Consider the following 114,855-nt stretch of genomic DNA (forward strand, 5'->3'; position numbering starts at 1 on the left):
CTGGTCGTCAACGGCGACCAACGCGTCAGGCGTTTGGTGCAGGTCAAAGGGACCCAGGACGGGGTGTCAGTCGTCTCCGGTGTGACAGTGGGCGAGACCGTGCAGGTGTTCGCAGGGGCGCAGCCCGCAACGCCGGGGCAGCCTGCCGCCTCAGGGCAGTCCCAGCCCACCACCAAGGAGAGGTGAGATGACCCTGGCCGTGGACAGCCTGCGTTTCCGCTACGGCAAGGGTGAGGAACTCTTCGATGGGCTCACGCACGCCTTCACACCGGGCGCGGTCACCGCGCTCACCGGTCCCTCAGGGCGGGGGAAATCAACGCTGCTGTACGTGCTGGGCCTGCTGCTCACACCCAGCTCGGGCAGCGTCCTCATCGATGGACGCGAGGCATCACGACTGCGCGACGGGGCGCGCTCAGGCCTGCGTGCGTCAACGATCGGCTTCGTCTTCCAGGACTCAGAACTCGACCCGCACCGTACCGTCATCGACTCCGTGCTGGAACCGGCCCTCTATGCCGGGCACCGCAAACGAGCCATGGTGGGGCGGGCTCGTGAACTGCTCACCGAGTTCGGCCTGGAACACCGCGCCGACCACCGGCCCGGCCAGGTGTCGGGCGGGCAGGCGCAGCGGCTTGCCATCTGCCGTGCGCTGCTCAACGACCCGCCGATCGTGTTGGCCGATGAGCCCACCGGAAACCTCGACCGCGGCAACGCCGAGCTGGTGCTCGATGCCCTCTGCGGGGCGGCGCGCGCCCGTGACCACACTGTGGTGATCGCCACCCACGACCCGTATGTGCTCACCCGCGTGGACGAGGTGGTGGAACTGTGAGGCTGTCAGAGCTGGTGCGCGAATCATGGGCAATGACGTGGTTCTCGCGTATTCCCTCCGCGCTGATCATGGTCGTCGTAGCGGCGATGTGCGTGACCACACTCGTGACTGTGGGATCATCGGCGGGCGCGGTGGCGTCGGTGACCCAGCGATTGGAGGAGGCGGGGGCACGTCGTCTTGTGGTCGGGGACGGTGGGCGGCAGGGTTTCATCAACGGACGCACTCTCGGCGAGGTTCGCGCCGTGTCAGGAGTTCAGTCTGCGCACGCTCTGGGCCTGCCGTTCGACGCAGTCAATGGTGTGTTCGGGGCGGGCGGACCCTCGGTGCCGGTGTGGCCGGTGCTGGGCGAGACTTCCGGAATGGCGCGCCTGGTGCGAGGGCGTGCACCTCTGCCCGGGGAAGCAATTGTCTCGATCACGCGGCTCAACGCCCTGCGCCTGCAGGAACCTGCTGGTTACCTGGTGAACCCCGATACCCAGCAGCAGTACGCAATCGTGGGTGCCTTTGTTCCCGAGCCGGGCTTTGAGGACACCTCAGCCGGCGCCCTGGCTGTCGCCCCGCCGGACGCCATCGCCCAGGAACTGCGTATCATTGTCGACGACATCACGCGGGCACCCGTGACAGTGAAAGCTGTGATGGGCATTCTGTCACCGGCCGACCCCTCGACGGTGCGGGTGGAGTCACCCACAGCCCTGGCCCAGACGGCCCGGGACCTGCACGCCCAACTTGTCCGTCAGGGGAGGTCCCTGCTGTTCATGATTCTGGGAGCCGGCGGCTTCTTCGTCGCTGCCGTCGTCCTGGCTGACGTGCTGGTACGACGTCGGGACCTTGGACGCAGACGCACGCTGGGCATCAGCAGGCTCGACCTCATCGCGCTCGTCGTACTGCGCGCGCTGTGGACAGCTGCCCTCGGAGCGGCGCTGGGTGTGGCCCTCGGCTGGTGGCTCACCTCTCGGCAGGGGGTGAGCGTCCCAGCCGACTTCACTGTGGCAGCGGCGGTACTCGGGACGCTGATAGCAGCCATGGCGAGCATGCCACCCGCCGTCTTCGCAGCCACGCGCGACCCGGTGGCCGTCATGCGGACCCCGTAGTCGATCCTCGTCGGCGGCACAGGAGGGTTCAGACGGTCCTGATCATGATGAGGCTCTCCAACCCCGCGAAATCATCGGGATTGCGCGTGACCAGGGTCAGGTCATTGGCGAGCGCTGTCGCGGCAATGAGCAGGTCAGCAAACCGGTGTCGGGGCTTGCGTCCTTGAGCCACGACCGCTGCCACCAAGTGTCCGCAGGCGCGTGCCTCGGACACGCCGAAGGGGAGCGGGTCGAAGGCCGCTTCGGCCATCTGCAGTTGCACCTGGCGTCGACTCAACTCCAGGGCGTCCCTCGCCTGAGTGGGTGCAGCGGACAACTCGGCCAGGGTGATCGCCGTGATGGCGAGTTCATCGGGCAGGAGCGAGGGGGTCCAGTAGTTCCAGGTCAACCAGGGCGGACGTGTCGAGCAGTCCACGAGTGCGTTCAGACACGATCAGGAGCGTCCGGGTCGATGAGGGCGTCCGCCTGGTTGATGGTCACGGACCGAGTGAGCACCCCGTGCTACAAGATGGACCAGATAGGCTGGGCAGGTGCTCCCGAACACCTCCCGCCCCGGTGACGGTCGACTGACCCACGAGCTCGACCCCCAGGACCAGGGGCCGCAGGATGCCTGCGGTGTCTTCGGCGTCTTCGCCCCGGGCGAGGACGTGTCCAAGCTGACCTTCTTCGGCATGTACGCCCTGCAGCACCGCGGGCAGGAGTCGGCCGGTGTGGCCGTCAGCAATGGCGAGCGCATCATGGTCTTCAAGGACATGGGTCTGGTCAGCCAGGTCTTCGACGAGGGAACCCTCAACTCGCTCAAGGGCCATCTGGCCATCGGGCACACCCGTTACTCGACCACCGGCGCCTCCACCTGGGAGAACGCCCAGCCGACCTTCCGTTCCGGCCCTCGCGGCGGGCTCGCACTGGCACACAACGGCAACCTGACCAACACCGACGAGCTCGAGGCCTGGCTGGCCCGGCGTCCCGGCAGCACGGAGGTGCCCCACAAGAAGTCGATGGACTCCACCAATGACACCTCCCTGGTCACCGCGATGCTCGCGACCGTCGACGCCCCGCTGGAGGAGGCCGCCCGCGAGGTGATGCCCCTGCTCAAGGGCGCTTTCTGCCTGGTGATGATGAACGAGCAGACGCTGGTGGCCGCTCGGGACCCGCAGGGCATCCGCCCGCTGGTGCTGGGACGCCTGGAGCAGGGCTGGGTGGTGGCGTCCGAGACGGCCGCCCTGGACATCGTGGGTGCCACCCTGGTGCGTGAGGTGGAGCCCGGGGAGATGGTGACCATCGACGCCGCCGGCCTGCGCGCCGAACGCTTCGCCGAGGCCAGGCCCAAGGGCTGCATCTTCGAGTACGTCTACCTGGCCCGTCCCGACACCGTCATCGCCGGACGCCGCATCCACAACGTCCGGGTCAAGGTCGGCAAGATCCTCGCCGACGAGTGCCCTGCCGAGGCCGACCTGGTCATCCCGGTCCCTGAATCGGGGACGCCTGCCGCGATCGGCTATGCCGCCCAGTCCGGCATCCCCTTCGGCATGGGCCTGGTCAAGAACTCCTATGTCGGGCGCACCTTCATCCAGCCGTCGGACACCATGCGCAAGATGGGCATCCGGCTCAAGCTGAACCCGCTGCGCGACGTGATCAAGGGCAAGCGGCTGGTCGTGGTCGATGACTCCATCGTCCGCGGCAACACCCAGCGCCAGCTGGTCAAGATGCTGCGCGAGGCCGGGGCTGCCGAGGTGCACGTGCGCATTTCCTCCCCGCCGGTGGAGTGGCCCTGCTTCTACGGCATCGACTTCGCCACCCGAGCCGAGCTGGTCGCTCCCGGGTTGAGCACCGAGGAGATCTGCCGGGCCATCGGCGCCGACAGCCTGGGCTACATCAGCCTCGACGGGCTGGTCCGCGCCACCCACGTCCCCAAGGACGACCTGTGCCGCGCTTGCTTCGACGGCGTTTACCCGGTGCAGGTGCCCACCGCCCAGGCCCGCGAACTCGGGCTCAGCGAGAACCAGGAGAAGTCATGACCGACGACCCGACCACCCAGGGAACCAGCGCCGGGAACACCTCCGCCTACGCACGCGCCGGGGTCGACATCGAGGCTGGCGATCGTGCCGTGGAGTTGATGAAGGCACACGTCCGCCGCACCCAACGCCCCGAGGTGCTGGGCGGTCTGGGTGGGTTCGCCGGGTTCTTCGACGCGTCGGCGTTCAAGAATTACCGCCACCCGGTGCTGGCGACCTCCACCGACGGGGTCGGAACGAAGGTCGCCATCGCCCAGGCCATGGACCGCCACGACACCATCGGCTTCGACCTCATCGGCATGCTCGTGGACGACCTGGTGGTCTCGGGCGCCGAGCCCCTGTTCGTCACCGACTACATCGCCTGCGGCAAGGTCGTGCCCGAGCGCATCGCCGACATCGTCAAGGGCATCGCGGCCGGCTGTGAGGCCGCCGGTGCTGCCCTGCTGGGTGGCGAGACCGCCGAGCACCCCGGCCTGCTGGAGGCCGATGAGTACGACATCGCCGGCGCCACCACCGGCGTCGTGGAGCGCGACGAGATCCTCGGAGCCCAGCTGGTCCAGTCCGGCGACGTGGTGCTGGCCGTCGAGAGTTCGGGCCTGCACTCCAATGGCTATTCCCTGGTCCGCCACGTCCTGCTGCAGCAGGCCGGCTGGGCCCTGGACCGCGACGTCCCCGAACTCGGCCGCACCCTGGGCGAGGAACTGCTCGAACCCACCCGCGTCTACGCCAAGGACATCCTGGCCATGATCCGCGCCACCCGCGAAGTGGCTGCTGGTCAGGCCGGCAAAGGGACGCACGCGATCAGCCACATCACCGGCGGCGGTTTCGCGAACAACCTGGCCCGCGTCATCCCCGCAGACCTCGGCGTCACCATCGAGCGCTCCAGCTGGGCCCCACCGGCGATCTTTCAGCTCGTCCAGCAGGTTGGCCAGCTCAGCCAGGCCGACATCGAGGCCACCCTCAACCAGGGCGTCGGGATGGCTGTGGTCCTGCCGGAGTCCGCAGTGGACGCCGCCCAGCGCTCGCTGGAGGCGTCCGGGCTGGAAAGCTGGGTGTGTGGACGAGTGCACGAACGCACCGGAGCAGCCGTGGACATGATCGGGGAACACGCCCACTGAGGCCAGGAACTGGATACCCGGCGGGGGTTCAGCGACCGCACAGGACAGCACACGGACGCGGTCGCTCGTCCCCCGTCCCAGATTGGTGTGCTGCCTTTGTCCAACCCGGCTCCGACCTAGTACCCTTGCTCTCACGACGTGACCAATTAATTCCGCGGATTCCGCGATGACTGAGCGAGGGGGTCGACCCATATGGGGCGCGGCCGGCAGAAGGCGAAGCAGACCAAGGTGGCACGCGATCTGAAGTATCGCACCATCGACACCGATTTTGCTTCCCTGGAGCGTGAGCTCCAGAGTCAATCAGCAAGCAGCCCGTCAAGGTTTGACGAGCCCGACTACGACGCTCTCGCAGAGCAGTACGGGGCCATCGACGATGACGATGACCTTGGCTATGAGGATGAGCGCCGCTCGTCCTGATGTCAGAGACTGATAGCCCGCTCGATCCGGTCCCTCCTGCGGACCCGCCTGCCGTTGACGTTCCCACCACCGGCGCGTGGTCCGCGGATCCGGTGCTGGACGGGTACGAATTGCTGTGCATCGACCTCCCCGACGCCGAACGTGCCGACGGGGAGCCCGAGGACGTCCCCATCACCGCCTCGCTGGTACGACGCAACGCCTCCCGGCACCGACGGGCGGTGATCTACGTGCATGGCTGGAGCGACTACTTTTTCCAGACCTGGATGGCGGACTTCTTCGACGCGCAGGGTTTTGACTTCTACGCCCTCGAACTGCGCCGCTACGGCCGCGGTCTTCGAAAGGGCTTGCTGGGTGGCTACATCACCGACCTCAGCGAGTACTTCGACGAGCTCGACCGGGCGCTGCAGCTGGTGTCCGAAGGCCATGATGCGGTGACGCTGATGGCCCATTCCACCGGCGGGCTGGTGGCGTCCCTGTGGGCGAATGAGCGACCCGGCGCGATCGACGGGCTCATCCTCAACTCCCCGTGGCTGGACTTCTCCGGCTCACCGGTGATGCGGGTGGCTACCGAGGCGCTGACCGTGCCGATGGCCACTCGCGCCGCCACGAGGACGCTGCCACTGCCCGAATCGGGGCACTACCTGCGCTCGATCCACTCCAGCCTCGACGGTGAGTGGGACTTCAACCTGGACCTGAAGCGCAACCCCAGCTTCACCATCAGGCCGGGTTGGATGGCGGCGATCCTGGCCGGACACAAGAAGGTGCGCCAGGGCTTGTCGATCGAGGCGCCGGTGCTGTCGATGATGAGCGCGAAGAGCTTTTTCGGACGCACGTGGGGCCCGGAGCACCAGATCTCCGACACGGTGCTGGATGTCGAGGTGCTGTCGAAGCGCTCGGTGATGCTGGGGCCCAATGTGACCGTGCTGCGGTTCACCGATGGACTGCACGACCTGATGCTGAGCAGCGAACCCGTGCGGCAGAAGGTGTTCGCATCCATCGAACGCTGGCTGTCCGCATGGACCGGGCAAGATGCCCCCAGCGATCTCGCCACGCAGCATGACGACGACACCCGAAAGGTTTGAGCCTTCGGCGTAACGTCTGACCACCGGTGGCGGTGAGTGGAAGACTGGAGACATGGCTGATTCCCAGAAGGGCGCTCCCCAGCGCGTCGTTGTTGTCGGTGGAGGCTTCGCAGGCCTGCACGCCACCATGGACCTCACCAAGGCCGGCTTCCAGGTCACCCTGGTCGACCGCCACCCCTACACGACCTTCCAGCCGCTGCTCTACCAAGTGGCCACCGGCGGCCTGAACCCCGGCGACATCACGTATGCGCTGCGCCGCTTCGCCGCTGCCCGCAAAAACCATCTGGGGACCTTCCGCCGCGCCAGCGTCACCGGGATCGACCGGGAGAACAAGCTGGTCCACACTGACCAGGGGGAGCCGATCCCCTACGACTACCTGGTGCTGTCGCTGGGCGTGGGCGCCAACTTCTTCGGCATCGAGGGCGCCGATCAGTACGCCCGCACCATCTACACCCGCGCCGCCGCGCTGGAGGTGCGCGACATCATCTTCTCCGGTCTGGAGCAACTCTCGTCCGACCGCGACCCCGACCGCCGGTTCACCGTTGCCGTCGTGGGTGGAGGAGCCACCGGCGTGGAGATGGCCGGCACCCTGGCCGAACTGAAGTCCGAAGCCCTGCCGGTGCTCTACCCGGAGCTGCGGACCGACAACTTCCGCGTCGTGCTGGTCGAGATGGCCGAGGCGCTGCTGATGCCCTTCGACCCGACCCTGCGTCACTACGCCCTCGATGAACTGCGCAAGCGCGGGGTGGACGTCCGGCTCGGGACGACCATCAAGAAGGTCGAGGCGGACCGCGTCGAGTTCGCCAACGGCAACAGTCTGGACGTCGACGTGGTCGTCTGGGCCGCTGGCGTTGGCGCCCATGCGGTCGTCAAGGACTGGGGGCTCCCGCAGGGTCGCGGCGGACGGATCCTGGTGGACCCGGACCTTCGCGTCCAGGGTACCGAGGACATCTTCGCCTGCGGTGACTGCGCCCTGATTGAGGAGAACGCCCTGCCGCAGTTGGCCCAGCCCGCCATTCAGCAGGGCGGACATGCCGCCAAGAACATCGTGCGGCTGTCCGAGGGAGAGCAGACCGAGCCCTTCCACTACCTCGACAAGGGCACCATGGCCACGATCGGCCGGAATGCCGCTGTCATGCAGCTCTCCTCGAAGGGGAGGATCCCTGAGCTCAAGGTGAAGGGCTACCCGGCCTGGCTGGCCTGGGTGGTCGTCCACCTGCGCTCGCTGCTGGGGGGACGCAACCAGGTGCAGGCCATGATCAACATGGGCTTCCGCTACCTGACCTGGCCGCGCTCGGCCACCGGCATCCTCGGCGACATCACCGAGTCACCCGCTCGGAAGGCGCTGCGCGAGAAGGCCTCGGAGCCGGCCGAACAGGGCTGAGACCGGCGTCGTCCTCGTCCGGGGCGCCGTCACCCCGTCCGCCTGCGGGGGGCGCCGCAGTAGGAGCGGCAGGGTGGGGTCACAGCACCTTGCGGAGCACCACGAACTCCAGGTCATCCCGCAGGGGCCTGCCGAAGCGTTCGTCGCCGTAGGGGAATGCCTCGCGCTCGCCGGTGGGGGAGTAGCCCCGCCGCGCGTACCAGGCGATCAGCTCCTCGCGCACCGAGATGACAGTCATGATCGTCGCCGCCTTCCCCATCCGGGACGCCCGGAGCTCGGACTCGGCGAGAATCTCGCGCCCGAGCCCGCTTCCCTGACGAGTGGGTGAGACCGTCACCATGCCGATGTAGAGGGCGTCCGGATGGCCGTGGGTGGCTCCGTCATCCAGCCGGACGCAGCCCACAAGCTCGCCCTCGTCTTCGACCAGTACCAGCGTTCCGGTCCTCAACTCCTCGGTCAGGGTGGCGGGGTCCGTGCGCTGGCCACCCAGCAGGTCCGCCTCGGTCGTCCACCCCGCCCGACTGGGGTCTCCGCGGTAGGCGGAGTTGACCAGGGAGCTCACGGCGTCCATGTCGGTCGGCCTGACTTCGCGGAAGGTGATCACCGCGCCATCGTAGGGCGTTGCATCTCGCGCGGAACCATTCGGGGCTCTTCGGACCTCCGGTGGGGATCACGTCTTGAGCCCGCCGGCGACGAGCAGCATGCGCAGTCGGTAGTTGTCGCGGTTGCGGTATCCGCGAGCGAGGCGGCGGTGGAGCTCGATGATGCCGTTGATGGCCTCGGTACCGCCGTTGTTGGACCGCTCGGTGGTGAAGTAGGCCAAGAACGCGTCTTTCCAGCGCCGTAGGGTCCGTCCGAGGCGGGCGATCTCGGGGACGGGGCAGGTGTGGAAGATGCTGAGGATGCGTTCGGCCATCGCGCGGCCGGCTGTGAGGTCGGCGCAGCGGTAGGCAGCGCGTAGGTCTTGGGCGCAGCGCCAGGCGAGGTAGACGGCCTGATGGGCTTCGTCGGCCTCGATCGCTGCCGCGAGGCGGGCGAGTTGGCGGTCGGTGAGGTTCTCCGCGCCGGCGCGCAGGATCTTCTGGATGCCATAGAGCGGGTCGCCCTTGCGGCCCCGGTGGCCCAGTGTCTCTTGCTGGACTCGGCGCCGGACCTCATCGACGGCCTGGGTGCCGAGCTTGACGACGTGGAAGGCGTCGAGCACCGCGGTGGCGTCGGCGAGCTCGTCGGCGATCGCGGTCTTGTAGCCGGCGAAGGGGTCCAGCGCCGCGACCTGCACCCCGGCGCGGAACGCCTCGCTGCGGTCACCGAGCCAGTCCGCGTAGGCCTTCTTCGACCGCCCAGGCACCAGATCCAGCAGCCGGGCACGGACCTTGCCCTGGTCGTCGCGGGTCAGGTCGACCATTCCGGTGAACTCCTTGGCGCCGCGCCGCCTGGGGTCGACGTGGTGCCAGATGTGCTCATCGACCCCGAGGCTGACCACCCCGTCGAAGCGGGATTCATCGGCGGCCAGCTCCACCAGACGAGGCTTGATCGCGCGCCACAGCGTCTTCCAGTCCACCCCCAGCTGCCGGGCCAGTCCCTGCACGGTGGCGTGCTCGCGACGCAGCTGAACGATCGCCCACCCCACTGCCCGACTCGTCAACGAGGCGCGGGGCGCGACGAGCGCGGGGACCTGCTCGACGAACGTGCCCCTCGAGCAGTCCGGGTCAGGGCAGCGCCACACACGTTGACGCCACAGGACCCGCACCGGCACGAGGCCCGGCACGTCGTGCAGCTCGCGCCGCCGGCGTCCGCGGCTGGGCGCCACCACCCCGCAGCCCGGGCACCCCATCAACTGCCACGGCGTGGAGACGGTGATGGTCAACAGGGCGGCGGTGCGCTCGACGGCCTCCACATGGAGCTCGGGGATGCCCAGGAGTGTGTCGCAGCGCGCGCAAGGATCAGTGGTGGGCGCATCGCTGCACCCCGTAGCGTTGGTCAACGTCGAGGTCCTCGGAACGAACGGTTGCTTGGTCGCTACCGATCATCGGGGACCTCGACCCCTACCCGGCCTCAGCTACAGCCGCGAGTCCCGCTCCCCACCACATGTCCGAAGAGCCCCATTCGGGGCGCGCAGAACTCCCCGCCAGACCGGCTCCGGGCGTCCCGGACAAAGAAAAAGCCCGCTCGCGGGGAGCGGGTGGTGGTGGCCAGGGCCGGGTTCGAACCGGCGACCTTTCACTTTTCAGGCGAACGCTGCTACCAACTGAGCTACCTGGCCATCTTCTGCAGTTGTAACACAAAAGCGGTGATGAGGACATCACCGCTTCCGCGACCCCGACGGGACTCGAACCCGCGACCTCCGCCGTGACAGGGCGGCGCGCTAACCGACTGCGCTACGGGGCCTTGTTGGGCCCTCAGGCTGTGTGCTGCTTCAGTGAGGCAGCTCGTAGAACTCTACTGGAAACTCTGCCACTTGTGAAATCGGCTACGAGCTGCCCCACCGATGGGGTTCTGGCTAGGTGGATCAGACCCCGGGCCCCCACTCCCCGCTGGCGGACCGGAACCCCAGCGGCGTCCACCCTGTGCTGCTCGTCGGGCTCGGTATGGGAATGCCCGCCGCAGCCATTGCCAGCACTGCTGGACTCCCGCCCGTGCTCCATGGACGGCATCGTGCCTGATGCCGTCGCCGATCGCTCTGACGCTCGACGCTGACCCGTGCTGTTGTTATCGTCTTGCCCACGAGGGGCTTGCCCACGAGCGGCTTGCCCAAAGAAGACAGGAGCCCTCATGTCAAAGAAGATGGTTGGAGCCCTTGTTCTTGGGCTGACCGTGTCGCGGCCGGGATGTTGAGTGGTGCAGGAAGCGCCGAGGCGGCCGGGTGTGATCTCGTCGCAAAGGTGCCCACCAGGGCGAGCGCGACGGTGGCCCATTCGGTGGGCGGGCGGGGTGGGTGTTCCAACTCTGTCTCGTCTGTGGCAGTCGCGATGTACCACAAGACGTGGCGGTGGGACGATCGGTTGGCCTCAGCAAGCCGGGCCAATGTGACGAATGTCACCCTGACGGTTGTTGGCAATCCCAAGGCGGGTTGGGACATCTACACGCGTACCGATTCCTCGACGGGTGCGGTCAAGATGTCGTCCAACCTGCGATGGACGTGAGTGACGGTATCCAGGCGCGGGCGGTCTCGTTTCGATACCGGGGCCGCCCCGCCCTCTCCGATGTCTCCTTCGACGTCGAGCCCGGGGTGACGGGTCTGCTGGGACCGAATGGGGCAGGCAAGTCCACCCTGATGAATCTGGTGGCCACCCTCCGGCGTCCAGCCACGGGCAAGTTGACGGTGGATGGCCTGGATGTGATGACAGACACAACCAAGATCCGGTCCCGCGTCGGCTGGCTGCCACAACGTTTCGACGTCCTTGGCTTCGCGACCGTGGAGCGCAATGTGGCCTATGCCGCCTGGGCCAAGGGGATCGACGGGGCAGCCCGCGACGATGCCGTCGAGAAGGCGCTGCGGGCTGTCGACCTGTGGGAGCGTCGAACCCATCGGGCACGCACCCTGTCTGGGGGAATGAGGCAGCGACTCGGCATCGCCTGCGCCGTCGTCCATGATCCGGCCGTCGTCGTCCTGGATGAGCCCACCGTGGGTCTCGACCCGGTTCAGCGGGTGGGCATACGGAGGCTGATTCAGGACCTCGGGCATCGAGCAACGGTGCTCGTCTCCACGCACATGCTCGAAGATCTGGCAGCCCTGACCTCGAAGGTGATCGTGTTGAACGAGGGACGTCTGGTGTATTCGGGCGGAATTGCCGATCTCGCTGATCGGGGGGTGCACAGACAGGACGGGTCCATCTCAGCCGTGGAAGCAGGATACGCGGCGCTGCTGTGCTCCGACCAGGATCTGGGTGACGAATGAGACGCATCATGGAACCGATGGGATCCCGGTTGTGGTGGTCCCTCGTGGTTGCGACGGCGGTGATCTCCGTGGCGGCCACCCGCGAACTGTGGGACTGGCGCCCGGTGGACCTGCGCAGAGTGGTGGTCACCCTGCGTGAGGGCGTGGGGCTGTGGGCGGCGGTCGCCGTTGTCGCAGGAGTCATCAACAGTTTCCCTCACAGAACCAACCACGTTGTGGTGGGGCGAATCCCTCCCCGTGGACAGTGGCACGTGGTGGTGCACCAGGTGGGGGCCAGCTTGTGGGCGATGGCCGCAGGATCGGCCCTGCCCCTATCGGCCGTGATGGTCCGCGCTGCGCGTCAGGACGTATCGCTTGCCCAGGCGGTGGCAGTCGTGGCCTGGATGAGCAGCGTGGTGATGATCACGGCGGTCGCTCATGCTGTCGCCATCCTTGTGGCTCCCCCGGGCAATCTGCTGGTGACGCCGGTTGTGGTGCTCATCCTCATCACTGGTCTGGTGACTCTCAATGAAACGGCGCTCGCGAACACGGGCCACTCAAGCCTCTTGGCTTCCCCGACCTGGGGGCTCCTCGCTCCGGTGGGCTACTGGGACTTCAACACCAGAACCGAAGCCTTGCGGATCGTGCTGTTCATGCTCACGGCCCTTGCGGTGAGCGCAGCTGTCGTGGAAATGAGGAGTGATGATCCGCCGCTCAAGCGAGCGGGCTGGACAGCCGGATATCTGATGGCGCCGACGGCGCTGGTGGTGACGGCAACACTGATGACACCTGTGCTGGTGGTGCCCAGGCCCGGTCCAGGGGCATGCCAGTCCAAGGCGGGCGTGATGGTTTGCGTGCACCCCTCGCAAGTGGCCGCCACAGAGACCATCCGACAGGGCGCCGCCAGAATCGTTGCGCAACTCCCTGCCCGGAACACCCCGATCATCGTGACCCAGACCCATGCTCACCCAACCGGCATCGACATCGGCTCCACTCTGCTGCTCGGTCGCGATGCTGAGCGAGACAGGATCAGTCTTGAGGTTGCGCAGGCGATGGCGGGATTGCGTTCCTGCCCCGTGATCGGGAGTGAGGAGGATGCGGACCATGTCGAGGCTGCGGACATGCTGTCCGCTGTCCTGCTTGCGCGAGCCGGAATGGAGCCCGGACGCCCCATCGAGGGAACGAATCTCGCGACCGTTGGTGACGCAGCCTTCCAGCGCTGGTGGACGCAGCACGAACGTCCCATCGAGGAGTGCTCGTTGGCCACTGCTGCGTTGCAGGAGTGAGGCGTGGAGGTGATCTGGGGCGGCTGGACGCGGTCATGGCTCCTGCTGAACACCGCGCTGATGCTGCTGCTGTGGGGATGCTGGTCGTTGAGCATTGACACCCATCTGGCGGCTCAGGAGTACCCGCGCACCATTCTCGCCTTCGAGGTGGTTCCGGTGCTGGCTCTCGGGGGCAGCATCATGGCGATGTCCCAACGCATGCCCTGGATTCTGCGAGGAGCTTCGCGTCCGCATGCGGTTGCACTGCTGATGCTCGGCACGATCCAGATTATCCCGGCCCTGTGCATGCCGGTGGTGGTGGTCGCCCTGCTCCGAGCGGGTCTGGGCGACCTTGGTGATCGGGAGGTGACCGCGTCGGTGGTCGAACTCTTCCCCTGGAGCTTCCCACTGTCACTGATTCCGACGCTGCTGCTGTGCGCCGCAGCGGGTCTGCTGGTCGAAGGAATCATGGGGCGGGGTGCTGGCGGTCTCGCTCCTGTGCTGGTGGAGGTGGGCATCATCGTGTGGCAGTCCCACGGTGGCGCCACGTGGTTGGCCGGCGCACCGGGAGGCGACGATCACCTTCCCTGGTGGAGCCCGCTGGTGGTATCGGCAATCTTGGCCCTGGCATTGGCGGTCTGGCTCCGGCAACGAGCGGGCGCGCGAGGACTGCTGGCCAGTCAATGACCGGCGGCGGCCGGGATCAGACCCCGGCCCCCACTCCCCGCTGGCGGATCGGCACCCCAGCGGCGTCCACTCTGTGCTGCTCGTCGGGCTCGGCATGGGAATGCCCGCCGCAGCCACTGCCGGCCGAGGAGCAGCCCCCGCAGCCCGAGGATGAGGAGCCACAGGCCTTCACGGTGACCGAGGGCGTCCCGTGGTGGCCCTCGACCTGGGTGGCGGTGACCTTGCCCTTGATCTGGAAACCCGAGTCGGTGATCATCTGCAGGTCCTGGGAGGCGATCTGGCCCTCGGAGGTGAGGTAGTCACCTAGGAAGATCGAATTGCAGACCTCGAGCACCATCGGCTGCAGGGAACGCAGGTGGTACTCACGGCCAGCCGCCGAACGGACCTCCTTGTTGGGGTGCACCAGACGCACCATCGACAGGATCCGCAGGCACTTCATCGGGGTGAGCTGCTTGTAGGACTCCAGCGGGGTCCCTTCGAAGGGGAGCAGGAAGTTGACCGGCACCGAGTCGACATCCAGCTCGCGCAGCGCGAAGACGACGTCGACCAGCTGCTCATCAGTCTCACCCATGCCGGCGATCAGGCCTGAGCACGGTGAGAGCCCCGCGTCCGAGGCGTGCTGCACGGTGTTCTGGCGGTCGGCAAAGGTATGCGTGGAGCAGATGTCCTCGTAGCGCTCCTCGGCGGTGTTGAGATTGTGGTTGTAGCGGTCGGAACCGGCCTCCTTGAGGCGGGCGGCCTTCTCGTCATCCAGGAAGCCCAGGCAGGTGCAGACGGTGACCTCCGGGTGGTCCTTCTTGATCTCCTCCACGATGCCGGCGACGTGCTCGACCTCACGGCGCGAGGGGCTGCGTCCGGAAGCCACCAGGCAGATGGTGGAGGCGCCCTGGGAGACGCCGGCCTTCACGGCGGCGGTGATTTCGTCCTTGGGAGCCCACGAATACTTCATGATCTCGGCGGAGGAGTCGATCGACTGCGAGCAGTAGTTGCAGTCCTCGGGGCACATGCCCGATTTGATGTTGACCAGGTGGTTCACCAGCACCTCGGTGCCGAAGTGGTGGCGGCGCACCTGCCCAGCAGCCGCGACGATCGCCAGGGTCATGGCATCGGGGGCCTGGAGGATCGCCAGGGCCTGCTCCCGGGTGATCGGCTGGCTGTCGAGGCCGGCCTGGGTCATGGCGGCCAGCTCCATCGGGCCGAGCTGCTGGGCGCCGCTGGGAGCGGCGGCCTGGGTGGAAGAGGGCGTGGTGGTCGTCATCAGATATCAGTCCTTGGTGTTGGTGGGTGAGACGGGCGACAGTGCGGAGGTCTGCGACCTGCGGGACGACATGAGAGCGTGGACGACCATGCCGAAGGCCAGCCATCCCAGCCCCAGCCAGCGGGTCATCGTGTCGGTGCGGGACAGGATGGCCAGCAGGCAGGCGGCGCCCAGGATGGGGCTGACCAGGTGGACCAGCCAGTTGCCGGTCCGTTCCCGCAGGAAACAGCTGTGGATGACCGCGACGTGCAGGATCACGTAGGAGGTCAGGGCGCCGAAGGTGACCAGGGAGGTCATCATCTCGGCGTGGCTGGCGAAACCAACGGCGACCGCCAGCGTGAGCAGGGCCACCGCGACGGTGGCGAAGTGAGGGACGCCGCGCCGCGTCGTCCGGGCCAGGAAACCTGGGAGCGCATGGTCGCGGGCCATCGCGAACACCAGTCGTGAACTGGACGCATGGGAGACGACCAGACAGGCGAAGATCGCCACCAGAGCGTTGGTCAGCGTGAACACCGGACGGAACCAGGCCGGGGCCACGAGGTCGACGGCGTCGTAGAAGGCGCGGGTGGTGCCGGTGCCCTGGGGGAAGCTGGTGGCGTGGGTGACGGTGGCCGCCAGCCAGCTCTGCACCGCGAACAGCACGGTGGCGGTCAGCAACAGGACGCCGGTGGCCCAGGCGACGGACTTGCCGCCGCCCCTGGCCTCCTCGTTCAGAGTCGACACCGCGTCGAAGCCGATGTAGCTGAAGCAGGCGATCGAGGCCGCCGAGAGCACCATCGGCCAGGACAGGTCGGCCCGCCACAGGGCGTCCATGGTCAGGTGAAGGTCGCCGGCGGCGACCGCGCGCAGGACGAACCAGGCGAACAGGCTGATCACGGCGAGTTGGACCAGCAGCAGCACCAGCCCGACGCGGGTGGTGATGGAGATGCCCATCAGGTTGAGCAGCATGGACGCGCCGATGAACAGGGCCGCCAGCACCACTACTGGCACTGCGGTGAACAGGTGACCCAGGCTGATCGCGGCGAGGATCGTCAGCAGCGAGGGCAGCAGGGTGTAGTCCAGCAGCATCAGCCAGCCGGCGGCCGCGCCCAGATGACGGTTGGTGGACAGTCGCACATAGCCGTAGACCGATCCGGCCACCGGGTAGCGCAGGGCCATCTCACGGTAGCTGAGCGCCGACAGGCCCATGACGAAGGCCGCGACGAGGTAGGCCAGCACGGGGAGGCCACCGGAGCGGTTGACGACGATGCCGAAGACGGCGACCGGTGCCATGGGGACGAAGAACAGCAGCCCGTAGACGAGCAGGGCACCGAAGTTCAGCTGGCGCTTCAGGGTCGGTTCATAGCCCAGGTTGAGGAGTTCCTGGTCGACGGCGGAGGCAGCGATCGGTGGTGGGGCGACAGGTCCTGGGGTGGGGGCGGCAGTGGTCATCGGTGACCACTGTCCAGCGGGTAGGAATCGGGGAAACGACGAGCGATGGCGCCGGCGGCCGCCGCCCGATTCTCACCGATTCCGGCGGGCAGGGCGGCCAGGACGGGGGCGATCAGGGCAAGGTCGACGGCATTGCAGCGCTCGGCCAGGCTGGGGGAGTCGGGCCAGGCGCCGATGACCAGCCCGGTGACCGTCTGGTCGTGGGCGCGGAGGGCATCGACGGTGAGCCGGGTGTGGTTGAGGGTTCCGAGTCCGGAGCGGGTCACCACCACGAACCGGGGCTGGTGGCCACGGTGTGCTAGGGCGCTGGCGAGTTCGAGCAGCCCGTGGCCGTGCTCGTCCAGCCCGACCATGAGCCCGCCCGCACCTTCGACGAGGACGCACGGATGCTGGGCGGTGAGCTCGACCAGTCGCCCGGCCACGGCGTCCATGGTGGGCAGGGGAAGACCCGCGCGGCGGGCGGCCGTGGTGGGGGCCAGCGGCTCGGGCAGGCGTGCCCATTCGACGAGCCGCTCCTGTGGGATGCCAGCGAGTTCGCCGACGACGGCCAGGTCGCCGGGTTCGTCGGGGCGCATGCCGGTCTGGGCGGGCTTGACCACGCAGGGCGAGTGGCCCTCGGCCTCGAGCCAGGCGGCGAGGGCTGCGGTGGTGATGGTCTTGCCGACGTCGGTGTCGGTGCCGGTGATGATCGTGATGCCCTGGCGCAGTTCGTCGAGGCTCATGCTGCCGCCCCCGTGCCGTTGGAGGCGTTGGTGAGGGCGTCGACGACGGCGGTCATCCCGGTGGCGATGGTCTGCAGTTCCTCGGTGGTGCAGATGTAGGGGTGCCTCGCGTAGACGAGGTTGCGGAAGGGCCGCAGCCACACCCCGTGGGCAATGGCGGTGTCGGTGGCCAGGGCCATGTCGAGCGGCACGGTGAGTTCGATGGCGGCGGTTCCACCCAGGACGCGCACGTCGGCCACGCCACTGTGCTGCCGTAGCGGCAGCAGACTGGCTGAGAGCACCGACTCCAGACGCGCGACGTTGTCAGCCCAGGTCGGCAGCAGCAGCTCGAGGCTGGCCGCTGAGATCGCGCAGGCCAGTGGGTTGGCCATGAAGGTCGGCCCATGCATGAGTGCGCCGCCGGGACCACGGCTGATCATGGCCGCGATGTCTTCGCTGGTGATGACCGCCGCCTGGGTGAGGTAACCGCCGGTGAGCGCCTTGCCAAGCACCAGTACGTCCGGAACGATGCCGGCGCGCTCGCAGGCGAACAGGGTGCCGGTGCGGCCCAGGCCAGTGGCGATCTCATCAGCGATGAGAAGCAGTGCGTACTCATCGGCCAGTTCGCGCAGGGTGCGCAGGCATTCGGGCGACCAGGGCCACATACCCCCCGCCCCCTGCAGGATCGGCTCGACCACGATGGCGACGAGCTCGTCACGGTGCTCATGAATCGCCGCTCGGGCAGCGGTGGACCACTCCTCACTGGCCCTCGCGTCGGCGTCCAGGTGGGGTGGGCGGGGTAGGAAGAGGTGCTCCTCAAGGGCGCCGGCGTACATCGAGTGCATGCCGCCTTCGGGGTCGCAGAGCCCCATCACGCCCCAGGTGTCGCCGTGATAGCTGCCACGCAGGGCCGCGAATCTGGTGCGACGACTTCCGCGAGAACCGGATGCGGCCGCGCGCGCAATCTGCCACTGGCGCGCGAGCTTGGTCGCCACCTCCATCGCCACGGAGCCGGAGTCGGCCAGGAAGACCCGGCTGAGTGGTTCTGGGGTGATCTCGACGAGCTTCTCGACCAGCGTGATCGCCGGGTCGTGGGTGAGCCCGCCGAACATGACGTGGCTGAAGCGGTCGACCTGGGCGTGGGCGGCGGCGTCCAGGTCGGGGTGGCGGTAGCCGTGCACCTGGCACCACCAGGACGCCATCGCGTCGACCACTTCAGTGGGCCCGGTGCCGCCGTCGAGCACGAGCCGGGTGCCGCGGGCGTCCAGGACGCGACGCAGGGGACCGGGGTGCGTGGTGCTGGCGTAGGGGTGCCAGACATGGCGCCGGTCAAGGCCCAGAACGTCGGTGGTCGTCCTCACACGGTGAGAGTATCAGGGGATTTGAACGGTGTTCAATCAGGGGTGAACGGTGGACTCGTCTCGCCGCCTCTGCTCCCTGTCCGCGCAGGGACTGCACGCCCGCGGAGGTCAGAGGCAGCTGTTCCGTGCGCGAGTAGTGGGCGGGAGGGGGCTGGCGAGCGGGGGCGATAGGTTTGACGCCATGGCACTGACGCGCGCCGAGGTGGTGGACGCCGCCCTGGGGATCCTGGATGAGTATGGGCTCGCCGACCTCAGCATGCGCCGGGTCGCGGCCAGGCTGGAGGTTCAGCCGGGGGCCCTGTACCACCACGTGGAGAACAAGCAGACCCTGCTGGCCGGGGTCGCCGACGAGATCCTCGGTCAGGTGAGCTGCCCCGCAGGGCCGTGGCGCGAAGCCATCCTCGGCTGGGCCCTCAACCTGCGCGCAGCACTGATGGCCCACCGCGACTCCGCTGAGTTGGTCGCCTCCTCACGCGCCTTCGGCCTGGTCACCGTGGACGTGCTGGAGCGCCCGATCCTCATGCTCGCCGCGGCAGGCATTCCGGAACCGACGGCGCGTCAGGCGGCGTCCACCCTGTGGCATTTCGTGCTCGGCCACGTCGCTGAGGAGCAGGCTCGCCGCTACCTGGTGCAGATGAACCTCGCCCTGTCCGGATCCTCGTCCGAGGACAGCGATGTCGAGCAACTGCGTGGGGGAGTGGGGCTGATCCTCTCCGGCGCGAGCGCCGCCCTGGCCTGACTGTCCAGAGGACAAGCAGCAGGCCCCGGTCGTGGTCGACCTGGGCCTGCGCTGATGGCATCCCCTACGGGATTCGAACCCGCGCTGCCGCCTTGAAAGGGCGGTGTCCTGGGCCGCTAGACGAAGGGGACCAGACTGCAGAAGCATAGTGGAGCGCGAGCGACCCGCCCAAACCGGCTGGACCGCTCGCGCCGCCTCGATGCTTCAGGAACAGGACCCGGACCGCGTCCTGGACAGGATCACAGGCCCACCGTGGTGACGTGCACGTGATCCTTGTGGTTGGCGGTGTCACCGCCGCGGTCGGCCATGGAGCGCCAGCCCTCCTTGTCTCGGGCGATGTTCCAGATCTTCTGGTCCCAGATCACGTATTGCACGCCCAGCGCGCGAGCATTGGCGCGCAGGTAGCTGGCGATCTCCCAGCCCAGTGCGTTCTGCGATGCAGAGCGGTAATTGGGGATCATGGCGTCCACTGCGTGGCCGCTGGGGTGGTCGGGCAGCGGGTCGGCGCGCACGCCGTAGAAGGTGGTCAGGCCCCACTTGGACGCGATCACGTTGACGATGTTGCGGGCGTTCGGCTCCAGCCCGGCCAGGCCGCTGGATCCTCGCAGGTTGAGCCCGTCCCCGCCGACGGGAGGGCTGGGGTTCAGCGGGGCCGGCTTGGTGCTGGACAGGTACTGGGCCGAGACCCAGCGGGTGGCGCCGTCCACCACGACCGCGGCGAAGCCATTGGTGACGGTGCCGGTGACCTGGGTCTCCCCGCCCTGGGGAAGGGAGCCGACGATGCTGTAACTGGTGCCCGGGCCCGAACGGACGTTGACGTCGGTGGTGGCGTAACGGGTGCCGATGGTGCTGGGGACCGTCGGGACACTCGGGGAAGAGTTGCTCAGGGCCTCCACCCAGTAGGAGGTGACCCAGACGCGGGCGTTCTGCCAGACGACCTCGGTGAGGCTGGTGGACTTGCGCCCGGTGGTGGGCAGCACGGTGCCGCCGGGGATGTCAGCCGCACCGGTGTCGTCGCCGGCCGCAGTGCGGACGGCCAGTGCGGTCTTGGCGCGGACCGAACCGACGATGAGGGTGGTGTTGCCCTCGGAGTCGGGCTTCGCGCTGGACAGGTAGGAGGTGGCGACCCAGGCGAGACCGTCGCCGTAGGTGATCTGGCTGAACTGTCCTGACACCAGGCCGGTGAGGGTCACGGGGGCGCCCTTCTGCAGCAGCCCGATGGGGGTGTTGTTGATGCTGGCGAAGGGGCGCACGTTGAGCACGGCCGTGGTCCAGGCCTGTCCGGTGGTGCCCTTGTCGTTGGTGGCGGGGGAGACGGCGGTCAGCTTGGCGCCCAGCAGGTAGGCGGACGCGATGTAGCGGGTCTGCCCGCCATAGGACACCGGCACCCAGCCATTGGTGATGGGAGCGACCTGGGTCAGCTTCTGGCCGGTGTAGAGGACACCCACGACATTGCCCCGCAATGAGGGTGAGGTGCGGATGTTGACTGCTGTGGTGGCGGTCACAGCACCGAAGTCAGCGATCGCCATCGGGCTGAGGGCGATGCCTGCGATGGCGACCGAGCCGGTCACGACCATCGTCGCTCCGCCCGTCGTCAGGAAACGCTTGCTGATGTTCACGTGGGCCCCCAAATCCAGCGCACTTCCCTGCGCCGACGACTGTGTTCTGCCATGCACTTTCTGCCATGGACGCCGACAGTCCCGACCCCGATGTCTTCCCCGGGGCGAACCCCACATCGATTCGGGTCGGGCCTGAGCGGTCACGTGGAATCTAAGTCGCGCGACCGGGGGGCCTCAAGCAGGAACCTCCGACAATTCCTGAGGCATTGCTGACACATTCTTGGAATGACATTCCTGTGATTCCATTGATGTAAGTTTCGGCCGGAGCGGGGTTTGGCTAGGGGTGATGTCCTTTGCCCGGGGGAGCGGGTTCAGTGAAACCGGTCCAATGATGGACTCTAAGCAAAATCACCGAAGAATCTTGGACAAGCCTGAACCCTTGAGTGAGGGTTCACCCTTTCACGGCCCCGATTCAGCTGACCAGGGTCGCTGAACGAGAGTCAGCCTGCACGAGAATGGCGCGTCCGAGGATGTGAGAGGGTGCCAGACCTGCTTGCAGGTCGCCGCGAGTGACCATCGTCGCGCCCGTGATCTCGGCCAGGCGCTCGAGGGTCGACCCGTCGGCCAGCAGGGGGACGCTGCGCAGGACGCTGCGCCGGGAGTTGATGGCGAGCGTGTCGAGGAGCTGCGCATCGAAGAGCGGTGTGCAGATCACCAGCGGCGCCATCTGCGACAACGCCTCCTCCAGCACGGGAAGCAATTCGGCGACCGTGGCTCCCGGATCACTGCAGACCAGTACCAGGGGACGGCGAAGCAGGGCGATCTCGGGATTGGAATGGGTGGCCAGGCGTCGGTCGGCCAGACGGGCCAGCAGGTCGTGGCGAGGCCCCCGGGTGATGTCCCCCTCCCGCTCGGCCCGCTCGCTCTGGCTCAGCGGGGAGAGCTCGACGGCCTCGTGGGCGTCCACGATGAGAACGGGCGGCTCATCGTCGGGGTGCATGGCGGACTGCTGGTGAACTGCCGGGGTGCCTGGCGGCGAACCCGGGAGTTCGCTGCCGACGCGGCGGGCGCTACGCCCGTCGAGCAGGGTCGCGACGGCCAGCAACACCAGACCGACCCCGAGGATGATGGCGACGCCGAGGACGGTGGAGTTCACTCGTCCGCCCCTCAGGCCAGGCGGGTGACAGCGTTCATGCCCTCACGGAGTCGCATCGCAGGGGCCCATCGGCCGGCCGAGAGGTTGGCATAGACCCACAGGCTGCCATCCGAGCGCACCGCAAGCAGATCCCGACGGCCATCGCGGGTGATGTCTCCCGGTGAGGTGGCAAGTCGCATGCCCAGCCAGCCGTGGCCGACCTTCGCAGTCGAGTTCACCTGCCCGTTGGTCGCGAAGGTGTAGCGGCGCAGCTCGCCGGTGGTGGTGATGGCCAGCAGGTCAGGTTTGCCGTCGCCGGAGAAGTCACCCACCGTGGTGGTCTGCAGGATCGAGTTCCAGCCGTGGCCGATACGCGTCTTGCCACCCAGGGTCCCGGAGCGGGAGAAGGAATACCGGTACAGCAGCCCGTCGCTGCTTCGCGCGAGGAGTTCAGGGAGCCGGTCGCCGGTGATGTCCTCCATGACAGTCAGCAGGGACAGCCCATTCCACCCCGAGCTGACTCGGACACCGGAGGAGAACGTGCCGGCTCCCTTGCCCCAGTAGAGGTTCATGGTGCCGTCGGTGCGGCGTCCGATGAGTTCGCTGATCCGGTCGCCGTTCAGGTCGGGCACCACCGAGATCCAGCTGAAGCCGTTCCAGCCGCTGCCGATCACATAGGGGGAGGATGCGCGGGAACCCCGCACCGAGTACTGCAGCAGGCGTCCTGAGCTGTCGGAGGCGAGGAGGTCGGCCTGGCCATTGCCATCCTGGTCCCCCAGGGTGGTGGGTGCCGGAGTGTTGGCGGGCAGCGCGAGCTTTGGGCGTCCGGCATCGGGCTGGACAGAGATGTCCAGGTACTTCCAGTGCTCGACCGACCCGGGCTCGGGGCGGGAGCTGGCGGCCCCGAGCTGGCTGTAGGAGTAGCCGGTGAAGTCGCCGCCCACGTTCGGGGTGGCAGTCCAGTAGGACCAGTAGCCCCTGAACCGGTTCGGGGTGGCCGGGTAGCCCTTGATCTGCTCGAGGAATCCGTCGTCGACCGTGGTGGCGAATCCGGCGCTGGCGAGGGCATCGAAGCCCGTGCGGAAACTGGTGGCGCAGGCCTGCTCGGTGCGGGTGCTGGTGAACTCGGCCACCACCCAGACATTGCCGCCGCGCAGGCAGGACTCGCGCGTGGTGGACGCCTGGGCCGGCGCGCTACCGAGCAGGCCCCCGGAGGCGGCCGTGGCGAAGGCCAACAGACCGACGCGCAGGGCCCGGCCGAGGCGGCGCACAGTGTGGACACGAGTGGGACGGGCACTGCTCACGGTGGCTCCTGAAAGGGTGGTGTCCGGACGTACCCCCAGCGGGGCTCGAACCCGCGACCCAAGGATTAAAAGTCCCTTGCTCTACCACTGAGCTATGGGGGCGGATAGATTCTAGCGGTAGCCGTCGGGGTCGTGGGGCCGCGGTCTAGGCTGGGGCCGTGCGTACACCACGGGACATTGAATGCTGGCTGACCGACATGGACGGTGTGCTCGTCCACGAGAGCACCGCCCTGCCGGGGGCGACCGACCTGCTGAACCGGTGGGTGGATACCTCACGGCGCTTCCTGGTGCTGACCAACAACTCGATCTTTACCCCGCGTGACCTCGCGGCGCGACTGGACGCCTCCGGTCTGATCGTGCCGGAGGAGAACCTGTGGACCTCGGCGCTGGCGACCGCCGACTTCCTGTCCAACCAGCACCCCGGTGCCCGGCTGTACGTGATCGGCGAGGCCGGGCTGACCACCGCGCTGCACTCGGCGGGCTTCATCATGACCGATCGCGACCCCGACTATGTGGTGTTGGGTGAGACGCGTACCTACTCCTTCGAGGCGATCACCGCAGCCATCCGGCACATCGATCGGGGCGCGAAGTTCATCGCCACCAACCCGGACGCCACCGGCCCGAGCGCCGAGGGCCTCCTGCCTGCCACTGGTGCGGTTGCTGCCCTGATCACCGCCGCCACCAAGCGCCAGCCCTATGTGGTGGGAAAGCCGAACCCGATGATGTTCCGCTCCGCGCTGAACAAGATCGAGGCCCACTCGGAGACGACCGCCATGATCGGCGACCGGATGAACACCGACATCATCGCGGGCATGGAGGCAGGACTGTTCACAATCCTGGTGCTGACCGGCATCACCAGCCGCGAGGACCTGGACCGTTACCCCTACCGGCCCTCGCTCGTGCTGGACTCGGTCGCCGACCTGGTGGACATGATCTGACGCCGACGTGCGTCCGGCTCTGCCGGCGCCCTCAGGCCTGCGTCAACCAGGGGGCCGGCACGGTGACCGGTGGGTCGTGCTTCTCCCAGCTGCGCCACCAGTCCTGCGCGCCCTCGGGCAACTGCTTGGGGTCGAGCCAGGAGATGTCCTCGCGGATCTGCAACTTCACCCTCGCCAGCTCGCGCAGCAGCGGCTCGGGGGGATCGCCGAGCAGGACCTTGTCCTCCAGGTCCAGGGCGCGCAGCCGGTTGCCGATGATCCGTCGGTGGAGCGCGACGGTGGACTCGTGCAGGTTCAGATGCTGCTCGGCCGCCCGCAGCCAGCCGTAGTCACGGTTGATGTGCATCAGCCCTATCACCACGGTGGTGGCGTCGTGGACGAACAGCTCCGGCTCGATCACGGTGGCCCCAGCCACCTGGGCGTAGGCGATCTCGTCGCGCTCGGTCTCCTCGCTCAGGATCTGGGTGCTGCGCAGCATCACGTTGAGCATCGACTTGGACTCGAAGGAGTCCGCCGGGGGTGCCTCGGTGGCCGAGGAGGCCACCACCCAGCAGCGGTCGACGCCGAGGTGGCCGATCGCCATCTCGGCCGGGGTCGCCTCGCGCACCCCGCCGTCGACGTACCACTCCTCACCGATCTTGACCGGGGGGAAGACCGCCGGGATCGAGCAGCTGGCCAACAACCCCAGGGAAAGATCCTGGCGGGGGATGTGGGGAAGGGGCCTGTTCTCCCGGTCCACCATCTCGCCGGTCTCGGTCATGAAGCGCAGCTCACCCGATTCCAGCGCCACCATCGCCACCCGCACCGTGACCCCGGACTCCGCGACAGCTTCGGAGCGGAAGAACTCCTCGTCGAGCAGTGTGGTCAGCACCGGGCCGGGGTGGTACATCGACCGGGACGCGTCGGCGCCGCGTAGGATCATCGACACGTCATCGCCGGTGGCACGCAACCGCGGCAACATGTTCATCAGGCCGAGCGCCAGCGTGGGGCTGAAACTGCGGGCCGGGGCGACCGGGTTGGACAGGGCGATCGCGAGCGTGCGCGCCTGCCCGGACAGTTCCTCTGGTTCGACCGCGCGGGCGTCCTCATCGGTCGCGATCTCGTCGGCTGCCTCCGTCGGGGAGCGGAACAGGCTGATGCGGGGCAGCGAGCGCTTCGGCTCGGGACGCTCGGACTCGGTCTGCAACAGCTCCAACCACTTGCTGCTGCGTTCCTGCAGGCGGAGGAACCAGGGCCTTGGCATGAACATCTGGTCAGAATTCGTCAGCGACATCCACACGTTCTCCAGCGCCCTCAGCGCCCCGGACTGCTCCTCGGGGTCGGAGAACTGTGCCAGGAAGGCGGTCAGGATGCTGCCTGCGGACGTGCCGACGAGGGTGGTTGGCGCGATACCGGCGTGGTCGTAGAGGTAGCGCAGCGCCCCGATCTGGAAGGAGGCGCGGGCCCCGCCGCCGGAGAGCACCAGGCCCTGGGTGGGTTTGCGGGAGTTCTCGAACCACGACCGGTTCCGCGGCGAGCGTGGTGCGATTCCTGACCAGGGGAGGCGTGCCATTCCCCCAGACTATGCTGCCGCAGCGGTCATGGGGCGGTGCGCGAAAGCTGCAGCCCATGGTGACGGCTGGCACACTTGAGACACGTGACGATTTCCCCTCCCAGCACCCGGATGCCTGTGATTGAGACGCCGCCAGCCCAGCCCGCGCCGCAGCGCGTGGACCTGCGCAAGTACGCCTGGCTGTCGATCGTGGCGGCACTGCTGACCATTGCCCTGAAGGTCGGAGCGTGGTGGATCACCGGATCCGTGGGCCTGCTTTCCGATGCGGCCGAGTCGATCGTCAACCTGGTCGCCGCGATCGTGGCGCTGGTCGCGCTCACCGTCGCGGCGCGGCCACCCGACAAGAACCACCACTTCGGCCACTCGAAGGCGGAGTACTTCTCGGCGGCGACCGAGGGCCTGATGATCTTCCTGGCGGCCTCAGTGATCCTGGTCACCGCGACGCTTCGCTTCCTGAACCCGCAGCCGCTGGAGGAGCTGGGCATCGGCTTGCTGATCTCAGTGGCCGCGTCGGTGCTGAACGGCGTGGTGGGTGTGGCACTGCTCCGAGCCGGTCGCCAGCACCGTTCGCTGACCCTTACCGCCGATGGCAGGCATCTGCTGACCGATGTCTGGACCAGCGTGGGCGTCATCGTCGGCGTGGGGCTGGTGTGGCTGACCTCGTGGGATCGGTTGGACTCCCTGGTGGCCTTCGCCGTGGGCCTGAACATCCTGTTCACCGGCTGGAAGTTGATCACCGAGTCAACCGCCGGCCTGATGGACGTCTCGCTGCCCAAGGCCGACAACGACCTGCTGCGTGCCCGGTTGGGTGAGCTGAGCTCCGACGACGTCATCTTCCACGCCTTCCGCACCCGGGAGTCGGGCTCGCGCCAGTTCATGGAGGTGCACATGCTGGTGCCCGGTGACTGGTCGGTGAAGAAGGGCCATGACCTCAGTGAGGACGTTGCCGACGCCATGCGCGAGATCATCCCCGAGCTGCGGGTGCTGGTCCACCTCGAGCCCATCGAGGACCCGCGCAGCTATGAGGACATGGACCTCTGATGCGAGGTCGATGACAACAGCACGGGACGCCCCGATGTGGGCGTCCCGTGCTGTTGTGGTCTGTTCGACCGGTGTGGTGGGCTACTCGACCGGGCGCAACGGGCCGCCGGGGCGGGTGATCAGCGTGGTCGCCAGGGCAGCCTCGGTCGGGTACTGGACGCGGTAGCGCTCGAGCCAGTCGGTGCTGAACTCGTCGGCGTCCGAGGCGGGCACCAGCGCCCAGACGCTGCCTCCGAAGCCGGCCCCGAACGAGCAGGACGCGAACGCACCGGCGCGGCGGGCCTGGTCTGCGAGGTAGTCGGTCTGCGGCACCTGATTGCCCAGGGTGGCGGACGCCTGGGTCTGGGACTCATCGACGACTCGTCCGAAGGTCGCCAGGTCTCCGGCCAGGAGGGCGTCCCCGGCCTGGGGGATCAGGCGCTCGGACTCGACCAGGAAATGGGCCAGGCGCCTCTGAAGGTAGTCCTCGCCCTGGACCAGCTGGGCAGCACGCTCGGGGGCGTCCTCGCTGGAACGCAGCGCTGCCGCGAGGGAGATCGCCTGCTCGACGCTGGGCTGGGCGTTCCAACGGGCCAGGATCTCCCGGACGCCAAGGGAGGCGCGGTTGTAGAGCTCCCGGGCCCGACCGGTCTTCTCGGCGGCGACCCCGCTGACCGCGACCACGAGGGAGAGGTCGTCGGGGAAGGGGATCGTTCGCTCGTGGACGATCGGGGTGAAACCGTACTGGACCAGCGCGTTGGGGTGGCCGCAGAGCATCGCGGTGTGGTCCTCCGAACCACCGAAGGTACCCACCCCCCTCTCTCCCGCGAGTCTCCCGAAGCTCATTCCGTTCTCGAAGCAGGCCAGATACCCGGCCAGGTCCTCGGGGCAGTGGATGTGCTCCTTCCACAGGGGGTGGTCGACAAAGCCGTTGTACTCGGCCAGCGCGACACCGACGGAGACGATCAGGGCCGAGGAACTGCTCATCCCGCTGGCCAGCGGCAGGTCGGAATCGATGACGACCTCGGCGGGTTCGAGCGGGCCGAAGTTGCTGGTGAGTCGGTCGGCGACGGCCTGAAGGTAGTTGCCCCAGTGGCCCGCCGCCAGCCCGTTGGACTTCCCCGGGATGATGGTCAGGTCCCCGGGCAGGGCGGAGGTGCGTGCCACCAGGCGAGGGCCGGTGCTGCGGGCGGCATCCCCGGGGAGGGGACGTACATGCGCCGTGACGCCCCGGTCGACGGCGGCCAGGAGGGAGCGCCCGCCTGCATAGTCGGTGTGCTTGCCGAGGACCTCGATGCGTCCGGGCGAGAACCACGCGTTCGGGGTGTGCGCGTCGGAGGGAGGGGGAGCGGAGCCGCTCACAGGACCACGTCCTTGCCCTGCAGGCGCTCGGCAACCCCGGAGATGTCGTTGCGGTTGGACAGGTCGAGGACGGGGGCCTTCACCGGCACCACCGTCACCGGCTCGCCGGCCGCGACGGCATCGCGCACGGCGTCCACCAGCTCGTACTCGCCACGGGCCGACAGGCCGACGGTGCCACATGCCTCGACGATCGCGGGGGTGAGGAGCCAGCAGTTCATCGACAGCAGGGCGTCCTCGCCGAGGAAGGCCGCCATCTCGGGGCTGGGCTTCTCGATGATCTCGCGCAGGTTGCCCTCGGGATCGGACTGCAGCAGGGCGAAAGCAGCGATGCGATCCGCGGCTATGTTGGACCCCTCCACCATGGCGTAGCGATCGAAACCGAGGGTGGCGGCTCCGGGCGCCTGGGCGAGTTGGGCCACGGCCTCGGCGGGGTAGTGGTTGTCGGAGTTGATCACCAGCACCCGGTCCTCGCCGGCGAACTCGTGCGCCGCGTATACGGCGTTGGCGGTGCCGAGGGGCTCGTCCTGGATGGCGTAGCTGATGGTGACGCGGGTGGTGTCGAGGCCGTCGTAGTAGTCCCGAATGATCTGGTGCTCAGGACCGATCACCAGGCAAACCTCGTCGTAGCCGGCGTCGGCGAGCTCTCCGAGGACATGGTCGAGGAAGGGACGACCGACCGAGATCATCGCCTTCACACCGGCCTCTGCGGCAGCCTGCTGGTCGGCGTCGAGGTGGAGGCCCTCAGCCTCCTTCCGCATCCGGGTTCCGAGGCCGCGGGCCATGATCACCGCGCGATGGGGGGCCGAATAGGTCATGGTGGTGATCCTAGGGCTGGCGATGGGCGTGGACACGGCGGGGACCCGGGCAAGCCTGCATCGGGCGGGGAGGGGGCGGGTCAGCGCTCGAACTGGGGGTCGTCCAGCTCTACGCGGCGCTCGGCGTCCAGAAGGCCCTCATCCCCCTCCTCGTGGAGCTTTTCGGCCTCCTCGATCAGTTCCTCGTCTGCCTCGTCGGCGAAGTCGGTCTGGTGGGGGTAGACGTGCTTCTCGGGTTCGATCCAGTCCTTGTGCTCCCCCGGCGCTATCCACTCGCGTTTCTCGCCATCATCCTCGGGGGAGTTCTGACGGATCTGATCGGTGTCGGCGGCTGGGTTCTGGGCGTCGGGATTCTGGGGGAACTCGCTATTCGGGTGGTCCTCGAAGCTACGGTCGCGGGCCCCGGTGTCGCCGTGCGGGGTGTCGGCGTGCGGGGTGTCGGCGTGCGGGGTGTCGGCGTGCGGGGTGTCGGGGACGTTGGTGGTGTCCTCCTCATTGCCGCCGGCGACGTGAGCGTCGACCTGCTGCTCCGGATCGGCGGCGGCCGCCGTGGCGCCAGAGCGCGGGGCGTCCTGCTCGGGGTCGATGCCCGCGACGTGGTCGTCCACGGTCTCGGCGGGCTCCTGGGTGGCGTCTTCTGCTCCGGGCTCGTTCAACTCGGCCTCCTGTGGATGCTGGGTGGTCGACATCTTCTCTGGTTCGTCCTCCGTGCCGTAGTAGGCCTGGAGGTTGTCCTCCTCGGCGACGGTCATCGGCGCCTCCGGGTCGAGCTTGGGCGCATCCTTGATGACCGCGGCGGGGAAGGCCACGTGCAGCTTCTCCTCCTCCAGGCGGGCATCGACGAGGGGCACGAAGCTCTCCTTCAGGCCGAACAGCCCTGTCCGCACGGTCACCCAACTCGGCTCGCCAGTCTCCTCGTCCAGGAACACCTGGCCGACCCCACCAACCTTCTCGCCCTCGCTGTCGAAGACGGTGGCGTCGTAGTAGTCGTCAAGGCTGTTCTCGCTCATGGAAGAGACGGTACAGCTGCCCTGCACGCGTTTGCTCGACTTGTAGGCATCTGCCGTCGACATATCGGGAGCGAGGGCATGTCGGGCGGGCAAACGTGGGGTGGGCAGGGTCACTGCGGCGAGCAAACGCGAGAAGAAGGGGAGCCCTCAGGACTGGCGGACCGCCTGCTTGACCAGTCCCACCAGCGGGGGACGCACGCTCAGTTCCGTCACACCCATCTCCACCAGGGTGGCGGTCATGTCCGTGCGGCTGGCGAGGTCACCACACACCGCCACGGGGACGCCCGGGAGCTGCTCGCAGGTCATCCGCATCAGCGCCAGCACAGCCTCCGAATCCGACCTGGCGAGGTGTGAGACGGCACCATTGGTCCGGTCAGAGGCAGTCGTGTACTGGGTGAGGTCGTTGGTGCCGATGCTGACGAAGTCGGTCAGACCCTCGAAGTCCCCGGCCCTCAGGGCAGCGGCCGGAACCTCGACCATCATCCCGATCGGGAACGGCTCGCAACCGACCTCGTCGATGATCTCCAGGGCCACTGACCGTGCCCACCCCATCTCCTCGGGCTCGGTCACCATGGGAAACATCACGCGGACGGGATACTGCCTGGCCACCATCGCAATGCCGCGCAGCTGTTCGCGGAAGAACTCGGGCACGCGGCGCATCGTCCGCAGGCCGCGCTCGCCCAGGAAGGGGTTCAGCTCCTGTTCCTGGGGGAGGTAGGGCAGCGGCTTGTCCCCACCCACATCCCAGGTTCGGATCGTGATCGGCCCGCCGCCAAAGGCGGCAGCGACCCGGCCCAGCACCTCAGCCTGCTCCGCCGCCGACGGCGCGTGGCTCCAGTCCCCGAAGAGCAGCTCGGTGCGCACCAGCCCTGACCCGTCGGCGCCACCCGCCGCGCCGCGCTCCGCGTCCTCCAGCGAACCGACATTCGCCTCGACCATGATCAACTGTCCATTGGCCGTGTGCACACGCTCGTGGGCGCGCTCGGCCGCCTCACGATCAGCGGTCGCCCGCTCCCGGGCCCGCTCGGTGATCATGGTCAACGTCTGCTCATCGGGGGACGCCCAGAGTTCGCCGCTCACCGGGTCCAGTGCGACGGTCTCACCCTCGCTCCACTCGGCAGCCTCCTCACGTCCCGTGAGCACCGGAATGCCACGGCCGGTGGCGATGATCACGCCATGTCCGGTGGAGCCGCCCGTCGTCGTGACCACAGCCACACAAGTCGCCGGATCCAGTGCGGCAGCCGTCACCGCGTCGAGCTCGGGCGCCACCAGGATGTGTTCTGACTCGGGCGCACGCGCCTCAGGTTGGCCCACCAAACCGGCCAACAGCTGCCGGCGCAGGCTGCGGAGGTCCTGGGCGCGTTCGGCCTGGTAGGAGTCGGGCAGGGCTGCGAGCTCGTCGGCAACCCGTGTGAAGACGGTGTCCACGGCCTCGACAGCGCTCGCGCCCCCGTCGAGGGCAGCGTTCAGCTGTCCGCCCAGCTCAGGATCACTCAGCATCGTCGCCTGCATCCGCACGACGTCGTCCGTCGACATGAAGAGCTGCATCATCACCGCGTTGGTCACGTCGTCCAGGCGGGCAGCCTCGTCATCCGCGGGAACGTATCCCGACACGTCGACATCCAGACCGGTGATGTGGACTGTGCCCACCACGACCTGCGTGCCGGTTCTGGGCAGGGGACTCATCAGCCCCGGGCCGCCGGTGGCATCCGCCACGACCGGGGCTGGGCCGGTTACGGCAGTCTCGACCTCCCCGAAGTTCTCGTCAGCCAGCCTCTGCAGTGCCTGGCGGGCCATCTCGGCGTCCGAGCCGGAGATCAGCGCCCGCAGTACCTGCCCCCGCCGCAACCCGAGGGTGGCCAGCTTCGACAGGCTGCTCCCGTTGACCGGCCCCGCGCCGGTGGACTGGTTGCTGACCTGTACCTCCGCGTCCAGCCCCCGCAGCGCACTGACGAAGGCCGCAGCGGGGCGCGCGTGGAGTCCGTGGGCACCGGTGAGGGTGGTTTCCCACACCAACGCTCCATCTCGGGGGATCCCTCCAGGGGGCGCCCCATCTGGAGCGCCATCGCCCGTGACCATCTCGTCGCGGGACTCGTGATCTGCTGCCGGAGCGGCAGCAGAGGGGGAGGGAGCCAACTGGGCCTGCTTGGCCTCGGCACCTGCCGCTGCCTCGCGCGCCACCGCGGCCAGGGGAGCGCCAGAGGCCGCCGTCACGACTGCCGCCACCACGCCCTCGACCAGCGGTGCCGGGCTCAGCAGCACACGCTCGGCGACCTCGGGGTCCAGGAACTCCAACGCCATCTCCGCACTCAAGATCGCGCTGCCCAGGTCCAACAGCACCAGCACCCCCTCGGCCGAATCGACCTCGGTGATCGCCTCGGAGATCGCCATGGCATCGGTGCCGAAGGCGGTGCCGTCCTCGACCCCGGCCGCCACCGCGATGGGCGGCGACTCCGGGGTCATCTCACGGGCGAGCGCGACGGCCGCCTCCGCGAGCGGACGGCTGTGGGAGACGACGACGATGCCGATCACGGTGGCATCCGACTCAGGAGAGCGTGCGCGCCGCGCTCTGCAGCAGCAGCGTGACGCTGGTGGCACCGGGGTCGGCGACACCACGTGAACGCTCCCCGAGGTAGGAGGCGCGTCCCTTGGTTGCCAGCATGTCGACAGTCCCATCGCGACCCTGCTCGGCAGCAGAGACAGCGGACGCCAGCGCGTCGGCGACCGAGGCGTCCTGTGCCGCAGCTTCGCGAAGCGCCGCCACGGCAGGCGCGAGGGCGTCGATCATGGTCTTCTCGCCATCGGCGGCCTTGCCGCGGGCGCGAACGCCCTCCAGCCCGGCCGCGAAGGCGCTACCCAGCGCCTTCGCGGTGAGCTCACCGTCCTCACCGATGGACCCTGCGAACCGCAGGAAGAAGGTGCCATAGAGCGGTCCGGAGGCGCCGCCGACAGTGCTGACCAGGGTCATCCCGGCCTTCTTCAGCAGTGCAGCGGCATCAGGGAACTCGGCCGGGTCGAGGGCTGCGACGGCAGCCATCCCGCGATCCATGTTCGAACCGTGGTCGGAGTCACCGATCTGACGATCAAGGTCGGTGAGCACCTCCCGGTTCTCGTGGATGGTCTCGGCGTAGTCCTTCAACCAGGCGGCAGCCGTGCTGGTGTCGAGCATTCCTCAGGCCCCCCAGCGCAGTCCGGCGGTGACGACGGGCGCATCCCACAGGCGCAGGATCTCCTCATCGGCCTTGAGGACGGTCAGCGAGCAGCCGGCCATCTCCAGCGAGGTGATGTAGTCGCCGACCAGCGAGCGGGCGACCTCGACCCCGGCATCGGTGAGCAACCGCTCCACCTCGCCGTACACGAGGTAGAGCTCGAGCAGCGGGGTGCCGCCCATGCCGTTGAGCATGACGATGGCGGGGGAATCGGTGAAGTCGAGGTCGGAGAGCACGGCCTCCACCAGCTGGGCGGCCACCTCGCGGGCCGATCCCATCGGGACGCGGGCGCGCCCGGGCTCGCCGTGGATGCCGATGCCCATTTCCATCTCGTCCTCGCCCAGCTCGAAGCTCGGCTTGCCGGCAGCCGGAACGGTGCAGGGTGTGAGTGCCATGCCCATCGAGCGACCCTGGCCGTTGACCTTCTTCGCCAGCGCCAGACAGGCGTCGAGGTCCTGGCCCTCCTCGGCGGCGGCGCCGACGATCTTCTCCAGCAGCACAGTGGTTCCCACTCCGCGGCGGCCGGCGGTGTAGAGGGAGTCCTTCACCGCGACGTCGTCGTCGACCACGATGGATTCCACGCGGATGCCGTCAGCCATCTCCGCGGCCATGTCGAAGTTCATGACGTCGCCGGTGTAGTTCTTCACGATGTGCAGTACCCCGGCGCCACCATCGACCGCCTGGGTCGCGGCCAACATCTGGTCGGGAACGGGGGAGGTGAAGACCTCTCCGGCGCAAGCAGCGTCCAGCATGCCCAGGCCGACGTAACCTCCGTGCATCGGCTCGTGTCCGGAACCTCCGCCGGAGATGAGGCCGACCTTGCCCTTGCGAGGGGCATCCTTGCGCAGGATCACGCGGTTCTCGTGGTCAACGCGAACCACGTCACCGTGGGCGGCCGCCATGCCCACGAGGGCCTCGGCCACGACATCGCCAGCATCATTGATGAGCTTCTTCATGCCCACCAAGATAGACCCGGGCGGCGACAAAAGCGTCCTTCCCGGCGACCGAAGTCAGAACGCTCAGTACTGCTGCATCTCCGGCTTCCAGATGCGCCACAGCTTTTCCGCGACCCCCGGTGCGCAGACCATCATTCCGCCCCCGCTGGGGAACAGGTTGTCGTCACCGTCCTCGTTGAGGACACGTGCTCCGGCCTCGTGGGCAATCAGGACGCCGGCAAGGTGGTCGATGGGGTGGAAGTGGTGCACGAGGCCGCCGGCTGCGTCCCCGGAGGCCACCCGAGCCATCGTCAGCGTCCCCGAACCCATCACCCGGCTCGTACAGAACGACTCGCCCAGGCGTTCCATGAACTCGACCTGGCCATCCCAGAACTCATGTGCAGCCAGCTCGGTGAGAAAGACCTTGCCTTCCAGCGACGTCACGCCTCCCAGCTCCAGGGGGCGCCCATTGAGGGTGGCGCCCAGACCGCGTGCGGCCAGGTAGACCTCCTCGGTCCATGGCTGCGCGACGACGGCCACGACCGGCTGGCCGTCAATGGCCAGGGCCAGACTCATCGAGGTCCAGGGCAGGGTGTTGGCCAGGTTCGTGGTGCCATCCACTGGGTCCAGGTACCAGGTCGGACGTCCCTCGACGGCCTCGCCGCCGAACTCCTCACCGACGACGACGTGGTCGGGGAACTCGGCCGCGATCACGGCGCGGACATGCTCCTCGACGGCCTTGTCCACCGCAGTGACCACGTCGGCGCCGTGGGCCTTGCTCTCGATGTCCCCCAGTCGCGCGGTGCGGGTGTAGTGGATGGCCCAGTCGGCCAGGTCCCGAGCCACCCACAGCCAGCGGCCCAGGTCCTCTCCCAGCCCGAGCCTCGCCGCCAGCTGCGCGGGGTCGGCCCAGGCCATCGCCAGGGGGGAGTAGCCCTTGGTGGCCAGGGCGTGCAGGAGCCGGGGACGGTCGGTGGTGATGGCGTCCACCCCGGCGTCGATCGCCCAGCTCATCTCCTCGGCGGAGTTGACCGTCCAGGTCCCGACCTCGAAACCGGCTGCATGGACCTGCTCGATGAGGGAGGGGGTGAGCTGGCAGAACTCGATGTTGATTAGTCGGGCTCCCAGCTGGTGCCAGAGCGCGGCGTCGAACTCCCCGCCCTCGTGGCCACCCTGGATGATGGCCCGGTCGTCCAGCTCGCGGATGGCGCGGACGGCCTCGGTGGTCCCAGACCACTCGACCTGCAGGCGGGCATCCTTGACGGCGGGGTGGCGCCGGGCCTCCGTCCAGCCCGTAATGGCGTCCTGTTCGGTCACGGAGTCGATGACCAGCCGCGGGGGCGTCTCCTGCTCGGCGAGCAGGTCCAGCACCTGGGTGAGGGTGGGGATACGGGTACCCCGCCCGCCAGCGGTCCCCAGTCCCTGCAGGGACGCAGCAGTCTGGGCAGCCACCGGTTCTGCCCGGCCCCACAGCCGCAGGGTGGTCGGGTCGTGGATGACCATGCCCACGCCATCGGCGCTGGTCCGCACGTCGATCTCGATGCCGGTGGCCTGGGCCTCGACGGCGGCGGCGACGGCCGCGAGGGTGTTCTCGCGGGCAGCTTCGGAGTCGCCACGGTGGGCGATCACACGGACGGCGGTGGTGGGCTCGGGGACCCCGGCGTTGGCAGACACGGCCTCACCCTACCGGCGCAGGGCTACTTGACCAGTTGCGGCATGTCCTCGGTGACCCGACCACGCACCAGACGCAGCCAGGGGGCTCGCTTGTGGGGGTCGAAGCGCACGCTCAGTTGATCGTGGCGCATCACCCAACCGGTCACCAGGAAGAAGGTGATCGCGACAGGGATCGAGGGCGCCAGCACCGTCCACCGCGGTCCGGCGACGTCACCCAGCCACCCCACGATCGGCGAGACGATGGGCGTCCCACCGAGAAGGACCGCACCCCAGACGCTCATCACGCGTCCTCGCATCTCGGGGCTCACCGAGGTCTGGACCAGGGCGTTCGCCGTGATCAGGGTGGTGACGGCGAAGTACCCGATCGGGACCAGCATGACCGCAAACAGCCAGTAGCTGGGGCTCGCGGCGGACAGGATCATCAGCACACTGAAGCCCAGCATGGCGCCCAGCACGTAGCGGATCCGGGGCGTCCGGCGGGCGGTTCTGAGGGCTGCGGTGAGCGCACCGATGCCCATCCAGGAACCAAGCATCCCGTACTCACCGGCTCCCTTGCCGAAGGCCTCGGTCGCCATCACCGCATTGGAGATGGCGAAGTTGAAGCCGAAGGAGCCCATGATCAACGCGATGACCAGCAGGACCACCAGGTCCGAGCGGCGACGGATGTAGCGGATCCCCTGCACCACGCCTCCCTGGCCACGCTTGGCGCGGGCCACGTTCATCTGCTTCGTGTCCAGCGACAACAGGCAGACGATGAGGGCGATGAAAGTGACCACATTGACCGCCAGTACCGGACCGGTGTCGATCGCGGCGATGAGGAATCCGGCGACTCCGGGGCCCACCAGCCTGGCCATGTTGAACGAGGCCGAGTTCAGGCTGATGGCATTCGACAGCAACTCAGGGGGAACGAGTTCGGCGACCATCGACTGGCGGGCTGGGCCGTCGAAGGCGCTGGCGATGCCATCGAGCAACGCGAGGGCATAGACCTGCCACAGCTGCACATGCCCGGTCAGCACCAGCGTCGCCAGGGTCAGCGCCGAGGTCGCCAGCACGATTTGGGACCAGTTCATGATCGCCCGCTTGCTGAAGCGGTCGGCCACCGCACCGGCGGCAGGGGCGAGCAGCAGCGCGGGCAGGAAGTTGAGGCTGGTCACCCAGCCCAGCGCCCGGGCATTGCCATGGGTCAGGTCCACCAGCACCAGCCAGCTGGCGGCGGTGCGGGCCATCCACTGGCCGATGTTGGAGGCGGTGACGCCGATGAAGTAGGTGCGGTAGTTGGGGACGGAGAGACTGGCGAAGGTGGAGCTCATTCGTGGACCAGACGGTTCATCAGGACGGTCGCCTCGACCAGGAGGGCGCGTTCCTCATCACTGAATTCGCGAAGCCGTTCAGTCATCCAGTTGTCACGAGTGGTGCGGATCTCCTCCAGCACGTCGAATCCCTTGTCGGTGAGAGTCAGGATCTGTTTGCGGCGATCGGTCGTCGAGATCTCGCGGGTCAGCATCCCGGCTTCCTCGAGCTCCCCGATCGTGCGCGACATGCTGGGCGCGCTGACCAGTTCGGCCTGGGCGAGTTCGGACGCGGTGCGCGGCTGCGCGGCGAGCTTGGCCATCACGGTCACGAAGTGCGGGGGAACTTCGGAGGCCTCGTGGCGCACCTTGCGGGAGATGCGCATGCAGGCGGCACGCAGGTCGTGGCCGAGGTTCTCGATCGAGGGCGGCTGGTCGGGGACGTCACGGATGATGATGGCGCGGCGGGTCACGAGACTCCTGGATCGAGGCAGGGTGAGAGGTTAACGCGGCTAAGCATATCGGCTCAGCCCACGGCGTTGACCGCTTGCCCCACCAGCAGGCCCAGGCCCATCACCAACTCGGCCCTGCCAGTGGACGCCAGGGCCGCGATCAGGTCGCGTCCCCTCGCCCCCGAGGTCACCACGCGCACCGCGGCGACCACCATCGGCACCATGGCCAGCCCGGACAACAGCCACCAGCTGGTGAGCCCGGCCACCAGTGGCACCGAGACCAGGGCGATGACCATGAGCAGCACGAACCAGGTCCGCGTCCCTCGATCACCCAGACGGGTGGCCAGGGTGTGTTTTCCCGACTCGCGGTCGGAGGGGATGTCGCGCAGGTTGTTGACCACCAGCAGGGCGCTGGCGACGGCCCCAATGCCCACGGCCGCAACCCCGGCAGCCCCGCTGGGTGCACCGGACAGGATGAAGTGGGTGCCCAGCACCGCCACCAGGCCGAAGAAGACGAAGACGAACAGCTCCCCCAGGCCGGCGTAGCCATAGGGTCGGGAACCGCCGGTGTAGTACCAGCCGGCCAGGATGCAGGCCACACCGACCGCGATCATCCACCAGTGCCCGGTCATCACCACGATGACCAGACCGGCCAGCGCGGCAAGACCGAAGCAGGCGAAGGCTGCGAGCTTCACGCTTCGGGGATCGGCCGCCTTCGACCCGACCAGTCGCATCGGCCCGACGCGATCGTCGTCGGTGCCGCGGATCCCGTCGGAATAGTCATTGGCGTAGTTCACGCCCACCTGGAGTGCGAGCGCGACGATCGCGGCGAGCAGGGCAAGGACGATGTGCCGAACTGACAGGCTGCCCACGGCGTGCCAGGCGGTGGCGGTACCCGCCATCACGGGGGCGGCAGCGGCCGGCAATGTGCGCGGGCGCGCCCCTTCGATCCACTCCGACAGCGTGGCCACGATCCTCCTCGGGGCTCAGTCCTGCGCCAGCTGCGCGATGGCCCGCCGATCGATCTTGCCAGACTCGGTTCGGGGCAGGCGAACCATGCCGATCACCTGCCGGGGCAAGGCCGGACGCCCCAAGCCAGCAGCGGCGAGGGTTTCGCGCCAGGGCAGCGGGTCGAGTGCCTCGTCGCGGCCGGTCTCGAGGGCCAGTACGACGCGGGTGCCCCATTCCTCATCCGGGACGCCCACGACGGCGGCTGGGTGGTCGAGTTCTTCGCTGGTGACCCGCTGGACCTCGGCCAGGTCCACGTTCACCCCGCCGCTGATGACCACGTCGTCGACCCGCCCCAGGATGTGCAGCCTGCCCTCATGCCACTGGCCACGATCCCGGGTGAGGAGGTGGCCCTGCTGCAGGGACTCGGCGGTCTGCTCCGGGTCCAGCCGGTAGCCGCTGAACAGGGTGGGGCCCCCGATCCGCACCCGACCGGTGATGGGCTCGAGGTCAACGTCGACCCCGTCCAGAGGAATGCCGTCATAGACGCATCCCCCGCAGGTCTCGCTCATGCCATAGGTGGTGACGACGGTGAGACCCCTCTCACGGGCGCGTTCGAGCAGGTGGCGGCCAGCCGGCGCCCCACCCAGCAGCACGGCGTCGAAGCCGGCCAGGCGCTCAGTCAGGTCCGGGTCCTCCAGCACCCGGTGGAGCTGGGTCGGCACCAGCGAGACAGCCCGGGGTTCCACCAGCCCCGCCGGGGGCAGGTCATGCAGGTCGGAGGAGACCGACACCGGCTCGGTACCGGCCTCGAAGGCCCGCGCCAGCGTCATCAACCCCGCCACATAGTGCAGCGGCAGGGGCGAATACCAGCGCATCGGCGCCCCCAGACGCTCCCGGGTGGCGCGGGCGGAGGCCAGCAGCGAACTCGCCGGCAACATCACGCCCTTGGGCGTCCCGGTGGAGCCGGAGGTGAGCACCACGATCGCGGCGTCGGCCTCGAGCGCGACCCCGGGGCGCATGGCGTTGGCGTCCTCGATCCGCTGCACCGGCATGAGTGCGTATTCCCCGGCCAGGGCGCCGGGAAGCAGCGTCCAGAGCTCATCGGGGCGACAGGGACGAAGCAGCACCCGTCCACCGTACTGCGGCCAACCGCGACCTGATGCTGGCGCGGGCGGGCAAGTACGCTGGGAGCATGGTGAGTCGACAGACGAGGTGGGCGGTGGGGGCTGCCGTCGTGGCTGGGGGAGCCGCGGTGCTGGCCAGTGGCGTGGACCAGGGGTCGATGCTGCGCACGTTGGTGCCGCTACGACGCCCGCGTCGAGGGCTCGAGGGGTACGAGGGTGACCTCGAGTTCCTGCGCCAAGCCGTGCGGCGGCATGAGTTCGGCATCACACCCGACCAGCTGGAGGGCTTCAACTCCGTGCTGGAGACCCGCCGTGCCAACAGCCTCGATGAGCTGGTGCTCACCTCGATGGCCGCGCTGGCGGTCTTCGACAATGCCGCGACCACCGTGCTCGTCACTCAGGCCCACCGCCTGCCGGTCCGGTTCGGGTGGATGAGGGACTCCCTGGTGGTCGTCAAGGCTGCCCCGGAGTACGCCGAACTGGCCGGCCAGCGGGTCACGCTCGTCGGCGGCGCCGAACCCTCGGTGACCTGGCCGCTGTTCGCGCCCTTCGTCGGCGGCGGCACCCCGGCCTGGTTGCGCAACCGGTCGGCCTGGTTCTTCTCCGTGCCCGAGGCACTCAGGCAGGTGGGTGTGGGCGTCCACGAGGGTGTGGTGCGTCTTGACCTGGAAGCGGAGGACGGCACCGAATCGGTGGTGTCCCTGCGCGCCGAGGACCAGCCGATGCCCGGCGGCCCGATGGCCGATTTCCGTGATCGTTTCCCCGGCGACGAGGGTCTGGGCACCCGGGGCTGGGTGACCGCACTGCGTGACCCGGGTGAGTCGGCTGACTCACCGGACCGCGAGGGGCCCCTGTACCTGCAGCACTGGGACCGGCTCCTGTTCACCCGCGATGTGGACCTGCCCACGGGCGGGCAGGCGTTGTACGTGCGAATCCTGGGGACCCCTGATGGTGCCGACCCCAGCAGTGAGGACATCGACGACACGATCGCCCGCGTGGAGACCGGTGATCATGGTCGGTTCATCGTCGACATGCGTTACGCCTGTGGCGGGGACTACCGCGTCACCCTCCCGCTGGTGAAGACGATTGCCCGCCAGGCCCGCGAGCGCCACCTGCCGATCCGGCTCCTGGTCGGCCCCAACCTGCTGGGTGGCGGCCTGATCAGCGCCTCGCAGTTCCTGGCCCACGCCCCGGAACGCACCATCGTGATCGGCAACGACCTGGGTGACCGGTTGCGCAATCGCTCCCAGGGACGCACTGTGACCCTGCCCCATAGCGGCATGCTCGTGCAGCTCTGCCACGACTGGCACGACGTCTCCACCGACGCGATGCCCTGGAGTGATGTCTGGGCACCGGACAAGTTCCTGTTGATGGGGGTTGGCGACTTCCGTCCCGACAAGGACGTCCAGAACGGCTGGCGGGACTACCTGCACGGCGTCGACCGGTTGCTCGAGGCGGCTCTGGCGTGAGGCCGGGCCCCCTGCGCGAACGCGGCGTGGAGTGGGTGGAGGACTGGCGGGTCTTCGACCTGCCGATGCGCACCCGCTTCCGGGGCATCACCCGTCGTCGCGGCATGCTCCTGCGCGGACCTGCGGGCTGGGCGGAGTGGAGCCCCTTCGAGGAGTACGACCCTGCGGAGGCGGCGCAGTGGTGGAGGGCCTGTGTCGAGACGGCGACTCTTGGGCACCCCGTCAGTGTGCGGGGCGAGGTGCCGGTGAACGTCACCATCCCCGCCGAGGACCCCGGAAGCGCCCATGCCCGCGTCCTGGCTTCGGAGTGCCGGACCGCCAAGGTCAAGGTGGCCGAGAAGGGTCAGGCAGCGGGGGAGGACGTGGCGCGCGTGGAGGCGGTGCGCGATGCCCTCGGAGGCAATGGCAAGCTGCGGGTGGATGCGAACGGCGGTTGGTCGGTCGGCCAGGCATTGGCCATGATCAAGGACCTGCGGGCGTTCGACCTGGAGTACGTGGAGCAGCCCTGCGCCACCGTCGAGGAATTGGCGGCACTGCGACGGGAGCTGGCGCGCCGTGGTTGGGATGTGCCCCTTGCGGCGGATGAGTCGATTCGTCGCTCTGGTGACCCGGAGCGGGTGGTGGCGATGGGGGCGGCGGATGTGGCGGTGATCAAGCTGCAGCCCCTGGGCGGCGCAAGAGCCTGTCTGGAGCTTGTCGAGCGGCTGGGGCTGCCGGTGGTGATCTCGTCCGCGCTGGAGAGTTCAGTGGGGCTGGATGCTGGAGTGCGCCTTGCGGCGGCACTTCCTGAGCTGGACCAGGCGTGCGGGCTCAACACGGCAGCACTGCTGACCCGTGATGTGGTCGAGAAGCCCCTGGTGGCCGAGGGCGGCGTGATCACGGTGCGGGAGGTCACCCCCGACCTGGACCTGCTGGATCCCGTGGCCGCGGAGGTGGAGCAGTGGTGGCTGGATCGCCTGGAACAGGTCCTGGCGGTGACCCGATGAGCGTCCTGTCGGTGGGTGCTCCCGGCTCCGGCTCGGTGGGGCTCGCCCGCACCATCGTGGCGACCATGATCAGCCAGGGCATCGAGTGGGTCGTGCTGGCCCCCGGCTCTCGCAATGCCCCCCTGGCCCTGGCGTTGGCCGCTGCTGAGGGACAGGGCCTGCTGACGATCCACGTCCGGGTGGATGAGCGCAGTGCCGGGTTCGTCGCGCTCGGCCTGGCGCGGGCGTCCGAGAAGCCGGTGGCGGTGGTGACCACCTCGGGGACGGCGGTGGGTAACCTGCTGCCGGCCGTGATGGAGGCTCGCCACGCCGGGGTGCCGCTGCTGGTGCTGAGCGCGGACCGACCAGCATCCATGATCAACTCTGGCGCCTCGCAGACCACGAACCAGCTCGGCACCCTGGCCGGGCATGTGCTCGACGTGGCGCGGGTGAGTTCCGAGTCGGGAGGGCACGCCGACTGGCGCCACCAGGTGCGTCGCTCGTTGGCGCTGGCTGCCGGCGTCCGGACGAGGCAGCCCGGACCCGTGCAGCTCAATGTGGAACTCGCCATGCCGCTGGTCGGCTCGGAACTGAACGAGCCGCTGGAGCTGGAGGAGGGGCAGCAGCTGGTCGCCCCCGCCGACCGCTGGGGCGCGCATGCGATCAGCCCCGGCCCGCGGACCGTGGTGCTCGCCGGGGACTGTCCCCCCGGGGTGGGCGCCCGAGCGGTGGCCTTCGCCGAGGCGAACAACCTGCCCCTGCTGGCTGAGCCCTCGAGCAATGCCCGACAGGGGGCCACTGCGATCGCCACCTATCGGCTGCTGCTCGCGGACCTGGGGTCCCAGGTGGAGCGGGTGGTGGTTTTCGGTCATCCCACGCTGTCTCGCCCCGTGACCCAACTGCTGGCCCGCGAGGACATCGAATTGATCATGGTCGCCGAGGATGCCGAATGGATCGACCCCGGGCATCGGGCGGCGGTGGTCTGCGATGACATCGAGATGGACGCTCCGGCGTCCGAGGAGTGGCTGGGGCGCTGGCTGGAGGCTGATGCCCAGCGTCTCGCCCAGCTCGACACGGCGTCGAGCTCCGTAGCTGCCTCACCGGATGTCGGCGAAGGACTCGACCCGCGCGCGGTGCACCACGTGCTCTGGTCTGCCCTGGACGCCGAGGACGTCGTGATGCTCGGGTCCTCCAACCCAGTCCGTGACGCCGACCTCCTCCCAGTCCACGACCATCCGCCGGTCGTGTTCGCCAATCGCGGGTTGGCTGGCATCGATGGCACGATCAGCTCGGCCATCGGCCTCGCCCTCAGCCTGGCGCGACCTGTCACCACGATCGTGGGGGACCTCACCTTCATCCACGACCTGTCAGCGCTGGTCTTCGGAGAGCTCGAGAGGGTACCCGACCTGCGCGTGGTGGTGCTGGATGATCGGGGCGGCTCCATCTTCCAGGGACTCGAGCAGGGTGCCGAGACCTATGCCGAACACTTCGAACGGGTCTTCGGGACGCCCCAACGGGTTCATCTGGCGGCGGCGGCCCGCGGGATCGGCGTCGAGACCTCCGAGTGCGTCAGCCTGGACGACCTCGCCAGGGCGCTGGCCCGTCCGATCAGTGGACTGGAGGTCATCGTCGTGGGCGTCGATCGGTCTCGGCGCCCCCGGCCCGACGCTTCTCCCCGGCCTGACGCTTCTCTCCGGCCTGACGCTTCTCTCCGGCCCGAGGCTTCTCCCCGGCCTGGTACTCAGCCCTGAGCCAGCGCCGCAGTTGGTGGGTGGCCACCACATCGTCCTCGTTGTAGGCCAGCACCCGCTCCCGTGCGGCCCCGCGCAGGTCCTCCTCGAGTTCGGGGTCGGCGGCGTCCCGGAACCACGTCTGCGAGTTGAGACCGCCCGGCTCGTCGTCGCGCCAGTGGAAGCCGGCGCCGTGGCTCGCGACGACCTTCAGGCCCAGGCCGTGTACCCCGAAGAAGTGGTCCTTGACGGTGGAGTAGAGGTCCACCCAGCTCTCGCCCACCAGGCGCTGCTCGCGGTGCAGGGCCGTGGTGATGCCCTCGGGTTGCTGGGCGGCGATCTTGTTGAGGTGCACGATCTCGTAGTCGGAATAGTGGTAGACCCGCACCGACTTGCCGGTGGCGCGCAGGGACTCGATGAACTGCATCGCCTCGCGGGCCAGGTCGACCTGCTCACGAGTGCCGAGCTCGTGCCAGCGCACGAAGGCGCGGTAGGTGGGGGGCTCGTCCGTGGTGGTGTCGTCGACCAGCAGGCCCCACAGGTAGACCGAGCCGTCACCGGAGGTCTCGATGTCGAGGTCCACCTCGATGTCGGCGCCGGGCAGCTCGATCGGGTCATCGGAGTACTTGCTCAGCACGACCCCGTCACGGATGAGGCGGGAGCGCCTCGCGGCCGTCCGCAGCCTCGACTCAGCATTGGGGCGGTGGGCGGCCTCGGGCAGGTAGGCCGGCAGCAGCGCGTCCAGGTCTGCGTCCGCCAGATCAGCCAGCGTGGAGACGCCGAGTTTGCGCAGTACCGAGATCTCGCGGACGTCCAGCGGGGACTTGCTGATCCGAAGGCTGAGGTCGTCATCATCCAGGGCCGGCTCGCAGTGCTGCCACCAGGGGCAGCTCTCGCATTCGCGGACCACGATGGGGGAGACGCGCGGTGCCCAGGGCTCCCCGGCGACATGCGTGGTCGCGGTCTGGGCCACCTTCACCCGGAATCCGAACTCGTGGTCGTAGCGTTCCAGCGCCGAGCGCATCTTCCAGTGGGTCTCTGCGGTGCGGGAGAAGGTGCGGATGAAGCGATGGCGGAGGTCGACGAAAACCAGCCCGATGTCGCCGTCGAGGGCGTCCAGGGCATCACTGGGGATGACCCCGGCGACTTCGCGGTCTGCGGCCCAGCCCAGGCCCTGCAGGGTGCGCAGGTAGTGGGCCAGTTGCATCAGCTCGGCGTCCCGGTTCATGCGGACGCTGTGGCCTTCGAGGGCCTGCAGTTCCGAACGGAAGGGGCGTTCCAGTGGGGTCACCCAGCAGAAGGTCTCCTTGGGGTGACGGGGCTCCATCATCCGCTTCTTCTTGACCTGCACCGCGTGGTAGCCCGGGCGCCCGTCGAACTGGTCCTGCCCGCGAACCAGCGCGTCCGGGTTGCCGCGGCGGTGGCCGGCCACGTCGTAGGGCAGGGAGGGGCCGACGATGACGGGGATTCCCTGGCTGATGGCCTCGATGGTGGCCTCGCGCCGATCCTCACGTCCGCGCAGGTCAAGGGCGCCCTCGGCGGAGGCGAGGCGGTTGAGCACCTCGTCCTTGAAGGGTTGGACGCCGGCGAAGATCTCCTGCAGGTTCGAGGTGGCGTCCACCGGGTAGGCGGGAATCGTCGGGTCGAAGGCGTTCTGGGTCTTCACCGGGCAGCTGCGCGCCGCGTAGGCGTCGAGCAGGATGCGGGGCGAGGAGTCAGGATCGCTCACTGGCTGGGGGGTCACAGCTTCTGGGTCACAGGGTCGGAGCAGGCTTCCAGGCGCGGTGGAGCGCCACGATGCCTCCGGTGAGGTTCTGCCAGCCGACCGCGGTCCAGCCGGCGGTGCTGATCAGGTCCGCGAGGGGACGCTGCGCAGGCCACGCCTTGATCGACTCCGCCAGGTAGGAGTAGGCCGGGCTGTTGGAGCTGAATCCCTTGCTGAGCAGCGGGATGACACCCTTGAGGACGCCGTCGTAGGCCGTGCGGAAGACCGGGTTGGTGGGGGTGGAGAACTCACACACCAGTAGCTGGCCACCCGGGCGGGTGACGCGCAGCAGCTCGCGTAGGGCGTCCTCGGTCTGCTCGACATTGCGCAGGCCGTAGCTGATGGTGACGGTGTCGAAGGAGTTGTCGGCATACGGCAGGTGCAGGGCGTCACCGGCGGTGAAATGCATCTCGGGGTGCTTCTTCTTGCCCACGCCCAGCATGCCCAGGCTCATGTCGGTGGGGAAGACCTGCGCCCCCGCCTCCGCGAGAGGGAGGGAGCTGGAGCCGGTTCCGGCGGCCAGGTCGAGGATGCGCTGGCCCGGCTGGGGGTCGATCGCCTCGACCACGTCACGACGCCACTTGTCGACCAGACCCGCCGTCATCAGCGAGTTCATCAGGTCGTAGCGCTGGGCGACTCCGTCGAACATGGCCGCCACATCAGCGCGGCGTTTGTCGAGGGTCGCCCGGGTGGGAGAGGTCGAATCTGGCATGGATCCAGCATCCCACACGAGTCCGACAGGACCCGTGCCGGCGAGGTGGGGGCCGGGGGTTGTCCACAGCCTGTCTGGAGCTGCTGGATCCATGGTGGAGAATGGAGCCCATGGCCAAGCGAAGCACCGTTCTCAAGGTCGACAAGCTCTCCAAGAGCTATGGCGACCGCCCGATCATCTCCAACTTCAGTCTCGAGGTTGCCGAGGGCGAGGCGGTGGCGTTGACCGGACGCAACGGAGCGGGCAAGTCGACCCTTCTTCGCTGCATCATCGGTGCCGATCGACCCACCGAGGGAACCGTGGAGGTGCTCGGCACCAAGGTGAACGAGTCCAACCCCGAGATCCGGCGCAATGTGGCCACCGTCATCGACGACCTCGACTTCTTCCCCGACCTGTCGGTCGTGGAACACCTGGACCTGCTCGCTCGCGCCCACGGCCTCGACGACCCCGACGAACTGGTCGATGAGGTGCTGGAGGAGGTGCAGCTGGTGCCCCAGTCCGGCCAGTTCCCCGGAACCCTGTCCTCGGGCCAGCGGCGTCGTCTGGCCCTGGCCACCGCGCTGGTGCGTCCCCGCAAGCTGCTGGTCCTCGACGAGCCCGAGCAGCGGCTCGACGTCGAGGGCGTGGCCTGGCTCGGAAAGCGCCTGGCCGTGGAGAAGCAGGCGGGCCTGGCGATCCTGATGGCGTCCCATGAGCCGACCCTGGTCGAGGCGCTCGGCGCCCGGATCGTGCGGGTGGGCGAATGAGCAAGGCCCGACGCAAGGGGCGGCTCGGGGCCACGGCCGCTGCCCACAATGCCAAGATCCAGAGCGAGCAGGCCGCCCAAGCCGCAGCCGCCGAACAGGAGCGCATGGAGGCGGCCCGCAGGGCTGAACCCCCACCTGAGGTGCATCTGGCGATCACCACCAATGTCAATGACCTGCCCCAGCACGAGGTCGACGAACGGGCGCTGCTCGGCCTGATGGAGGACTGGCGCAATGGTCGCGCCGACCGCAACATCTGGCAGGCCCTGGGCGATGCCTACGTCGCCGTCCTCGCCACCCTGATGATCGGCGCCATGCTGGTCAGCAGCGTCATCCGCGCCCAGAGCGTTGCGGCAGACTGCACCACCGCCGAATGCACCACTGGACGCGGGCTGCTGCCCTGGGCGGCCACCTTCGGCGTCCTGTCGTTCACCCTGGCGGCAGCCAAGATGTTCGGCCCCGTGCTGGCCTCGGCCGCGGAGGGCTTCTGGCTGATGGAAGCGCCCGTCTCGCGCAGGCGACTGCTGACCAGGCGCCTGGTCAATGCCCTGATGATCGCCGTCGTGCTCGGCGCTGCGGTGGGGGCGCTGGTGGCTGCCCTGACGGGCTCGCCGGGCATTGCGGTGCTGATGTGGGCCGCTGCCGGCGGTCTGGGCTCTGCAGGGCTGGTCGCCTTCGCCGCCGCCGAACAGGGAGCTGAACGCACGTGGTTGATCTCGGTGCTGCAGACGATCCTGGCGCTGGCTGCCTTTGCCGCGCTGATGTTGGTGGTCGGCACTGCTGCGGGCTGGATCAGCCCGATCCTCAACCGCACCGCGACCGAACAGCTCACCGTCATCGTCGCTGGCCTCGGGCTCCTGGGGGTTGTTGCCGGAGGGCTCATCGCCCACCAGCGGATGGAACGGATGCGTCGTGCCCGCCTGGTCTCGGGTGGAAGCCTGGTCAGCTCCATGCAGGGTGCCGCCTTCGCGCTGGACTTCGGCCTGATGCGCGACATCCTGGTCACCCGCCAGGCCAACGAGCGCGGTCATGTCCGCCCCACCCGTGGGACCACCAAGGGCCTGAGGGCCCTGGTCATGCGTGATGTGCAGAGGCTGTGGCGCTTTCCGCGGCCACTGTTCCCGCTTGTCGCCAGCATCGTGGTGCCCTATGCGGTGCAAGCCCTGGGCCTGGGACGCCTGACCGTCCCGATCTCGGCCATCGTCCTGCTGGTCGTGCTGGTGCCCTTCTTCCAGACCTTGCGTGTGCTCAGCCGCAGCAAGGGACTCGCCCGGACGCTGCCCTTCACCACGGGACAGATTCGGTCCGCTGCCTGCGTTGTGCCCGGCGTGCTGACGGTGCTGTGGGCGATCCTGGCCACCCCTGCCTTCTTGGGTATCGGCGGTGCTCCCATGCTCGGCAAGAACCCGACCATGGCGGCCATGACCACGATGGTGACTGCAGCGGCGGGATTCATCGCGGCCATCCGGTGGGTCAGCGCACGTCCGGCGAACTACCAGGCGCCGATGATGGCCACCGAGATGGGCGCAATGCCCCCCGGTCTGATGTTCAACCTGATCCGCGGCTTCGACATGATCGCGATCATCAGCCTGCCGGTGCTGTTGGGCGGTTCGCCCTGGATCAGTCTGGCCCTCGCCTTCGTCTGCTTCACGATTCTCCGCACGGGCGGCATCGACGCCGAGGAGCTGGCCGCCATGCAGGAGGAGAACAAGCGCCTGATGGAGGAGGCAAGGGCCAACGCCAAGGGCGGGAAGCCCGGTGCCGGGAAGCCTGCGGCGTCCGGGGGCGCCACCAAGGCCCCGCCGGAGAAGATCAAGGTCACGCGTACCAGGCGCTGAGCGCCGGACCGGCGGCGTCAGGTGATCAGTCGCCGACGGCCTGGCGCATGGGCATGAACTTGGCCACGGTCTCGGCCAATTCGGCGTCCGGGTCGGAGTCGGCCACGATGCCGCACCCGGCGAATATCTTGATCTTGCGTGGGTCCACCTGGCTCAGATGTCCTCCGCGCAGGGCCAGCGCCCATTCCCCGTTGCCCTCGGCATCCATCCACCCGACCGGGCCGGCATAGCGCCCGCGGTCCATTCCCTCGATCTCGGCGATCAGGTCACGGGCGACGTGGGTCGGGGTCCCGCAGACGGCGGCAGAGGGGTGCAGGGCCCCGGCCAGGGCCAATGAGGTCGCTCCCGGGATCGCCACCCCGGTGATGTCGGTGGCCAGGTGCAGAACGTTCGGCAACTCGAGGACGTAGGGCGCGTCGGGTACGTTCATGCCCGAGCAATACGGTTCCATCGCCTCGGCGACCGAGGTGACGGCGAACTCGTGCTCGCGCAGGTCCTTGGACGAGGAGCTCAGCGCCTCCGCCAGCCGAGCGGCAGCTTCCGGTTCGGCTCCCTCGCGACGGATCGTGCCCGCCAGCACGCGGGAGGTGACCAGCCCGCCCTCGCGCCGCACCAGCATTTCGGGTGTCGCGCCGACGAGCCCGTCGACCAGATAGGTCCAGCAGCTGGGGTAGGCCGCCTGCAATTCGTCAACGAGGGTCCGGGGGTCGATCGGGGCCGAGGCTTCGGCGATCACGTCGCGGGCCAGAACCACCTTGTCGACCTCATGGGCCCTGATGAAGGCGACGGCCGAGGCGACAAGCTCTCGCCAGGCCTCCGGCGACATGGCGCCGTCGTGCCATTCGACCGGTCCATGGGGGAGTGGGGCCGGCTGTGGGCGGGGGACCTCCTCCGACACCCTGTCCCAGCCGATGCGAGTGCACCAGGAGACCCCCTTGCGACGGCCGATGACCACCTCAGGGACGACCAGCACCGAGGGCTCGCCGGTGTGGTCGGGATCGAAGCTGAACGAGCCGAAGGCGATCGGACCCACCCCGTAGAGACCCGGGAGCTCGGTGTCGTGCTCGACGTCGCTGATGAACTCGTTCCACAGGACGTCGGCGGCATCGGGGGTGTCGACCAGGAAGCGCTCCACCATGCCGAGGCCGATCACGCCGTCCCCGCGACGAAGGAAGGCCATGGACTGCTCGGGGGTGAGGTAGGTCTCCAGCGGCCCCGGGTCCGGGAGCGAGACCGTGCGCGCGCACAGCCGCCTGCGTCCTGAGGGGTGGAGGTGGGTCGACGTCAAACTCACCCCGGCAGCCTAACCCACCCGGCATCTCGTGCGCGTTCTCGCAAGCCCGCGCCAATGCCGATGCGGCTAGGCATTTAACAATGCACACGTGACCTAATTGTCGGCGAGACCGGGCGGTGGCCCCCGGTTAGCCGCACGGGCGAAAAGTGCCTAGACTCAGGCGAGGACCAGTCATTTCGTGAGAGAGCAGGGCAGATGAGCGACGTCGGTGCCACCCCGGCGCAGGCAGACGTCATCGTTGTCGGCGCGGGCCCTGCGGGCTCCGCGACCGCTGCGCACCTGGCTCGCTGCGGACTGGACGTCCTGCTGCTGGAGAAGGCCACCTTCCCGCGCGACAAGATCTGCGGTGACGGGCTCACGCCGCGCGCGGTCAAGCAGCTCATCAGCCTTGGCATCGACGTCAATGGCGAGGACTGGCATCGCAACAAGGGCCTGCGCGTCTACGGCGGACGGGTTGAACCCTTCGACATGCCCTGGCCCGAACTGGCCGACTTCCCCAACTTCGGCCTGGTCCGGCGCCGCCAGGACTTCGACGAGTTGCTTGCCCGTCACGCCGTCTCGCTGGGCGCGGAGCTGGTCGAGGGCTGCACGGTGCGCGAGCCCATCATCGACGACCGCACGCATCGCATCGTCGGTGTGCGCTCCAAGGACGGCCGCGAGTTCCGCGCCCCGATCGTCGTTGCCGCAGACGGCGTCTCCAGCCGCCTCTCGGTCGCCATGGGCATCACCAAGCGCGAGGACCGACCGATGGGCGTGGCCGCCCGTGCCTACTTCGAATGCGACCGGGGCAATGGCGACTGGATGGAGTCCTGGCTGGAGCTCTGGGACGGTGAACCCCAGAAGTCGGACCTGCTGCCCGGCTACGGCTGGGCCTTCCCGGCCGGCCAGGGCATCAGCAATGTCGGACTCGGCATGCTGAGCACCTCGCCCGCCTTCGCGCGCACTGACTACAAAGAGCTGATGACACGCTGGCTGGCCGCCACGCCGCCAGAGTGGGGCTTCACCGAGGAGAACCGCCGGGGCGAGATCCGCAGCGCCGCCCTCCCGATGGCTTTCAACCGCCAGCCCGCCTACCAGCGAGGCCTGCTCCTGGTCGGGGATGCGGGCGGCATGGTCAATCCCTTCAACGGTGAGGGCATCGACTATGCCCTCGAGGCAGCTGCCATGGCCGCCGAGGCGATCAGTGAGGCGCGCGCCCGCGGTTTCGGGACGCCCAACGCGGAGCTGGCGCTGCACGGCTATGTCTCCAACCTCAAGGCGAGCATGGGGGGTTACTTCCGGCTCGGCACCATCTTCGCGGCACTCATCGGACGCCCCGAGATCATGAAGATCTGCGTCCACTACGGCCTGCCACGCCGGGGTCTGATGAAGATCGTGCACAAACTGTTGGCGAATCTGACCGACAAGAAGGACGGCGACGCCGTCGACCACCTGTTGAACACCCTGACCCGGATTGCGCCCTCGGCATGAGCGACGCAACCCACGCACCATCCACGACCAACCTTTCACTTCGGGGAGGAATCGCGTGAACGCCTACATTCCGATTCTCGGGATTCTCGCGCTGGCGGCGGCCTTCATCGTCGTCTCGATCAACCTGTCGGGCAACGTCGGCCCACAGCGCTGGAACCGCGCGAAGTACGACAGCTATGAATGCGGCATCCAGCCCACCCCCCAGCCGGTCGGTGGTGGCAAGTTCCCGGTCAAGTACTACATCACCGCGATGATGTTCATCATCTTCGACATCGAGATCGTCTTCTTGTACCCGTGGGCGGTGGCCTTCAACAAGCTTCCGCTGTTCGGGATCCTGGCGATGATCCTGTTCATCGTCACCGTGTTCATCCCCTACTTCTACGTCCTGCGCCGCGGCGGCCTGGACTGGGACTGACGGACGAACTGAGGAAGGAACCACACAATGGGTATTGAGGAACAGCTCCCCAGCGGCGTCATACTGACCAGCCTGGAGGCCATCGCCGGGTGGATGCGGCAGGCCTCCTTCTGGCCCGCCACGATGGGCCTGGCCTGCTGCGCCATCGAGATGATGTCCTTCGGCGCCCCGCGCTTCGACGCCGGGCGCTGGGGCCAGGAAGTCTTCCGCGCCTCCCCGCGCCAGGCCGACCTGCTGATCGTCTCCGGACGGGTCAGCCAGAAGATGGCCCCGGTGGTCCGCCAGGTCTACGACCAGATGCCCAACCCCAAGTGGGTCATCTCCATGGGCGCCTGCGCCAGCTCCGGCGGCATGTTCAACAACTACGCCATCGTCCAGGGCTGCGACCACTTCCTTCCGGTCGACATCTACATCCCCGGTTGCCCCCCGCGCCCCGACATGCTGATCGATGCCGTCTTCAAGCTCAAGCAGCAGCGGGTCGCCAAGCTGCCGATCGGGCCTGACATGACCGCCAAGATCGAGCAGGACGAAGCCGACGCGCTGGTCGCCCCCTCGACCCTGGAGATGAAGGGACTCATGCGATGAGCAGCGCTCCCCAGGACCCGGCTCGCCCCAGCGACAACGTCTCGCCGACGACCCCCGCCCCCGACGCCCCCGCCACGGAGAAGGTGACCTCCCCCGAAGCTGCCCCCAAGGAGGGCGTGGAGCGCGGTGATGCCCGGGCGTCCGACACCACCCACACCGACAACCTGCCCCAGAGGGGCCTGCCGACCGAGACCGTCGACTCGCCGATGGTGGCCGACACCCAGGCCCTGCGCACTCGCCAGGGCATGTGGGGCACCGGTTCGGGCGACACCTCGGGCTACGGCGGCATGGTGCGCCACGTCGAGATGCCCACCAACTCCGAGCGTCCCTATGGTGGCTGGTTCGACGCCGTCGCCGACCGCATGGAGGCGCTTGTCCCCGGCTTCTCGGCGGGCCGCACCATCGTGGATCGCGACGAGATCACCTTCTTCGTGCGTCCGGAGAAGATCATCGAGCTGGCGCGTGCCCTGCGTGACGATGCCGAGCTGCGTTTCGAGATGTGCCCCTCGGTCTCCGGCGTCCACTACCCCTTCTCGGAGGGTGAGGAACTGCACGTCGTCTACCACCTGCTGTCGGTGACCCACAACCGTCGCATCCGTGTGGAACTGGCCCTGCCCGAGGGTGCCGACGGTCACCCACACTGCCCCTCGCTGGTGAGCGTCTACCCGCACGTCGACTGGCACGAGCGCGAGACCTGGGACATGTTCGGCGTCATCTTCGACGGCCACCCCGCCCTCACCCGCATCCTGATGCCGGATGACTGGGAGGGACACCCCCAGCGCAAGGACTACCCCCTGGGCGGCGTGGACGTGGAATACAAGGGCGCCGTCGTGCCGCCCCCCAGCGAGCGACGGAGCTACTCCTGATGAGCTCCCACGACATGAACCACGAAACTGTCCAGAACGGGGAGGACCAGCACATGGATTCCACCGGTGCCACCGCCGTTGATGCGGTGAATGCGGGCATGAGCGCCCCCAGCGATGGCGAGGTCGACCGCGTCTACCTGGCGCAGGGTGGCGACTGGGACGAGATCGTCGCCGCCCAGGGTGAGCGTGGCGACGAGACCATCGTCGTCAACATGGGTCCGCAGCACCCCTCGACCCACGGTGTGCTCCGCCTGATCCTCGAGATGGACGGTGAGACCGTCACCAGCCTCCGCCCCGGCATCGGCTTCCTGCACACCGGCATCGAGAAGAACATGGAGTTCCGCACCTGGACCCAGGGCGTGACCTTCCTGACCCGCGCGGACTACGTGGCCCCGATCTTCAACGAGGTCGCCTACTGCCTGGCCGTGGAGAAGCTGCTCGGCGTCACCGAGGACATCCCCGAGCGCGCCAACATCCTGCGCGTGCTCATGATGGAGCTCAACCGCATCTCCTCCCACCTGGTCGCCATCGGCACCGGCGGCATGGAGATCGGCGCCCTCACCGTCATGACCATCGGCTTCCGCGAGCGCGAGATGATCCTCGACTTCTTCGAGGCGGTCACCGGTCTTCGCATGAACCACGCCTACATCCGCCCCGGCGGTGTCGCGAACGACCTGCCGGAGGGCGGTCTGGACCACCTGCGTCGCGTGATCAGCTGGCTGGAGAAGCACCTGCCCGAGTACGGGATCTTCTGCAACGAGAACCCGATCTTCAAGGGCCGCATGCACGTGGCCCATCTGGACCTCACCCAGTGCTTCGCCCTCGGCGTCACCGGCCCGGTGCTGCGTGCGACGGGCTTCCCGCACGACCTGCGCAAGTCCCAGCCCTACTGTGGTTACGAGACCTACGACTTCGAGGTCAAGACCTGGGACACCAGCGACGCCTACGGTCGCTTCCGCGTCCGTGAGGCCGAGATGTGGGAATCGCTCAAGATCGTCAAGCAGTGCGCCGAGCGACTGGAGAAGACCACCGGGCAGCCGGTCATGGTCGAGGACCCGAAGATCAAGTGGCCTGCCCAGCTGACTGTCGGCCCCGACGGCCAGGGCAACTCCCATGAGCACATCAAGCACATCATGGGCGAGTCCATGGAGGCCCTGATCCACCACTTCAAGATCGTCACCGAGGGCTTCCGGGTCCCGGCCGGTCAGGTCTACCAGGCCATCGAGTCGCCCAAGGGAGAGCTGGCCTGCCATCTGGTCTCCGACGGTGGCACCCGGCCCTACCGTGCTCACCTGCGCGACCCAGGATTCCACCACCTGCAGGCTGCCCCGATGATGTGCGAGGGCAGCATGATGTCCGATGTCGTCGTGGCCGTGGCCTCCCTCGACCCCGTTCTTGGAGGTGTTGACCGATGAGCGGTCACGAATTCCAGTCCCACTTCGACGACCCCGCTGCACCGGGCGCGGGGGACATCGACCATTCGGACATGTCGACCAACATCGACGAGACCACCATCGCCGAGATGCGTCAGATCGCAGCGCGTTACCCGCAGAAGCGTTCCGCGCTGCTGCCGATGCTGCACCTGGTCCAGAGCGTCGATGGACGCATCAGCCCCCGCGGTATCGAGGCCTGCGCCCAGGTGCTCGACATCACCACCGCCCAGGTCTCGGGCGTGGCGACCTTCTACACCATGTACAAGCGGCGTCCTGCTGGAAAGCACCACGTCGGTGTCTGCACCACCGCCCTGTGCGCGGTGATGGGTGGCGACATCCTGCTCGACCGCATGGAGAAGAAGCTCGGTATCGGTGAGAACCAGACCACTCCCGATGGCCAGATCAGCCTCGAGCGCCTCGAGTGCAATGCGGCCTGCGACTTCGCCCCGGTGATGATGGTCAACTGGGAGTTCATGGACAACATGACCCCGGAGAAGGCCGACGAGCTGATCGACAAACTGCGGAATGACGAGGAGGTCCACTCCACCCGTGGGGCGCAAATCACCTCCTGGCGCGAGGCTGAGCGTGTCCTCGCCGGGTTCCCTGACGGTCTCGCCGATGAGGGCCCGACCGCCGGACCCGCCTCACTGGTCGGGCTGGAGATCGCCCACAACGAGGGCTGGACCGCTCCGGACCCGAACAACCTGCCCGTCAACCCCGCCCCCGAGGAAGGGAAGCAGCAGTGAACGGCATCGACACCCTGACTCCGGTCCTCACGGCGAACTGGGGCGAGGACCACGCCTGGAAGCTCGAGAACTACGAGCGTCGCGGCGGCTACCAGGCCCTGCGCAAGGCCGTCGGCATGGCGCCGGACGACATCGTCGCCGAGGTCAAGGCGTCCAACCTTCGCGGGCGCGGTGGCGCCGGCTTCCCCACCGGCATGAAGTGGAGCTTCCTGCCCAAGGACAACCCCAACCCGACCTACCTGGTCGTGAATGCGGATGAGTCCGAGCCGGGCACCTGCAAGGACATGCCGCTGATGATGGCCTCGCCCCACACCCTGGTGGAGGGCGTCATCATCTCGGCGATGGCCACCAGGGCGGTCTACGCGTTCATCTACGTACGCGGCGAGGTGCTTCACGTGATCCGTCGCCTGCAGCAGGCCGTCCGCGAGGCCTACGCCGCCGGCTACATCGGCAAGGACATCCTGGGTTCGGGTCGCGACCTGGAGGTCGTGGTCCACCCCGGGGCCGGTGCCTACATCTGCGGGGAGGAGACCGCGCTCCTCGACTCCCTCGAGGGCCGCCGCGGCCAGCCGCGCCTGCGCCCACCCTTCCCAGCCGTCGCCGGTCTGTACGCCAGCCCGACGGTCATCAACAACGTCGAGTCGATCGCGTCGGTCCCCGGCATCATCGGCAACGGCCAGGCCTGGTTCAACGCGATGGGCACGGAGAAGTCCAAGGGCCACGGCATCTTCAGCCTCTCCGGCCATGTGAAGACCCCCGGCCAGTTCGAGGCCCCGCTGGGCATCACCCTGCGCCAGCTCATTGATCTGGGCGGTGGCATGCGCGAGGGCCACGAGCTGAAGTTCTTCACCCCCGGCGGCTCCTCGACCCCGATCCTCACTGCCGAACACCTGGACCTTCCCCTCGACTTCGAGGGTATGGCCGGTGTCGGCTCGATGCTGGGCACCCGCGCCCTCCAGGTCTTCGACGACACCACCTCGGTGGTCCGCACCACCCTGCGCTGGGTCGAGTTCTACAAGCACGAGTCCTGCGGCAAGTGCACCCCCTGCCGTGAGGGTTCCTGGTGGCTGGTGCAGCTGCTGCGCAAGTTCGAGGCCGGGACCGCGTCCGAGGGCGATGTCGACAAGATGCTCGACCTCTGCGACAACATCGGCGGCAAGTCCTTCTGCGCGCTGGCCGATGGTGCGGTCGCCTGCGTCACCTCGGCCGTCAAGCACTTCCGCGAGGAATTCGAGGCCGGCTACAAGACCCCGGCCTGGGAGCTGTTCCCCTACGAGAAGAGCGCCCTGTTCTCCACGGAGTCCCAGGCATCCGCCGCCCAGAAGGAGGGGGCACACGCATGAGCGTCGACACGTCCAAGGACGCCCAGGTCGCCGAGCGCGAGGACCTGATCACCGTCACCATCGACGGCATCGAAGTCTCCGTGCCCAAGGGCACCCTGGCGATCCGCGCCGCCGAGACCGTGGGCATTGACATCCCACGCTTCTGCGACCACCCGCTGCTCGACCCCGTCGGCGCCTGCCGCCAGTGCATGGTCGAAATCCCTGACGCCGGCAATGGGCGCGGAATGCCCAAGCCGCAGGCGTCCTGCACCATCGAGTGCGCGCCCGGCATGGTCATCCAGACCCACCACACCTCCGAGAAGGCCAAGAAGGCCCAGGAGGGCATGCTGGAGATGCTGCTGATCAACCACCCGCTGGACTGCCCGATCTGCGACAAGGGTGGCGAATGCCCCCTGCAGAACCAGGCGATGACCCACGGGCCGGGTGAGTCGCGTTTCGGCGGTGTGAAGCGCACCTACCCCAAGCCGATCAACATCTCCGCCGTGGTGCTGCTCGACCGTGAGCGCTGCGTGCTCTGCGCTCGCTGCACCCGCTTCTCCGAGCAGATCTCTGGTGACCCCTTCATCGCCCTGGTCGAGCGCGGCGCCCTCCAGCAGGTCGGCACCTACGAGCAGGACCCCTACGACTCCTACTTCTCGGGCAATGTCATCCAGATCTGCCCGGTGGGTGCGCTGACGTCGGTGGCCTACCGCTTCCAGGCCAGGCCCTTCGACCTGGTCAGCGTCACCACCACCTGTGAGCACTGCGCCTCCGGCTGCGAGCTGCGTTCCGACCAGCGCCACTTCCAGGTGAAGCGTCGCCTGGCCGGCAACAAGCCGGAGGTCAACGAGGAGTGGAACTGCGACAAGGGCCGTTTCGCCTTCGTCTCGGCGCGCGGTGAGGACCGCCTGACCCGCCCCCTGGTGCGGCGCAATGGCGTGCTCGAGCCGGCCAGCTGGCCCGAGGCCATCGACGTCGCCGTGGAGGGCCTGCGTCGGGCCGGCGACCGCGTCGGCGTCCTACCCGGTGGTCGCCTGACGCTCGAGGCCGCCTACGCGTACAGCCGTTTCACCCGCCAAGTGCTGGGGACCAACAACATCGACTTCCGCTCCCGCCCGCTCAGCGCCGAGGAGGGTGAGTTCCTCGCCACCCGCGTCGCCGGCCGGTCGCTGGAGGATTCGGTGCAGTATGCCGACCTGGAGAACGCCAAGCGCGTGGTCCTGGTGGACTTCGAGCCCGAGGACGAGTCGCCGATCGTCTTCCTGCGCCTGCGCAAGGCCCACCGTAAGCGCAAGCTCGAGGTCATCACCCTGGCCCCCTACCTCTCGCGCGGTTCGCTGAAGGTCAACGCCCGTCTCGTGCCGACTGTCCCGGGAACGTCCGCCCAGGTGCTCGGCTCGCTGCACCATGAGGGCCTACTGGACTCCGAGACCGTCATCCTGGTGGGGGAGCGCGCCGGACTGTCCGCCGGAACCCTGACCACTGCCGCCTCCCTCGCGGACCAGACCGGCGCCAAGCTGGCCTGGATCCCCCGTCGCGCCGGAGACATGGGTGCGGTCGAGGCAGGCTGCCTGCCCACCGTGTTGCCCGGTGGCCGTCCCGTCCAGGACGCCTCCGCCCGCGTGGACGTGCAGAGCGTCTGGAACGCAGGCTCCCTGCCCGCCGCAGTCGGGCTGGATGCCGAGGCGATGGTCGAGGCCGCCGGACACGGCGAGTTGCAGGCTCTGGTCCTCGGTGGCCTTGAGGCCAAGGACTTCCGCGATCCGCAGGCCGTGCGCCGCGCCATGGACAAGGTCGGTTTCCTGGTCGTCCTGGAAACCCGCCTCAGCGAGAGCGCCCAGCACGCCGACGTGGTCTTCCCGGTCGGCCTGATCGAGGAGCACGCCGGAACCTTCGTGAACTGGGAGCACCGTCGCGGTCGTGTCAACACCGTGGTCCGCCATGCCGTGCCGCCGATGACCGATATCCGCGTGCTGGCTGCCCTGGCCGATGCGATGGAGTCCGCGCTGGGCTTCCGCGGCAGCGCCGCTGCGCTGGCCGAGATCGACGAGCTCGGACGCTGGGAGGGCAACCCCGGGCCCCTGCTCGGCGCCCGCGAACAGCAGCCGGGCGTGGGCGAGGGTGATCTCGTCCTGTCCACCTGGCGTGGCCTGCTAGACAGCTCGGCCGGTATGGACAACGAATTCGCCCTGCAGGCGACCGCCCCGCGTCCGGTGGCGCGGGTCTCGCCCGCAACCGCCCAGCAGCTGGGCCTGCAGGCAGGAGCCGAAGTCAGCGTCGTCGGCCCCAGGGGTCAGCTCGTGCTGCCCCTTGAGACTGTGGAGGGCATGTGCGACGCAGTGGTCTGGGTGCCGCAGAACAGCGGTGCCAGTGTGGGCGGCGCCCTGGGCGCCGTCGGTGGTGATCGGGTTCGACTCGTGGGAGGTGCGGCATGAACCCGCTGGAAATGATGTCCCCGCTGCAAACTGTGTTGCGGCCACTGGAAAACGTGTTGCCGCCCGACCCGTGGTGGATCGTCCTGATCAAGGTGGTGGGGCTGTTCGTCCTGCTGCTGGTCTGGACCATCTTCAACGTCTGGTACGAGCGCCGCGTGGTGGGCAAGATGCAGCACCGTCTCGGCCCCATCATGAATGGCCCCTTCGGCCTGGGCCAGGCCCTGGCGGACGGCGCGAAGCTCATCTTCAAGGAGGACTTCCGCCCCACGAAGACCGACGGCCTGATCTTCAACATCGCCCCGGTGTTGACCGGTGTGGCCGCCTTCACCGCCTGGGCCGTCATGCCGCTCGGTGGTGAGGTGACCATGTTCGGCCACCGCACCCACCTGCAGCTCGCCGACCTGCCCGTCGGGACGCTGTTCCTTCTGGCGATCGCCTCGATCGGCATCTACGGCATCGTGCTCGCGGGCTGGGCCTCCAACTCGACCTACTCGTTGCTTGGTTCGATCCGCTCCACCGCCCAGATGATCTCCTACGAGGCCGCGATGGGCCTGTCGATGGTGGGCGTCTTCATGTTCGCCGGGTCGATGAGCACCTCACAGATCGTGGAGTCCCAGGCCGCCGGGCTGGAGATCTTCGGGGTCAACACCGGACTGCCGCAGTGGAACGCGCTCCTGCTCGCCCCCGCCTTTGTGATCTACATGATCTCGATGGTGGGCGAAACCAACCGAGCCCCCTTCGACCTGCCCGAGTGCGAGTCCGAGCTGGTGTCGGGTTACCTCACCGAGTACTCCGGTTTCCGCTACGCCATGTACTTCCTCGCGGAGTACATCAACATGGCCACCGTCTCCGGCATCTGCACCACCCTCTTCCTCGGCGGCTACCGCGCCCCCTGGCCGTTCAACCAGATCCACTGGTTGGACTCGGGATGGATGGGACCGGTCTGGTTCCTCATCAAGGTGCAGTTGTTGATCACCTTCTTCGTGTGGCTGCGAGGCACCCTGCCGCGTTTCCGTTACGACCAGTTCATGAGCCTGGGCTGGAAGTGGCTGATCGAGATCGCCCTGGCGTGGATCGTGGCGGTCGCCCTGCTCAAGACCGGCCAGCGTGAGGGTTGGTTCGATGGTCCGGTGATGTACCTGATCATCGGCGCCATCATCGTCGCCCTGATCGCCGTCATCATGTGGGGCGGCAAGAGCGAGGAGCCCGAGACCAGTCGAGTCGACACCGAGCAGCCCTTCGATGCCTTCGCCGGTGGCTACCCGGTGGCCCCGATGCCCGGACAGGAACTGCCCGAGCTGGCAGGCATCCTCAAGGGATCGCCCGAGCGCGTCGACGAGCCCGCCCATGCTGCCGCTCCCGCAGGCGCCCACGGCGCCGACGGGGAACACGAGTCCCTGAAGGGGGATGAGTCCTGATGGGATTCCTTGACCAGTGGGGTGGCTTCGGCGTCACCTTCAAGACGATGTTCCGCAAGACCTTCACGCAGAACTACCCACACAAGGGTGAGAAGGTCACCGCGCCGCGCTTCCACGGACGACACCAGCTGAACCGCTGGCCCGACGGCCTGGAGAAGTGCGTGGGCTGTGAGTTGTGTGCCTGGGCCTGCCCGGCTGACGCCATCTACGTGGAGGGCGCCCAGAACACCGCCGAGGACCGCTACTCTCCCGGCGAGCGTTACGGGCACGTCTACCAGATCAACTACCTGCGCTGCATTTTCTGCGGTCTGTGCATCGAGGCCTGCCCCACCCGGGCGCTCACGATGACCAATGAGTTCAAGCTGGCCGACTACAGCCGCGCCGACCTCATCTACACGAAGGACGAGCTGCTCGCCCCGCTGCTCAGCGGCATGGAACAGCCCCCGCACCCTCGTCGCCTCGGGGCGTCCGAGAAGGACTACTTCCTCGGACTGCCGGCCACCGGCAAGCCGGATGACCGTACCCCCACCGCCCAGGAAGGAGCCCAGAAGTGATGCTTCCCCTGGTCACCGCCCAGTCGGTCGCCTTCTGGATCGTCGCCCCGCTGATGGTGCTGTTCGCCCTCGGCATGGTGTTCTCGCGCAAGCCGGTCCACTCCGCGGTCTCCCTGGCGGGGATGATGATCGGTCTGGCCGTCCTCTACGCCTCGCTGGGCTCGCCCTTCCTGTTCGCAGCGCAGATCATCGTCTACACCGGCGCGATCATGATGCTGTTCCTCTTCGTGGTCATGCTCGTCGGCGTTGACACCTCCGAATCGACCGTCGAGACCATCCGGGGCCAGCGGGTCGCCGCGATCCTGGCGGCGCTCGGCTTCGTCATCATGCTCACCTGGGTCATCGGACGCGTCAGCTTCTCCGACCCGACCGGTTTCGACGGAGCCACGGCCGGCCAGCCCAGCTCGGTCCACGCCATGGCCGAGCTGCTCTTCAGCCGCTACGCCATCGTCTTCGAGGCGACCGCCGCGCTGCTCACCGTGGCTGCAGTGGGCGCCATGGTGCTCTCCCACGGCGAGCCGATCATCCCCAAGATCGGCCAGAAGGAGAATGCGGCTCGCAGGATGAAGGCCTACGCCACCGAGGGCACCCCGATCACCCCGCTGCCCAACTCCGGTGTCTACGCCCGCACCAATGCGATCCACGCGCCGGCGCTGCTGCCTGATGGCAGCATCTCGGACCTGTCGGTCAGCAAGACCCTCTCCGAGCGCGGTGCCTTCATCGACGTGAACGAGCTGAAGGCTCCCACCGAGGCCACCTACGCGGCGATCTCCGCCGACCAGGCCACCACCGCAGGAGAACTCGAATGAGCACCAGTGCGTACCTCGTCCTGTCGGCGATCCTGTTCAGCATCGGTGTGCTGGGTTTCCTGATCCGCCGCAACGCCCTGGTGGCGTTCATGTCGATCGAGATGATGCTGAACGCCACCAACCTGGCCTTCGTCGCCTTCGCCCACCAACACGGAGGACTGGATGGCCAGGTGGCCGCCTTCTTCGTCATGGTGGTTGCGGCCGCCGAAGTCGTGGTGGGCCTGGCCATCATCGTGACCATCTTCCGTACTCGCCGCTCGGCCTCGGTCGACGACGCGAACCTGCTGAAGTTCTAAGGGGTAGGGCGTGAATCTTCTCGAAACTGCAGTGGCGCCGGTCGCGGCCACCGGGCTGTTCAGCTCGGCCTGGCTGATGATCGCCATCCCGTTGGTCATCTCCGGGCTGCTGATGCTCAGCGGCCGGGTCGCCAACTCCTGGGGCCACCTGCTGGCCACCCTGGCCCCGATTGCCTCTTTCGGCATCGGCCTGACCCTCTTCCTCGACCTGCTCGGACGCGACGAGGCCCAGCGTGCGGTCTCGGTTCCCCTGTTCCGCTGGCTGACCGCCGGGAACTGGACCTTCGACTTCGGCCTCCAGATCGACCAGCTCTCGATCCTGTTCGTGCTGCTGATCACCGGTGTGGGGTCCCTCATCCACATCTACTCGATCGGCTACATGGCCCACGACGAGCGCCGTCGTCGTTTCTTCGCCTACCTGAACCTGTTCATCGCGGCGATGCTGACGCTGGTCCTCGCGGACAACTACCTGCTGCTCTTCGTCGGCTGGGAGGGCGTCGGCCTGGCCTCCTACCTGCTGATCTCCTTCTGGCAGCACAAGCACTCTGCGGCCGTCGCCGGCAAGAAGGCCTTCGTGGTCAACCGCGTCGGTGACCTCGGCATGATCATGGCGATCTCGACCCTGCTGGCCCAGACCGGCACCGTGAAGTTCACCGAGGTGGCCGAGCGCATCGGTACTGTCGACAGGACCTGGGTCGTCCTCCTGGGCTTCTTCCTCCTGCTGGGTGCCTGCGGCAAGTCCGCCCAGGTGCCGCTGCAGTCCTGGCTGCTGGACGCCATGGAGGGCCCCACCCCGGTCTCAGCCCTGATCCACGCCGCCACGATGGTCACCGCGGGTGTCTACCTGGTGGTCCGCAGCCATCCGATCTACGCGCTCACCTCGGAGGCGTCCCTGGCTGTCGCCATCGTCGGAACGGTCACGCTGCTGGCGGGTGCCTGGATCGGTACCTCCAAGGACGACATCAAGAAGGTGCTGGCGGGTTCGACCATGAGCCAGATCGGCTACATGATGCTGGCGGCCGGGCTCGGGCCGGTTGGTGCCGCCTTCGCGATCTTCCACCTGATCACCCACGGCTTCTTCAAGGCCAACATGTTCCTCGGCGCCGGTTCGGTCATGCACGGCATGAACGACGACGTCGACATGCGCCACTACGGTGGTCTGGCCAAGTACATGCCGATCACCTTCGCGACCTTTGCGATGGGCTACCTGGCGATCATCGGTTTCCCGTTCACCTCGGGCTTCTACTCCAAGGACCACATCATCGAGGCAGCCTTCGACAAGGGCACCGTCTTCGGCGCCCTGGCCATGTTCGGCGCCTTCGTGACCGCCTACTACATGACCCGCCTGATGATGATGACGTTCTTCGGTGGCAAGCGTTGGCGCGAGGGCGTGCACCCGCACGAGTCGCCGCTGGTCATGACCGTCCCGCTGATCGTGCTGGCCATCCTGTCGATCATCGCCGGTGTGATGATGAACGGCTGGATCACCACCTGGCTCGCCCCTGCCGTGGGCGATGACCACCCGCACACCACCGGGCTGTTCCACATCACCACCATCGGCATCATCACCACCGCCGTCGTGGCCGTGGGCGCGCTCATCGGCTGGTTCCTGCACCGTCGCGACATCCCTGACAGCCAGCCCGAGACCCGCAACCCGCTGGTCCTCGCCGGCCGTCAGGACCTCTACGGGGATGCCTTCAACGAGACCTTCCTGATGCGCCCCGGCCAGCACCTCGTCGGCGGACTGGCAGCCTTCGACGACTCGGTCGTCGACGGATCGGTGCGAGGTTCGGCAGACCTCTTCGGAGGCATGTCCACTGCGCTGCGCCGCCTCCAGAACGGCTACGTGCGCAGTTACGCACTGACCATGATCGCCGGCGTGCTGCTGCTCGCAGCCGCCTTCTACCTGGGCCAGCTGGCCTGAGGGGAGGAGAAGAGATGGGATTCCCCTTGTTGACCATCCTGGCCCTCGTGCCACTGGTCGGGTCGCTGATCACCTTCGCGCTGAAGGGCAATGCCGGAAAGTACACCGGCCTGTTCTTCTCGGTGGTTGCCGCCGCCCTGGGCCTGTGGGCCTTCATCGCGGCACGCAATGGCACCGACCTGTCCGAGACCCACACCTGGATCGAGTCCATCGGCGCCCACTACGCGCTCGGCTCGGACGGCATGACCATGATCATGGTGCTGCTGACCGTGGCCGTCGTCCCAGTGGTGCTCATCGCCGAGTGGTTCGTCGGTGACGGCGAGGGCCGGTGGGCCACCAACGTGTTCTTCGCGCTCGCGCTGATGCTGGAGAGCTTTGCGCTCTTCTGCTTCATGAGCATGGACACCCTGCTGTTCTACCTGTTCTTCGAGGCCACCCTGATCCCGATGTACTTCCTCATCGGTGGCTGGGGCGGACCCCGACGCGGAGCCGCTGCGCTGAAGTTCCTGTTGTTCTCCCTGGCCGGCGGCCTGGTCATGCTGTTCAGTGTGATCGGGGTCGGGGCCGAGGCAGCCTCCCAGGGCAAGGCCAGCTTCCTGGTCAACGACCTGGCGGCGCTGAACTTCGACTCCACCACCGGCAAGCTGATCTGGCTGGGCTTCTTCATCGCCTTCGCGATCAAGGCCCCGATGGTGCCGGTCCACACCTGGCTGCCCGACACCGCCGAGCAGGCCCGCCCGGGCGCCTCGACGCTGCTGGTCGGCATCCTGGACAAGATCGGCACCTTCGGCATGCTGCGCTTCTGCCTCACCATCTTCCCGGAGGCCAGCAAATGGGCCACCCCGGTGATCCTCGTACTCGCCCTGGTCAGCATCGTCTACGGCGCCCTGATGGCCATCGGCGCCAAGGACCTGCTGCGCCTGATCAGCTACACCTCGGTGAGCCACTTCGGCTTCATGGTGCTCGGCATCTTCGCCTTCACCACCGTCTCCATCCAGGGCGCGATGTACTACATGCTCGCCCACGGCTTCTCCACGGCAGCCCTCTTCCTGGTGATCGGCTTCCTGGCTGATCGCCGCGGTTCGGCCAAGGTGGACGCCTTCGGTGGCGTGCAGAAGATCGCTCCGGTGCTGGCGGGCACCTTTCTGGTGGCCGGGCTCTCCGCCCTCTCCCTGCCGGGTACCGCCAGCTTCGTGGGTGAGTTCCTGGTGATCGCCGGTTCCTGGCAGCGCCACCCGATCATCACCGGGATCGCCACCATCGCGATGGTCCTGTCTGCGCTCTACGTCCTGCTGGCCTATCAGCGCACCATGACCGGCCCGGTCACCGAGCAGGTCGCCACCGCGATCCACAGCGACCTCGATGGACGCGAGAAGTTCGTCATGGGTGCACTGATTGCCATCATCCTGGCGCTGGGCTTCTACCCCCAGTGGACCAGTGACATGCTCAACACCTCTGCCAAGCATTTCGTGCAGCAGGTTGGAATGACCGATCCGATGCCGGGAGGCAACCGATGATGACGCAGCTTGTCGTCCAGCCCGACTACCGGGCGCTGGCCCCGCTGATCATCCTGTTCGCCGCAGCAGCTGTTGGCGTCCTCGTCGAGGGCATCATCAAGAAGGGCCTGCGCGACGAGGCCCAGCTGATCGTCTCGGGTATCGGCCTGCTCGCCTCCCTCGCCTTCACGATCCAGAACTGGAACCAGGATCGTCTCGGCGTCCATGCCGAGGGTTCACTCACCATGGACGGGCCCACCTACTTCATCTGGGGGCTGCTGCTGGTCGCGACGATCCTGACCCTGCTGCTGGTGAGTGAGCGCAAGCTCAACAGCGGTGCCCTGAACTTCACCCCGTACGCGGCCTCGGTGCCGGGCTCGCCGTTGGAGGCCAAGGCCTTCCAGTCGCGCACCGAGCACACCGAGATCTACCCGCTGGTGCTGTTCTCGACCTTCGGCATGATGATGTTCGCCTCGGCGACCGACTGGATCACCATGTTCGTGGCGCTGGAGGTCTTCTCGCTGCCGCTCTACCTGCTGTGTGGCCTGGCGCGTCGTCGCCGACTGCTCAGCCAGGAAGCCGCGTTGAAGTACTTCATGCTGGGCTCGCTGGCCAGCGCCATCTTCCTCTACGGTACGGCCCTGCTGTACGGCTACAGCGGCTCCCTCAGCATCCGCATGCTGGCCCAGCGCATCCAGGCCGACGCGGAGGGCGGGAACAGTCTGTTGGTCGCCGGCGTGGTGCTGGTGCTGGTGGGCCTGCTGTTCAAGATCGGCGTGGTGCCCTTCCACTCCTGGACACCCGACGTGTACGTCGGTGCGCCGACCCCCATCACCGCCTACATGGCAATCGCGACGAAGGCTGCCGCCGTCATCGCCCTGATGCGCGTCCTCTACGTCGGCCTCGCGCCGTTGCAGTGGACCTGGCAGCCCGTGGTGGCCGGTCTGGCCGTGATCACCATGTTCGTGGGTGCCATCATCGGCCTGACCCAGACCGATGTGAAGCGACTGCTGGCCTACTCCTCGATCGCCCACGCCGGCTTCATCCTGGTCGGCATCGCCGGAGCGGTGACGGCGGCGACCGGGAACCACGCCCTGGCCGGGTCGACCAGCTCGATCCTGTTCTACCTGAGCGCCTACGGACTGGCCACACTCGGCGCCTTCGCGATCGTCACCATGGTGCGTCGCGCCGGTGGCGAGGCCACCCAGCTGGCCGCCTGGTCGGGCCTGGGACGCCAGCACCCGGTTCTGGGTGCGCTGATGACCCTGTTCCTGCTCAGCTTCGCCGGCATCCCACTGACCGCGGGCTTCATCGGGAAGTTGGAGGTCTTCCTGGCTGCCTGGGCCGGCGGATACGCCTGGCTGGTTTTCGCGGCCGTCATCGCCAGCCTGGTCGCTGCCTACATCTACCTGCGCTTCATCATGGTGATGTTCTTCCGCGATGCCGGGGAGGCCACCGAGGGTGTGCAGGTCGAGCAGGCCAGCTGGATGACCTGGACCGTAATCATCCTGTGCGCTGTCGGCACCCTGGTGCTTGGCCTGTGGAGCAGCCCGCTCGGCGACCTGGCCATCCGCGCCTCGGAGTTCCTGCGCTGACCGCAGGCTTCGGCCGACAGGCACGACGCACAACCACGATTCCGCCCCTGCATTGCGTGCAGGGGCGGAGTCGTGAAAGCAGAAAGTTCATGAGAGGGTGGGGGAGTGACCGTGCCAGCAGATGATGCCTTCAGTACCAGGCTGACCGATCGACTGGAGCGCATCGAGGAGCGCCTGGGGCAGCTCGCGGGCGCCCAGACCCCTTTCGTGACCGAAGCGGCCAACCACATCATCGATGCGGGTGGGAAGCGTTTCCGGCCGATGCTCGTGGCCGTGGCCGCCGAATTCGGTGACCGGGTCGACGAGGAGGCGCTGGTCAAGGCTGCCTGTGTCGTCGAGCTCACCCATGTTGCGAGTCTCTACCACGATGACGTGATGGACGAGGCCGACCTGCGCCGCGGAGCAGCGAGCGCGAATGCCCGCTTCGGCAACACCGTCGCCATCCTCGTCGGTGACTACCTCTTCGCCCGCGCCTCCTCGACCGTTGCCACGCTGGGCACCGACTACGTGGCCCTGCAGGCCGACACCTTCGCCCGCCTCGTCCAGGGCCAGATCGCCGAGACCCAGGGCCCGGGTGATGCTGACCCGCTCGAGGGCTACACGCAGGTGCTGGCCGACAAGACCGGTTCCCTGATCGCCACCTCGGCCGTCTTCGGGGGCATGGTGGCGGGTGCCCCGGCCGAGGTGCTCGAGGCCCTGCGAGCCTTCGGTGAGGAGGTCGGGCTGGTCTTCCAGCTCTCCGACGACATCATCGACATCGCCTCGGACGAAACGGGCAAAACCCCGGGCACCGACCTGCGCGAGGGCGTCCCGACTCTGCCCACGCTGATGCTGCGTGCCTCGGACGCCCCGGAGGATCGCGAGCTGGTGGCGCTCATCGATGGCGACCTGAGCAGTGACGAGGCACTGGAGGAGGTCTTGCAGAAGCTGCGGGCACACCCCGTCCTGGGCCGGGCTCGCGCCGAGGTCCGTCGCCGGGCAGACCTGGCCCGCGGTCATCTGGCCCCGTTGCCCGAGGGCCCCGCCAAGGACGCCCTGCTGAAGGTCTGCGACGACCTGGTCAACCGCGACGTCTGAGGGGCCCGCCGGTCCCCTCCCCTCAGGACCTGACCAGTGCGACATGTGAGCGGCGGACGTGCTCTTCGACGAGGTCAGCGGCCCGTGCAGAATCGCCCGCTGCCAGTGCGTCGAGGATGCGCCGGTGCTCGGCGATCAGGTCTTCTCGGAGCCGCAGCCATGCGTCCCCGAGTTGCTGCTCACTGGCGAGAATGTGACTGGCCAGCGCCTGGCGTACCGCAATGGTGAGGTCGCGGAGAAGCCGATTCTGGGCCGCCTGCGCGATCCCCACATGGAAATCGGTGTCCAGGGCGTTGAACTCCGCGATGGTCTCCGCCGCGTCCATCTGATCGCAAAGCCGAGCCAGGTGGGCCAACTCCTCCGGCGTGGCTGAGCTGGCCGCAGTGCCCACGGCCTCGCGTTCCAGGAGCACGCGGGTGTCGGTCAACTCATCGTGGGAGACGGACTGCAGCGCCAGGTGGAGCCGCAATGTCCGACCGAAGGACTCACCCTGCCCGGAGGCGATTCGCGTCCCACCGGTGTGACCCACCTGAGAGGTCACCAGGCCCTGGGCCTGGAGCGCGCGGACCGCCTCGCGCACAGCACCGCGGCTGATCCCCAGCTGTTGGGCAAGTTCGCGCTCCGGGGGCAAGCGGTCACCCGGGCGGACCTGGCCGGACAGGATCTGGTCCGTGATGTGGGCCATCGCCACGTCGAAGCCGCCCTGGCCTGGGGTTCCGGGTGCCTGAGTCGTCATGCCCGCCATTGTCCCATCGTCTCGACTGCCCGTCGCAGCAGCTCTCGTGCAGGGGCTCGTGCGAACGCGCGAAGGGTGAATTTCCACCACCCCCTGTTGACGTCCAGCGACCGCCGGGTTATGGTCCTACCAATGTAGGCCCGACCACTGAACAACGGAGTTCTCATGGTTGCTCTGGAGGTGTTCACCCCGAACACCAATCCGCTCGGACGCCAGTGGCTGTCCGCCCTCCTCGCCCTTCTCCCGATCCTCGCCATGCTCATCACGCTGGGCGCGCTGCGGTGGAAGGCCCACCTCGCCGGCCTGTTCTCCTGGGGTGTTGCCCTGGTGGTGGCAATCGCGGCTTTCAAGATGCCGGTGGTCCAGGCGCTGTCCACCTCGGCGCACGGCTTCATCTATGGCCTGTTCCCGATCGTGTGGATTCTGCTCACGGCGATCTGGATGTACGACGTCACCGTCGTGTCGGGACGCTTCGAGGACCTGCGCCGCACGTTCTTCCTCATCTCCGACGACCCGCGGGTGGTGGGCCTGGTGGTCGCCTTCTGCTTCGGCGGACTCCTCGAAGCCCTGGCCGGCTACGGCGCACCGGTCGCGATCACCGCGGCGATGCTGATCGCGGTCGGTTTCTCCCCACTGCGCTCGGCCATCGTGGCGCTGCTGGCCAACACCGTGCCGGTGGCCTTCGGCGCCGTCGGGCTCCCGGTCCTGATGGCTGCCCGCACCGGCGGCTTCGAGGACGTCCTGGCCATCTCACCGATCACCGGACGCATCACCGCTCTGCTGTGCATCGTCGTCCCCTTCCTCCTGCTGTGGGTGATGGACGGTCGACGCGGCCTGATCGAGTGCTGGCCCGTGGGTCTGGTGATCGCCGCCGCCTTCGGTGTCACCAAGTGGATCGTCTCCTCCACGTCGCTGTACAACCTGACCGAGCTCTTCGCCGCCGTCATCAGCGTGGCGGTCGCCATCGGCTTCCTGCGCCTCTGGCACCCGAGCGGAGGAGCTGCCGCCCGCGAACGCATCGGCGTCCCCATTGATTCGACGGTGGAGAAGGACTTCACCCCCAGCCCGCTCGACGAGGGCGCGACCCCGCTGACCCGCCAGCGCATCCTGATGGCCCTGGTGCCCTACCTGATGGTCATCGTGGTCTTCGGTCTGGCCGCGGTCCCAGCCGTCAAGCGCGCTCTGGCAAGCACCGACCTCACCTTCCGCTGGCCGATGCTGGACGGGTTGATGACTGTCGCCGGCAAGCCCTCCGCCCACCAGCACTTCACCTTCGGCTGGGCATCCACCCCCGGCATCCTGCTGGCCCTGGTCGCCATCCTGACCGGACTGGTCTACCGGATGTCGCTCGCCGAGGTCTTCGGCGTCCTGTGGAAGAACATGGTCAAGATGCGGTTTGCGGCACTGACGATCGGCGCGGTCGTCGCGCTGGCCTATGTGATGGGCGACTCCGGGCAGACCCTGGCCCTGGGCATGTTCATCGCCGGCGCAGGCGCCAGCTACGCGTTCCTGGCTCCGGTGCTGGGCTGGATCGGCACCTATGTCACCGGGTCGGACACCTCAGCCAACATCCTGTTCTCCGGCCTGCAGTCGAGCGTGGGCTCCCAGATCGGCCCCGGCAGCCACCTGGGGGTGGAGGACATGCGACGACTGCTCGTCGGATCCAACGCCGCTGGCGGAGTGGTGGGCAAAATGATCTCACCACAATCGCTCACCATCGCCGCCACCGCGATCGGCCTCTCTGGATCGGAGTCAGTGATCCTGCGCAAGGTCTTCGGCTGGAGCCTGGTGCTGCTGTTGCTCATGTGCCTGCTGGCCGGCCTGATGTCCACGCCCGTGCTCAGCTGGCTCATCCCCTGAGTTCTCCCGACCCCATCTCGCGACTTCTGCCGAAAGGTTCGACATGACCGCCACCCTCCCCACTCCCCGACAAGCCAATCCCGGACGCCCGGGGGCGGGCCTCACCGTCGCCATCTTCGCGACCTGCATCGCCGACACCATGAAGCCCTCGGTCCCGCGAGCCACGGTGGAGGTGCTCGAGCGGCTGGGCTGCACCGTCGAGTTCCCCCGGGAGCAGACCTGCTGCGGCCAGATCATGACCAACACGGGCTACTTCGACCAGGCCGTGGGCTCCGTGCGCAACTACGTGCGGGCCTTCGGCGACTACGACTACATCGTGGGGCCCTCGGGCTCCTGCGTCGGATCGGTCCGCCACCAGCACGAGATGATCGCCGACCACGCAGGGGACGCAGGACTTGCCCGTGCAGCCGGGTCTGCAGCGTCCCACACCTATGACCTGTCGGAGTTCCTCATCGATGTCCTCGGCGTGGAGGACGTCGGTGCCTGGTTCCCGCATACGGTGACCTACCACCCCACCTGCCATTCCATGCGGATCGCCAAGGTCGGTGACCGACCGCTGCGGCTGCTGCGCGCGGTGGGCGGGCTGAAGCTGGTCGACCTGCCCGAGGCCGAGCAGTGCTGCGGTTTCGGAGGTACCTTCTCGCTCAAGAACCCCGACATGTCGATTGCGATGGCCTCGGACAAGGCACACAATGCCGTCTCCACCGGGGCGGAGTACCTTGTTGCCGGCGACCACGCCTGCCTGATGAACATTGGAGGGATCCTGCACCGCCAGCGCACCGGGATCCGCACCATCCACCTGGCCGAGATCCTGGCCAGCACCGCGAAGGAGGCCTGAGATGACCACCCAGCCCGAAGCCCGACCCCGTCTCACCCCGGCCCCTCCCGAGGTCAGTTGGCTCGGTATGCCGCCCTTCCCCGAGGCGGTCAAGACCGAATTGCGGCGAAGCCAGCAGCGCAAGAACCTGGCGCACGCCACGCACACGATTCGAGGCAAGCGGGCGCTCCGGGCGTCCGAGGTCGACAACTGGGAGGAACTGCGCACCGCCGCCGAGAACATCAAGGACCGCGTCGGACGACACCTGGACGAGTACCTGCTGCAGGCAGAGGCCGCGATGCAGGCCGCCGGGGTCACCGTGCACTGGGCGCGCGACGCAGCTGATGCGACCAGGATCGTGACCGACATCGCCCGGGCCAAGGGCGTGGACGAGGTCGTCAAGATCAAGTCCATGGCCACCCAGGAGATCGACCTCAACGAGGCGTTGGAGGAGGCGGGCATCGCGGCCTGGGAGACAGACCTGGCCGAGTTGATCGTCCAGCTCGGGCATGACCTTCCCAGTCACATCCTGGTGCCCGCGATCCACCGCAACCGCACCGAGGTGCGCGACATCTTCGCTGAGGAGATGGGCCGCTACGGGACTCCTGCCCCGGAGGGCATGACCGACGACCCCACCGAGCTGACGGACGCGGCCCGCGCCCACCTGCGTGAGAAGTTCCTGCGGGCGAAGATGGCGGTGTCCGGTGGCAACTTCATCGTGGCCGAGACCGGGACGCTGGTGATCGTGGAGTCCGAGGGCAATGGCCGCATGTGCCTGACGCTGCCCGAAACACTGGTCTCGGTGGTCGGGATCGAGAAGCTGCTGCCCACTCTGGAGGACCTGGAGGTCTTCCTGAAGCTGTTGCCGCGCTCGTCGACCGGTGAGCGGATGAACCCCTACACCTCGCTGTGGACCGGCGTCCGGGAGGGTGACGGGCCCCAGGACCTGCACGTGGTGCTGCTCGACAACGGGCGTTCGAGGGTGCTGTCCGATCCGGTGGGACGCGCTGCACTGCGCTGCATCCGGTGCTCTGCCTGCCTCAACATCTGCCCGGTGTACGAGCGGGCCGGCGGGCATGCCTACGGGTCGCCCTACCCCGGGCCGATCGGGGCGATCCTCAACCCGCAGCTGCGTGGTCTGGATTCTCCGGTCGACAAGGCACTTCCGTTCGCGTCGAGCCTGTGCGGGGCGTGCAATGAGGTGTGCCCGGTGAAGATTCCGTTCACCGACATCCTGGTGCACCTGCGGCACAAGGTGGTGGAGAAGAAGACCGAGAAGCATCCCACCGGTGAGCAGGCGCTGATGAAGACCACCGGTCGGGTGATGTCCGCTGGCAAGAACCTGGAGAAGGTGCAGCTGGCCTCGCGCGGGGCGGGGTTGGTGTTCAAGAACAAGTGGCTGGGGCCGATGCCCATCCCACTGGCGTCGAGGTGGTTGCAGGCGCGGGATGTGGAGGCGCCGCCGACGCAGACCTTCAGGGAATGGTGGGACAAGGAACATCGACCGTCGGCTGCTCCGGGGGAGACTGCTGGGGGTCAGGGGTCGGCCACGGAGGAGGAACGATGAGCGCGCGTGATGAGGTCATGGCTCGGGTCCGCGAGGCACTGCAGGACGTGCCGGACGGGGAGCGGGCAGAGGACGTGACAGTGGCGTGGAGCTATGGGCGTCCCCTGGCGACGGGAGCCCCCGGAAGCGCCGAGGTGGTCGACGACTTCGTGGAGAAGGTCGAGGACTACGGGGCGGTCGTCGTCCGCGTCCCGAGCGGTGGGGTGGAGACGGCGCTGCGCGAGGCGCTGGCTGCACTAGACGCCCGCAAGGTGGTGTTGCCCGACGGTCTGGATCCGGCGTGGGTGTCCGCTGTGGCCGGCGCCGGAGTGGAGACCTTCACCGACGACCCGGTGTTGAGCCACCAGGAACTCAACGGCATCGACACGGTCGTGACCACTGCGGCGGTGGGGATGGCCGACTCCGGGACCATCGCCTTGGACCATTCCGCCGGCCAGGGGCGTCGGGCGCTGACCCTGCTGCCGGACAAGCACCTCTGCGTGGTGCGCACCTCGCAGGTGGTCAGCGACGTTCCCGAGGGGATCGCCGTGCTCGCCCCGGCCATCCGCTCCCGGCAGCCGGTGACCTGGTTGTCGGGAGGCTCGGCCACCAGCGACATCGAGCTGAGCCGCGTCGAGGGCGTCCACGGCCCCCGGACGCTGTATGTCGTTCTGGTTGAGGACTGAAGCCCCAGCTTTCGCACCCCCACCCCCCCGTCCGCCGGAGGGCCCGCCCCGATTCGCGTTTGCACGATTCCCATGCTCCTGCCCCGGATATGTCGCGGGCAGGAGCATGGGGGGCGGGCGAACACGGCCTGCCCGGATCATGAAGGGGCCAGCAGGTGGCGCTGGCTCCGCGCCCGGGCGAAAGCTGCCAGCAGTATCCGTTGCAGCTTGCGCGGGATGATGACCTCCTCGATTCCCCAGCGGACGACGATCCACCCTTCCTGCTCCATCGACTCCTGGCGTCGCTTCTCCCGGCGCACCACCTGCGCCGGTGATTCCCCCCGACGTGCGAGCCGGTCGTACTTGTCCTGCCCGTCGTACTCACCCAGGACACCCAGCTCGGGCCAGGCGAAGTCGGCGCGTCCCAGGAATTCGCCGTCGCGGGAGTAGACCTCGAACTGTTGCACGGGTTCTGGCAGCCCAAGCTGACGCATCGCCCAGCGGCTGCGCGTTTCCATCGGGCTCTCGGACAACGAGGACGCGACATCGCGAGCAATCCGCGCCGCTTCGATCCCGTGACGTCTGACCAGCAGTTCCACCACCTCGGACGCCTCCCGGTCGAACTCGTCCAGCTCCTCCGCAAGCATCGCCCGTCTGCGCGCTGCCTCCCACGGCACCAGCCCTGCCTCCACGCCACCGCGCCGGGTGACGTCGACCACAGTGCGTGGGATCGTGGTGACAGCACGTCCTTCCACGTCGGTGATGTGGTGGTCGGGCAGCGGCGCCGACCTGAGGACGCGACCAGAGCGCGAATTCGAGCGTCCCGTGCCCGGGCGAAGGAACTGCGCCAGCGCGGGCGGATCCTTGAGCAGGGGGAGCCCATGGAGTACTGCGGCCGACTCAAAGCCCAGCACCCCATCCCACGTGGTCGCCAGGAGTTGGTGCTCCTCCCGCGGTGCGTCGGGTGCCTCCCCCCGGCGGTAGAGACCGTGGCGGACTCGGGTCAGCGTGCCGCTGGTGACCTCCCGGCGGATCTGGTGTGGCCCGAGGCCGGTGGCGTACAACTGCTGCGTCGTGAAGAACTCCATGCAGTGGTTATGCGTGCGTCCGGTGGGTGTGGGTGAAATGGACAACACCCTGGCCGAAACGGACAACACCACGCCCTGGGCAAAAGGGGAGGACGAAGCCCGCCCATCCCTGCGTTTGCTCGCCGTATGAGTCCCTGCCCGCGATATATCGCGGGCAGGAGTATGGGAAGCGGGCAAACGCGGAGGGGTGGGGGGCGAGGGGCCGCAGGTGACCCTCCTACCCCCACATCGCCGTCAGCGAACCGTCCAGGTGTCCTTGCCGAAGAGCAGCTCCTGCAGGGCGCCGTCCCGATCGGAGGACTCGTCGCCGCGGGCAAGGTTCAGCTGCTCGCGGGCGAGGTCGTCGTAGGCGGGCCGCTCGACATCACGGAAGACGCCGATCGGGGTGCGCAGCAGTCGCCCGGCATCGGTCAGGCGGGAGAGCTGGAAGGCCAGCCCCGGGTCCTGGCGATGGGCATCGTGTACCAGCACGTTCTCGATCCCGACCTCGGCCACCTCAGCGATGTCCAGGCTGCCGTCCGGACGGATCACCACACCGCGCGAGCCCTGGGTGCCGAAGGTGATCGGCTGGCCGTGCTCGAGCTTGATCACGGCCTCGTCGGCCTCGGGACCCTTGATGGCGTCGAAGGCGCCGTCGTTGAAGATGGGGCAGTTCTGGTAGATCTCGATCAGCTTGGTGCCACGCCGCGAGGCCGCCGCCTTCAGCACCGCGGTGAGGTGCTGGCGGTCGGAGTCGATGGTGCGCGCCACGAAGGCAGCCTCCGCACCCAGCGCCAGGGAGACCGGGTTGAACGGGGTGTCCAACGACCCCATCGGGCTGGACTTGGTCACCTTCCCGATCTCGGAGGTGGGGGAGTACTGGCCCTTGGTGAGCCCGTAGATGCGGTTGTTGAACAGCATGATCGTCATGTTGACGTTGCGGCGCATCGCATGGATGAGGTGGTTGCCGCCGATCGACAGGGCATCCCCATCACCGGTGACGACCCACACGCCCAGGTCCGGCCGCGAGCTGGCCACGCCGGTCGCGATGGCAGGAGCGCGTCCATGGATCGAGTGCATGCCGTAGGAGTCGACGTAGTAGGGGAACCGCGAGGAGCAGCCGATGCCGGAGATGATCACGGTGTTCTCGCGGGTGATCCCCAGTTCGGGCATGAGGCCCTGGAAGGCTGCCAGGATCGCGTAGTCACCGCAGCCGGGGCACCAGCGCACCTCCTGGTCGCTGGTGAAGTCCTTGCGGTTCAGCGGTTCCAGCGCCAGGGGGACGTTGGCGAGTCCGCGGTAGCCGGGCTTCTGGTCGGGTGAAATGTCGGTGCTCACTTGGTCTCCTCAGACGTGCTGCCCGTCGCCGGGGTCTCTGGGGTCAGGGCGTCGATGCGCACGGTCAGGTCGTTGGCGAGGTCGCTGGGGGAGATGGGCAGGCCACGCACGCGGCTGATGCATTCGGCGTCCACCAGGTACTGTGCGCGCAGCAGCTGGGTGAACTGGCCCAGGTTCATCTCCGGTACCACGACCTTGTCGTAGGACTTCAGGATCTCGCCCAGGTTGGCGGGCAGCGGGTTGATGTGGCGCACATGGGTCTGGGCGATGACGCGCCCAGCGGCCCGGACGCGACGGACGGCTGCGGTGATCGGTCCGAGTGTCGAGCCCCATCCCAGCACGAGCAGCTTCGCCTCTCCGGAGGGATCATCGACCTCCAGATCGGGGATGTCACGCACAATGCCGGCGATCTTGTCGGCGCGGGCATGCACCATCGCTTCGTGGTTGGCCGGGTCGTAGGACACGTTTCCCAGACCGGCCGACTTCTCCAGGCCGCCGATGCGGTGTTCCAGCCCCGGCGTGCCGGGGATGGCCCAGGCGCGGGCACCCTTCTCGTCCCGCTCGTAGGGCAGGAAGCGGGGCGTGCCATCGGCGGCGGCCGAGTTGGGCGCCGTCGCGAACTCGGGGTCGATCGGTTCGATCGCGGACAGGTCGGGAACCCTCCACGGCTCGGCGCCATTGCCCAGGTAGCCGTCCGACAGCATGATCACGGGCGTCCGGTAACGCACCGCGATGCGGCAGGCCTCCAGGGCGGTGTCGAAGCAGTTCGACGGGGTGGACGCCGCCAGCACCGGGACCGGCGATTCACCATTGCGGCCGAAAAGGGCCTGGCTCAGGTCGGCCTGCTCGGTCTTGGTCGGCATACCGGTCGAGGGGCCCGCGCGCTGCACGTCCACGACGACCAGGGGCAGCTCGGTCATCACCGCCAGGCCAATGGTCTCGGCCTTCAGCGCCAGACCCGGACCCGACGTGGTGGTCACACCCAAAGCACCGGCGAAGGATGCCCCGAGGGCGGCACCCACACCGGCGATCTCGTCCTCGGCCTGGAAGGTCAGCACGTTCTGTGACTTGCGGCGGCTCAGCTCGTGGAGGATGTCCGAGGCGGGGGTGATCGGGTAGGAGCCCAGGAAGAGCTGCATCCCCGCCTTGTGGGCACCGGTGATCAACCCGTAGGCGGTGGCCAGGTTGCCGGTGACCTGCCGGTAGGTGCCCGCCGGCATCGGGGCGGGGCTCACCTCGTAGCGGACAGCGAACTCCTCGACCGTCTCGCCATAGGCGTGCCCGGCCAGGAAGGCGGCGATGTTGGAGTCGCGCAGCTTCTCCTTGCTGGCGAACTTGGTCTGCAGGAAGGAGATCGTCGACTCGGTGTCCCGGCTGTAGAGCCAGGTCAACAGGCCGAGCGCGAACATGTTCTTGGCGCGGCTGGCCTCCTTGCGCCCCAGGCCGAAGTCGGCGACTGCGCCGACGGCCAGTCCGGTCAGGTCCAGGGCGACCAGGTGGTAGGAGTCCAGCGAGCCGTCCTCGAGCGGGTTGGTCGCGTAGTGGACCTTCGACAGGTTGCGCTTGGTGAACTCTGCGGTGTCCACGATCAGCAGCCCGCCGGGGGCGACATCGGCCAGATTGGCCTTGAGTGCGGCCGGGTTCATCGCCACCAGCACGTCGGGGCGGTCCCCGGGGGTGACGATGTCGTAGTTGGCGAAGTGGAGCTGGAAGCTCGACACACCGGGCAGCGTTCCCTGCGGCGCACGGATCTCGGCCGGGAAGTTCGGCAGCGTCGAGATGTCGTTGCCGAAGCTGGCTGACTCTGCGGTGAACCGGTCTCCGGTGAGCTGCATGCCGTCGCCAGAATCGCCGGCGAAGCGGATGACGACTCTGTCGAGGGTGTGCACAGGGGTGGAGGACGTGCGACCGGACTCGGTTGTCACAGGGCTACTTTCTGGAGGGGGGAGTGCTACCTGCCGAGTCTACCTCGGGCTGGCGAGCGCGGTCGTGGGCCTTCGGAACCCTCGCCGCTAGGCTGTGGGGGTGCAATTCGTGGACTGGTTCGGGGACGGGTCGATCGTGGTGGTCGACCTGGCGCTGGCCTGTTGCGCCGTCGAGTCCGAGTTCGCGGTGCCTGAGGGGGCGCCGGTCCTGGACGATGTTCCCACCGGTTCGCTCCCGGTCGCCATCGTGTCGGGGACGCTGACAGATGCCGTCTCCGGGCTCGTCCGCGACCGCATCCAGTCCCTCGGGCCGAACGTCCACGTGGTCAGTTTTGGTGCCTGCGCGGCCGCCGGTGGTCCCTACTGGGACTCCTATTCCGTGACCAAGGGGGTGGACCAGCTCGTCCACGTCGACCACTACATCGCCGGGTGCCCGCCCCCGCCCTCGGCACTGACAAGCCACCTCGAATCCCTCCGCAGCGCCAGGGGCAGCTCATGAGCAGCCTGGTCGCCGGGGGCGTCGGGCCCGGTATGGGCCCCGACGACGAGGTCCGCGAGGTTCCGGCCGCGGAGTGGGTCAGCGGCGTCAGTGGCGCGCTGGCCGAGGGCTTCACCTGGTTCGACTCGCTGCACGCCGTCGACGAGTTCGGGCGCCCGCACCCAGAGCTCGGGGAGCATTTCCGCGTGCTCTGCCGCCTGGTGCGCTGGGGTGAACAGGGCCCGGCCGGCCTCCAGCTGCACACTCGCATCGCTCGTGAGGACCCCATCCTGCCCAGCCTTGGCGAAATCATCCCCGGCGCCACGTGGCACGAGCGCGAGGCGCACGACTTCTTCGGCATCACCTTCACCGGTGGCGACAGCCGGCCCTTGTTGGTGCACCAGGCTGCGGGGGTCGCCGAACCGCTGCGTCCGCTGCGCAAGGACGTGGTGCTTGCTGCCCGCGTGACCCGTCCGTGGCCGGGTGCCCGCGATCCCGAGGCTGACTCCGGCGCAGGCCGGGCACAGGCCTCGAGGCGACGGATGGCTCCGGCAGGCGTCCCCGACCTCGACCTGTGGGGCGCCCGCGCAGAGGGTGACCCGGCACCGGCCGACGAGGTTGTCCAGGCCCTGCAGGGCGGCCGGGTGAGGAGGCGCCGATGACCACCCACGGACGCATCCGCCTGATCGAGGACAGGTGCACCTCCTGCATGATCTGCGTACGGGAATGCCCCACCTGGTGCATCCACATCGAGGCGCACAGCGAGGAGCTCCCGCCGACCACCCCGGAGGCTGGGCTGGGTCGCCCCGGCGTGCACCCCAGCCGAGGTCGCGAGCGACGGCACAACGTGCTCGACAGCTTCGACATCGACTGGTCGCTGTGCATGTACTGCGGGATCTGCATCGAGGAATGCCCCTTCGACGCCCTGGAGTGGGCTGGTGAACACGTCGCCGGGACCGACTCCCGCGCCGGGCTGGTCCATGACCGTCACACCCTCGGGGAGGGCGCGGCGGAACGTGGCCAGCGGGGCCAGCGGGAGATCGAGTGAGCCCCCCGCATCGGTTCGGCCCGGAAGCGACGAGCCGCTGGCAGCAACTCGCCGAGGCATGGGGGATGCCCCAGGTCAGGCGGGGATTCCTGGGCACGGTCCTGATCGCCATGGGCTCTTTCACCCCTGCCTACCTGCCCCAGTCCTCGCCCTTCTGGCCGCTCATGCGCTGGGCGCACCTGGACAACATCCCGGCCAAGATCGCCGGAACCCTGATGGTGCTCGGCGGGGTGTCGCTGTTGGTCTCCAGCTGGTTCCAGCTCAGGCCCTGGGGGCCGGGACGCGCTGAACCGGGCGTCCAGCCGGGTGATGACCGGCAGGTGGAGGCCTACCGCCACGTGCGGCACTGGGCTGTTCTGCTGATCTGGGGCGCCCCGTTCCTGCTCGCCCCGCCGATCTTCAGCCACGATGCCTACTCCTATGCCGCCCAGGGTTGGCTGGTGCACAACGGCATCAGCCCCTATGAGCAGGGCCCGGGAGTCCTGCCGGGAGGGTTCGCCGACCAGGTCGCGTGGGTATGGCGCAACACCCCGGCCCCCTACGGTCCGCTCAGCCTGCAGATCCAGCACCTGCTGGTGGACCTGTGCGGCTATGACCCCTACCTCTCGGCGCTGAGCATGCGCATCCCTGCGCTGCTCGGGGTGGGGCTGATTGGGTTGCTGCTGCCACGACTGGCCGCCATGTATCACTACGACCCGGCCCGTGCCGCCTGGTTCGGCACGCTCAACCCGGTGCTGGTGATCGACTTCATCGGTGGCGCGCACAATGACTCGCTGATGATGGGTTTGGTGGTCCTGGCGCTCTGGGTCACCCGCAAGGTCTGGTGGGGTTGGCTCCCCGGTGCCGTGATCCTGGGGGTGGCTGCGTCCATCAAGCAGCCGGCGCTGCTGGCCGCCTACGCGCTGCCGCTGGTCCACCACCCCTGGCGGCGCCTTGCGATCGGGCAGACCCTGGACGTGATCGCCCGAGCGATGGTCAGCATCGGCCTGGCCGTCGGTTCCTTCGCCGTCATCTCGATCTGGACCGGGCTCGGTTTCGGCTGGCTGAACGCCGTCAATGTGCCCGGTCTGGTAGTCACTGTCAGCCCCTTCACGGTGGTCGGCCAGGGCCTGTCGCTGCTCTTCGGTTGGCTCGGCTGGAGCTCGGGTGCGGTCGAGGCGATCAGGATCTCTCGCTCGATCGGCCTGCTGGTCTCGGCGATCGGGGTCGCCGTGATGGCGGTGACCACCGCCCGACGGCGTCCGATGGCCTTCACTGCCTATTCCTACCTGCTGATCGCACTGTGCGCCCCGGCCCTGCACTCCTGGTACGTGCTGTGGGGAGGCCTGCTGCTGCCGCTGACGCGTCCCTCCACCCGGGTGCTGCGGGTGGGCGTCTGGGCCACTGTCGTGCTGCTCGCCTACGCCGGCATCAACCTGGCCTTCCGCAACGGTGCCCTCTCGCTGGGAGTTGCTGCGATCGCGCTCTACTACTGGCAGAGTCGGAACCACGACCGCACGGGGCTGCAGCGATTCCTGCGCCGGCCCCCGCCGACCAAGGAGTGACCATGAGCCAGAGCGCGACCGACCCGATCGTCGACCAGGACGTCATCGTCGACGTGGCTGGGGGAGTCGGGCGCATCGTCCTCAACCGGCCGAAGGCCATCAACGCGCTGACCGTCGACATGCTGACCACCATCCATCGGACGCTGGAAGCCTGGCGTGACGACAGGGAGGTGCGCAGCGTCGAGTTCAGCGGGGCGGGGGAGCGCGGCTTCTGCTCAGGTGCCGACGTGCGGGCGCTGCGCAGCGTCCTTCTCGACGAGGGCCTGAACGCCGCGAGGCACTTCTTCGACGTCGAGTACCCCTGTGATGCGCTCATCGCCACCTATCCCAAGCCGATCTCCTCGATCATGAATGGCATCACCATGGGCGGCGGCATGGGGTTGACCCTGCACACCCCGCGGCGAATCGGCACCCCCACCACCCAGCTGGCGATGCCCGAGGTCACCATCGGGCTGTTCCCCGATGTCGGCGCCACCTTCGAACTGTCCCGGATGCCCCTGGAGACCGGTACGTGGATGGCGATGACCGGGGCGCCGGTGGACGCTGCCTCGGCGCTGTGGGCAGGCCTGCTCGACGACGCCCGTGACCTCGAGGACACCCCCGAAGGCTCCTGGCTCGCCACCGCCAGCAGCTGGATCGCCGAATGCTTCACCGGCGATGACCCATCCGCGATCCTGCAGCGCCTCGAGAACCACGAGAACGAGGACGCCCGCGCCTGCGCCGAGCTCGTCCGCACCAAGTGCCCGCTTTCGGTGGCTGTCGCCCTGGAGCTGGTGCGCCGCGCGGCACTGCTCCCCGACGTGCCGGCCGTGCTCGAGGTCGATCGGGTGCTCGCGGAGAACTTCATGCGCGACTCCGACTTCGCCGAGGGCGTCCGCGCCCAGCTCGTGGACAAGGACAGGCAGCCGAGGTGGCGTCACCAGAGCGTGGAGGAGGTCACCCGCGACGAGGTGCTGGCCGCCTTCGAGCCCGCCGGCCCATCGGCGGGCAGGTAGTCCACCACCACCGGGGCGTGGTCACTGATGCGCGCCTCGTAGGTCTCGTCGCGATCGGTGCCACCCTCGTGGGCCAGCCGGGCGAGGGCGGGGGTGGCGAGGTGGTAGTCGATCCGCCAGCCCGAGTCCCGTGTCCAGGACTGGCCTCGCCACGACCACCAGGAGTAGGGGCCGGAGCGGTCGGGGTGCAGCATGCGCACCACGTCGACCAGGGTGCGTGGGGTGAGCTGGCTGCCCAGCCAGTCCCGTTCGACGGGCAGGAAGCCGGGGTTCTTCACGTTCCCCTTCGGGTTCGACAGGTCGCGCTCGGTGTGGGCGATGTTGATGTCGCCCATGAGCAGGAATTCGCGACCGCGGGCGGCGGCATCCCGACGTGCTCGGGCGAGCTGGCGGGCGAACCCGGCCAGAAAGCGCATTTTCTGTTCGTGCTTCTCGGCGGTCTCGTCGAAGGGGCTGCCGCCCTTGGGGACGTAGACCGAGGCTACGGTGAGCGGCTGGTCGGCCAGGTCGACCTCGAGGTAGCGGCCGTGGGCCGCGAAGTTCTTCAGCTCGCGGGCCAGTGGGGCCTCCACGTGCTCGCCCTCGTCGACGCCGTCGCAGGTGGCCAGGACGAAGCCGGGCGCCCAGGACCGTGCCTCGGCGACCGGAACCCGGGTCATCACCGCGACCCCATTGCGGCCCGGCAGCGTCCCGGACTGGTAGGCGAGGTGGTAGTCACCCAGCACGTCCAGGGGCAGTTCGGCGACCGGGCAGCGAACCTCCTGCAGGGCCACCACATCGGGCCGGCGACGCTCCAGCCAGGCCCCGAAACCCCGACGCTGGGCGGCACGGATGCCGTTGACGTTGAAGGTGGCGATACGCAGGGGAGCAGTCAGCATGGGCCGGAGACTAGCGCGTCCTGACGTCGTGGCCCTCATCGGCCTGGGTCACGCCGCCCAGGCCCAGCAGCTCCACCGTGCGCTGGTCCAGGGCGCCACCCCACCACCGATCCAGCGCGCGGGCGAAGGCCAGCTCGGCAGGGTCAGCCAGGTGGAACAGGGTCATCGATGAGCGCAACTTCAGGGCGTCCACCCCGCCCATCAACTCCTCGACACTGGACGCGGGCGCGTCCGCCGCGAGCTCGGCCGCCTCACGAAGGCGCGGCCCCAGCACGGGGTGGTCTAGGTAGGCGCGGGCCTGGTCGAGGTCGGCGATCGCGTACTCGCGTGCCATCGGGCTCGACCCCAGCCCCCGGAGTTGGGGGAGCACGAACCACATCCAATGGGTGGTCTTGCGCCCCGCGGCGAGTTCGCCGCGCGCCTGGTCCCAGACAGGTTGCTGGGCAGTGACGAAACGTTCCAGGTCGGCCATGGATCCCCCTCGATTCGGTGAACGCGCCGTGAACCACCACGCATCAGGTGAACATTCCCCATCCTCCCTCACAACCGTCGGTCCGGCTGACGTGGCTCCAAGGCGCCTCCCGGCTAGCCTCACCAGGGTGGACGGCATACGCATCGGCACCTCAGGGTGGAGCTATGACCACTGGGACGGCATCCTCTACCCACCGGGGACGCCCACAGCCAGGCGCCGGGACGTCTATGTCTCCGAGTTCGACACCGTCGAGCTGAACGCCAGCTTCTACCGCTGGCCCCGGGCCGCCACCTTCGCCAGTTGGCAGCGCAACCTCCCGCCCGGCTTCATGATGACCGTGAAGGCTCCCCGTGGGCTCACCCATGCCAAGCGCCTCTACGCCCCCGAAGCCTGGGTGGAACGGATGCGCACCGCCTTGCACGAGCTGGGCGACAAGCGCGGTCCCTTGCTGATCCAGACCCACCCGGCCCACGAACGAGACGACGCCCGGCTCGCCCACGTCCTGGACGCCCTCAACGATGCCTGCCCCTGGCTCGACGTGGCCGTCGAACTGCGCCACGAGAGCTGGCATGTGCCCGACGTGTGGCGGCTGCTCGAGTCACGCGGCGCGTCCTATGTGGTGATGAGCGGGGCACACCTGCGCTGCCATCTGGTTGCGACCGCACCGCTGGTCTACCTGCGCTGGCACGGCCCGAGCCACGACCACCTCTACGCCGGTTCCTACAGCGACCAGGACCTGGCATGGTGGGCGGACCGGATCCGGGAATGGCGCTCAGGTGGGCACTGGGTGGCGGGCTATTTCAACAACGATGGCCACGGTTTCGCGGTGCACAACGCGCGTCGGCTACGGAGCCTTCTCTGACACGGCTTCTTCTGGCCGGCCCTGCGGTGAGGTCGCCTGCTGCACTGCCTGCTTGAACCGTTGCTGGGCACCCTGCTTGGTGAGGCCATAGATCTCGCCGATCCGGGACCAGGACGCTCCGGCCTGACGGGCGGTCCTGACCGAGGCGAGCTCGCGCTCCTCGGCCTGCTCGCGCTCGGCACGGGACGCACTGAGGTCATCCAGCGCGGACTCCATCGCGTCCCTCTCGGCCTTGCCCATGGGACCAGACTAGCGTCTCCCGACACGCTGTACGTCAAGGGTGGATTGACATACACGGCAACCCTTGGTTGACTTTGTGGTCAACAAATGATTGACAAGGAGGTGGGACTCATGGCGAAGAAGAAGGACAAGAAGAAGGACAAGAAGAAGTCGAAGAAGAAGTAACCAGGCTCCCTCCCAAGGGATGTGAACCAGACAGGCCGGGCCCCACACGTCGTGGGTCCGGCCTGTGGTTTTTCTTCCGCGCCCCCCGACCCTGGTGGGCGGGGGGGCACGGACGGCCCTGGTGGACCAGGGATTCAGCCCGCGGCCGCTGACCTCACCGGCCCGTGTTGGGCAGGCGAATCGGACGGGTCGTCGGGGTCGGCGTAGGTGCCGTCGTGGTCGGCGTCCCCGTGGGTGCTCCCGTGGTCGGCGTCCCCGTGGGCGCTCCCGTGGTCGGCGTCCCCGTGGGGCCAGCGGTCGGCTCCGCGGACGTCGAGGGAACCGGCGTCGAGGGAACCGGCGTCGAGGGAACCGGCGTCGAGGGAACCGGCGTCGAAGGAACCGGAGTGGACGGCGCCGGGGTCGAGGGATCCTCGGTCGGGTCCGGCGTCGCGGCGGCAACCACGGACAAGGTCGTGATCCCTTCATGCCCCGACGTCAGGCCTCGGGCGACCACGCGGTGGGTGCCCCCGGGCAGCGTGACCGCCAGGCGGGTGCCCGTCGACCCGCTCCGGTCGGCCGTGAGCGTCGTCAGCAGTCGAGACGTCCCGCCCGATTCCGGGGTCGCCCAGACCTCGACGCGCTCGTCGGGGGCGAAGCCGTCGACGTTGATGTGAACGGTGTCACCGGAGTCGATCTCGTCCGACGACAGCAACACGCGGTGCACGTCCATGTCGGGGAGTTGCCACTTGAGCAACTCGGTGTCGCTGGTCAGGAAGACCAGACCAGCCTCGTTGACAGCCATGGCGCGGTAGGGGAACGGGCCGCGATTGATCACCTCGCCCGTGGCGGTCGACACCTCGTAGAGCGTCGAGGCCGCCTTGACCAGCAGGCGGTCGGTGCCGGGCACCAGCTGCATCCCGCCCACGAGCGCGGGGAAGGTCTGGCTGGTGATGGCCTGCGAGCCCGGCATGGTGATGATGCGCATCGTTTTGCCGGTCGCCGGGTCGAGCTGGACAACGCTGGTCTCACCCAGGGCCCACACGCCGCCCCGGGAATCGACCGTGGCGCCGACGTAGCTCTTGGCTCCCCGGACGGGGGACACGGCCCACTTGCGCTCGCCGGTGGCGAGGTCATAGGCGATGACCTGGCCCTCGGACTGCGGCGGGTTGGCCGAGCCGGTGCCGCCGAGGATCCACGAGGTGGCATAGGCGGTGTCGCCATCGAGCGTGACCGAGGTGAAACCGCGGTCGGGGGAGAGCCCCTCGAGCTTGCGGTGAGTGCAGTTGGTGGCGCTGACCTCGGTCATGCCGTTCACCTGCCGATCACCACAGGTGGTGCGGTCGATGACGCCCATCGATCCCCCGAAGGAGGTGAGCTTGGGACCCGTCACGCCCACGACCCAGCGGTCGTTGGCGATCACCCCGGGCTGGCGGTCCTGGGGCAGGCCCTCGGAGTTCTTCATCGTCCAGGCCATCTGCTGGGACTGCACGTCGATGGTGTTCGGCGCGGAGTAGACCCTCGCGTCGGGGTACTGTCCCAACCACAACCGCTGGCCGTCGTCATAGAGGGACTCGGTCTGCGATCCCCCGAAGTTCCGCCTGGCGTCCTCGGGACCGGCGGCGGTGAGATCCAGGTCAGCGTGGCCGAAGCCGGACAGGTAACCGCCGAACCAGACCCCGCCGCGGGCGGCCGGCTCCAGCTCCAGCAGCAGGGCCTGGGAACCCTTCACCTCGACCTCGGCGGTGGGCTGCAGCCACGTGCGACCGGTCTCGGGGTTGTAGCGCCACATCTGGCCGGTGGCGAACAGCCCGGTGAGCGTCTGGCCGGGCCACTGCGGGTCGTCCAGGGTCACCCAGCCGACCCCGCGGAAGTTGCCGCCCTTGAGACCGGTGCCCTTCACCGTGCCCGCGGCCGGGTCGAGTGCGCTGAGCTCACCGTTGCTCATCACGTAGAGCAGGCCCTTGGTGGCGGGGTTGGGATCGCTGTCGGGAATCATCAGGCCGCTGACCTCGGGCACCGACCAGTCCTTCCAGGTCTTGGTCGCCAGGTCGTAGGCGTACAGCGGGGTGCTCTTGATGTCGAGGCCGACGCGCATGTAGAGGGTGCCGTCGACGACATCGACGTCGAACACGGACAGCATCGGATCGCTGGTGTCGGCACCCGCCGGCATGGGAATCTCGGTCTTCGCACCGGTGGCGACGTCGACGGCGTACAGCTTGGCCGGCGTCATCAGTCCGACGTAGATCATGCCCTCGTGATAGGCGACGTTGCGACCCTGCTTGGCGCCCTCCAGCAACGTCCCGTAGTCACGCACCGCGCCGGTGGTGGTGTCGTAACTCCACAGCTTGGCGCCGGGGAAGGTCGAGCCGTAGATCATCCCGCCGTCACCGACCGCGAGGTCCCACAGGAAGGTCTCGCCGGGCACCGGGATGCCCAGGTTCTCGACCTCGTCGCTGCCGGCGCGAACGCGGTAGAAGTAGCCGGACGAGCTGACGCTGCCGATATAGATGTCACCCTTGGCGTCGTGCACGACGGCGTAGGAGCCGCCCGCCGGGGGCAGTTCCTTGGCCCAGATGAGGCGACCCGTGCTGGCGTTGATCTTGTTCAGCACCGCAGGCTTGCCGTTGGTGACGCTGAAGATGACCGGGGTGCCGTCGGGATCGTTGACCACGGTTCCGCCGATGGCGGTGATCTCGTCGATGGGCTTGCCCATGCTCACGGCCTGGCTGGCCACCCGGGTACCGGTGAAGGCCGGGATCGCGCCGGGGGGCGTGACGTCCAGACTGCCGGCCAGGGTCCAGCGGAACAGCTGGGTGCCGCGGGTGAAGTACAGGTTGCCGTCACCGGCCTCGACGACCTCGCTGACACCGTCGGCGGTCATCTGCTGGACGCTCTGGTCGGCCACCGAGACCCGCCACAGGGCCCCGCCGGCGGTGACCCAGATGGCGTCAGGACGCACGACGATGGACGTCGCCTCGCCGTAGGTCGTGGAGGCCACGCCGGGCAGGGTGGTCGAGCGGACGAGGCTGAAAGCTCCCGTCGGGTCGACGGTGAGCTCAAGCAGGCGATCGTCGGCAACCGCCCACAGGCGACCGTCGGCGCCGGGGGTGATGGCGCTGATGGTGGCGGCGCCGGGCTCGGGGGTGTAGGTGCCCAGCACCTTCCTGGCGGTGTGGTCGACGGCGACGATGATCGCCGACGTCTCGGTCACCGCCGCCCCGGGGCCGTTGGCGATGGCCGACCCGACGACGGTGACGCCGTTGGTGCGCGCCACCGAGGTGACGCTGCGGTTGCCGACCGGGCCGCGCCAGACGCTGACGGTGTTGGTGGACGTGTTCCAGGCGGTGAGGGCACCGACCGACTTGCCGGCCCCCGGGGCGGAACCGACCAGCATGGTCTGCTCATCGAGGGCAACCATGTCCCAGGGCTGTGTCTGGTAGGACCCGATGGTGAGAGGGGCGGTGGGGTTGCCGGTGCCGACGGCTTGGTCCAGGTCGACCAGGCGGAGCTGTCCGTTGGCGGTGTCGGCGTAGGCGACGCGCTCACCGAAGGGCTCGAGGGTCTGGGCGCCACCGGTGGCCGGGACGACGTGCAGGCGTCCGGTGAGGGCGTCGTAGACCCCCACGCCACCTGACCCGGAGGCCCCGCCGACCACGACGCGTCCATCGCCGTCAACGGTCAGGCCGCGCAGGACCGCCGCCGTGCTGAGCAGCTTGTCGTCCATCCACGTCACGGACGCCTTCTTGTCGTAGTTGTTGACGTAGTTGCGACCCTTCTCGAAGGTGAACGAGACCGAGACCCCCTCCCAGTCCGAACCCGGCATGGTGACGAAGGCCCAGCTCTGCGGGATGGCGCTGGGCTTGTTGCCCAGGGGGGTTGGCTTCAGGGTGGCGACATCGACCCGCGTGACACCGGTGGCACGGTCGAAGTAGTAGAAGTAGGTGCCCGTGGGGTCCAGACCGGACGCCACGCCGTCCATGTTCGGGAAGCTGGCCACGAAGCTCTGGGTGGTCGTGTCGTAGGCGAGCATCACCAGGTTCGGACGCGTGCGCATCAGCAGCAGGTTGCCGGCGCGGGCCATGGTCATGATGCCGCGGACGCCGGTGAGGTCGGCGGGCAGGGGGATGGCGGTGGCCTCGCCGGTGACCCGGTTGACGCGGACGAAGCGCCCGTTGGACTCCGTGCCGACGTAGACGGAATCGCCCACGACCTGCATCGCGCGGATGGCCGACTCCCCGGGGGCGGGTGCGCCGAGGTCGGCGAGGGTCGAGGTGGCGGGGTTGAAGGAGGCGACGCGGGCCTTGTTGGTGCCCAGGTACATGGTGCCGTCGTCGGCGGCGGCCAGCGCCCAGATCACGGCGCCGGCGTGGTCGGTCAGGGTGTCGACGCGGGGCAACGTCTCGAGGGACTTCGCGCCCACCTTCCAGCGGTACCAGGAGCCGTCAGTCATGGCCACGTACACCGCACCCTCGGTGCGGTTGAACTCGATGGCGTAGCTCACGATCCCGCTGGGCACCTGCTCGGCGAACAGGCGCTCACCGGTCTGGACGTCGGTCACCTGGAAGGTGGCCGGGACGTCGCCCTTGCCGTCGGTGATCCAGTAGGCCTGCGGCTTGCCTGCGGCGTCCACGCCCTGGGCCTGGACGGCCGAGCGGACTGGGTCACGCAGCGGGGCGCCGATCAACACCTCCGGCGGCGAGGGCACCCCCTCGGCCGGAGCGTTCGGCTGCGGGGTGGCCTGACCCACCATCGCCGCCTGTGAGACCACCACTGCCGCCGCCACGATGCCGGCCACCCATTCACGAAGTCGCATTCGTCCACCCCTGCGCAAGGTTCGACTGGCCCCGTCGCCACGTCGAGATGCCGTCATCGTAAGCGTTTTCTACACCGGCAGCAATAGCAGTTCACCGAGAACTGAGCGCTCGCGGAGCAAGCTCGCTCGGGGCGTTGAGCCCCGGACCATCCGGGCGACCAACCAGGGTGCGCGGCTGGGCGGGTTCGGACAAGAAGAAGTGACTCCGCAGCTGGGGGCGGCGGCCGCCCGTCCATGCTTGGACGCACCCTCGCCGGGGAGGTCTGAGACCAACTAGCGTGGGAGCGTTCGCACTGTTCAAACCGCCATCATCTTCCTGGAGGCCCCATGCAACCGTCCGACAAGCTCAGCAAGCTCACCGTCGTGGGCGCCGGGGCGGTGGGGACCGCCGTCGCCTATGCGTCCATCATCCGCGGCTCTGCCCAGCGCGTCGCCCTCTACGACATCGCCGAGAAGAAGGTGGACGCGGAGGTCACGGACCTTCGCCACGGCACCCAGTTCGCCAGTGTCACCGACGTGACCGGCGGCGCTGACCCGGCCGTGGTCGCCGGGTCGGACGTGGTGGTGATCACCGCCGGCGCCAAGCAGGACCCGGGCCAGACCCGTCTGGACCTAGCCGCCAAGAACGTGGGCATCCTGCGTTCGCTGCTGCCGGTGCTGCTCGAGCAGGCCCCTGACGCGGTCTACGTGCTGGTCACCAACCCCGTCGACGTCCTCACCTACGAGGCGCAGCGGCTCTCCGGCCTGCCTGCCGGTCGCGTCATCGGTTCGGGGACGCTGCTGGACAGCGCCCGGTTGCGCCTGATGCTCGCGCAGAAGGCCGGCGTCTCCCAGGGCAACGTGCACGCCCTGATGATGGGGGAGCATGGCGATTCGGAGTTCCCGGTCTGGTCCTCGGCAACCATCGGCCACGTGCCATTGCGGGAATGGGACCGCGGGGGTCAGCCAGTCTTCACCGATGCTGTCCTGGACGAGCTCGCCCACAGCGTGACCCATGCCGCCTATGAGGTGATCCAGGGCAAGGGAGCCACCAACTACGCCATCGGCCTGGCGGCCTCCCGCCTGGTGGAGGCGATCCTCCGCGACGAGCAGACCCTTCTGCCGCTGTCGACCGTGCTGCAGGACTACCGCGGCATCAATGACGTGGCGCTGTCGGTGCCCTGCCTGGTGGGACGCGAGGGAGTGTCGCGCACCTTCGAGATCCCCATGTCTGTCCATGAGCGCAAGCAGTTGGCCGAGTCCGCGGAGACCCTCAAGAAGGTCATCCGCGAGCTCGACCAGGGCTGATCGACGAGGGGCTCAGAAGGGCTGCGCCAACTGCCAGGGGTGCTGGGGCCCCAGGGGCCCGGGGCCTTCCCAGACGTAGGTTGCCTGGTCACTGTCGTGGGGGAGACGAAGGGTGGCGCGGTGCGGGCTGTTCAGCATGACAAGGTCCACGGTGTGGCCCTCGGGGCCGTGGGCGGCGGCGGCTGCGACCTCCGTGCTGCGGCCGCCTCCTGACCAGGTGCTCTCCCGCCATTCGCCGTGACCCACCGGGAACTCGATGGTGGTGCCGTCCTCGACCTCCCAGCGGCAGGTCCACCCGCTGGTGGTCGTGGTGAGGGTGAGCGCGCGACCGTCGGCGTCCCGGCCCGACCACCCGCTGCCCGCCTCGCCGGCGACGGGGGTGAGCGCAAGCCCGGCCAGGGTGGCGTCCAGTTCATCCTGGGAGCCCGGGGTGGCGGGGCGGCCCAGGCCTGGCAGGAGATGCTCCTGGATGGCGTCCATCTCGGCCTGCATGTCCTCGGTGCGGGCCGTGATGACCACCACCATGTCCTGGTCGGGCAGGACGACGCCCAGTTGACCGAAAGCGCCATCACCGCGATAACCCTGGCGGCTCATCCACACCTGCCAGCCATAGCCCTGGGTCCAGTCGACCTCGGGCCTGTCGGGATCGGTCTCGACCTGCTTGCGGCGGTGCTCCTGGATCCAGGAGTCCGGCAGGAGCCGTTCGCCCCCGCGCATGCCCTCATCCAGCAGGAGTTGAAAGAAGGAGGCGATTGCCTCGGTGGTGACGTGCAGCCCGGAAAAGCCCCAGGGCAGGCCATCGGCGTCCCGGCACCAGAAGCTGCGGTCGATGCCGAGCTGGGGGAACACGCGCTCCTGCAGGAGGCTGTGGACGTCGATGCCCAGTCGCTCGTGCACGGCGCGGGTGGCTGACCAGGTGCAGGGCTGGTTGTAGCAGAAGGTGACGCCGACCTCGCCTTCGGGCTCGTGGCGCAGGAACTCCCCCAGGTGGCGCCGCTCGAGCAGGGATCGCCACTGCACCATCTCGATCCGGTCGGTGGTGTGCCCCGAGGCCATCGACAGCACGTCGCGGATGCGGATGGTGCGCGCCTTCGGCCCAACTCGATCATCGACCTGGTCGGGGAAGATGTCGGCGAGAGTGTCCTCGGGGGAGAAGGCGCCCTCGTCCATGGCGATGCCGACGGCGGCTGAGGCGAAGGTCTTCGACAACGAGTACACGAGCCTGAGGTGCTCGGGTCGGTAGGGCTTGGCCCAGCCCTCAGCCACCACCGCGCCCCGGCGCAGGACCATCACCGAGTGCAACTCCGCGCAGTCCTGCAGGGCGTGGATGAGGGCGGTGATCGCGGCCGGGTCGATGCCGGCGCGCTCGGGCGTGGTGCGGGGGAGGGCCATGCGTTTCACTCTACTGACCGCGCGTCCGGCGATCGCGTCTGGTGGCCGCTCGGGGTCTGGAGCGCCGACATAGGCTCGGTGGCATGAATCCTGTGCCACGTCCTGACGTTCGCGGCTGGCTGGCGGCTGCGCTGCGCGACAGGGTCGCCGGCCCGGACGCCGAGGAGCGCGCGCTGCGCATCTGGCACGCTCCCGGCCCACGCCGGTTCGAGCCCACCGACCCCGTCTGCCGGGTGCATGGGCATGCGGCGATGTACTCGGGCGGCTTGCGGGCGCTGTTGTTGCAGATGCTGCACCCGCTGGCGATGGCCGGGGTGGGTGGTCACTCCGGCTACCGCGGCGACCCGTGGGGTCGGTTGCAGCGCACCAGCGAGTTCATCGCCGTGACCACCTTCGCCACCATGGAGGATGCCGACGCGATGATCGCGCGCATCCGGCGGATCCATGATCACGTCAGCGGGCAGGCACCGGATGGGCGTCCCTATGACGCGAACGACCCGCACCTGCTGAGGTGGGTGCACATCGCCGAGATCGACAGTTTCCTGACCTCCTACCAGCGGCATGCGAAGGTGCCGCTCACCGCGGCTGAGGCCGATGAGTACGTCCGTCAGGCCGCCTGGACGGGCGAAGCGCTGGGGATCCCGCGGGCACCGCAGACGGTGGCCGAGCTGCAGGAGGCGCTGGAGAGCTACCGGCCTGAATTGGCCCTCACCGCTGCCGCCCGGGACGCCGCTGACTTCCTCCTGCGCGAGCCTCCGCTCCCGGCCATCGCACGCCCCGGCTACTGGATGCTCGCCGCGGGCGCGGTCGACATGCTGCCCGACTACGCGCGATCCCTTTTTGGGCGCACGGTGCACGGCCTGCCCGGACGCCTGGGGGACCGGCTGGTGTTGCGTCCTCTGGGGCGGGTCGGGACTGCCGCGGTGTCGTGGGCACTGGCTGATCCGAGGGAAGTGCGCAATGTGCCGGGGTCCTCAGCGGTGGTGGACGGCGCCGGCTGACCGGGCCGCACCGGCTGGCAGGTTCCCGGGCCGTCGGGGCGAAGAGCGTCAGCGGTAGTTGACGAACTGGACCGCGAAGTCGTAGTCGGCGGCCTTGATCATCCGCTGGACCTCCTGCAGGTCATCGCGGCTCTTGGAGGAGATGCGCAGCTCGTCGCCCTGGATCTGGCACTTGACGCCCTTGGGGCCCTCGTCGCGCAGCAGCTTGGAGATCTTCTTGGCGTTCTCCTGGCTGATGCCCTCGCTGGTGGAAGCGGTGATATGCCACAGCTTGCCTGACAGGCGCGGCTCGCCGGTCTCCAGCGCCTTGAGGTTGACACCGCGCTTGATCAGCTTGGACTGGAAGACGTCCAGGATCGCCTTGACGCGCTCCTCACCGTTGGACGTCATCTCGATGGTGTCACCCGACCACTTGATCGAGGAGTCGGTGTTCTTGAAGTCGAACCGCTGCGAGATCTCGCGGGCGGCCTGGTTCAGGGCGTTGTCGACCTCCTGGCGGTCCACCTTGCTGACGACGTCGAATGAGCTCTCAGATGCCATGGGAGCCATGCTAGCCAGCCGGTGCGTTCCGGTCCCGTGCCGCGCGGGTTGCGCCGATGCTGGCCACGATCACGCAGCCCATCGCCACCCAGTCCAGGGGACGCAGCACTTCGCCGATCACCAGCCAGCTCGCCACCGCCGCGGCAGCGGGCTCGAGGCTCATCAGGATCCCGAAGGTGGCTGGGGGGATGTGCCTCAACGCTCGTAGCTCGACGGTGTAGGGGATCACCGTCGACATCAGCCCGACCAGGGCGCCGATCATCAGGATGTGCCCGCTCAGCATCCCCACCCCATCACCGAACAGCACGAAGGGCGCGAACACCACCGCCCCCGCCATGCAGGCCAGCGCGACGGCGTCCGCCTCCCGCCAGCGTCCGGCCATCCGGGCACCGAACAGGATGTACCCGGCCCAGCAGGCTGCCGCGGCCAGCGCGAAAAGTACCCCCGGGACATCCAGGCGTCCCGGCACCAGGCCCAGCACCACCACCCCGGACGCCGCCAGCAGCCCCCACACCAGATCTGCACGGCGGCGCGAGCCCGCGATCGCCACGGCCAGCGGCCCGAGGAACTCGATGGTCACCGCCGTCCCCATCGGAATGTGCGAGAAGGCCAGGTAGATGAACAGGTTCATCCCCATCAGGCTTGCGGCGAAGGCGGCCAGCAGTACCCATCGCTCCTGAGCGGCCGGGTCAGTGCGACGGGGGAGTGAACGCCACGGTCGCACCGCCACCCCCAGTACCATGGCGGCCGCCGTCACCCGAAGCCAGGTCATCGTGACCGGCGAGACCTGTCCGAACAGCCCCTTCGCCAGCGCCGCCCCGACCTGCACGGAGGCGATCGAGAGCAGCACCAACCAGATGGCTGCCGGTCGGAGACGATTCACGCTCGGAGAGCCTAGCGGTCATCTCTGACGGGTTAGCGTGAGCCCATGGCTGACGAGGGCATGAAGAAGTCGAAGGGTGCGGCGAAGGCGATGGCTGCTGCCGGAGCGGCTGCGGTGGCCGGGCTCGCGGCCCAGGATCTGGTCCAGAAGAAGCATGCGCTGCGCCGCAACTTCCCGCTGATCGCGCGTGCCCGCTACGCACTGGAGGCGATCGGCCCGGAACTGCGGCAGTACATCGTCACCGGCAATGACGAGGAGCGTCCCTTCAGTCGGGACCAGCGACGGTGGGTCTACGCGTCGGCCAAGGGCGAGAACAACTACTTCGGCTTCGGCACCGACAATGACGTCGAGAACCGTAGCTACGCCATCGTCAAGCAGCGCACCTTCTCCGACATCGCCCCCGCCTCGCCTCTGCACCTGCACAGCGAACGCCCGGTGCCCAGCGCCAAGGTGCTCGGGGGTCCGCGCGGACGGGCGAAGGCCTTCCGGCCCGCTTCGGTGGTCAACGTGTCGGCGATGTCGTTCGGCTCGCTGAGCCCGCAGGCGATCACCGCGCTCAACAAGGGCGCCAAGCTGGGCGGCTTCATGCACAACACCGGCGAGGGTGGCCTGTCCGACCACCACCGGCAGGGCGGGGACCTGATGCTGCAGATCGGCACCGGCTATTTCGGCTGCCGGGACGCCGAGGGCAACTTCGACCTCGACAAGCTCGCTGCGGTCGTCGAGTCCGCGCCGGTCCGAGCCATCGAGATCAAGCTCAGCCAGGGGGCCAAGCCCGGCCTCGGCGGGCATCTGCCCGGTGCCAAGGTGAATGCCGAGATCGCACGCATCCGTGGGGTCGAGGAGGGCAAGGACGTCGTGAGCCCCTCGCGTCACACCGCCTTCCGCTCGGTCGACGAGATGCTCGACTTCGTCGAGACCGTCGCAGGACGCACCGGGCTCCCGGTGGGCATCAAGTCCGCTGTCGGCGACCTGGAGTTCTGGCACCAGCTCGCCGCGATGATGGTCGACGGGCAGCGCGGCGTGGATTTCATCACCATCGACGGGGGAGAGGGCGGCACCGGCGCTGCTCCGCTGGTCTTCAGCGACACGGTCTCCTTCCCGTTCCGGGTCGGGTTCAGTGAGGTCTACAAGATCTTCGCCGACCAGGGCCTGGCCGACCGGGTGACCTGGATCGGCTCCGGCAAACTCGGCCTCCCGGAAAACGCGATCGTGGCCTTCGCCCTGGGGGTCGACATGGTCCACGTTGCTCGCGAAGCGATGCTGGCGATCGGCTGCATCCAGGCCCAGAAGTGTCACACCGACACCTGCCCGACCGGCGTCGCCACACAGAACCCGTGGCTCGCCCATGGCCTGGAGCCGGTGAGCAAGTCCGAGCGGCTCGCCCGCTACGTGCAGACGCTGCGGCGGGATCTGGTCAAGGTCTCCGAGGCCGCTGGGGTCGCCCACCCGGGGCTGCTGGGGCCCGATGACGTCGAGATCATGGACGGAACCCAGGGTCACCGCACCCTGCGCGACATCTATGCCTACGACTCCGGCTGGGGCGTCCCGGGGCCGGAGATCGCCGAGGAGATCACCCGCATCATGACCACCATGGACGCCCATCTCGGTGAGGAGGAGGTCGTCCAGCACGAACCGCTGGAGACCCACGACCAGCCGGACACTGCGTCGGAGTAGGGGCGTGGAAAGCAACAGACCCCGGATCAATCCGATCCGGGGTCTGCGTGGCAGGTCTAGGGTTCGAACCTAGGTAGGCGTACGCCGACAGATTTACAGTCTGCTCCCTTTGGCCACTCGGGCAACCTGCCAGTGCTGTTACCAGCGATCGACAACGATAGACCATTGGGGCCGGTCACCACAATTCGGTGCCACGCTCCCGAGCAGGGACGCGCCGAGTGCGCCGGTGCTCAGGCCAGCAGCGCGCCTGCGGCCACCTGCAGCGCCTTCTCGAAACTGGTCTCGCGCTCCTCGGCGGACATGTCCTCCGAGCTGTCGAACAGGTGGTCTGAGACGGTGCACACGCTCAGCGCATCCCGACGATGGCGCGCCGCGGCGAAGTACAGACCGGCGGCTTCCATCTCCACACCCAGGGTGCCCAGCTCAACCAGCACCTTGATGATGTCGGGCCGGGTGCCGTAGAAGAAGTCCGAGGAGAACAGTGCCCCCACGCGGGCGTTGAGCCCCTGCTCGGCAGCTGCGTCCACGGCCCCACGCAGCATCGTGAAGCTGGCGCCCAGCGACAGCGACAACCCCGGAGCCTGCAGGGTGGCGACCTGGGAGGTGGTGTGGGCGACCTCGCCGATCACCACGTCGCGGACCTTCACATCGTCGGCGATGCCCCCGCAGGTGCCCACCCGGCAGATCCGCTGCACCCCGTACTCACGGAACAACTCCTCGGCGTAGATCGAGATCGACGGGATGCCCATGCCCGAGGCCATCACGCTCATCGGCGTGCCCTGCCAGGTGCCGGTCCAGCAGCCGATCCCGCGCACCTCGGAGACCAGCTGGGCGCCATCGAGGAAACCCTCCGCGATGCGGCGGGCGCGGCGGGGATCGCCGGGCATCAGCATCAGAGGGGCGATCTGGCCGGGCTCGGCAGAGATGTGGGGCGTGGGCACAGAAGTCTCCATTCGTGGGCTTGTTGGGTCCCCACGATAGGGCCCTCCCCACCCGAAGGTCTGCATTGTCGAGATCCCCAGAAATTGTCAGATCGCACACGTAGCGTTGGTGGCGTACCGGTACCCGATCGTGGAGAGGACTCCTCCGAGATGTCGAACACCGCCTGGCAGCGCCGCGACGCCGTCACCACCGAAGCCGTCAGCCCGGAAACCCTGAAAACCATTGACAAGTGGTGGCGTGCAGCGAACTACCTGTCGGTGGGTCAGATCTACCTGCTCGACAACCCACTCCTGCGCACCCCGCTCACCCGCGAGAACGTCAAGCCGCGACTGCTGGGCCACTGGGGCACCACCCCCGGCCTCAACTTCCTCTACGCGCACATGAACCGCGCCATCACCGAACGCCAGCTCAAGGCTCTCTACGTCACCGGTCCCGGGCACGGCGGTCCCGGCCTGGTGGCCAACACTTGGCTGGAGGGCACCTATTCCGAGGTCTACCCCGACATCAGCCGCGACGCCGAGGGCATGCGGCGCCTCTTCAAGCAGTTCAGTTTCCCCGGCGGTATCCCCAGCCACGTCGCCCCTGAGACCCCCGGCTCCATCCATGAAGGGGGCGAGCTCGGCTACTCCCTGAGCCATGCCTACGGTGCGGTCTTCGACAATCCCGACCTGCTCGCGTTCACCGTGGTGGGCGACGGCGAGGCCGAGACCGGTCCGTTGGCCACCAGCTGGCACTCCAACAAGTTCCTCAATCCGGTGAGTGACGGAGTCGTGCTGCCGGTGCTGCACCTCAACGGCTACAAGATCGCCAACCCCACGGTGCTCGCCCGCATCCCCGAGTCCGAACTGCTGGACCTGATGCGTGGTTATGGCCACACCCCCTACGTGTTCACCGCAGACGGCGACGACGCGAAGCACCTGGACGACCATGCGCGTTTCGCCTCCCTGCTGGACGAGGTGCTGGACCACATCGCTGACATCAAGGGGCAGTACGCCGGCGCTGATCCTCAGAGCGATGACCTGGGCCGTCCTGCCTGGCCGATGATCGTCTTCCGTCACCCCAAGGGTTGGACTGGCCCCGAGATGATCGACGGCAAGAAGACTGAGGGCTCCTGGCGCTCCCACCAGGTGCCGTTGGCCAATGCCCGCGACACCGACGAGCACCTGAAGAACCTCGCCGACTGGCTGGGCAGCTACCGCGCCGAGGAGCTCTTCGATGAGTCCGGTGCTCCGGTGGCCGAATTGGACGACATCATCCCTCAGGGCGAGCTGCGCATGAGTGCCAACCCCGTCACCAACGGTGGCTCCCTGATCAAGGACCTGCGCCTGCCCGACTTCCGCGACTTCGGCGTCAAGGTCTCCGAACCCGGCGCCGAACTGAGCGAGGCCACTCGCGTGCTTGGCGAGTTCCTCACCGAGGTGGTGCGCCGCAACCCCCACAACTTCCGCATCTTCGGCCCTGACGAGACGGCCTCCAACCGCCTCCAAGCCGTCTACGAGGTCACCGGCAAGCAGTGGAATGCCGAGTACCTCCCTGACGACGTCGATGACACCCTGGTGCGGGCCGGCCGGGTGATGGAGATGCTCTCGGAGCACCAGTGCCAGGGCTGGCTGGAGGGCTACCTGCTCACCGGCCGCCACGGCATGATGAGCTCCTACGAGGCGTTCATCCACATCGTCGACTCGATGTTCAACCAGCACGCCAAGTGGCTCAAGGTCACCAACCACATTGAGTGGCGTCGGCCCATCGCCTCGCTGAACTATCTGCTGTCCAGTCACGTGTGGCGCCAGGACCACAACGGCTTCAGCCATCAGGACCCGGGCTTCATCGACCACGTCGTCAACAAGAAGGCCGAGGTCGTGCGGGTCTACCTGCCCGCCGACACCAACACGCTGCTCTCCACCTGGGACCACTGCCTGCGCTCCAAGCAGTACGTGAACGTGGTCGTCGCCGGCAAGCAGCCCAACCCGAACTGGCTGGGCATGGAGGACGCCATCGCCCACTGCACGCGCGGTCTGGGGATTTGGGAGTGGGCCGGCACCGAGGTCGAGGGGGAGGACCCCGACGTCGTGCTGGCCTGTGCGGGAGACATCCCGACCCTGGAGGTCATGGCCGCCGCCGGGATCCTGCGTGAGCACATCCCGGACCTGAAGGTGCGGGTGGTCAACGTCGTCGACCTGATGCGCCTGCAGGACGAGCGAGAGCATCCGCACGGACTGTCCAACCGCGACTTCGACAACATCTTCACCGCCGACAAGCCGGTGATCTTCGCCTACCACGGCTACCCGTGGCTGATCCATCGCCTCACCTACCGCCGCAACGGGCACGCCAACATCCACGTCCGCGGTTACAAGGAGGAGGGCACCACCACGACCCCCTTCGACATGGTCATGCTCAACGACCTGGACCGGTACCACCTGGTCATCGACGTCATCGATCGTGTGCCCCACTTGGCGAGTCGCTACGCAGGTCTGCGCCAGACGATGCAGGACAAGCGCATTGAGGCCCGGGCGTACACCCGCGAGCATGGCGAGGACATCCCCGAGGTGCGGGATTGGGTCTGGGGCGACGGGGGAGACTCCACCTCCGGCCCGACCACCCAGGACACCGGCGGCGACAACGAGTGATGACTCGGGTCCCATCAGCCCGGACGCCCGCGAGGAAAGCGCCCCGAGCGCCCCTCGCGGGCGTCCCCGTTTGGGGTTCAGGAACCCAGCCGCTAACATCGAAGGGTTGCAGAAGGCGCCCTTGGACTCGGTTTTGCACAGCTGACCCTGATCCTGTAAGTTACTTCTTCGGCTAGCCCCTATAGCTCAGTAGGCAGAGCGTCTCCATGGTAAGGAGAAGGTCTGCGGTTCGATTCCGCATGGGGGCTCGGACGGTGGGGGCCCTGGAGTTTGCGCTCTGGGGCTCTTGCCACCCATGGCGGGGTAGCTCAGGGGTAGAGCAAGCGGCTCATAATCGCTGTGTCACGGGTTCAAATCCCGTCCTCGCTACCAACATCCCAAAGCAGCGCAACGAAGGAACATCATGGCCAAGAAGTCCTCGGACATTCGTCCGAAGATCACGCTCGCTTGCGTGGACTGCAAGGAGCGCAACTACATCACCAAGAAGAACAAGCGCAACGATCCTGATCGTCTTGAACTGAAGAAGTTCTGCCCCAAGTGCAAGACGCACAGTGCTCACCGCGAGACCCGCTGATCTTCATCACCCACACCTTTCACGAAGGGGCCGCCACCATGGCGGCCCCTTCGTTGCGTTCGAGGACCTACCCGACCCGATAGGCTCGAGGACATGGCGATCACACCCGAGCATGTGGGGCGCAGCTACCCCGCCCCGGAGCCCTACCGCGTGAGCCGCGCCAAGATCCAGGAGTTCTCCGCCGCGATCATGGACGCCCACCCGGCCTACCGGGAGGACCCGGCGATCGCGCCCCCCACCTTTGCGATGGTGATCGCCGCGCAGGCCTGGCAGTCCGTCTTCGAGGATGCCGAGCTCGGCCTGGCCCTGCAGCGGATGGTCCACACCGACCAGGCCCTCAGCTTCACCCGGCCGCTGCGCGAGGGCGACGAGGTCGACGCGACCGCCCGCATCGAGAAGGTGCGCCACCGGGGCAACGTCGACCTGGTCACCCTGGCCGTGACCCTGGAAGTCGGCGGGGAAGAGGTCGCCATTGCCACCTCCAGCCTGATGCACACTCGTGAGGAGGCCATCGCATGAGCCACAGGACCGTCGAGGTGGGGGAGCAGTTGCCAGACCGTGAGGTGCGGATCACTCGCGCCGATGTCGTGCGCTATGCCGGTGCCTCCACCGACCTGAACCCGATCCACTGGTCCGACAGGCACGCTCGCGCGATCGGTCTGGACGGCTGCATCGCCCACGGCATGTGGACCATGGGTGCGGCGCTGAGCCAGGTGATCGAGTGGGCCGGCGGCCCCGAGCACATCGCGGAGTACTTCGTCCGCTTCACCCGCCCGGTCCCGGTCCCCGATGACGACGAGGGCACCCTGATCACTTTCAGCGCCCAGGTCAGCGACGTCTCCGAGGGCATCGCGACCGTCTCGATCGAGGCCCTCTGCCAGGACCAGAAGGTCCTCGGTGCGGCGAAGGCACAGGTGCGGCTGTGACTGGTCCCATGAATGATCCGATGGCGGAGAACGCACCTTCCTGCACGCTGGAGCATGTCGAGACCGTCGGCCACCAGGCCATCGTGGCGTCCAACAAGCTCTCCGACCACACCACCCTGCGCATCGGCGGAACCGCCCGTGAGCTCATCGTCGCCACCACCGCCGACGAACTGGTGGCCGCCATCACCGAGGCCGACGACCAGGGCATCCCGGTGCTCATCCTGGGCGGTGGTTCCAATCTGGTGATCTCCGACGACGAGTTCCAGGGACGCGTCGTGCGCGTCGCCTCCCGCGGCATCTCCGCCGACGTGTCCGACTGCGCCGGCGCCTTCGTCACCGTCGAGGCCGGCGAGGTCTGGGACGACTTTGTGGCCTACACGGTGCAGCAGCAGTGGATCGGACTCGAGACCCTCTCCGGTATCCCCGGGCTGGTCGGCTCGGTGCCGATCCAGAATGTGGGTGCCTACGGGGCCGAGGTCTCCCAGACCATCGCCCGCGTCCGCGTCTGGGACCGCCAGGAACGCAAGATCGCGACTCTCTTCCCGGCAGACTGCGAGTTCGCCTACCGGATGAGCCGGTTCAAGGCCGAGCCCGATCGCTGGGTCGTGCTGCAGGTCAGCTTCCAGCTGGAGCTCGGACCGCTCTCGGCGCCCCTGCGCTATGCCGAACTGGCCACCGCCCTGGACAAGGAGCCCGGTGAGCGCGCCCCACTGGACCAGGTCCGTGAGGCGGTCCTGTCCATCCGCGCCAACAAGGGCATGGTGCTCGACGCCGCCGACTACGACACCTGGAGCGCCGGATCCTTCTTCACCAACCCGATCCTCGAGCCCGAGGTGGCCCAAGCCCTGCCCGAGGGTGCGCCCCGGTTCCCGCAGCCCGATGGACGCGTGAAGTCCTCTGCCGCGTGGCTCATCGCGCATGCCGGCTTCGACAAGGGCTACCCGATGACTGATCGCCCGGACGCCCGAGCGGCCCTGTCGACCAAGCACGTGCTCGCTGTGACGAACCGTGGCAGCGCGTCGAGTGCTGACATCGTCGCGCTCGCCCGCGAGGTGCGAGATGGGGTGGAGCGGGTCTTCGGCGTCCGGCTGGTGCCCGAACCCGTGCAGGTGAACTGCGAGATCTGAACGCGGACACGGCCACCGTGCAGATCTGAGACCATCGTCACGGCCGTGCACGGTTTGGCAGGATGGGGCGCATGAGCCTGGATGACCTGACCGCTGAGCAACTGACCGCCCTCGCCGAGGAGCAGCGCACCAAGTACGAGCAGCTGCGCAATGCGGGTCTCAAGCTGGACATCACCCGCGGCAAGCCGAGCCCCGAGCAGCTCGACCTGTCCGGTGAGTTGCTCACCATCGACGTCCCGTCCAAGGCCGCCGACGGCACCGACGTGCGCAACTACGGTGGCCTGCAGGGACTGCCGGAGATTCGGGCGATGTTCTCCGAGCTGCTCAATGTGCCGGTGGAGAACCTGATCGCCGGCGACAACTCCTCGCTGTCGCTCATGCACGACACCGTGGTGCAGGCGATGCTCTACGGCATCCCCGGAGGCAGGGGGCCCTGGTTCGGGCAGGACATCAAGTTCATCTGCCCCGTGCCCGGATATGACCGCCACTTCTCCATCTGCCAGAAGCTCGGCATCGAGATGGTGACCGTCGAGCTCGGCGAGCACGGCCCGGACCTGGACGCGGTCGCCCGGCTGCTGGAGGACCCCACCGTCAAGGGCATGTGGGTCGTGCCGATGTACGCCAACCCCAACGGCGTGGTCTACGACGAGGAGACCACCCGCGCGCTGCTGCAGATGCCGGCCGCCGCCCCCGACTTCAGGATCTGGTGGGACAACGCCTACGCCCTGCACCACCTCACCGAGCAAGAGCCCAAGCCCCTCGATGTCATCACCATGGCGGCTGAGGCGGGCAACCCCGACCGGGTGCTGGAGTTCGCCTCCACCTCGAAGGTCACCTTCGCCGGCGACGGCATCTCCTTCCTGGCCGCCTCCAGGGCCAACCTGGACGCCTACCTGGCCGCCGCCGGGATCCGCAGCATCGGCCCGGACAAGGTGAACCAGCTGCGCCACGTCACCTACTTCAAGGACGCCGAGGGTGTCCGTGCCCTGATGCGCCAGCACCGCGACCTGCTGGCGCCGAAGTTCCAGATCGTCTTCGACGCGCTGGAAAGCAGGCTGGGGCAGTACGGCTTCGCCCGCTGGACCCACCCCGAAGGTGGCTACTTCGTCACCCTCGACGTGATGGACGGGACCGCCTCGCGAGTGGTCGAGCTGGCCAGGCAGGCGGGCATCGCATTGACCCCGGCCGGTGCCTCGCATCCCCTGGGTCGCGACCCCTACGACCGGACCATCCGGATCGCGCCGAGCTTTCCTTCCGAGCAGGACCTGCGTGCTGCCATGGACGGCCTGGCCACCTGTGCACTGCTGGCCGCCCTCGAGAAGCAGGGCGTCCTGACCGTCGGCGAGTGACCGACTGCGCGATGGCGACGATTTGCGTCCCATGGCAGGATGTTCCAGGAACGCGTGCGGGGGCTGGTTCGACGCAGCCACTCAAAGCCCCTACACTGTTCATCTTGGTGGTACTTGTACCGCTGAAGGGCAATAGCTCAATTGGCAGAGCAGCGGTCTCCAAAACCGCAGGTTGGGGGTTCAAGTCCCTCTTGCCCTGCGATGCAGGATGGTGGACGTCCTGTTGACCAGACACCATCGGCGAAGGAACGACGTGACCAACGACCGCACGCTGCCTGAGGACGAGGCGGGAAACAACACCCTTCGTTCGGGCGACGTCGAATCGGAGATCGTCGACATTGACGGCGACGAGGACATCCAGTTCGAGGACGCCCCGAGTACCCAAGGCGCCACCGCTGCAGATGCGGTCGTCGACGCCGAGGACGGTGTGGCCGGTGAGAACCTGGCCGTCCCCACCGATGGCGAGGCCGACGAGGACGACTACGAGATCGTCGACGATGAGGCCGAAGAGCTCGAGAACGCCGACGAGACCGAGGACGACACTCCCGACAAGGGCGATCCCGAAGACATGGTCATCGACGACGAGCAGCAGCTGGAGGAGGCCGAGGCGGTCGCCGCGGCAGCGAAGTCCTCACGTCCGGTCAAGCGCAAGATGACCACTGCGCCCGTGAAGAAGGACAAGCCCACCCCCAAGCGCACTGACGCCGGCAAGGCCGTGGCCGAGCGCAAGCGCACCACCCCCGCTGCCTTCGTGAAGCAGTCCGCTGCCGAGCTGAAGAAGGTCATCTGGCCCAATGGCGACACCCTGCGCGAGTACTACATCGTGGTCCTGGTTTTCGTGATCTTCATCATCGGCCTGGTCTCCCTGCTGGACTGGGCATTTGGCTGGGTGCTTCTGAAGTTCCTCGGCGACAACTGACGTATCGTCGTGATGAACGGCCCCCTGGCCCACCCCATCCCCTTCCGGGGATCCAACCCGAGCGAGAGACTGTCGTGAGCGAGAACACTCAGAACGAGAACACCCTCAATGAGGACGTCGTCCGTGAGGATGCCGAGACCGACTTCGAGATCGACCTGGGCGAGCTCGAGCCGGAGGCAGAGGAAACTGGCCTGAACCTTGACTTCGGTGACGACGAGCAGCCGGCTGAGGACTCCGAGCTGAACCTCGACTTCGACGCCCCCGCCGTCGAGGGTGACGATGCTGCCGACGCCGAGTCCGACGAAGACGCCCCCGAGGACGCGGACGCCGCCCTCGAGGCCGCACTGGAGGAGCTCCGCCTCGACCTGCGCAGCAAGCCCGGTGAGTGGTACGTGCTGCACACCTACTCCGGGATGGAGAACAAGGTCAAGCAGAACCTGGACGCCCGCGCCAACACCCTGGACCAGACCGACTACATCTTCGAGACCATCGTTCCGACCGAGACCGTCGTCGAGATTCGCAATGGCACGCCCAAGCAGGTCACCCGCGTCGTGCTGCCCGGCTACGTGCTGGTCCGCATGGAGATGACCGAGGACTCGTGGGCCACCGTGCGCCACACCCCCTCGGTGACCGGCTTCGTCGGCCACGCCCAGGACCCGGTTCCCCTCAGCCTGACTGAGGTCGAGAACATGCTCCTGCCCTCCATCAAGGCCAAGGTCGCCGCGGAGAACCAGGGCAAGCCCTCCCCGAAGACCAAGAAGAAGGTCGAGGTCATGGACTTCGAGGTCGGCGACTCGGTGCAGGTCATCGAGGGCCCCTTCGCGGGTGTGCACGCCAGCATCACCGAGATCAACCCCAACGCCCAGCGCCTCAAGGCCCTGGTCGAGATCCTCGGACGCGAAACCCCGGTGGACCTCACCTTCCAGCAGATCGAGAAGCTCTGATCTGAGGACGCGGCCGATTTCCCTTGAGGGGAGTTTTCGGCGAAGATGGTATGTCGGCTCTCCGAGCCGCCAGTGTTGCGTGCCCGTCCTGACCCCGTCGCGGGTCGAGGTGTGTGTGCGTGACGCAGCGGAACGCGGAACCCCTCCGCGTCCCGTGCCCGGGAGATCGGGCGAAAAAGAACACACGAAGGACCCCAGCACATGCCTCCCAAGAAGAAGGTAGCGGCGCTCGTCAAGGTTGCCTTGAACGCGGGTGCTGCAACCCCGGCACCGCCCGTCGGTACCGCCCTCGGCCCCCACGGCGTCAACATCATGGAGTTCTGCAAGGCGTACAACGCCCAGACGGAATCCCAGCGCGGCAACGTCGTTCCCGTCGAGATCACCATCTACGAGGACCGTACGTTCACGTTCGTCCTCAAGACCCCGCCGGCCGCGGAGCTGATCAAGAAGGCTGCCGGTCTGCAGAAGGGCTCTCCCGCCCCGCACAAGGACAAGGTCGGCAAGCTGACCAAGGACCAGGTGCGCGAGATCGCCCAGACCAAGATGCCAGACCTCAACGCCAACAACGTCGAGGCCGCCATGAAGGTCGTCGAGGGCACCGCCCGTTCCATGGGCGTCACCATCACCGACTGATCATCCCCCTCCCTGGCAGGGCAGCGCGCCCGTACCAGGAACTGGTCGGATGCCCTACGCAGGCATCCACGTGAAAGGAACCAGCATGAAGCGCAGCAAGGCTTACCGCGCCGCAGCGGAGAACATCGACGCGGCGCAGCTGTACACCCCGGAGCAGGCACTCGGCCTGGTCAAGGACGGCGCCACCCGCAAGTTCGATGAGACCGTCGACGTGGCCATCCGTCTGGGTGTCGACCCCCGCAAGGCGGACCAGATGGTGCGAGGCACCGTCAACCTTCCGCACGGCACCGGCAAGACGGCTCGGGTCCTCGTCTTCGCCACCGGTGACCGCGCGGAGGCCGCCAAGGCCGCCGGAGCCGACGAGGTCGGCGCCGACGAGCTGATCGAGAAGGTGGCTGGTGGCTACCTCGACTTCGATTCGGTCGTCGCCACCCCCGACATGATGGGCAAGGTCGGTCGTCTGGGCCGCGTGCTCGGCCCCCGCGGCCTGATGCCGAACCCCAAGACCGGCACCGTCACCATGGACGTCGCCAAGGCTGTCTCCGACATCAAGGGCGGAAAGATCGAGTTCCGCGTGGATCGCCACGCGAACCTCCACTTCCTGATCGGCAAGTCCTCATTCACTGCCCAGCAGCTGACCGAGAACTACTTCGCCACCCTGGACGAAGTGCTCCGTCTCAAGCCGTCGACCTCCAAGGGTCGCTACCTGAAGAAGATCACCTTCTCCTCGACGATGGGCCCCGCCGTCCACGTCGACCCGACCAAGCACAAGGCTGCCGCTGACGCCGCCGACGAGGCCTGATCGGTCCAGAAGATCTCCACGGAGCCCCGTGCTGCCACTGCGGCAGCACGGGGCTTCCTGCTTCCCTAGAGTGAAGACGTGACTGATCCAGAGGTGGGACGCGCGAGGCTGGTGGCCCAGGGGCTCGTCACCCGGCCGTGGGCCGGGCCGGCCGAGGCTGTGGGGGCCTCGATGGCCATGCAGGGCCAGGACCTGCCCGGCGCCATGGGGTCGGCCGCCCTGCGCACAGCCCGGGGCGGCATCGACGAGGTGATCGCCGCCATGGACGCCGGTGCGATCGTGCGGGGTTACCCCATGCGCGGCACCGTCTTCCTGATGGCGGCCGAGGACCTGCTGTGGACCAGCCAGCTGTGCAATGCCGGCGCCCTCCGCGCGGCCCGGAAGCGGCGGGCCAGCCTGGACCTGACCGACGCCATGGTGGAGAAGGCCCGCGAGATTGCCCTGGGCGTCCTGCCCGATCACGAGCGCGGGCTGCCGCGAGCCGAATTGTTCGCGTTGTGGGAACAGGCCGGCACCCCCACGACCTCGGGGCGCGGCTACCACGTGCTCGCCCACCTGGTGGGGGAGGGGGACCTTTGCTACGGCCCCTGGAACGGGACCGACCAGAACGTCGTCACCACCACCCAGTGGCTGCCCGCAGGAACATCACTGGAGGAGCGGTTCAACGGCGAACGCCTCCCGGCGGTCGCCGAGATGCTGGGGCGCTACCTCGCCAGCCACGGCCCGGCGACGCTGCGTGACTTTGCCTGGTGGACCAAGCTGCCGCTGAAGGAGATCCGCGCCGCCTGGGGCCAGGTCGGTGACCAGTTCGAGACCGGCACCTGGGGTGAGGAATCGCCGGACGCGCGCCACTGGCGTCCCGGGTTGACAGCGGAACTGGCCGACTGCGGCACAGAGGTCGACCGCCCGCTGCTGCTGCCCGGTTTCGACGAGTTCATCCTGGGCTATGTCGACCGCCTGTTCGCGATGACGCCGGAACAGCACGCGATCCTGGTGCCGGGCAACAATGGCGTCTTCGGACGCGCGGTGGTCAGCGGTGGCCAGGTCGTCGGCATCTGGAAACGTGAGGGCCGCGCGGGGAAGCGGTCCCTGTCGGTGAAGGGTTTCGCCGACCTGGGCGTCGAGCTCTCCGAGCTGCTGGAGGCCACCTTCGCCCGTTTCCCCTTCGCCGCGCCCTGAACTCACCTCAACACACAAACGCCCCGGGCGAACCGGGGCGCTTGTGCAGGGGAAGTGGTGCCAGCAGTGGCGGGCCTCAGGAGGCGGGGCGAACAGCCTTCATGTACGGCATGGTGTTCAGCGCGACCTTCTTGATCGGCTGGCCGGGGCGCGAGGCGTGGATGATGTAGCCGTTGCCCACGTAGATGCCGACGTGGCTGCCGGAGTAGTAGCCCACGATGTCGCCGGGGCGCAGGGTGGACTTCGAGACCGACGGCAGGCTGCTCAGCTGGGAGTTGCTGACGCGCGGGATGCTCACGCCAACGCTCTTCCAAGCCGCCTGGGTCAGGCCGGAGCAGTCATAGGACGACGGGCCGGTGGCGCCGTAGACGTAGGGCTTGCCCAGCTGGGCGTAGGCAAAGTTGACCACCCGGGCGCCGCGGGTGGTGCTGGTGCTGGAGGTGCTGACGCGGGGCGTCGTGGTGGCCACGGCCACCTTCTGGCCGGCGCCGACGCGCAGGGCGTAGAGGGTGGAGTAGTCCAGGACGCCGGTCTGGCGCAGCTTGCGGCTGGCCTGGTACTTGATGAGCTGGGCCTTGGTCTGGGAACCGAAGTAGCCGGTCGCCCCGCTGGAGGGGCCGAGGCGGACCTCGATGAGCGCCTTCTGGAGGTTGCGCACAGCGCTGTTGGTGGTGCCGTACTTGGCGGCGTAGTTGGTGCCCCGCGCGTAGTACATGGAGCAGTAGATGTTGGGGCCACCCGAGCAGTACTTGGCCTCGGAGGTGGTCATGGCGTTGGCCTGCGGAGCTGCAACCAGGCTGCTGGTGGCAGCAGTGGCGATGGCGGCGGCGGCCACGATGGCGTTGCGGATCTTGGACATTCTTCCCCTTGGTCGGGAGCCGCCCCACGGTGGGAACCGGCTGGTGTTCTTTCGGGTGCAGGTGTGTCTGTTTCCTGGCGTCGGGCTACACAGTAACCCCTGAAGTTTCTCAGGCAAAATTAACCTTGAAGTTCGTGGGACCACAGCCCGTCCCCGCGACCAGCGCAGACGTAGTGAACGTTGGGCGGGGGCGTCACCTGCGCGTCACCTTCAGCTGAACGCTTCTCAGCTTTCCGGGGCGCGGGGGGCTGTCGCATAAACTCGAGCGGTGACTCTTTCCGGGCTCGTTGACCTCCTCGCCACCGAACCGCAGCTGTCCGAGGCGCTGGGCCTCGCCCGAGGGGGCGCACCAGCCCTGGACCTCGCCACCCCGCCCAGCTCACGGGCGGCGATCGCCGCGACCCTGGCCCGCCACAGTGACCGGATGGTGCTGCTCGTGGCGTCGACCTTTCGGGAGGCAGAAGACCTGGCCTCAAGTCTCGAGTCATGGTTGAGCCCTGACGAGGTCTGCTATTACCCGGCCTGGGAAACGTTGCCCCACGAACGCCTCAGCCCGCGCTCCGACACGGTGGGCAGGCGGCTCGAAGTGTTGCGTCGCATCACGGGACGCGAACAGCTCCCGCCGCCGCGCGTCGTCGTCACTGCTGTCCGATCGCTGCTGCAGCCCCAGGCCAGGGGCTTGGCGGAGCTGATGCCAGTGGTCATCGAGAAGGGCGCCGAACTCGACCCCGGTGAACTCGCCCACCGACTGGTGGACGCCGCCTATACCCGCGTGGACCTGGTCGAGCGTCGCGGGGAGTTCGCCGTTCGCGGCGGTATCGTCGACCTGTTCGCGCCCACCGAGGAATTGCCGGTCCGCATCGACTTCTTCGGCGACGAGGTGGAAGAGATCCGCCACTTCAGCATCGCCGACCAGCGGTCAGCGCCGGACGCCCTGGACCGTGTGGTCGCCAGCCCGTGCCGCGAACTGCTGCTCAACGATGCGGTCCGGGACCGTGCCCGCGCGCTGATCCCCGAGCATCCTGAACTGGTGGACATGCTGGACCGCATCGCCGAGGGGCAGGCGGTCGAGGGCATGGAGGCGCTCACCCCGGTGCTGGCCGACGGTCTGGAGATGCTCGTCGACGTGCTGCCTGCCACTGCGATGGTGCTGCTCAGCGACCCGGAACTGGTGCGATCCCGCGCCCAGGACCTGGTCCGCACCAGTCATGAGTTCCTCGAGGCGAGTTGGTCGGGTGCAGCCGGCGGCGGCCGAGCACCGATCAACCTCGACGCCAGTGCCTACAAGGAACTCGGCGAGGTGCGCAGCCATGTCCTGTCCCGAGGTCAGTCCTGGTGGTCGCTCTCGTCGTTCACCCTGGCCGACACCGACTCCTCCAGCACCGAGGACAACCACGTCTCGACCGATGGCGTGGAATCCCTCGAGCTGCCAATCCGGCAGACCGAGCCCTGGCGTGGTGACGTCGACGGCGCCGTCGCCGACTTCGCTGAAGCCCTCTCCCACGGTGCGCGTGTCGTCCTCACCGTCGACGGGCCGGGCCTGGGCTCCCGTATGAAGGAGGTGCTGGGCGAGCACGACCTGCCGGCGCGGGTCGTCGACGAGGTCGCAGAGGCACCCGAGCAGCGTTCCATCACCATCGTCCCGGCCACCCAGCGCCACGGCTTCCGGGCCGACGGCCTCGGGCTGGTGGTCTTCACCACCGGTGACCTGTCCAGCCAGCAGGTCGCCGACAAGTCCGCGCGCAAGATGCCCTCGCGGCGCAAGAACCAGATCGAGCCGCTCGAGCTCAAGGCCGGGGACCCGGTCGTCCACGAGCACCACGGCGTCGGCCGCTATGTGGAGATGACCACCCGCACCGTCCAGGGCGCCACCCGCGAATACCTGGTCATCGAATATGCCCCCAGCAAGCGCGGACAGCCCGGCGACCGCCTCTTCGTCCCGATGGACTCCCTCGACCTGGTCACCCGCTACGTCGGCGGTGAAAACCCGGCCCTGGACCGCATGGGCGGGGCGGACTGGCGCCAACGCAAGTCCCGCGCCCGCAAGGCGGTCAAGGAGATCGCCGCCGAGTTGATCAAGCTCTACGCCGCCCGGCAGGCGTCCCGGGGGCATGCCTTCAGCAGCGACACCGTCTGGCAGCGCGAACTGGAGGACGCCTTCGCCTATGTGGAGACCCCTGACCAGCTCGCCACGCTGCAGGAGGTCAAAAAGGACATGGAGCAGGTGGTCCCGATGGACCGACTGGTCTGTGGAGACGTTGGTTACGGAAAGACCGAGATCGCGGTCCGCGCCGCGTTCAAGGCGGTGCAGGACGGCAAGCAGGTCGCCGTGCTGGTGCCGACCACGCTCCTGGCCCAGCAGCACTTCCAGACCTTCTCCGACCGCTATGCCGGGTTCCCCGTGCACGTCGCCGCCATGAGCCGTTTCCAGTCCGACAAGGAGATCGCCCAGGTCAAGGACGGACTGTCCTCCGGCAAGGTCGACGTGGTCGTGGGCACCCACCGCCTGTTCGGGTCCGATGTCGTCTTCAAGGACCTCGGTCTGGTCATCGTCGATGAGGAGCAGCGCTTCGGCGTGGAGCACAAGGAGGCGCTGAAGAAGCTTCGCCTCAACGTGGACGTGCTCTCCATGTCGGCGACCCCGATCCCCAGGACCCTGGAGATGGCGATCACCGGCATCCGCGAGATGTCGACCATCGCCACCCCGCCCGAGGAACGCCACCCGGTGCTCACCTTCGCCGGCCCCTATGACGAGGGCCAGGTGACGGCCGCGATACGGCGCGAGCTGGCCCGCGAGGGCCAGGTCTTCTTCGTGCACAACCGCGTCCAGTCGATCGAGAAGACTGCCAAGCGGATTCGCGAGCTGGTGCCAGAAGCCAGGGTGGTCACTGCCCACGGACAGATGGGGGAGGCCGCCCTGGAGCAGGTGATGGTCGACTTCTGGGAACGTCGCGCCGACGTGCTGGTGTCGACCACCATCGTCGAGGCGGGCATCGACATCTCCACCGCCAACACCTTGATCATCGACCGCGCCGACCGCATGGGCCTGTCCCAGCTGCACCAGATTCGTGGTCGAGTCGGACGCGGGCGCGAGCGGGGCTATGCCTACTTCCTCTACCCGCCGGACAAGCCGCTGACCGAGGCCGCCCACGACCGGCTGGCCACCATGGCCGCCCACACCGACCTGGGTGCCGGCATGGCGATCGCGATGAAGGACCTCGAGATCCGCGGTGCAGGCAACCTGCTCGGCGGGGAGCAGTCCGGTCACATCGCCGATGTCGGCTTCGACCTCTACATCCGACTCGTGGGCGAGGCCGTGGCCAACTTCCGCGGGGAGGACGTGGAGGAGGAGCCCGACATGCGCATCGAGCTCCCTGTCGACGCGCACCTGCCCACCGACTACGTCGAGTCCGAACGCCTGCGCCTGGAGATGTACAAGCGGCTGGCCGAGGTGCGTACCACCGAGGACATCGACGAGGTCGCCACTGAGCTGCGCGACCGTTATGGCGAGTTCGGTGCGCAGGTCCAGGCGTTGCTGGACGTGGCCGCCTTCCGCCTGCTCTGCCGGGAACGAGGCATCAGCGAGGTCACCACGATGGGCAACAACGTGCGGATCGCGCCGGCGTCCCTGCCCGAATCGCGGGAACTGCGCCTGAACCGCCTCTACCCGGGAAGCACGATCAAGAAGGCGCTGAACGTGGTGCTGGTGCCGCGTCCCCGGATCTCTGTTATCGAGGGACTGATCACCGACAACGAGCTCCTGGAGTGGCTGTGCACGCTGGTGCGTGACATCTTCCCGGTCACGGTGGCGCGGACGGTGGCGGAGGGCTCGGAGGAGGAGTGAGTGACGTGGCCCGCTAGGATCGCCCCGTACCCGCCTGCCCGCCAGTTGCCACTCTGTGAGGAGAGCCATGCTCCGCTCCACCCGCTCCCGTCTCGGTGCCCTCGTCGCCGCGTCCGTCGTCGCCTTGACCGGCTGCGCCCAGGGCAACCCGTCCTCGGCCTTCGAGCTGGGAGACCGCAGGGTCAGCATGGAGCAGCTGGATGACTACACCCAGGCCTGCAAGCCGCTGTTCAACGATGACTCCGCCGGCCTCACCGGCATCCGCAACCTGGTCGCCGGCAGCCTGATCAGCGAGGAGCTCCAGGCCCGGCACAACCTGAGCTTCTCCGACGAGCAGATCCGGGGGGCGCTGGCCCAGTTCAACCAGGAGGTCGGCCTCAGCGTCCCCGGCTGCGCGCCCCTGTTCACGAAGCTGGGCGGCCTGCACCTGACCATGGCCAAGCTGACCCCCGAGAAGGGCCTGGCCGAGATCGAGAAGATGGACTTCAAGGTCAACCCGCGTCTGGGCACTTGGGACAGCAAGCGCCTGGGCGTGGTGATGGGCGGCAGCGAACTCTCCGGCCTGGCCCCCATCACCCGCGATTCCGGTGACTGAGACCCAGCCGGCTGGGCGCGGCAGTGAGCTGCTGCGCCTGGCGGAGGTGATGCATCGGCTGCGCCGCGAATGCCCCTGGGATGCCGAGCAGACCCATCGCAGTCTGGTCACCTACCTGGTCGAGGAGACCGGTGAAGTGGTGGACGCCATCGAGACCGGTGATGACACCGACCTCCGCGAGGAGCTGGGTGACCTGCTGTTGCAGGTCTACTTCCACTCCGAGATCGCCAGCCAGGAGGGCCGTTTCACCCTCGACGACGTGGCGGCCGGCGTCGCCGACAAGCTCATCGTCCGCCATCCCTACGTCTTTGGTGATGGCGAGCTGCCTCAGGACCTGGAGGTCAGCTGGGAGGCCCGCAAGCGCGCCGAGAAGGGGCGCACCGGGGCGCTGGAGGGCATCCCGCAGTCACTCTCGGTCGTGGCCCGGGCGGCGAAGGTGGCCAGTCGCGCCCGCAAGCACCACGTGCCCATCGATCTGCCAGCTGAACCCATCACCGCCGAGGAGGCGGGGCGCGGAATCCTGGAGCTGGTGCTTCGGGCCCAGGCATCGGGCGTCGACCCCGACCAGGCTGCGCGCGATGCCCTGCGTGCGCTGGAGGCCGAGGTGCGTTCGGCCGACACTGGGGCGGGCGAGCGCTGAGCGTGTTCGCCCTTGGCGGATCTGGTCCAGCATGTGGCTCCGGGTTCGGTCAGGCATCAGTGGTGTGGCAGGGTCTGTGTCGTGAGCTCCATGCTGACCCAGCGCAGGCATATCGACCTGCAGCGCGCCAACAGCGCCCTGTGTCG

At 68.0% G+C, this 114,855-nt stretch carries 100 protein-coding genes, 8 tRNA genes and 2 pseudogenes (2 of these 110 only partly in view); 66 read left to right on the forward strand and 44 right to left on the reverse strand.

Annotated elements, in window-relative coordinates; genetic code table 11:
• The 3 genes in view from M3G03_RS04040 to M3G03_RS04050 are tightly spaced (at most 1 nt apart) and all read left to right on the forward strand, a layout consistent with a single transcriptional unit that may run on beyond the window.
• Positions 1-186 carry the end of a peptidoglycan-binding protein gene (locus M3G03_RS04040; RefSeq protein ID WP_259808294.1) on the forward strand. Its footprint begins 960 nt before the window's first position, so the window shows 186 of its 1,146 coding nt (coding positions 961-1,146); the start codon falls outside the window, past its left edge; it ends in the stop codon at positions 184-186.
• Between the two features lies 1 nt (position 187).
• Positions 188-826, forward strand: a complete 639-nt coding sequence (locus tag M3G03_RS04045; protein WP_259808295.1) for an ABC transporter ATP-binding protein — start codon at positions 188-190, stop codon at positions 824-826.
• Positions 823-1,917: an FtsX-like permease family protein gene (locus M3G03_RS04050; RefSeq protein ID WP_259808296.1), complete on the forward strand. Its 1,095-nt coding sequence runs from the start codon at positions 823-825 to the stop codon at positions 1,915-1,917. The genes M3G03_RS04045 and M3G03_RS04050 overlap by 4 nt, the downstream gene beginning before the upstream one ends.
• A 28-nt stretch (positions 1,918-1,945) precedes the next feature.
• Here M3G03_RS04050 and M3G03_RS04055 read toward each other — a convergent pair whose 3' ends face one another.
• Positions 1,946-2,332 carry a type II toxin-antitoxin system VapC family toxin gene (locus tag M3G03_RS04055; RefSeq protein ID WP_259808297.1) on the reverse strand — a complete coding sequence of 129 codons (387 nt, stop codon included), beginning with the start codon at positions 2,330-2,332 and terminating at the stop codon, positions 1,946-1,948.
• Between the two features lie 115 nt (positions 2,333-2,447).
• Between M3G03_RS04055 and purF the strand changes: the two genes are divergently transcribed.
• From purF to M3G03_RS04080, 5 genes are all read left to right on the forward strand, one after another.
• On the forward strand, positions 2,448-3,935 hold the full coding sequence (purF, locus tag M3G03_RS04060; protein WP_259808298.1) for an amidophosphoribosyltransferase: 1,488 nt from the start codon (positions 2,448-2,450) through the stop codon (positions 3,933-3,935).
• Positions 3,932-5,050 (forward strand): phosphoribosylformylglycinamidine cyclo-ligase, encoded by a 1,119-nt coding sequence (purM, locus tag M3G03_RS04065; protein ID WP_259808299.1) that lies wholly within the window; start codon positions 3,932-3,934, stop codon positions 5,048-5,050. Before purF ends, purM begins: the two co-directional genes overlap by 4 nt.
• A 228-nt stretch (positions 5,051-5,278) precedes the next feature.
• Positions 5,279-5,467, forward strand: a complete 189-nt coding sequence (locus tag M3G03_RS04070) for a DUF3073 family protein (RefSeq protein WP_396121871.1) — start codon at positions 5,279-5,281, stop codon at positions 5,465-5,467.
• Positions 5,467-6,549 (forward strand): alpha/beta hydrolase, encoded by a 1,083-nt coding sequence (locus M3G03_RS04075; RefSeq protein ID WP_259808303.1) that lies wholly within the window; start codon positions 5,467-5,469, stop codon positions 6,547-6,549. Before M3G03_RS04070 ends, M3G03_RS04075 begins: the two co-directional genes overlap by 1 nt.
• Before the next feature lie 52 nt (positions 6,550-6,601).
• Entirely contained in the window at positions 6,602-7,933 is a 1,332-nt protein-coding gene (locus M3G03_RS04080) for an NAD(P)/FAD-dependent oxidoreductase (RefSeq protein ID WP_311197469.1), read from the forward strand.
• A gap of 79 nt (positions 7,934-8,012) precedes the next feature.
• Here the strand turns inward: M3G03_RS04080 and M3G03_RS04085 are convergent, their stop codons facing one another.
• From M3G03_RS04085 to M3G03_RS04100, 4 genes are all read right to left on the reverse strand, one after another.
• Complete coding sequence (locus tag M3G03_RS04085; RefSeq protein WP_259808304.1) at positions 8,013-8,537, reverse strand: GNAT family N-acetyltransferase; 525 nt, start codon at positions 8,535-8,537, stop codon at positions 8,013-8,015.
• Positions 8,538-8,603: 66 nt separating this feature from the next.
• On the reverse strand, positions 8,604-9,917 hold the full coding sequence (locus M3G03_RS04090; RefSeq protein WP_259808305.1) for an ISL3 family transposase: 1,314 nt from the start codon (positions 9,915-9,917) through the stop codon (positions 8,604-8,606).
• A 202-nt stretch (positions 9,918-10,119) separates the two neighbouring features.
• Positions 10,120-10,196: transfer RNA gene (locus M3G03_RS04095), tRNA-Phe, on the reverse strand.
• 51 nt (positions 10,197-10,247) lie between these two features.
• Positions 10,248-10,321, reverse strand: a tRNA-Asp gene (locus M3G03_RS04100).
• Positions 10,322-11,072: 751 nt separating this feature from the next.
• Here M3G03_RS04100 and M3G03_RS04105 point away from each other — a divergent pair.
• Genes M3G03_RS04105 through M3G03_RS04115 form a run of 3 tightly spaced genes read left to right on the forward strand, consistent with a single transcriptional unit; the run spans position 11,073 to position 13,762 of the window.
• Positions 11,073-11,831 (forward strand): ABC transporter ATP-binding protein, encoded by a 759-nt coding sequence (locus M3G03_RS04105; protein WP_259808306.1) that lies wholly within the window; start codon positions 11,073-11,075, stop codon positions 11,829-11,831.
• Complete coding sequence (locus tag M3G03_RS04110) at positions 11,828-13,096, forward strand: hypothetical protein (protein WP_259808307.1); 1,269 nt, start codon at positions 11,828-11,830, stop codon at positions 13,094-13,096. Before M3G03_RS04105 ends, M3G03_RS04110 begins: the two co-directional genes overlap by 4 nt.
• Positions 13,097-13,099: 3 nt before the next feature.
• Entirely contained in the window at positions 13,100-13,762 is a 663-nt protein-coding gene (locus tag M3G03_RS04115; protein ID WP_259808308.1) for a hypothetical protein, read from the forward strand.
• Positions 13,763-13,778: 16 nt separating this feature from the next.
• Here the strand turns inward: M3G03_RS04115 and bioB are convergent, their stop codons facing one another.
• From bioB to bioA, 4 genes are all read right to left on the reverse strand, one after another.
• On the reverse strand, positions 13,779-14,954 hold the full coding sequence (gene bioB, locus M3G03_RS04120; protein WP_396121883.1) for a biotin synthase BioB: 1,176 nt from the start codon (positions 14,952-14,954) through the stop codon (positions 13,779-13,781).
• Between the two features lie 72 nt (positions 14,955-15,026).
• Entirely contained in the window at positions 15,027-16,451 is a 1,425-nt protein-coding gene (locus M3G03_RS04125; protein ID WP_259808309.1) for an APC family permease, read from the reverse strand.
• The gene (gene bioD / locus M3G03_RS04130) at positions 16,448-17,173 is read right to left on the reverse strand and encodes a dethiobiotin synthase (protein ID WP_259808311.1); all 726 of its coding nucleotides are present in this window, start codon (positions 17,171-17,173) and stop codon (positions 16,448-16,450) included. The genes M3G03_RS04125 and bioD overlap by 4 nt, the downstream gene beginning before the upstream one ends.
• The gene (gene bioA, locus M3G03_RS04135) at positions 17,170-18,492 is read right to left on the reverse strand and encodes an adenosylmethionine--8-amino-7-oxononanoate transaminase (RefSeq protein ID WP_396121884.1); all 1,323 of its coding nucleotides are present in this window, start codon (positions 18,490-18,492) and stop codon (positions 17,170-17,172) included. Before bioA ends, bioD begins: the two co-directional genes overlap by 4 nt.
• Positions 18,493-18,694: 202 nt before the next feature.
• Here bioA and M3G03_RS04140 point away from each other — a divergent pair, with 202 nt between their 5' ends.
• On the forward strand, positions 18,695-19,252 hold the full coding sequence (locus tag M3G03_RS04140; protein ID WP_259808314.1) for a TetR/AcrR family transcriptional regulator C-terminal domain-containing protein: 558 nt from the start codon (positions 18,695-18,697) through the stop codon (positions 19,250-19,252).
• A 55-nt stretch (positions 19,253-19,307) separates the two neighbouring features.
• On the opposite strand, the gene M3G03_RS04145 is transcribed toward M3G03_RS04140, so the two are convergent.
• The 5 genes from M3G03_RS04145 to M3G03_RS04165 form a co-directional block, all read right to left on the reverse strand.
• Positions 19,308-19,383 (reverse strand) — tRNA-Glu (locus M3G03_RS04145).
• 108 nt (positions 19,384-19,491) lie between these two features.
• Positions 19,492-20,871, reverse strand: coding sequence for an SH3 domain-containing protein (locus tag M3G03_RS04150; protein WP_259808316.1), 1,380 nt, complete (start codon positions 20,869-20,871; stop codon positions 19,492-19,494).
• A 412-nt stretch (positions 20,872-21,283) separates the two neighbouring features.
• Positions 21,284-21,967: a hypothetical protein gene (locus M3G03_RS04155; protein WP_259808318.1), complete on the reverse strand. Its 684-nt coding sequence runs from the start codon at positions 21,965-21,967 to the stop codon at positions 21,284-21,286.
• Between the two features lie 11 nt (positions 21,968-21,978).
• Positions 21,979-23,250 carry a VCBS repeat-containing protein gene (locus M3G03_RS04160; protein WP_259808320.1) on the reverse strand — a complete coding sequence of 424 codons (1,272 nt, stop codon included), beginning with the start codon at positions 23,248-23,250 and terminating at the stop codon, positions 21,979-21,981.
• Positions 23,251-23,280: 30 nt separating this feature from the next.
• Positions 23,281-23,352 (reverse strand) — tRNA-Lys (locus tag M3G03_RS04165).
• 95 nt (positions 23,353-23,447) lie between these two features.
• Between M3G03_RS04165 and M3G03_RS04170 the strand changes: the two genes are divergently transcribed.
• Positions 23,448-24,188, forward strand: a complete 741-nt coding sequence (locus M3G03_RS04170) for an HAD-IIA family hydrolase (RefSeq protein WP_259808597.1) — start codon at positions 23,448-23,450, stop codon at positions 24,186-24,188.
• Between the two features lie 31 nt (positions 24,189-24,219).
• On the opposite strand, the gene M3G03_RS04175 is transcribed toward M3G03_RS04170, so the two are convergent.
• A complete protein-coding gene (locus M3G03_RS04175) occupies positions 24,220-25,740 on the reverse strand; it encodes a patatin-like phospholipase family protein (protein ID WP_259808323.1) in 1,521 nt (506 codons plus the stop codon).
• A gap of 111 nt (positions 25,741-25,851) precedes the next feature.
• Here M3G03_RS04175 and M3G03_RS04180 point away from each other — a divergent pair, with 111 nt between their 5' ends.
• Positions 25,852-26,781, forward strand: a complete 930-nt coding sequence (locus M3G03_RS04180; RefSeq protein WP_259808598.1) for a cation diffusion facilitator family transporter — start codon at positions 25,852-25,854, stop codon at positions 26,779-26,781.
• An 81-nt stretch (positions 26,782-26,862) separates the two neighbouring features.
• Here M3G03_RS04180 and M3G03_RS04185 read toward each other — a convergent pair whose 3' ends face one another.
• From M3G03_RS04185 to M3G03_RS04235, 12 genes and pseudogenes are all read right to left on the reverse strand, one after another.
• Complete coding sequence (locus tag M3G03_RS04185) at positions 26,863-28,122, reverse strand: galactokinase family protein (RefSeq protein WP_259808324.1); 1,260 nt, start codon at positions 28,120-28,122, stop codon at positions 26,863-26,865.
• Positions 28,119-28,937, reverse strand: coding sequence for a sugar phosphate nucleotidyltransferase (locus M3G03_RS04190; protein WP_259808325.1), 819 nt, complete (start codon positions 28,935-28,937; stop codon positions 28,119-28,121). Before M3G03_RS04190 ends, M3G03_RS04185 begins: the two co-directional genes overlap by 4 nt.
• An 80-nt stretch (positions 28,938-29,017) precedes the next feature.
• A complete protein-coding gene (locus tag M3G03_RS04195) occupies positions 29,018-29,947 on the reverse strand; it encodes a PRC-barrel domain-containing protein (RefSeq protein ID WP_259808327.1) in 930 nt (309 codons plus the stop codon).
• Positions 29,948-30,094: 147 nt separating this feature from the next.
• Positions 30,095-32,026: a putative PEP-binding protein gene (locus M3G03_RS04200; protein WP_311197486.1), complete on the reverse strand. Its 1,932-nt coding sequence runs from the start codon at positions 32,024-32,026 to the stop codon at positions 30,095-30,097.
• Positions 32,027-32,077: 51 nt separating this feature from the next.
• A pseudogene (gene dhaM, locus M3G03_RS12840) lies at positions 32,078-32,479 on the reverse strand (dihydroxyacetone kinase phosphoryl donor subunit DhaM); the annotation flags it as partial.
• Between the two features lie 13 nt (positions 32,480-32,492).
• Complete coding sequence (gene dhaL, locus M3G03_RS04205) at positions 32,493-33,116, reverse strand: dihydroxyacetone kinase subunit DhaL (protein WP_259808331.1); 624 nt, start codon at positions 33,114-33,116, stop codon at positions 32,493-32,495.
• Positions 33,117-33,119: 3 nt separating this feature from the next.
• Positions 33,120-34,112, reverse strand: a complete 993-nt coding sequence (gene dhaK, locus M3G03_RS04210) for a dihydroxyacetone kinase subunit DhaK (RefSeq protein ID WP_259808333.1) — start codon at positions 34,110-34,112, stop codon at positions 33,120-33,122.
• Between the two features lie 63 nt (positions 34,113-34,175).
• Positions 34,176-35,765, reverse strand: a complete 1,590-nt coding sequence (locus M3G03_RS04215) for an inositol monophosphatase family protein (protein ID WP_259808335.1) — start codon at positions 35,763-35,765, stop codon at positions 34,176-34,178.
• Positions 35,766-35,788: 23 nt separating this feature from the next.
• Positions 35,789-37,075, reverse strand: coding sequence for an MFS transporter (locus M3G03_RS04220; protein ID WP_259808337.1), 1,287 nt, complete (start codon positions 37,073-37,075; stop codon positions 35,789-35,791).
• On the reverse strand, positions 37,072-37,527 hold the full coding sequence (locus M3G03_RS04225) for a MarR family winged helix-turn-helix transcriptional regulator (RefSeq protein WP_259808339.1): 456 nt from the start codon (positions 37,525-37,527) through the stop codon (positions 37,072-37,074). Before M3G03_RS04225 ends, M3G03_RS04220 begins: the two co-directional genes overlap by 4 nt.
• A 53-nt stretch (positions 37,528-37,580) precedes the next feature.
• Positions 37,581-38,477: a 1,4-dihydroxy-2-naphthoate polyprenyltransferase gene (locus tag M3G03_RS04230; RefSeq protein WP_259808341.1), complete on the reverse strand. Its 897-nt coding sequence runs from the start codon at positions 38,475-38,477 to the stop codon at positions 37,581-37,583.
• A 15-nt stretch (positions 38,478-38,492) separates the two neighbouring features.
• Positions 38,493-39,584, reverse strand: coding sequence for an AMP-binding protein (locus M3G03_RS04235; protein WP_259808342.1), 1,092 nt, complete (start codon positions 39,582-39,584; stop codon positions 38,493-38,495).
• Positions 39,585-39,649: 65 nt separating this feature from the next.
• On the opposite strand from M3G03_RS04235, the gene M3G03_RS04240 reads away from it, so the two are divergent.
• The 3 genes and pseudogenes from M3G03_RS04240 to menD form a co-directional block, all read left to right on the forward strand.
• Entirely contained in the window at positions 39,650-41,050 is a 1,401-nt protein-coding gene (locus tag M3G03_RS04240) for a hypothetical protein (RefSeq protein ID WP_259808343.1), read from the forward strand.
• Entirely contained in the window at positions 41,047-42,036 is a 990-nt protein-coding gene (locus M3G03_RS04245) for an o-succinylbenzoate synthase (protein WP_259808344.1), read from the forward strand. Before M3G03_RS04240 ends, M3G03_RS04245 begins: the two co-directional genes overlap by 4 nt.
• Positions 42,033-43,619 (forward strand): annotated as a pseudogene (gene menD, locus M3G03_RS04250) (2-succinyl-5-enolpyruvyl-6-hydroxy-3-cyclohexene-1-carboxylic-acid synthase); the annotation flags it as partial. The gene M3G03_RS04245 and the pseudogene menD, both read left to right, overlap by 4 nt.
• 19 nt (positions 43,620-43,638) lie before the next feature.
• Here the strand turns inward: menD and M3G03_RS04255 are convergent.
• Both M3G03_RS04255 and M3G03_RS04260 read right to left on the reverse strand, forming a co-directional pair.
• Entirely contained in the window at positions 43,639-45,474 is a 1,836-nt protein-coding gene (locus M3G03_RS04255; RefSeq protein ID WP_259808345.1) for a TM0106 family RecB-like putative nuclease, read from the reverse strand.
• 25 nt (positions 45,475-45,499) lie between these two features.
• Positions 45,500-46,222 (reverse strand): demethylmenaquinone methyltransferase, encoded by a 723-nt coding sequence (locus M3G03_RS04260; RefSeq protein ID WP_259808347.1) that lies wholly within the window; start codon positions 46,220-46,222, stop codon positions 45,500-45,502.
• Between the two features lie 101 nt (positions 46,223-46,323).
• Between M3G03_RS04260 and M3G03_RS04265 the strand changes: the two genes are divergently transcribed.
• Both M3G03_RS04265 and M3G03_RS04270 read left to right on the forward strand, forming a co-directional pair.
• On the forward strand, positions 46,324-46,968 hold the full coding sequence (locus M3G03_RS04265) for an ABC transporter ATP-binding protein (RefSeq protein ID WP_259808348.1): 645 nt from the start codon (positions 46,324-46,326) through the stop codon (positions 46,966-46,968).
• Positions 46,969-47,072: 104 nt separating this feature from the next.
• Positions 47,073-48,803 carry a DUF6297 family protein gene (locus tag M3G03_RS04270; RefSeq protein ID WP_396121886.1) on the forward strand — a complete coding sequence of 577 codons (1,731 nt, stop codon included), beginning with the start codon at positions 47,073-47,075 and terminating at the stop codon, positions 48,801-48,803.
• Positions 48,804-48,828: 25 nt separating this feature from the next.
• On the opposite strand, the gene M3G03_RS04275 is transcribed toward M3G03_RS04270, so the two are convergent.
• On the reverse strand, positions 48,829-50,097 hold the full coding sequence (locus M3G03_RS04275) for an isochorismate synthase MenF (RefSeq protein WP_259808352.1): 1,269 nt from the start codon (positions 50,095-50,097) through the stop codon (positions 48,829-48,831).
• A gap of 195 nt (positions 50,098-50,292) precedes the next feature.
• On the opposite strand from M3G03_RS04275, the gene M3G03_RS04280 reads away from it, so the two are divergent.
• The 16 genes from M3G03_RS04280 to M3G03_RS04355 all read left to right on the forward strand — a co-directional run bounded on the left by M3G03_RS04280 (position 50,293) and on the right by M3G03_RS04355 (position 68,538).
• Positions 50,293-51,567 (forward strand): geranylgeranyl reductase family protein, encoded by a 1,275-nt coding sequence (locus tag M3G03_RS04280; protein ID WP_259808354.1) that lies wholly within the window; start codon positions 50,293-50,295, stop codon positions 51,565-51,567.
• Positions 51,568-51,622: 55 nt separating this feature from the next.
• On the forward strand, positions 51,623-51,982 hold the full coding sequence (locus M3G03_RS04285; RefSeq protein WP_259808357.1) for an NADH-quinone oxidoreductase subunit A: 360 nt from the start codon (positions 51,623-51,625) through the stop codon (positions 51,980-51,982).
• A 27-nt stretch (positions 51,983-52,009) separates the two neighbouring features.
• Entirely contained in the window at positions 52,010-52,567 is a 558-nt protein-coding gene (locus tag M3G03_RS04290) for an NADH-quinone oxidoreductase subunit B family protein (protein WP_259808359.1), read from the forward strand.
• Positions 52,564-53,433: an NADH-quinone oxidoreductase subunit C gene (locus M3G03_RS04295; RefSeq protein ID WP_259808361.1), complete on the forward strand. Its 870-nt coding sequence runs from the start codon at positions 52,564-52,566 to the stop codon at positions 53,431-53,433. The genes M3G03_RS04290 and M3G03_RS04295 overlap by 4 nt, the downstream gene beginning before the upstream one ends.
• Before the next feature lie 98 nt (positions 53,434-53,531).
• Positions 53,532-54,848, forward strand: a complete 1,317-nt coding sequence (locus M3G03_RS04300; RefSeq protein WP_259808599.1) for an NADH-quinone oxidoreductase subunit D — start codon at positions 53,532-53,534, stop codon at positions 54,846-54,848.
• Positions 54,845-55,612, forward strand: a complete 768-nt coding sequence (nuoE, locus tag M3G03_RS04305; protein WP_259808363.1) for an NADH-quinone oxidoreductase subunit NuoE — start codon at positions 54,845-54,847, stop codon at positions 55,610-55,612. The genes M3G03_RS04300 and nuoE overlap by 4 nt, the downstream gene beginning before the upstream one ends.
• A gap of 5 nt (positions 55,613-55,617) precedes the next feature.
• A complete protein-coding gene (gene nuoF, locus M3G03_RS04310; RefSeq protein WP_259808600.1) occupies positions 55,618-56,955 on the forward strand; it encodes an NADH-quinone oxidoreductase subunit NuoF in 1,338 nt (445 codons plus the stop codon).
• On the forward strand, positions 56,952-59,369 hold the full coding sequence (locus tag M3G03_RS04315; RefSeq protein ID WP_259808364.1) for an NADH-quinone oxidoreductase subunit G: 2,418 nt from the start codon (positions 56,952-56,954) through the stop codon (positions 59,367-59,369). Before nuoF ends, M3G03_RS04315 begins: the two co-directional genes overlap by 4 nt.
• Positions 59,370-59,404: 35 nt before the next feature.
• Positions 59,405-60,787 carry an NADH-quinone oxidoreductase subunit NuoH gene (gene nuoH, locus M3G03_RS04320; protein WP_259808601.1) on the forward strand — a complete coding sequence of 461 codons (1,383 nt, stop codon included), beginning with the start codon at positions 59,405-59,407 and terminating at the stop codon, positions 60,785-60,787.
• Complete coding sequence (nuoI, locus tag M3G03_RS04325) at positions 60,787-61,341, forward strand: NADH-quinone oxidoreductase subunit NuoI (protein ID WP_259808366.1); 555 nt, start codon at positions 60,787-60,789, stop codon at positions 61,339-61,341. The genes nuoH and nuoI overlap by 1 nt, the downstream gene beginning before the upstream one ends.
• Positions 61,341-62,150, forward strand: a complete 810-nt coding sequence (locus tag M3G03_RS04330) for an NADH-quinone oxidoreductase subunit J (protein WP_259808602.1) — start codon at positions 61,341-61,343, stop codon at positions 62,148-62,150. The genes nuoI and M3G03_RS04330 overlap by 1 nt, the downstream gene beginning before the upstream one ends.
• Positions 62,147-62,446, forward strand: a complete 300-nt coding sequence (nuoK, locus tag M3G03_RS04335; RefSeq protein ID WP_259808368.1) for an NADH-quinone oxidoreductase subunit NuoK — start codon at positions 62,147-62,149, stop codon at positions 62,444-62,446. Before M3G03_RS04330 ends, nuoK begins: the two co-directional genes overlap by 4 nt.
• A gap of 76 nt (positions 62,447-62,522) precedes the next feature.
• Complete coding sequence (gene nuoL, locus M3G03_RS04340; RefSeq protein ID WP_259808603.1) at positions 62,523-64,370, forward strand: NADH-quinone oxidoreductase subunit L; 1,848 nt, start codon at positions 62,523-62,525, stop codon at positions 64,368-64,370.
• A gap of 14 nt (positions 64,371-64,384) precedes the next feature.
• Positions 64,385-65,887 carry an NADH-quinone oxidoreductase subunit M gene (locus tag M3G03_RS04345; protein ID WP_259808369.1) on the forward strand — a complete coding sequence of 501 codons (1,503 nt, stop codon included), beginning with the start codon at positions 64,385-64,387 and terminating at the stop codon, positions 65,885-65,887.
• A complete protein-coding gene (gene nuoN, locus M3G03_RS04350; RefSeq protein WP_259808370.1) occupies positions 65,887-67,461 on the forward strand; it encodes an NADH-quinone oxidoreductase subunit NuoN in 1,575 nt (524 codons plus the stop codon). The genes M3G03_RS04345 and nuoN overlap by 1 nt, the downstream gene beginning before the upstream one ends.
• A 105-nt stretch (positions 67,462-67,566) precedes the next feature.
• Positions 67,567-68,538 carry a polyprenyl synthetase family protein gene (locus M3G03_RS04355; protein WP_259808371.1) on the forward strand — a complete coding sequence of 324 codons (972 nt, stop codon included), beginning with the start codon at positions 67,567-67,569 and terminating at the stop codon, positions 68,536-68,538.
• Between the two features lie 22 nt (positions 68,539-68,560).
• Here M3G03_RS04355 and M3G03_RS04360 read toward each other — a convergent pair whose 3' ends face one another.
• On the reverse strand, positions 68,561-69,274 hold the full coding sequence (locus M3G03_RS04360) for a FadR/GntR family transcriptional regulator (RefSeq protein ID WP_259808372.1): 714 nt from the start codon (positions 69,272-69,274) through the stop codon (positions 68,561-68,563).
• 165 nt (positions 69,275-69,439) lie between these two features.
• Between M3G03_RS04360 and M3G03_RS04365 the strand changes: the two genes are divergently transcribed.
• Genes M3G03_RS04365 through M3G03_RS04380 form a run of 4 tightly spaced genes read left to right on the forward strand, consistent with a single transcriptional unit; the run spans position 69,440 to position 74,183 of the window.
• The gene (locus M3G03_RS04365; RefSeq protein WP_259808373.1) at positions 69,440-71,134 is read left to right on the forward strand and encodes an L-lactate permease; all 1,695 of its coding nucleotides are present in this window, start codon (positions 69,440-69,442) and stop codon (positions 71,132-71,134) included.
• 43 nt (positions 71,135-71,177) lie between these two features.
• Entirely contained in the window at positions 71,178-71,972 is a 795-nt protein-coding gene (locus M3G03_RS04370) for a (Fe-S)-binding protein (RefSeq protein ID WP_259808374.1), read from the forward strand.
• 1 nt (position 71,973) lies between these two features.
• Entirely contained in the window at positions 71,974-73,518 is a 1,545-nt protein-coding gene (locus tag M3G03_RS04375) for a LutB/LldF family L-lactate oxidation iron-sulfur protein (protein WP_259808376.1), read from the forward strand.
• On the forward strand, positions 73,515-74,183 hold the full coding sequence (locus M3G03_RS04380) for a lactate utilization protein C (protein ID WP_259808378.1): 669 nt from the start codon (positions 73,515-73,517) through the stop codon (positions 74,181-74,183). The genes M3G03_RS04375 and M3G03_RS04380 overlap by 4 nt, the downstream gene beginning before the upstream one ends.
• Before the next feature lie 137 nt (positions 74,184-74,320).
• Here the strand turns inward: M3G03_RS04380 and M3G03_RS04385 are convergent, their stop codons facing one another.
• The 3 genes from M3G03_RS04385 to M3G03_RS04395 all read right to left on the reverse strand — a co-directional run bounded on the left by M3G03_RS04385 (position 74,321) and on the right by M3G03_RS04395 (position 78,492).
• Positions 74,321-75,250, reverse strand: a complete 930-nt coding sequence (locus M3G03_RS04385) for a type IV toxin-antitoxin system AbiEi family antitoxin domain-containing protein (RefSeq protein ID WP_259808380.1) — start codon at positions 75,248-75,250, stop codon at positions 74,321-74,323.
• Positions 75,251-75,484: 234 nt separating this feature from the next.
• Complete coding sequence (locus tag M3G03_RS04390; RefSeq protein WP_259808381.1) at positions 75,485-76,567, reverse strand: 2-oxoacid:ferredoxin oxidoreductase subunit beta; 1,083 nt, start codon at positions 76,565-76,567, stop codon at positions 75,485-75,487.
• Positions 76,564-78,492, reverse strand: coding sequence for a 2-oxoacid:acceptor oxidoreductase subunit alpha (locus M3G03_RS04395; RefSeq protein ID WP_259808383.1), 1,929 nt, complete (start codon positions 78,490-78,492; stop codon positions 76,564-76,566). Before M3G03_RS04395 ends, M3G03_RS04390 begins: the two co-directional genes overlap by 4 nt.
• Positions 78,493-78,592: 100 nt before the next feature.
• Here M3G03_RS04395 and M3G03_RS12845 point away from each other — a divergent pair, with 100 nt between their 5' ends.
• Genes M3G03_RS12845 through M3G03_RS04420 form a run of 5 tightly spaced genes read left to right on the forward strand, consistent with a single transcriptional unit; the run spans position 78,593 to position 82,557 of the window.
• On the forward strand, positions 78,593-78,991 hold the full coding sequence (locus tag M3G03_RS12845) for a proton-conducting membrane transporter (protein ID WP_311197471.1): 399 nt from the start codon (positions 78,593-78,595) through the stop codon (positions 78,989-78,991).
• Positions 78,988-79,632 (forward strand): NADH-quinone oxidoreductase subunit C, encoded by a 645-nt coding sequence (locus tag M3G03_RS04405; protein ID WP_259808385.1) that lies wholly within the window; start codon positions 78,988-78,990, stop codon positions 79,630-79,632. The genes M3G03_RS12845 and M3G03_RS04405 overlap by 4 nt, the downstream gene beginning before the upstream one ends.
• The gene (locus M3G03_RS04410; RefSeq protein WP_259808386.1) at positions 79,629-80,018 is read left to right on the forward strand and encodes a 4Fe-4S binding protein; all 390 of its coding nucleotides are present in this window, start codon (positions 79,629-79,631) and stop codon (positions 80,016-80,018) included. The genes M3G03_RS04405 and M3G03_RS04410 overlap by 4 nt, the downstream gene beginning before the upstream one ends.
• Positions 80,015-81,562, forward strand: coding sequence for a polyprenol phosphomannose-dependent alpha 1,6 mannosyltransferase MptB (gene mptB, locus M3G03_RS04415; RefSeq protein ID WP_259808387.1), 1,548 nt, complete (start codon positions 80,015-80,017; stop codon positions 81,560-81,562). The genes M3G03_RS04410 and mptB overlap by 4 nt, the downstream gene beginning before the upstream one ends.
• Positions 81,563-81,564: 2 nt before the next feature.
• Positions 81,565-82,557, forward strand: a complete 993-nt coding sequence (locus M3G03_RS04420) for an enoyl-CoA hydratase/isomerase family protein (RefSeq protein ID WP_259808389.1) — start codon at positions 81,565-81,567, stop codon at positions 82,555-82,557.
• Here the strand turns inward: M3G03_RS04420 and M3G03_RS04425 are convergent.
• Together M3G03_RS04425 and M3G03_RS04430 are read right to left on the reverse strand one after the other, a co-directional pair.
• The gene (locus M3G03_RS04425) at positions 82,479-83,420 is read right to left on the reverse strand and encodes an exodeoxyribonuclease III (RefSeq protein WP_259808605.1); all 942 of its coding nucleotides are present in this window, start codon (positions 83,418-83,420) and stop codon (positions 82,479-82,481) included. The genes M3G03_RS04420 and M3G03_RS04425 overlap by 79 nt on opposite strands.
• Before the next feature lie 25 nt (positions 83,421-83,445).
• Complete coding sequence (locus M3G03_RS04430; RefSeq protein ID WP_259808390.1) at positions 83,446-83,907, reverse strand: DUF1810 domain-containing protein; 462 nt, start codon at positions 83,905-83,907, stop codon at positions 83,446-83,448.
• Positions 83,908-84,034: 127 nt separating this feature from the next.
• Between M3G03_RS04430 and M3G03_RS04435 the strand changes: the two genes are divergently transcribed.
• Positions 84,035-84,769, forward strand: a complete 735-nt coding sequence (locus tag M3G03_RS04435) for a DUF72 domain-containing protein (protein WP_259808392.1) — start codon at positions 84,035-84,037, stop codon at positions 84,767-84,769.
• Here M3G03_RS04435 and M3G03_RS04440 read toward each other — a convergent pair.
• Together M3G03_RS04440 and M3G03_RS04445 are read right to left on the reverse strand one after the other, a co-directional pair.
• Positions 84,752-85,009, reverse strand: coding sequence for a hypothetical protein (locus M3G03_RS04440; protein ID WP_259808394.1), 258 nt, complete (start codon positions 85,007-85,009; stop codon positions 84,752-84,754). The two genes, M3G03_RS04435 and M3G03_RS04440, sit on opposite strands and share 18 nt — an antisense overlap.
• A 319-nt stretch (positions 85,010-85,328) precedes the next feature.
• The gene (locus M3G03_RS04445) at positions 85,329-89,969 is read right to left on the reverse strand and encodes a hypothetical protein (protein ID WP_259808396.1); all 4,641 of its coding nucleotides are present in this window, start codon (positions 89,967-89,969) and stop codon (positions 85,329-85,331) included.
• A 327-nt stretch (positions 89,970-90,296) separates the two neighbouring features.
• Between M3G03_RS04445 and M3G03_RS04450 the strand changes: the two genes are divergently transcribed.
• Positions 90,297-91,256, forward strand: a complete 960-nt coding sequence (locus M3G03_RS04450; protein ID WP_259808399.1) for an L-lactate dehydrogenase — start codon at positions 90,297-90,299, stop codon at positions 91,254-91,256.
• Between the two features lie 12 nt (positions 91,257-91,268).
• On the opposite strand, the gene M3G03_RS04455 is transcribed toward M3G03_RS04450, so the two are convergent.
• The gene (locus M3G03_RS04455; RefSeq protein WP_259808401.1) at positions 91,269-92,648 is read right to left on the reverse strand and encodes a serine hydrolase; all 1,380 of its coding nucleotides are present in this window, start codon (positions 92,646-92,648) and stop codon (positions 91,269-91,271) included.
• An 83-nt stretch (positions 92,649-92,731) separates the two neighbouring features.
• Between M3G03_RS04455 and M3G03_RS04460 the strand changes: the two genes are divergently transcribed.
• Positions 92,732-93,649: an oxygenase MpaB family protein gene (locus tag M3G03_RS04460; RefSeq protein WP_259808403.1), complete on the forward strand. Its 918-nt coding sequence runs from the start codon at positions 92,732-92,734 to the stop codon at positions 93,647-93,649.
• 48 nt (positions 93,650-93,697) lie between these two features.
• Here the strand turns inward: M3G03_RS04460 and M3G03_RS04465 are convergent, their stop codons facing one another.
• Together M3G03_RS04465 and M3G03_RS04470 are read right to left on the reverse strand one after the other, a co-directional pair.
• The gene (locus M3G03_RS04465; protein ID WP_259808405.1) at positions 93,698-94,189 is read right to left on the reverse strand and encodes a YajQ family cyclic di-GMP-binding protein; all 492 of its coding nucleotides are present in this window, start codon (positions 94,187-94,189) and stop codon (positions 93,698-93,700) included.
• Positions 94,190-94,199: 10 nt separating this feature from the next.
• Positions 94,200-95,072, reverse strand: coding sequence for a DMT family transporter (locus M3G03_RS04470; RefSeq protein ID WP_259808407.1), 873 nt, complete (start codon positions 95,070-95,072; stop codon positions 94,200-94,202).
• Positions 95,073-95,117: 45 nt separating this feature from the next.
• On the opposite strand from M3G03_RS04470, the gene M3G03_RS04475 reads away from it, so the two are divergent.
• Complete coding sequence (locus M3G03_RS04475; RefSeq protein ID WP_259808408.1) at positions 95,118-96,749, forward strand: FMN-binding glutamate synthase family protein; 1,632 nt, start codon at positions 95,118-95,120, stop codon at positions 96,747-96,749.
• A 48-nt stretch (positions 96,750-96,797) separates the two neighbouring features.
• Here the strand turns inward: M3G03_RS04475 and M3G03_RS04480 are convergent.
• Positions 96,798-96,880: transfer RNA gene (locus M3G03_RS04480), tRNA-Tyr, on the reverse strand.
• A gap of 99 nt (positions 96,881-96,979) precedes the next feature.
• On the reverse strand, positions 96,980-97,690 hold the full coding sequence (gene deoD, locus M3G03_RS04485) for a purine-nucleoside phosphorylase (RefSeq protein ID WP_259808409.1): 711 nt from the start codon (positions 97,688-97,690) through the stop codon (positions 96,980-96,982).
• A 150-nt stretch (positions 97,691-97,840) separates the two neighbouring features.
• Between deoD and M3G03_RS04490 the strand changes: the two genes are divergently transcribed.
• The 14 genes from M3G03_RS04490 to M3G03_RS04555 all read left to right on the forward strand — a co-directional run bounded on the left by M3G03_RS04490 (position 97,841) and on the right by M3G03_RS04555 (position 108,771).
• A complete protein-coding gene (locus tag M3G03_RS04490; RefSeq protein WP_259808411.1) occupies positions 97,841-100,318 on the forward strand; it encodes a phosphoketolase in 2,478 nt (825 codons plus the stop codon).
• A 175-nt stretch (positions 100,319-100,493) separates the two neighbouring features.
• A tRNA-Thr gene (locus M3G03_RS04495) sits at positions 100,494-100,566 on the forward strand.
• Between the two features lie 49 nt (positions 100,567-100,615).
• A tRNA-Met gene (locus M3G03_RS04500) sits at positions 100,616-100,690 on the forward strand.
• 31 nt (positions 100,691-100,721) lie between these two features.
• Positions 100,722-100,892, forward strand: a complete 171-nt coding sequence (gene rpmG, locus M3G03_RS04505) for a 50S ribosomal protein L33 (RefSeq protein WP_259808413.1) — start codon at positions 100,722-100,724, stop codon at positions 100,890-100,892.
• A gap of 93 nt (positions 100,893-100,985) precedes the next feature.
• Positions 100,986-101,411: a MaoC family dehydratase N-terminal domain-containing protein gene (locus tag M3G03_RS04510; RefSeq protein WP_259808416.1), complete on the forward strand. Its 426-nt coding sequence runs from the start codon at positions 100,986-100,988 to the stop codon at positions 101,409-101,411.
• Complete coding sequence (locus M3G03_RS04515; protein WP_259808418.1) at positions 101,408-101,818, forward strand: MaoC/PaaZ C-terminal domain-containing protein; 411 nt, start codon at positions 101,408-101,410, stop codon at positions 101,816-101,818. The genes M3G03_RS04510 and M3G03_RS04515 overlap by 4 nt, the downstream gene beginning before the upstream one ends.
• Positions 101,819-101,826: 8 nt before the next feature.
• Positions 101,827-102,945 (forward strand): UDP-N-acetylmuramate dehydrogenase, encoded by a 1,119-nt coding sequence (locus tag M3G03_RS04520; RefSeq protein ID WP_259808420.1) that lies wholly within the window; start codon positions 101,827-101,829, stop codon positions 102,943-102,945.
• A 71-nt stretch (positions 102,946-103,016) separates the two neighbouring features.
• The gene (locus tag M3G03_RS04525) at positions 103,017-104,294 is read left to right on the forward strand and encodes an aminotransferase class I/II-fold pyridoxal phosphate-dependent enzyme (protein ID WP_259808422.1); all 1,278 of its coding nucleotides are present in this window, start codon (positions 103,017-103,019) and stop codon (positions 104,292-104,294) included.
• A 126-nt stretch (positions 104,295-104,420) separates the two neighbouring features.
• A tRNA-Trp gene (locus tag M3G03_RS04530) sits at positions 104,421-104,493 on the forward strand.
• Positions 104,494-104,649: 156 nt separating this feature from the next.
• Entirely contained in the window at positions 104,650-105,213 is a 564-nt protein-coding gene (gene secE, locus M3G03_RS04535) for a preprotein translocase subunit SecE (protein ID WP_396121887.1), read from the forward strand.
• A 74-nt stretch (positions 105,214-105,287) separates the two neighbouring features.
• Entirely contained in the window at positions 105,288-106,157 is an 870-nt protein-coding gene (nusG, locus tag M3G03_RS04540; protein WP_259808424.1) for a transcription termination/antitermination protein NusG, read from the forward strand.
• A gap of 201 nt (positions 106,158-106,358) precedes the next feature.
• Positions 106,359-106,790, forward strand: coding sequence for a 50S ribosomal protein L11 (gene rplK, locus M3G03_RS04545; protein WP_259808427.1), 432 nt, complete (start codon positions 106,359-106,361; stop codon positions 106,788-106,790).
• Positions 106,791-106,875: 85 nt separating this feature from the next.
• Complete coding sequence (gene rplA / locus M3G03_RS04550; protein WP_259808429.1) at positions 106,876-107,592, forward strand: 50S ribosomal protein L1; 717 nt, start codon at positions 106,876-106,878, stop codon at positions 107,590-107,592.
• Positions 107,593-107,670: 78 nt separating this feature from the next.
• On the forward strand, positions 107,671-108,771 hold the full coding sequence (locus M3G03_RS04555) for a winged helix DNA-binding domain-containing protein (RefSeq protein ID WP_259808431.1): 1,101 nt from the start codon (positions 107,671-107,673) through the stop codon (positions 108,769-108,771).
• A gap of 76 nt (positions 108,772-108,847) precedes the next feature.
• Here M3G03_RS04555 and M3G03_RS04560 read toward each other — a convergent pair whose 3' ends face one another.
• Complete coding sequence (locus M3G03_RS04560) at positions 108,848-109,630, reverse strand: C40 family peptidase (RefSeq protein ID WP_259808433.1); 783 nt, start codon at positions 109,628-109,630, stop codon at positions 108,848-108,850.
• 268 nt (positions 109,631-109,898) lie between these two features.
• Between M3G03_RS04560 and mfd the strand changes: the two genes are divergently transcribed.
• The 4 genes from mfd to M3G03_RS12905 all read left to right on the forward strand — a co-directional run.
• A complete protein-coding gene (mfd, locus tag M3G03_RS04565; protein WP_259808435.1) occupies positions 109,899-113,474 on the forward strand; it encodes a transcription-repair coupling factor in 3,576 nt (1,191 codons plus the stop codon).
• A gap of 67 nt (positions 113,475-113,541) precedes the next feature.
• A complete protein-coding gene (locus M3G03_RS04570; protein ID WP_259808437.1) occupies positions 113,542-114,069 on the forward strand; it encodes a hypothetical protein in 528 nt (175 codons plus the stop codon).
• Positions 114,070-114,118: 49 nt separating this feature from the next.
• Complete coding sequence (locus tag M3G03_RS04575) at positions 114,119-114,709, forward strand: MazG family protein (RefSeq protein WP_259808606.1); 591 nt, start codon at positions 114,119-114,121, stop codon at positions 114,707-114,709.
• An 81-nt stretch (positions 114,710-114,790) separates the two neighbouring features.
• Positions 114,791-114,855, forward strand: partial view of a putative leader peptide gene (locus M3G03_RS12905; protein WP_396121888.1) — the 5' portion only. Its footprint extends 4 nt past the window's final position; 65 of the gene's 69 nt are visible here — the first part of the coding sequence; it begins with the start codon at positions 114,791-114,793; its stop codon lies off the right edge, out of view.

It is taken from the genome of Aestuariimicrobium sp. p3-SID1156, assembly GCF_025144225.1.
GTDB lineage: Bacteria > Actinomycetota > Actinomycetes > Propionibacteriales > Propionibacteriaceae > Aestuariimicrobium.

Excerpts from the sequence above, each read along its gene's own strand:
- M3G03_RS04045 (WP_259808295.1), top strand. The coding sequence starts at position 188 with ATGACCCTGGCCGTGGACAGCCTGCGTTTCCGCTACGGCAAGGGTGAG.
- purM (WP_259808299.1), top strand. The coding sequence starts at position 3,932 with ATGACCGACGACCCGACCACCCAGGGAACCAGCGCCGGGAACACCTCC.
- M3G03_RS04075 (WP_259808303.1), top strand. The coding sequence starts at position 5,467 with ATGTCAGAGACTGATAGCCCGCTCGATCCGGTCCCTCCTGCGGACCCG.
- M3G03_RS04080 (WP_311197469.1), top strand. The coding sequence starts at position 6,602 with ATGGCTGATTCCCAGAAGGGCGCTCCCCAGCGCGTCGTTGTTGTCGGT.
- M3G03_RS04110 (WP_259808307.1), top strand. The coding sequence starts at position 11,828 with ATGAGACGCATCATGGAACCGATGGGATCCCGGTTGTGGTGGTCCCTC.
- bioB (WP_396121883.1), bottom strand. The coding sequence starts at position 14,954 with ATGGAGCTGGCCGCCATGACCCAGGCCGGCCTCGACAGCCAGCCGATC.
- M3G03_RS04125 (WP_259808309.1), bottom strand. The coding sequence starts at position 16,451 with ATGACCACTGCCGCCCCCACCCCAGGACCTGTCGCCCCACCACCGATC.
- bioD (WP_259808311.1), bottom strand. The coding sequence starts at position 17,173 with ATGAGCCTCGACGAACTGCGCCAGGGCATCACGATCATCACCGGCACC.
- M3G03_RS04140 (WP_259808314.1), top strand. The coding sequence starts at position 18,695 with ATGGCACTGACGCGCGCCGAGGTGGTGGACGCCGCCCTGGGGATCCTG.
- M3G03_RS04170 (WP_259808597.1), top strand. The coding sequence starts at position 23,448 with ATGGACGGTGTGCTCGTCCACGAGAGCACCGCCCTGCCGGGGGCGACC.
- M3G03_RS04175 (WP_259808323.1), bottom strand. The coding sequence starts at position 25,740 with ATGGCACGCCTCCCCTGGTCAGGAATCGCACCACGCTCGCCGCGGAAC.
- M3G03_RS04180 (WP_259808598.1), top strand. The coding sequence starts at position 25,852 with ATGCCTGTGATTGAGACGCCGCCAGCCCAGCCCGCGCCGCAGCGCGTG.
- M3G03_RS04190 (WP_259808325.1), bottom strand. The coding sequence starts at position 28,937 with ATGACCTATTCGGCCCCCCATCGCGCGGTGATCATGGCCCGCGGCCTC.
- M3G03_RS04195 (WP_259808327.1), bottom strand. The coding sequence starts at position 29,947 with ATGAGCGAGAACAGCCTTGACGACTACTACGACGCCACCGTCTTCGAC.
- M3G03_RS04200 (WP_311197486.1), bottom strand. The coding sequence starts at position 32,026 with ATGGTCACGGGCGATGGCGCTCCAGATGGGGCGCCCCCTGGAGGGATC.
- dhaL (WP_259808331.1), bottom strand. The coding sequence starts at position 33,116 with ATGCTCGACACCAGCACGGCTGCCGCCTGGTTGAAGGACTACGCCGAG.
- dhaK (WP_259808333.1), bottom strand. The coding sequence starts at position 34,112 with ATGAAGAAGCTCATCAATGATGCTGGCGATGTCGTGGCCGAGGCCCTC.
- M3G03_RS04220 (WP_259808337.1), bottom strand. The coding sequence starts at position 37,075 with ATGAGCTCCACCTTCGCCAGTCTCTCCGTCCCCAACTACCGCACCTAC.
- M3G03_RS04240 (WP_259808343.1), top strand. The coding sequence starts at position 39,650 with ATGGTGAGTCGACAGACGAGGTGGGCGGTGGGGGCTGCCGTCGTGGCT.
- M3G03_RS04260 (WP_259808347.1), bottom strand. The coding sequence starts at position 46,222 with ATGCCAGATTCGACCTCTCCCACCCGGGCGACCCTCGACAAACGCCGC.
- M3G03_RS04265 (WP_259808348.1), top strand. The coding sequence starts at position 46,324 with ATGGAGCCCATGGCCAAGCGAAGCACCGTTCTCAAGGTCGACAAGCTC.
- M3G03_RS04270 (WP_396121886.1), top strand. The coding sequence starts at position 47,073 with ATGGAGGCGGCCCGCAGGGCTGAACCCCCACCTGAGGTGCATCTGGCG.
- M3G03_RS04280 (WP_259808354.1), top strand. The coding sequence starts at position 50,293 with ATGAGCGACGTCGGTGCCACCCCGGCGCAGGCAGACGTCATCGTTGTC.
- M3G03_RS04290 (WP_259808359.1), top strand. The coding sequence starts at position 52,010 with ATGGGTATTGAGGAACAGCTCCCCAGCGGCGTCATACTGACCAGCCTG.
- M3G03_RS04295 (WP_259808361.1), top strand. The coding sequence starts at position 52,564 with ATGAGCAGCGCTCCCCAGGACCCGGCTCGCCCCAGCGACAACGTCTCG.
- M3G03_RS04300 (WP_259808599.1), top strand. The coding sequence starts at position 53,532 with ATGAGCGCCCCCAGCGATGGCGAGGTCGACCGCGTCTACCTGGCGCAG.
- nuoE (WP_259808363.1), top strand. The coding sequence starts at position 54,845 with ATGAGCGGTCACGAATTCCAGTCCCACTTCGACGACCCCGCTGCACCG.
- M3G03_RS04315 (WP_259808364.1), top strand. The coding sequence starts at position 56,952 with ATGAGCGTCGACACGTCCAAGGACGCCCAGGTCGCCGAGCGCGAGGAC.
- nuoI (WP_259808366.1), top strand. The coding sequence starts at position 60,787 with ATGGGATTCCTTGACCAGTGGGGTGGCTTCGGCGTCACCTTCAAGACG.
- M3G03_RS04330 (WP_259808602.1), top strand. The coding sequence starts at position 61,341 with ATGCTTCCCCTGGTCACCGCCCAGTCGGTCGCCTTCTGGATCGTCGCC.
- nuoK (WP_259808368.1), top strand. The coding sequence starts at position 62,147 with ATGAGCACCAGTGCGTACCTCGTCCTGTCGGCGATCCTGTTCAGCATC.
- nuoL (WP_259808603.1), top strand. The coding sequence starts at position 62,523 with ATGATCGCCATCCCGTTGGTCATCTCCGGGCTGCTGATGCTCAGCGGC.
- M3G03_RS04345 (WP_259808369.1), top strand. The coding sequence starts at position 64,385 with ATGGGATTCCCCTTGTTGACCATCCTGGCCCTCGTGCCACTGGTCGGG.
- nuoN (WP_259808370.1), top strand. The coding sequence starts at position 65,887 with ATGACGCAGCTTGTCGTCCAGCCCGACTACCGGGCGCTGGCCCCGCTG.
- M3G03_RS04360 (WP_259808372.1), bottom strand. The coding sequence starts at position 69,274 with ATGACGACTCAGGCACCCGGAACCCCAGGCCAGGGCGGCTTCGACGTG.
- M3G03_RS04365 (WP_259808373.1), top strand. The coding sequence starts at position 69,440 with ATGGTTGCTCTGGAGGTGTTCACCCCGAACACCAATCCGCTCGGACGC.
- M3G03_RS04370 (WP_259808374.1), top strand. The coding sequence starts at position 71,178 with ATGACCGCCACCCTCCCCACTCCCCGACAAGCCAATCCCGGACGCCCG.
- M3G03_RS04375 (WP_259808376.1), top strand. The coding sequence starts at position 71,974 with ATGACCACCCAGCCCGAAGCCCGACCCCGTCTCACCCCGGCCCCTCCC.
- M3G03_RS04380 (WP_259808378.1), top strand. The coding sequence starts at position 73,515 with ATGAGCGCGCGTGATGAGGTCATGGCTCGGGTCCGCGAGGCACTGCAG.
- M3G03_RS04385 (WP_259808380.1), bottom strand. The coding sequence starts at position 75,250 with ATGGAGTTCTTCACGACGCAGCAGTTGTACGCCACCGGCCTCGGGCCA.
- M3G03_RS04405 (WP_259808385.1), top strand. The coding sequence starts at position 78,988 with ATGAGCAGCCTGGTCGCCGGGGGCGTCGGGCCCGGTATGGGCCCCGAC.
- M3G03_RS04410 (WP_259808386.1), top strand. The coding sequence starts at position 79,629 with ATGACCACCCACGGACGCATCCGCCTGATCGAGGACAGGTGCACCTCC.
- M3G03_RS04420 (WP_259808389.1), top strand. The coding sequence starts at position 81,565 with ATGAGCCAGAGCGCGACCGACCCGATCGTCGACCAGGACGTCATCGTC.
- M3G03_RS04430 (WP_259808390.1), bottom strand. The coding sequence starts at position 83,907 with ATGGCCGACCTGGAACGTTTCGTCACTGCCCAGCAACCTGTCTGGGAC.
- M3G03_RS04440 (WP_259808394.1), bottom strand. The coding sequence starts at position 85,009 with ATGGGCAAGGCCGAGAGGGACGCGATGGAGTCCGCGCTGGATGACCTC.
- M3G03_RS04445 (WP_259808396.1), bottom strand. The coding sequence starts at position 89,969 with ATGCGACTTCGTGAATGGGTGGCCGGCATCGTGGCGGCGGCAGTGGTG.
- M3G03_RS04450 (WP_259808399.1), top strand. The coding sequence starts at position 90,297 with ATGCAACCGTCCGACAAGCTCAGCAAGCTCACCGTCGTGGGCGCCGGG.
- M3G03_RS04455 (WP_259808401.1), bottom strand. The coding sequence starts at position 92,648 with ATGGCCCTCCCCCGCACCACGCCCGAGCGCGCCGGCATCGACCCGGCC.
- M3G03_RS04460 (WP_259808403.1), top strand. The coding sequence starts at position 92,732 with ATGAATCCTGTGCCACGTCCTGACGTTCGCGGCTGGCTGGCGGCTGCG.
- M3G03_RS04465 (WP_259808405.1), bottom strand. The coding sequence starts at position 94,189 with ATGGCATCTGAGAGCTCATTCGACGTCGTCAGCAAGGTGGACCGCCAG.
- M3G03_RS04475 (WP_259808408.1), top strand. The coding sequence starts at position 95,118 with ATGGCTGACGAGGGCATGAAGAAGTCGAAGGGTGCGGCGAAGGCGATG.
- M3G03_RS04490 (WP_259808411.1), top strand. The coding sequence starts at position 97,841 with ATGTCGAACACCGCCTGGCAGCGCCGCGACGCCGTCACCACCGAAGCC.
- rpmG (WP_259808413.1), top strand. The coding sequence starts at position 100,722 with ATGGCCAAGAAGTCCTCGGACATTCGTCCGAAGATCACGCTCGCTTGC.
- M3G03_RS04510 (WP_259808416.1), top strand. The coding sequence starts at position 100,986 with ATGGCGATCACACCCGAGCATGTGGGGCGCAGCTACCCCGCCCCGGAG.
- M3G03_RS04515 (WP_259808418.1), top strand. The coding sequence starts at position 101,408 with ATGAGCCACAGGACCGTCGAGGTGGGGGAGCAGTTGCCAGACCGTGAG.
- M3G03_RS04520 (WP_259808420.1), top strand. The coding sequence starts at position 101,827 with ATGAATGATCCGATGGCGGAGAACGCACCTTCCTGCACGCTGGAGCAT.
- M3G03_RS04525 (WP_259808422.1), top strand. The coding sequence starts at position 103,017 with ATGAGCCTGGATGACCTGACCGCTGAGCAACTGACCGCCCTCGCCGAG.
- rplK (WP_259808427.1), top strand. The coding sequence starts at position 106,359 with ATGCCTCCCAAGAAGAAGGTAGCGGCGCTCGTCAAGGTTGCCTTGAAC.
- rplA (WP_259808429.1), top strand. The coding sequence starts at position 106,876 with ATGAAGCGCAGCAAGGCTTACCGCGCCGCAGCGGAGAACATCGACGCG.
- M3G03_RS04560 (WP_259808433.1), bottom strand. The coding sequence starts at position 109,630 with ATGTCCAAGATCCGCAACGCCATCGTGGCCGCCGCCGCCATCGCCACT.
- M3G03_RS04570 (WP_259808437.1), top strand. The coding sequence starts at position 113,542 with ATGCTCCGCTCCACCCGCTCCCGTCTCGGTGCCCTCGTCGCCGCGTCC.
- M3G03_RS04575 (WP_259808606.1), top strand. The coding sequence starts at position 114,119 with ATGCATCGGCTGCGCCGCGAATGCCCCTGGGATGCCGAGCAGACCCAT.